This window comes from Ensifer adhaerens (assembly GCF_013283195.1).
Classification (GTDB): domain Bacteria; phylum Pseudomonadota; class Alphaproteobacteria; order Rhizobiales; family Rhizobiaceae; genus Ensifer; species Ensifer adhaerens_G.
Window position 1 is genome coordinate 3,084,903 of the sequence record NZ_JABEKT010000001.1, and the last position, 115,343, is coordinate 3,200,245.

At 62.9% G+C, this 115,343-nt stretch carries 97 protein-coding genes, 1 other RNA gene, 1 pseudogene and 1 riboswitch (2 of these 100 cut by a window edge); of the genes and pseudogenes, 30 read left to right on the forward strand and 69 right to left on the reverse strand.

The window, feature by feature from the left end; all coding sequences use genetic code 11:
• Window positions 1-395 carry the end of a 50S ribosomal protein L11 methyltransferase gene (locus LPJGGPFB_RS14760; RefSeq protein WP_173420583.1) on the forward strand. The gene continues 481 nt to the left of window position 1, outside the view, so only the last 395 of its 876 coding nucleotides appear in the window; its start codon lies beyond the left edge, outside the window; it ends in the stop codon at window positions 393-395.
• Between the two features lie 842 nt (window positions 396-1,237).
• Window positions 1,238-3,073 (forward strand): aminopeptidase P family protein, encoded by a 1,836-nt coding sequence (locus LPJGGPFB_RS14765; protein WP_173420584.1) that lies wholly within the window; start codon window positions 1,238-1,240, stop codon window positions 3,071-3,073.
• 84 nt (window positions 3,074-3,157) lie between these two features.
• Here the strand turns inward: LPJGGPFB_RS14765 and LPJGGPFB_RS14770 are convergent, their stop codons facing one another.
• From LPJGGPFB_RS14770 to LPJGGPFB_RS14800, 7 genes are all read right to left on the reverse strand, one after another.
• Window positions 3,158-3,472 (reverse strand): AzlD family protein, encoded by a 315-nt coding sequence (locus tag LPJGGPFB_RS14770; RefSeq protein WP_077500059.1) that lies wholly within the window; start codon window positions 3,470-3,472, stop codon window positions 3,158-3,160.
• Between the two features lie 3 nt (window positions 3,473-3,475).
• The gene (locus LPJGGPFB_RS14775) at window positions 3,476-4,195 is read right to left on the reverse strand and encodes an AzlC family ABC transporter permease (protein ID WP_173420585.1); all 720 of its coding nucleotides are present in this window, start codon (window positions 4,193-4,195) and stop codon (window positions 3,476-3,478) included.
• A 437-nt stretch (window positions 4,196-4,632) separates the two neighbouring features.
• Window positions 4,633-5,454 (reverse strand): 3-methyl-2-oxobutanoate hydroxymethyltransferase, encoded by an 822-nt coding sequence (gene panB / locus LPJGGPFB_RS14780; RefSeq protein ID WP_173420586.1) that lies wholly within the window; start codon window positions 5,452-5,454, stop codon window positions 4,633-4,635.
• Between the two features lie 2 nt (window positions 5,455-5,456).
• The gene (gene panC / locus LPJGGPFB_RS14785; RefSeq protein ID WP_173420587.1) at window positions 5,457-6,332 is read right to left on the reverse strand and encodes a pantoate--beta-alanine ligase; all 876 of its coding nucleotides are present in this window, start codon (window positions 6,330-6,332) and stop codon (window positions 5,457-5,459) included.
• Window positions 6,333-6,579: 247 nt separating this feature from the next.
• A complete protein-coding gene (locus tag LPJGGPFB_RS14790; RefSeq protein WP_173420588.1) occupies window positions 6,580-6,966 on the reverse strand; it encodes a VOC family protein in 387 nt (128 codons plus the stop codon).
• A 235-nt stretch (window positions 6,967-7,201) separates the two neighbouring features.
• Complete coding sequence (locus LPJGGPFB_RS14795; protein WP_173420589.1) at window positions 7,202-7,801, reverse strand: NADPH-dependent F420 reductase; 600 nt, start codon at window positions 7,799-7,801, stop codon at window positions 7,202-7,204.
• 127 nt (window positions 7,802-7,928) lie between these two features.
• Window positions 7,929-8,681 (reverse strand): 3-oxoacyl-ACP reductase family protein, encoded by a 753-nt coding sequence (locus LPJGGPFB_RS14800; protein WP_173420590.1) that lies wholly within the window; start codon window positions 8,679-8,681, stop codon window positions 7,929-7,931.
• A 109-nt stretch (window positions 8,682-8,790) separates the two neighbouring features.
• Between LPJGGPFB_RS14800 and LPJGGPFB_RS14805 the strand changes: the two genes are divergently transcribed.
• The 3 genes from LPJGGPFB_RS14805 (at window position 8,791) to LPJGGPFB_RS14815 (ending at window position 11,138) form a co-directional block, all read left to right on the forward strand.
• On the forward strand, window positions 8,791-9,720 hold the full coding sequence (locus LPJGGPFB_RS14805) for a LysR family transcriptional regulator (protein WP_173420591.1): 930 nt from the start codon (window positions 8,791-8,793) through the stop codon (window positions 9,718-9,720).
• A gap of 151 nt (window positions 9,721-9,871) precedes the next feature.
• A complete protein-coding gene (locus LPJGGPFB_RS14810; RefSeq protein ID WP_173420592.1) occupies window positions 9,872-10,279 on the forward strand; it encodes a VOC family protein in 408 nt (135 codons plus the stop codon).
• A 205-nt stretch (window positions 10,280-10,484) separates the two neighbouring features.
• Window positions 10,485-11,138 carry a CatB-related O-acetyltransferase gene (locus LPJGGPFB_RS14815; protein WP_173420593.1) on the forward strand — a complete coding sequence of 218 codons (654 nt, stop codon included), beginning with the start codon at window positions 10,485-10,487 and terminating at the stop codon, window positions 11,136-11,138.
• A gap of 137 nt (window positions 11,139-11,275) precedes the next feature.
• On the opposite strand, the gene ligA is transcribed toward LPJGGPFB_RS14815, so the two are convergent.
• The 10 genes from ligA to aqpZ all read right to left on the reverse strand — a co-directional run bounded on the left by ligA (window position 11,276) and on the right by aqpZ (window position 24,751).
• Entirely contained in the window at window positions 11,276-13,429 is a 2,154-nt protein-coding gene (gene ligA, locus LPJGGPFB_RS14820) for an NAD-dependent DNA ligase LigA (RefSeq protein WP_173420594.1), read from the reverse strand.
• Between the two features lie 81 nt (window positions 13,430-13,510).
• A complete protein-coding gene (locus LPJGGPFB_RS14825) occupies window positions 13,511-14,428 on the reverse strand; it encodes a hypothetical protein (RefSeq protein WP_173420595.1) in 918 nt (305 codons plus the stop codon).
• Window positions 14,429-14,559: 131 nt separating this feature from the next.
• Window positions 14,560-16,233 (reverse strand): DNA repair protein RecN, encoded by a 1,674-nt coding sequence (gene recN, locus LPJGGPFB_RS14830; protein WP_173420596.1) that lies wholly within the window; start codon window positions 16,231-16,233, stop codon window positions 14,560-14,562.
• Between the two features lie 20 nt (window positions 16,234-16,253).
• Window positions 16,254-17,120 carry an outer membrane protein assembly factor BamD gene (locus tag LPJGGPFB_RS14835; RefSeq protein ID WP_173420597.1) on the reverse strand — a complete coding sequence of 289 codons (867 nt, stop codon included), beginning with the start codon at window positions 17,118-17,120 and terminating at the stop codon, window positions 16,254-16,256.
• Window positions 17,121-17,292: 172 nt separating this feature from the next.
• Window positions 17,293-18,246, reverse strand: a complete 954-nt coding sequence (gene lpxC, locus LPJGGPFB_RS14840) for a UDP-3-O-acyl-N-acetylglucosamine deacetylase (protein WP_173420598.1) — start codon at window positions 18,244-18,246, stop codon at window positions 17,293-17,295.
• Between the two features lie 338 nt (window positions 18,247-18,584).
• The gene (gene ftsZ / locus LPJGGPFB_RS14845; RefSeq protein ID WP_173420599.1) at window positions 18,585-20,354 is read right to left on the reverse strand and encodes a cell division protein FtsZ; all 1,770 of its coding nucleotides are present in this window, start codon (window positions 20,352-20,354) and stop codon (window positions 18,585-18,587) included.
• A gap of 106 nt (window positions 20,355-20,460) precedes the next feature.
• Window positions 20,461-21,792: a cell division protein FtsA gene (gene ftsA / locus LPJGGPFB_RS14850; RefSeq protein WP_173420600.1), complete on the reverse strand. Its 1,332-nt coding sequence runs from the start codon at window positions 21,790-21,792 to the stop codon at window positions 20,461-20,463.
• Window positions 21,789-22,739, reverse strand: a complete 951-nt coding sequence (gene ftsQ / locus LPJGGPFB_RS14855; RefSeq protein ID WP_173420601.1) for a cell division protein FtsQ — start codon at window positions 22,737-22,739, stop codon at window positions 21,789-21,791. Before ftsQ ends, ftsA begins: the two co-directional genes overlap by 4 nt.
• Window positions 22,727-23,653, reverse strand: coding sequence for a D-alanine--D-alanine ligase (locus tag LPJGGPFB_RS14860; RefSeq protein WP_173420602.1), 927 nt, complete (start codon window positions 23,651-23,653; stop codon window positions 22,727-22,729). Before LPJGGPFB_RS14860 ends, ftsQ begins: the two co-directional genes overlap by 13 nt.
• Before the next feature lie 372 nt (window positions 23,654-24,025).
• Complete coding sequence (aqpZ, locus tag LPJGGPFB_RS14865) at window positions 24,026-24,751, reverse strand: aquaporin Z (protein ID WP_173420603.1); 726 nt, start codon at window positions 24,749-24,751, stop codon at window positions 24,026-24,028.
• Window positions 24,752-25,073: 322 nt separating this feature from the next.
• On the opposite strand from aqpZ, the gene LPJGGPFB_RS14870 reads away from it, so the two are divergent.
• Entirely contained in the window at window positions 25,074-26,384 is a 1,311-nt protein-coding gene (locus LPJGGPFB_RS14870) for an MFS transporter (protein WP_173420604.1), read from the forward strand.
• Between the two features lie 458 nt (window positions 26,385-26,842).
• Here LPJGGPFB_RS14870 and LPJGGPFB_RS14875 read toward each other — a convergent pair whose 3' ends face one another.
• From LPJGGPFB_RS14875 to LPJGGPFB_RS14960, 18 genes are all read right to left on the reverse strand, one after another.
• On the reverse strand, window positions 26,843-26,995 hold the full coding sequence (locus LPJGGPFB_RS14875; protein ID WP_173420605.1) for a hypothetical protein: 153 nt from the start codon (window positions 26,993-26,995) through the stop codon (window positions 26,843-26,845).
• A gap of 239 nt (window positions 26,996-27,234) precedes the next feature.
• Complete coding sequence (murB, locus tag LPJGGPFB_RS14880; protein WP_173420606.1) at window positions 27,235-28,209, reverse strand: UDP-N-acetylmuramate dehydrogenase; 975 nt, start codon at window positions 28,207-28,209, stop codon at window positions 27,235-27,237.
• A gap of 2 nt (window positions 28,210-28,211) precedes the next feature.
• Complete coding sequence (murC, locus tag LPJGGPFB_RS14885) at window positions 28,212-29,621, reverse strand: UDP-N-acetylmuramate--L-alanine ligase (RefSeq protein WP_173420607.1); 1,410 nt, start codon at window positions 29,619-29,621, stop codon at window positions 28,212-28,214.
• Complete coding sequence (gene murG / locus LPJGGPFB_RS14890) at window positions 29,618-30,742, reverse strand: undecaprenyldiphospho-muramoylpentapeptide beta-N-acetylglucosaminyltransferase (protein WP_173420608.1); 1,125 nt, start codon at window positions 30,740-30,742, stop codon at window positions 29,618-29,620. Before murG ends, murC begins: the two co-directional genes overlap by 4 nt.
• Before the next feature lie 3 nt (window positions 30,743-30,745).
• Window positions 30,746-31,900 (reverse strand): putative lipid II flippase FtsW, encoded by a 1,155-nt coding sequence (ftsW, locus tag LPJGGPFB_RS14895; RefSeq protein ID WP_112810274.1) that lies wholly within the window; start codon window positions 31,898-31,900, stop codon window positions 30,746-30,748.
• Window positions 31,901-32,001: 101 nt separating this feature from the next.
• Window positions 32,002-33,393, reverse strand: a complete 1,392-nt coding sequence (gene murD, locus LPJGGPFB_RS14900) for a UDP-N-acetylmuramoyl-L-alanine--D-glutamate ligase (RefSeq protein WP_173420609.1) — start codon at window positions 33,391-33,393, stop codon at window positions 32,002-32,004.
• 7 nt (window positions 33,394-33,400) lie between these two features.
• Window positions 33,401-34,501: a phospho-N-acetylmuramoyl-pentapeptide-transferase gene (mraY, locus tag LPJGGPFB_RS14905; protein WP_077499958.1), complete on the reverse strand. Its 1,101-nt coding sequence runs from the start codon at window positions 34,499-34,501 to the stop codon at window positions 33,401-33,403.
• Window positions 34,502-34,737: 236 nt separating this feature from the next.
• A complete protein-coding gene (locus LPJGGPFB_RS14910) occupies window positions 34,738-36,177 on the reverse strand; it encodes a UDP-N-acetylmuramoylalanyl-D-glutamyl-2,6-diaminopimelate--D-alanyl-D-alanine ligase (protein ID WP_173420610.1) in 1,440 nt (479 codons plus the stop codon).
• Window position 36,178: 1 nt separating this feature from the next.
• Entirely contained in the window at window positions 36,179-37,642 is a 1,464-nt protein-coding gene (locus LPJGGPFB_RS14915; RefSeq protein ID WP_173420611.1) for a UDP-N-acetylmuramoyl-L-alanyl-D-glutamate--2,6-diaminopimelate ligase, read from the reverse strand.
• Window positions 37,643-37,710: 68 nt separating this feature from the next.
• The gene (locus LPJGGPFB_RS14920; protein WP_173420612.1) at window positions 37,711-39,459 is read right to left on the reverse strand and encodes a peptidoglycan D,D-transpeptidase FtsI family protein; all 1,749 of its coding nucleotides are present in this window, start codon (window positions 39,457-39,459) and stop codon (window positions 37,711-37,713) included.
• Window positions 39,459-39,842 carry a cell division protein FtsL gene (gene ftsL, locus LPJGGPFB_RS14925; RefSeq protein ID WP_173420613.1) on the reverse strand — a complete coding sequence of 128 codons (384 nt, stop codon included), beginning with the start codon at window positions 39,840-39,842 and terminating at the stop codon, window positions 39,459-39,461. Before ftsL ends, LPJGGPFB_RS14920 begins: the two co-directional genes overlap by 1 nt.
• A 7-nt stretch (window positions 39,843-39,849) precedes the next feature.
• Window positions 39,850-40,875 carry a 16S rRNA (cytosine(1402)-N(4))-methyltransferase RsmH gene (gene rsmH / locus LPJGGPFB_RS14930; RefSeq protein WP_173420614.1) on the reverse strand — a complete coding sequence of 342 codons (1,026 nt, stop codon included), beginning with the start codon at window positions 40,873-40,875 and terminating at the stop codon, window positions 39,850-39,852.
• A gap of 14 nt (window positions 40,876-40,889) precedes the next feature.
• Complete coding sequence (gene mraZ, locus LPJGGPFB_RS14935; protein ID WP_112810281.1) at window positions 40,890-41,330, reverse strand: division/cell wall cluster transcriptional repressor MraZ; 441 nt, start codon at window positions 41,328-41,330, stop codon at window positions 40,890-40,892.
• A gap of 491 nt (window positions 41,331-41,821) precedes the next feature.
• Window positions 41,822-42,221, reverse strand: an RNA gene (gene rnpB, locus LPJGGPFB_RS14940) — RNase P RNA component class A.
• An 89-nt stretch (window positions 42,222-42,310) separates the two neighbouring features.
• On the reverse strand, window positions 42,311-43,501 hold the full coding sequence (locus LPJGGPFB_RS14945) for an NAD(P)/FAD-dependent oxidoreductase (protein WP_173420615.1): 1,191 nt from the start codon (window positions 43,499-43,501) through the stop codon (window positions 42,311-42,313).
• A gap of 314 nt (window positions 43,502-43,815) precedes the next feature.
• On the reverse strand, window positions 43,816-44,343 hold the full coding sequence (locus tag LPJGGPFB_RS14950; RefSeq protein ID WP_173420616.1) for a lytic transglycosylase domain-containing protein: 528 nt from the start codon (window positions 44,341-44,343) through the stop codon (window positions 43,816-43,818).
• Window positions 44,344-44,569: 226 nt separating this feature from the next.
• The gene (locus tag LPJGGPFB_RS14955) at window positions 44,570-45,334 is read right to left on the reverse strand and encodes an N-acetylmuramoyl-L-alanine amidase (RefSeq protein ID WP_173420617.1); all 765 of its coding nucleotides are present in this window, start codon (window positions 45,332-45,334) and stop codon (window positions 44,570-44,572) included.
• Complete coding sequence (locus LPJGGPFB_RS14960; protein ID WP_173420618.1) at window positions 45,331-46,038, reverse strand: J domain-containing protein; 708 nt, start codon at window positions 46,036-46,038, stop codon at window positions 45,331-45,333. Before LPJGGPFB_RS14960 ends, LPJGGPFB_RS14955 begins: the two co-directional genes overlap by 4 nt.
• Window positions 46,039-46,445: 407 nt before the next feature.
• Between LPJGGPFB_RS14960 and LPJGGPFB_RS14965 the strand changes: the two genes are divergently transcribed.
• The 3 genes from LPJGGPFB_RS14965 (at window position 46,446) to LPJGGPFB_RS14975 (ending at window position 49,654) form a co-directional block, all read left to right on the forward strand.
• Window positions 46,446-47,660 (forward strand): pyrophosphate--fructose-6-phosphate 1-phosphotransferase, encoded by a 1,215-nt coding sequence (locus LPJGGPFB_RS14965; RefSeq protein WP_173420619.1) that lies wholly within the window; start codon window positions 46,446-46,448, stop codon window positions 47,658-47,660.
• A 249-nt stretch (window positions 47,661-47,909) separates the two neighbouring features.
• Window positions 47,910-48,545 carry a LysE family translocator gene (locus LPJGGPFB_RS14970; RefSeq protein ID WP_173420620.1) on the forward strand — a complete coding sequence of 212 codons (636 nt, stop codon included), beginning with the start codon at window positions 47,910-47,912 and terminating at the stop codon, window positions 48,543-48,545.
• A gap of 116 nt (window positions 48,546-48,661) precedes the next feature.
• Window positions 48,662-49,654, forward strand: a complete 993-nt coding sequence (locus tag LPJGGPFB_RS14975) for a lytic transglycosylase domain-containing protein (RefSeq protein WP_173420621.1) — start codon at window positions 48,662-48,664, stop codon at window positions 49,652-49,654.
• A gap of 39 nt (window positions 49,655-49,693) precedes the next feature.
• On the opposite strand, the gene LPJGGPFB_RS14980 is transcribed toward LPJGGPFB_RS14975, so the two are convergent.
• The gene (locus LPJGGPFB_RS14980) at window positions 49,694-51,049 is read right to left on the reverse strand and encodes a serine hydrolase domain-containing protein (protein ID WP_173420622.1); all 1,356 of its coding nucleotides are present in this window, start codon (window positions 51,047-51,049) and stop codon (window positions 49,694-49,696) included.
• A 91-nt stretch (window positions 51,050-51,140) separates the two neighbouring features.
• The gene (locus LPJGGPFB_RS14985) at window positions 51,141-52,703 is read right to left on the reverse strand and encodes a putative bifunctional diguanylate cyclase/phosphodiesterase (protein ID WP_173420623.1); all 1,563 of its coding nucleotides are present in this window, start codon (window positions 52,701-52,703) and stop codon (window positions 51,141-51,143) included.
• 177 nt (window positions 52,704-52,880) lie between these two features.
• On the opposite strand from LPJGGPFB_RS14985, the gene LPJGGPFB_RS14990 reads away from it, so the two are divergent.
• The 5 genes and pseudogenes from LPJGGPFB_RS14990 to LPJGGPFB_RS15010 all read left to right on the forward strand — a co-directional run bounded on the left by LPJGGPFB_RS14990 (window position 52,881) and on the right by LPJGGPFB_RS15010 (window position 58,439).
• Window positions 52,881-54,131 carry a BtaA family protein gene (locus LPJGGPFB_RS14990; RefSeq protein WP_173420624.1) on the forward strand — a complete coding sequence of 417 codons (1,251 nt, stop codon included), beginning with the start codon at window positions 52,881-52,883 and terminating at the stop codon, window positions 54,129-54,131.
• A pseudogene (locus tag LPJGGPFB_RS14995) lies at window positions 54,128-54,781 on the forward strand (class I SAM-dependent methyltransferase); the annotation flags it as partial. The gene LPJGGPFB_RS14990 and the pseudogene LPJGGPFB_RS14995, both read left to right, overlap by 4 nt.
• Window positions 54,782-54,982: 201 nt before the next feature.
• On the forward strand, window positions 54,983-55,768 hold the full coding sequence (locus LPJGGPFB_RS15000; protein WP_173420626.1) for a glycoside hydrolase family 25 protein: 786 nt from the start codon (window positions 54,983-54,985) through the stop codon (window positions 55,766-55,768).
• A gap of 153 nt (window positions 55,769-55,921) precedes the next feature.
• Entirely contained in the window at window positions 55,922-57,118 is a 1,197-nt protein-coding gene (locus LPJGGPFB_RS15005) for a lytic murein transglycosylase (protein ID WP_173420627.1), read from the forward strand.
• Between the two features lie 382 nt (window positions 57,119-57,500).
• Window positions 57,501-58,439, forward strand: coding sequence for a DMT family transporter (locus LPJGGPFB_RS15010; protein WP_173420628.1), 939 nt, complete (start codon window positions 57,501-57,503; stop codon window positions 58,437-58,439).
• Window positions 58,440-59,016: 577 nt separating this feature from the next.
• Here the strand turns inward: LPJGGPFB_RS15010 and metF are convergent.
• Window positions 59,017-59,958 (reverse strand): methylenetetrahydrofolate reductase [NAD(P)H], encoded by a 942-nt coding sequence (gene metF / locus LPJGGPFB_RS15015; RefSeq protein WP_173420629.1) that lies wholly within the window; start codon window positions 59,956-59,958, stop codon window positions 59,017-59,019.
• 2 nt (window positions 59,959-59,960) lie between these two features.
• On the reverse strand, window positions 59,961-60,980 hold the full coding sequence (locus LPJGGPFB_RS15020) for an ArsR/SmtB family transcription factor (protein ID WP_173420630.1): 1,020 nt from the start codon (window positions 60,978-60,980) through the stop codon (window positions 59,961-59,963).
• Between the two features lie 555 nt (window positions 60,981-61,535).
• On the opposite strand from LPJGGPFB_RS15020, the gene LPJGGPFB_RS15025 reads away from it, so the two are divergent.
• Entirely contained in the window at window positions 61,536-62,468 is a 933-nt protein-coding gene (locus tag LPJGGPFB_RS15025; RefSeq protein WP_210264398.1) for a ribose-phosphate pyrophosphokinase, read from the forward strand.
• Window positions 62,469-62,962: 494 nt separating this feature from the next.
• Here the strand turns inward: LPJGGPFB_RS15025 and ettA are convergent, their stop codons facing one another.
• Both ettA and LPJGGPFB_RS15035 read right to left on the reverse strand, forming a co-directional pair.
• Entirely contained in the window at window positions 62,963-64,612 is a 1,650-nt protein-coding gene (gene ettA, locus LPJGGPFB_RS15030) for an energy-dependent translational throttle protein EttA (RefSeq protein ID WP_173420631.1), read from the reverse strand.
• 117 nt (window positions 64,613-64,729) lie between these two features.
• Window positions 64,730-65,476 (reverse strand): ribonuclease T2, encoded by a 747-nt coding sequence (locus LPJGGPFB_RS15035; protein ID WP_173420632.1) that lies wholly within the window; start codon window positions 65,474-65,476, stop codon window positions 64,730-64,732.
• A gap of 216 nt (window positions 65,477-65,692) precedes the next feature.
• On the opposite strand from LPJGGPFB_RS15035, the gene LPJGGPFB_RS15040 reads away from it, so the two are divergent.
• From LPJGGPFB_RS15040 to LPJGGPFB_RS15050, 3 genes are read left to right on the forward strand one after another with little or no spacing between them, the layout of a single operon-like run.
• Window positions 65,693-66,670 carry an alpha/beta fold hydrolase gene (locus LPJGGPFB_RS15040; RefSeq protein WP_173420633.1) on the forward strand — a complete coding sequence of 326 codons (978 nt, stop codon included), beginning with the start codon at window positions 65,693-65,695 and terminating at the stop codon, window positions 66,668-66,670.
• Between the two features lie 12 nt (window positions 66,671-66,682).
• Window positions 66,683-67,636 carry a DMT family transporter gene (locus LPJGGPFB_RS15045; RefSeq protein WP_173420634.1) on the forward strand — a complete coding sequence of 318 codons (954 nt, stop codon included), beginning with the start codon at window positions 66,683-66,685 and terminating at the stop codon, window positions 67,634-67,636.
• Between the two features lie 44 nt (window positions 67,637-67,680).
• Window positions 67,681-69,327, forward strand: a complete 1,647-nt coding sequence (locus tag LPJGGPFB_RS15050) for a thiamine pyrophosphate-binding protein (protein WP_173420635.1) — start codon at window positions 67,681-67,683, stop codon at window positions 69,325-69,327.
• A gap of 85 nt (window positions 69,328-69,412) precedes the next feature.
• On the opposite strand, the gene LPJGGPFB_RS15055 is transcribed toward LPJGGPFB_RS15050, so the two are convergent.
• From LPJGGPFB_RS15055 to LPJGGPFB_RS15065, 3 genes are all read right to left on the reverse strand, one after another.
• On the reverse strand, window positions 69,413-69,766 hold the full coding sequence (locus tag LPJGGPFB_RS15055; RefSeq protein WP_173420636.1) for a cupin domain-containing protein: 354 nt from the start codon (window positions 69,764-69,766) through the stop codon (window positions 69,413-69,415).
• Between the two features lie 106 nt (window positions 69,767-69,872).
• Window positions 69,873-70,211 carry a protein tyrosine phosphatase family protein gene (locus tag LPJGGPFB_RS15060; protein ID WP_025427758.1) on the reverse strand — a complete coding sequence of 113 codons (339 nt, stop codon included), beginning with the start codon at window positions 70,209-70,211 and terminating at the stop codon, window positions 69,873-69,875.
• A gap of 78 nt (window positions 70,212-70,289) precedes the next feature.
• Entirely contained in the window at window positions 70,290-71,129 is an 840-nt protein-coding gene (locus tag LPJGGPFB_RS15065; RefSeq protein ID WP_173420637.1) for a DUF4432 family protein, read from the reverse strand.
• A gap of 168 nt (window positions 71,130-71,297) precedes the next feature.
• On the opposite strand from LPJGGPFB_RS15065, the gene LPJGGPFB_RS15070 reads away from it, so the two are divergent.
• Window positions 71,298-72,725, forward strand: a complete 1,428-nt coding sequence (locus LPJGGPFB_RS15070; protein WP_173420638.1) for a L,D-transpeptidase family protein — start codon at window positions 71,298-71,300, stop codon at window positions 72,723-72,725.
• 802 nt (window positions 72,726-73,527) lie between these two features.
• On the forward strand, window positions 73,528-74,817 hold the full coding sequence (locus LPJGGPFB_RS15075; RefSeq protein ID WP_173420639.1) for an NAD(P)/FAD-dependent oxidoreductase: 1,290 nt from the start codon (window positions 73,528-73,530) through the stop codon (window positions 74,815-74,817).
• Window positions 74,818-75,286: 469 nt separating this feature from the next.
• Here the strand turns inward: LPJGGPFB_RS15075 and LPJGGPFB_RS15080 are convergent, their stop codons facing one another.
• From LPJGGPFB_RS15080 to LPJGGPFB_RS15110, 7 genes are all read right to left on the reverse strand, one after another.
• Complete coding sequence (locus LPJGGPFB_RS15080) at window positions 75,287-76,807, reverse strand: globin-coupled sensor protein (RefSeq protein ID WP_173420640.1); 1,521 nt, start codon at window positions 76,805-76,807, stop codon at window positions 75,287-75,289.
• A gap of 290 nt (window positions 76,808-77,097) precedes the next feature.
• Window positions 77,098-77,817, reverse strand: coding sequence for a ParA family protein (locus LPJGGPFB_RS15085; RefSeq protein WP_173420641.1), 720 nt, complete (start codon window positions 77,815-77,817; stop codon window positions 77,098-77,100).
• A 236-nt stretch (window positions 77,818-78,053) separates the two neighbouring features.
• The gene (locus tag LPJGGPFB_RS15090) at window positions 78,054-79,199 is read right to left on the reverse strand and encodes an iron-containing alcohol dehydrogenase (RefSeq protein WP_173420642.1); all 1,146 of its coding nucleotides are present in this window, start codon (window positions 79,197-79,199) and stop codon (window positions 78,054-78,056) included.
• The gene (locus LPJGGPFB_RS15095; protein WP_173420643.1) at window positions 79,196-80,581 is read right to left on the reverse strand and encodes an aldehyde dehydrogenase family protein; all 1,386 of its coding nucleotides are present in this window, start codon (window positions 80,579-80,581) and stop codon (window positions 79,196-79,198) included. The genes LPJGGPFB_RS15090 and LPJGGPFB_RS15095 overlap by 4 nt, the downstream gene beginning before the upstream one ends.
• A gap of 85 nt (window positions 80,582-80,666) precedes the next feature.
• Entirely contained in the window at window positions 80,667-82,031 is a 1,365-nt protein-coding gene (locus LPJGGPFB_RS15100; RefSeq protein ID WP_173420644.1) for a glutamine synthetase family protein, read from the reverse strand.
• A gap of 95 nt (window positions 82,032-82,126) precedes the next feature.
• Window positions 82,127-83,674, reverse strand: a complete 1,548-nt coding sequence (locus LPJGGPFB_RS15105; RefSeq protein ID WP_173420645.1) for an amino acid permease — start codon at window positions 83,672-83,674, stop codon at window positions 82,127-82,129.
• Window positions 83,675-83,786: 112 nt separating this feature from the next.
• A complete protein-coding gene (locus LPJGGPFB_RS15110) occupies window positions 83,787-84,560 on the reverse strand; it encodes an N-formylglutamate amidohydrolase (RefSeq protein WP_173421056.1) in 774 nt (257 codons plus the stop codon).
• Window positions 84,561-84,735: 175 nt separating this feature from the next.
• Between LPJGGPFB_RS15110 and LPJGGPFB_RS15115 the strand changes: the two genes are divergently transcribed.
• From LPJGGPFB_RS15115 to LPJGGPFB_RS15140, 6 genes are all read left to right on the forward strand, one after another.
• Complete coding sequence (locus LPJGGPFB_RS15115) at window positions 84,736-85,614, forward strand: MurR/RpiR family transcriptional regulator (protein WP_173420646.1); 879 nt, start codon at window positions 84,736-84,738, stop codon at window positions 85,612-85,614.
• A 187-nt stretch (window positions 85,615-85,801) separates the two neighbouring features.
• A complete protein-coding gene (locus tag LPJGGPFB_RS15120; protein ID WP_173420647.1) occupies window positions 85,802-86,908 on the forward strand; it encodes an ABC transporter substrate-binding protein in 1,107 nt (368 codons plus the stop codon).
• A gap of 113 nt (window positions 86,909-87,021) precedes the next feature.
• Window positions 87,022-87,903 carry an ABC transporter permease gene (locus LPJGGPFB_RS15125; RefSeq protein ID WP_173420648.1) on the forward strand — a complete coding sequence of 294 codons (882 nt, stop codon included), beginning with the start codon at window positions 87,022-87,024 and terminating at the stop codon, window positions 87,901-87,903.
• A complete protein-coding gene (locus tag LPJGGPFB_RS15130; protein ID WP_173420649.1) occupies window positions 87,900-88,682 on the forward strand; it encodes an ABC transporter permease in 783 nt (260 codons plus the stop codon). The genes LPJGGPFB_RS15125 and LPJGGPFB_RS15130 overlap by 4 nt, the downstream gene beginning before the upstream one ends.
• A gap of 12 nt (window positions 88,683-88,694) precedes the next feature.
• Window positions 88,695-89,756, forward strand: coding sequence for an ABC transporter ATP-binding protein (locus LPJGGPFB_RS15135; RefSeq protein WP_173420650.1), 1,062 nt, complete (start codon window positions 88,695-88,697; stop codon window positions 89,754-89,756).
• Between the two features lie 134 nt (window positions 89,757-89,890).
• A riboswitch (FMN riboswitch) is annotated at window positions 89,891-90,144 on the forward strand.
• 91 nt (window positions 90,145-90,235) lie between these two features.
• Entirely contained in the window at window positions 90,236-90,709 is a 474-nt protein-coding gene (locus LPJGGPFB_RS15140; RefSeq protein ID WP_173420651.1) for a 6,7-dimethyl-8-ribityllumazine synthase, read from the forward strand.
• A 417-nt stretch (window positions 90,710-91,126) separates the two neighbouring features.
• Here the strand turns inward: LPJGGPFB_RS15140 and LPJGGPFB_RS15145 are convergent, their stop codons facing one another.
• The 18 genes from LPJGGPFB_RS15145 to LPJGGPFB_RS15230 all read right to left on the reverse strand — a co-directional run bounded on the left by LPJGGPFB_RS15145 (window position 91,127) and on the right by LPJGGPFB_RS15230 (window position 111,243).
• Window positions 91,127-92,404 carry a low temperature requirement protein A gene (locus LPJGGPFB_RS15145; protein ID WP_173420652.1) on the reverse strand — a complete coding sequence of 426 codons (1,278 nt, stop codon included), beginning with the start codon at window positions 92,402-92,404 and terminating at the stop codon, window positions 91,127-91,129.
• A gap of 291 nt (window positions 92,405-92,695) precedes the next feature.
• Window positions 92,696-93,133: a D-erythrulose-4-phosphate isomerase gene (gene derI / locus LPJGGPFB_RS15150; protein WP_173420653.1), complete on the reverse strand. Its 438-nt coding sequence runs from the start codon at window positions 93,131-93,133 to the stop codon at window positions 92,696-92,698.
• 40 nt (window positions 93,134-93,173) lie between these two features.
• Window positions 93,174-93,941, reverse strand: coding sequence for a triose-phosphate isomerase (locus LPJGGPFB_RS15155; protein ID WP_173420654.1), 768 nt, complete (start codon window positions 93,939-93,941; stop codon window positions 93,174-93,176).
• Window positions 93,938-94,723, reverse strand: a complete 786-nt coding sequence (locus LPJGGPFB_RS15160; protein ID WP_173421057.1) for a DeoR/GlpR family DNA-binding transcription regulator — start codon at window positions 94,721-94,723, stop codon at window positions 93,938-93,940. The genes LPJGGPFB_RS15155 and LPJGGPFB_RS15160 overlap by 4 nt, the downstream gene beginning before the upstream one ends.
• Before the next feature lie 103 nt (window positions 94,724-94,826).
• Window positions 94,827-95,765 carry a sugar phosphate isomerase/epimerase family protein gene (locus LPJGGPFB_RS15165; RefSeq protein WP_173420655.1) on the reverse strand — a complete coding sequence of 313 codons (939 nt, stop codon included), beginning with the start codon at window positions 95,763-95,765 and terminating at the stop codon, window positions 94,827-94,829.
• Between the two features lie 14 nt (window positions 95,766-95,779).
• On the reverse strand, window positions 95,780-96,619 hold the full coding sequence (locus LPJGGPFB_RS15170) for a TIGR01459 family HAD-type hydrolase (RefSeq protein ID WP_173420656.1): 840 nt from the start codon (window positions 96,617-96,619) through the stop codon (window positions 95,780-95,782).
• Complete coding sequence (locus LPJGGPFB_RS15175) at window positions 96,616-97,902, reverse strand: FGGY-family carbohydrate kinase (protein ID WP_173420657.1); 1,287 nt, start codon at window positions 97,900-97,902, stop codon at window positions 96,616-96,618. Before LPJGGPFB_RS15175 ends, LPJGGPFB_RS15170 begins: the two co-directional genes overlap by 4 nt.
• Window positions 97,899-98,951 carry a class II aldolase/adducin family protein gene (locus tag LPJGGPFB_RS15180; protein ID WP_173420658.1) on the reverse strand — a complete coding sequence of 351 codons (1,053 nt, stop codon included), beginning with the start codon at window positions 98,949-98,951 and terminating at the stop codon, window positions 97,899-97,901. Before LPJGGPFB_RS15180 ends, LPJGGPFB_RS15175 begins: the two co-directional genes overlap by 4 nt.
• A gap of 12 nt (window positions 98,952-98,963) precedes the next feature.
• Window positions 98,964-100,496 (reverse strand): glycerol-3-phosphate dehydrogenase, encoded by a 1,533-nt coding sequence (locus tag LPJGGPFB_RS15185; protein ID WP_173420659.1) that lies wholly within the window; start codon window positions 100,494-100,496, stop codon window positions 98,964-98,966.
• Complete coding sequence (locus LPJGGPFB_RS15190; protein ID WP_173420660.1) at window positions 100,496-101,533, reverse strand: 2-hydroxyacid dehydrogenase; 1,038 nt, start codon at window positions 101,531-101,533, stop codon at window positions 100,496-100,498. Before LPJGGPFB_RS15190 ends, LPJGGPFB_RS15185 begins: the two co-directional genes overlap by 1 nt.
• Window positions 101,530-103,107 carry an FGGY-family carbohydrate kinase gene (locus LPJGGPFB_RS15195; protein ID WP_173420661.1) on the reverse strand — a complete coding sequence of 526 codons (1,578 nt, stop codon included), beginning with the start codon at window positions 103,105-103,107 and terminating at the stop codon, window positions 101,530-101,532. Before LPJGGPFB_RS15195 ends, LPJGGPFB_RS15190 begins: the two co-directional genes overlap by 4 nt.
• Window positions 103,107-104,231 carry an ABC transporter ATP-binding protein gene (locus LPJGGPFB_RS15200; RefSeq protein ID WP_173420662.1) on the reverse strand — a complete coding sequence of 375 codons (1,125 nt, stop codon included), beginning with the start codon at window positions 104,229-104,231 and terminating at the stop codon, window positions 103,107-103,109. The genes LPJGGPFB_RS15195 and LPJGGPFB_RS15200 overlap by 1 nt, the downstream gene beginning before the upstream one ends.
• The gene (locus LPJGGPFB_RS15205) at window positions 104,228-105,346 is read right to left on the reverse strand and encodes an ABC transporter ATP-binding protein (RefSeq protein WP_173420663.1); all 1,119 of its coding nucleotides are present in this window, start codon (window positions 105,344-105,346) and stop codon (window positions 104,228-104,230) included. Before LPJGGPFB_RS15205 ends, LPJGGPFB_RS15200 begins: the two co-directional genes overlap by 4 nt.
• 3 nt (window positions 105,347-105,349) lie before the next feature.
• Window positions 105,350-106,207, reverse strand: coding sequence for a carbohydrate ABC transporter permease (locus LPJGGPFB_RS15210; protein ID WP_173420664.1), 858 nt, complete (start codon window positions 106,205-106,207; stop codon window positions 105,350-105,352).
• 10 nt (window positions 106,208-106,217) lie between these two features.
• Window positions 106,218-107,141, reverse strand: coding sequence for a carbohydrate ABC transporter permease (locus tag LPJGGPFB_RS15215; RefSeq protein ID WP_053248350.1), 924 nt, complete (start codon window positions 107,139-107,141; stop codon window positions 106,218-106,220).
• A gap of 193 nt (window positions 107,142-107,334) precedes the next feature.
• Window positions 107,335-108,780, reverse strand: coding sequence for an ABC transporter substrate-binding protein (locus tag LPJGGPFB_RS15220; protein WP_173420665.1), 1,446 nt, complete (start codon window positions 108,778-108,780; stop codon window positions 107,335-107,337).
• A gap of 126 nt (window positions 108,781-108,906) precedes the next feature.
• The gene (locus LPJGGPFB_RS15225) at window positions 108,907-109,875 is read right to left on the reverse strand and encodes a sugar-binding transcriptional regulator (protein WP_173420666.1); all 969 of its coding nucleotides are present in this window, start codon (window positions 109,873-109,875) and stop codon (window positions 108,907-108,909) included.
• Window positions 109,876-110,439: 564 nt separating this feature from the next.
• Window positions 110,440-111,243 (reverse strand): helix-turn-helix transcriptional regulator, encoded by an 804-nt coding sequence (locus LPJGGPFB_RS15230; protein WP_173420667.1) that lies wholly within the window; start codon window positions 111,241-111,243, stop codon window positions 110,440-110,442.
• A gap of 186 nt (window positions 111,244-111,429) precedes the next feature.
• Here LPJGGPFB_RS15230 and LPJGGPFB_RS15235 point away from each other — a divergent pair, with 186 nt between their 5' ends.
• The 4 genes from LPJGGPFB_RS15235 to LPJGGPFB_RS15250 all read left to right on the forward strand — a co-directional run.
• Window positions 111,430-112,518 carry a polyamine ABC transporter ATP-binding protein gene (locus LPJGGPFB_RS15235; protein ID WP_173420668.1) on the forward strand — a complete coding sequence of 363 codons (1,089 nt, stop codon included), beginning with the start codon at window positions 111,430-111,432 and terminating at the stop codon, window positions 112,516-112,518.
• A gap of 65 nt (window positions 112,519-112,583) precedes the next feature.
• Window positions 112,584-113,744 (forward strand): polyamine ABC transporter substrate-binding protein, encoded by a 1,161-nt coding sequence (locus LPJGGPFB_RS15240; RefSeq protein ID WP_173420669.1) that lies wholly within the window; start codon window positions 112,584-112,586, stop codon window positions 113,742-113,744.
• Between the two features lie 296 nt (window positions 113,745-114,040).
• Window positions 114,041-114,907, forward strand: coding sequence for an ABC transporter permease (locus LPJGGPFB_RS15245; RefSeq protein WP_173420670.1), 867 nt, complete (start codon window positions 114,041-114,043; stop codon window positions 114,905-114,907).
• A protein-coding gene (locus LPJGGPFB_RS15250) for an ABC transporter permease (protein WP_173420671.1) crosses the window boundary here: on the forward strand, window positions 114,907-115,343 show its 5' portion. Its footprint extends 382 nt past the window's final position; 437 of the gene's 819 nt are visible here — the first part of the coding sequence; its start codon is at window positions 114,907-114,909; its stop codon lies off the right edge, out of view. Before LPJGGPFB_RS15245 ends, LPJGGPFB_RS15250 begins: the two co-directional genes overlap by 1 nt.

A 115,343-nucleotide genomic window follows, 5' to 3' on the forward strand; every position in this document is an offset into this window, starting at 1 on the left:
GCAGCGGCGTGCTCGCGATCGCCGCCTGGAAGCTCCTGCACGTGCCGGTGCTTGCCACCGACATCGACCCGATCGCAACCCGCGTCGCCGAGGAAAACGCACGGCGCAACGGTGTCGTCACGGGCATGACCTTTGCGACCGCCCCCGGCTTTCACTCGACCGCCTTCAGCGGCAACGGCCCGTTCGACCTGATCATCGCCAATATCCTTGCCCGCCCGCTGATGAAGATGGCGCCGCAGCTGACCGCCAACCTCGCCCCCGGCGGCTCGGTGATCCTCTCGGGTATTCTCGCTGAACAGCGCTGGAAAGTGCTTGCCCACTACAACGGCCAGCACCTGCGCCACGTGCGCACCATCTGGCGCAACGGCTGGGTGACGATCCACCTGGAGAAGTAATTTCGAACTTCGCCGACGCGCGCGCAGCGGCCCCTCATCCGCCTACCGGCACCTTCTCCCCGCACGCGGGGAGAAGGCATCTGTGGCACCGCACCGCCACGTTATTACCTTCCCGCGCACTGGCGGTCTTCGAGCCAGGGCTATGCGCAGAGACGTCCTGTCGTCCGATAAACAAGCATCTCAGCCCACCGCCTTCCGCTGCGCCAGCCATCGCGCACGTCCCCTCGCCCCGCCTGCGGGGAGAGGGTTAGGGTGAGGGGCATTCGCAAACCACAATGAGAGCCGGCATCGCACGGATGCCCGAAGGAAAAAGCGATATCAACGCAACCGTCGCGCCTGATGCGCTTCGCGCGCACACACTTTCAAAACCCGGAGAAAACGAAAAGGCCGCCACGTCCATCATGACGGGCGGCCCTTCGAAACAAAGGCGATGCCAGGGGCATCGCCTGCTGGTCGGCTTGAGACCGACCATGCCCGCGAGCCTGAGGAGGAGGAGCGCTCGAGCGGGCGTCTACCGTTCCGAAATTGACCACCCTTGAGGGAGGAGGAGAACAGAATGATCAACTATTCTCGGAACTGCAGGCTTTTGAACCACCGGATGTTCGTCCGTGTTCGTTGAGGCGGCTTATAAACTATTATTCCGATAGAGAAAGCGGCTTCTTGGCATAGGAGCCATGCACAAAGCGCATATGTATGGTAAATGAGCAATTGCCCTTCAAATCTGTGCACGCCATGCGGCACACTTGCCCGGCAGGAAGTCGCCTCTTTCCTCATAAGGGTCGTTTCCGCTAAGATCGCGCATCTTTCCCGCGGTTCTCCGCCCAATTTACCGGAAATCCCTCATGTTTCAGTCCTTTGAAGTCACCTCCACGCCGCAGTTCGGCAAGGAGCGCACAGAAGCGTTGCGCGCGTCCTTCGCGAGCCTCGGCATCGACGGCTTTCTCGTGCCGCGTGCCGACGAGTTCCAGGGCGAGTATGTGCCGGCCTCGTCCGAGCGGCTTTCCTGGCTGACCGGCTTTACCGGTTCGGCCGGTATCGCATTGATCACGCAGAGTCAGGCCGTCGTGTTCGTCGATGGACGTTACGTCACCCAATTGAAAGAGCAGGTCGACGGGCAGGTCTTTACCGGCGGCGACCTGATCGGCGAGCCGCCGCATCTGTGGCTGGAAAACAACGGCACCAAGGGCTTCAGGCTCGGCATCGACCCGTGGCTGCACACCGGTGCTGAAGTGCGCCGCTTGGAAAAGGCCCTTGCCACGCTCGGCGGCTCGCTGGTCTTCCTCGATCACAACCCGCTCGACCGCATCTGGACCGGACGCCCGGCGGCCCCGCTCGGCCGCGTCTCCATTCAGCCGATCGAACAGGCCGGTGAACTGGCCAAGGACAAGATCGCGATCATCGCGGCCGGCCTCGGCAAGGCCGGCGCCGGTGCCGTGGTGCTGACCGACCCCTCGTCCGTCGCCTGGACCTTCAACATCCGCGGCACCGATGTACCGCACACGCCGCATCCGCTCGCCCGCGCCATCGTCCATGCCGATGGCCGCGCCGAAATCTTCCTCGACAAGCGCAAGACCGGCATCGAGCAGGAAGCCTATCTCACCCAGATCGCCGAGATCGCCGCACCCTCGACCTTCGACGATCGCCTGAAGGCGCTCGGTGCTGCCGGCGCCGCCGTGATGCTCGACCCGGACCTCGCTTCGTTTGCCATTTCCGAGTTGATCCGCGGCAACGGCGGCAAGGTAGTCGAAGCCGTCGATCCGGCCCGCCTGCCCCGCGCCCAGAAGAACAAGGCCGAGATCGAGGGTTCCACCCGCGCGCATCTGCAGGACGGCGCTGCCATGGTCGAGTTCCTCGCCTGGCTCGACAGGGCCGAACCCGGCACGGTCACCGAGATCGGCGCCGCCAACCAGCTGGAAGCCGCCCGCGCCACTGTCGGCGAGCGCATGCAGAACCCGCTGAAAGACATTTCCTTCGACACCATCTCTGGCGCCGGTTCGCATGCGGCGATCATGCACTATCGCGTGACGACCGACACCGACCGCGCCATCGAAGCCGGAACCATGTTCCTGATCGATTCCGGCGCGCAATACATCAACGGCACCACCGATATCACCCGCACGGTCGCGATCGGCGCGGTGCCGGAAGAGCAGAAGCGCTTCTTCACCCTGGTGCTGAAGGGCATGATCGCCATCAGCACGGCGCGTTTCCCCAAGGGCACGCGCGGCGTCGACCTCGACCCCTTGGCCCGCATCGCGCTCTGGAAGGCGGGCGCTGATTACGCGCACGGCACCGGCCACGGCGTCGGCTCCTATCTCTCGGTGCATGAGGGCCCACAGCGCATCGCCCGGCTTTCCACCCAGGAGCTGCTGGCCGGCATGATCCTTTCGAACGAGCCGGGCTACTACCGCCCTGGCGCCTTCGGTATCCGCATCGAAAACCTGATCGTGGTCCAGCCGGCCGAAGAGATCGCGGGCGGCGACTTGCCCATGCTCGGCTTCGATACGATCACCTATTGCCCGATCGACCGCCGCCTGGTGCTGCCGGCGCTTTTGACCGACGAGGAACTCGCCTGGTTCAACGCCTACCATGCCGAGACGCGCGAAAAGCTGATGCCATTGTTGGTCAGCGACGAGACCCGCAACTGGTTGAAGGCAGCAACCGAGGCGCTGAGCCGCTAAGCCGGAATACGATCAGAGACAAAACGAAAACGCCGCGGTTCATCAGAACCGCGGCGTTTTCGTTTTGGATGCGGGACTGCTCGCCTACAGCACCAGGTGGCGCAGCAGCATCACCACCACCCAGCCGATGACCAGCATGCGCAGGGTGGACAGGTTGAGCCCGAGCGCAATGGCGAAGGCGACAAACATCGAGACCGCCACGTCGAAGCCGCCATAGACGAAGGCGGGCGCGACCAGCGTCGTCAACACTGCGGCCGGCACGGCATTCAGCGCCGCCTCCAGCCGCGGCGGGATCTGCTTCATCTGGGTGATGAGCACATAACCGCCGATGCGGGTGACGAAGGTGGCAACGGCCGCCGCGATGATGAGATAGATAAGGTTGAGGTGCTGCGGATCCATGGCTCAGGCCTCCTTCTCGATGGCGACGGGCGGTGCAGCCACAGTCTCGACCGGCGGCAGGCAGGCAGCGAGCAGCACACCCGCCAGCGCCCCGATGCTGACATGCCAGGGCGAGCCGACGAAATGCATGCCGGCAACGGATGCGACGGCCGAAACGGCAACGATCGGCAGGAAGCGGTCGCGCTTGCGAAAACCCATGACGAGGCCAAGGAAATAGATTGGCAAGAGCACGTCGAGGCCAATCGCCTTGGGGTCACCGATCATCTGGCCGAAGATCGCGCCCAGCAGCGTGTTGAAGATCCAGGGGAAATAGATCACCAGCCCGAAGCCGAGATACCAGGGGAAGGTCACCGGCAGGCCGCGCTCGCCGCGTTTCTCAGTCTCGGCATATTGGGGATCGACCAGCAGGAAGAAGGCGAAGAATTTCTGGATCGGCGTGAAATGCCGGATGTATTTGGCGATCGAGGCGGAATAGAGCACGTGGCGGAAGTTGACCGCGAACACCGAGAGCACCACCAGCCAGGGCTGGACGTGGTTGCCGAACAGCTCGATGCCGACCATCTGGCTCGCGCCGGCATAAACGGTCGCGCTCATGAACACGGTATCGGCGATGGTAAAGCCGTTGTCGACCGCAAGCGCGCCGAACAGCGCGCCGAACGGCGAAGCCGCCAGCATGATCGGAAAGCCGCCGCGCACGCCCTCCCAGAATTCGTCTTTTCTCATGGGTTCCTCCCGCGGCGCCTTGTCTCGGCGCCCGCGGCATGCTGCCTTCGATCAAGATCGATCGAGGCCACATGCAGCATTTCAAACTTGGTGTAACGGCCGTCGCGCGCCTTGGTGCTCACGGCTATCGTCCTGTGCCGGACAGATAGGCGCTTCGCCCCTGCCCAACAATTCAATTGCGCTTATACAATGATTGAATTTTATGATGCCTGGCGGCTGCAGGCTTGAACGAAATGCGCATGAGGCCGGCAAACGCTGGCGTTTCGTTGCCGCCGACATCCCATGTCCAGACAACCGTCAGGTCAACATGAGGTCAGCCTGAGGCCCATCCGGGATCACCCCGGTGGGATGGGGCGCAGGCCGCATCGACCTGCCCCCTTGTCACAAGCGCCGTGCTTTCATTCGGCACGGGCAAAGTCGCGTGAAGGCGGAACGCCTTAGCGCTTGACCTGGAACGTATGTTCGATGCCCGGGAAGCTGCGCGCCTTCACCTCCGCCGCATATTCCTCGGCCGCCTTGGAAATCGCCGGAGCCAGCTCGGCGAAATGCTTGACGAAGCGCGGCTTGAAGTCGTTGAACAGGCCGAGCATGTCGTCGGAGACGAGGATCTGGCCATCACAGGCCGGCGACGCGCCGATGCCGATCGTCGGCGAACGCAACTCGCCGGTGATTTCGCGGGCAACCGGCTCGACCGTGCCTTCAACGACGATCGCAAACGCACCGGCATCATCGATCGCCTTGGCGTCGCGGCGGATCTTCGCCACTTCCTTCTCGTTGCGGCCGACCGAGCGATAGCCGCCGGTGGTGTTGACGAGCTGCGGCATCAGGCCGACATGACCGAGGACCGGAATGCCGCGGCTGACGAGGAAATCGACGGTCTCGGCCATCTCGGCGCCACCTTCGAGCTTCACCGCGCTACAGCCGGTTTCCTTCAGGATGCGGGCGGCACTGCGGAAGGCCTGTTCCTTGGATTCCTGATAGGAGCCGAACGGCAGATCGATGACGATGCAGGAGCGCTCCGAACCGCGCATGACCGCCTGGCCATGGGCGATCATCATGTCGAGCGTGACGCCGACGGTGGTGTCGAGACCGTAGAGCACCATGCCGAGCGAATCGCCGACCAGCAGGAAATCGACATGCGGATCGAGCAGCCGGGCGATCGGCGTCGTATAGGCCGTCAGGCTGACGATCGGGCGTTCGCCCTTCAGCGCTTCGATGCTGGCGGGGCTCAGGCGGCGTTTCGAGGACTGTACGCTCATTCTCAGGCAACCTTTGCAAAACGTGCGGATTTGGACGCAATCACGCGGTTATCGAGCAGCTTCGTCGTGCCGAAGCGGACGAAGAGCAACAGGAGGACCGGCTTTTTACCGACCTCGTGAATGGTTTCGAGCGTGTCGGGGTCGCGCAGCGCCACGACTTCGGGCCGTGCGAGCGGCTCGGTCGAGAGAAATGCGATAACCGCCTTTTCCACCTCGGCAGCGTCGGTGATGCCGGACGCCACCAGCCGTTCGGCCTCGGCAAGCGCCTTCGGCACGATGGCCGCCGCCCGGCGTTCTTCTGCCGTCAGATAGACATTGCGCGACGAACAGGCGAGCCCGTCGGCCTCGCGCACCGTCGGAACGCCGACGACGGAAACCGGCTGAGCGAGATCTTCGACCATGCGGCGAATGATCTGCAGCTGCTGGAAATCCTTCTCGCCGAAATAGGCTCGGTCCGGCTGAACGATGTTGAACAGCTTGGTGACGACGGTCGAAACGCCGGCAAAGTGGCCAGGACGCACCGAGCCTTCGAGCTCGGAACCGAGCTTCGGCACGTCGACGACCGTTTCCATCGGGCGCGGATACATGTCGGACACGTCAGGCGAAAACAGGAAGTCGACGCCGCCCTGCTCCAGCATCGCCTGGTCGCGTGCGAGATCGCGCGGATACTTGCTGAGATCTTCGTTGGGGCCGAACTGCAGCGGGTTGACGAAGATGCTGGCAACCACGACATCGTTGTCTTCACGCGCGCGTCGCACAAGTTCCATATGGCCGACATGAAGATAGCCCATGGTCGGCACGAGCCCGACCGTTCGGCCTGCACGGCGGTGCTCGGAAAGGGCTGCGCGCAGCTCGGCAATGGTGGTGATGGTCTTCAAATCCGGACCCTCCAATCCGCGAAGGCGCCGATCGCGCCCCGCCCCGCGGCATATGGCGCTTGGCCCGCTCCGCGAAAAGGCAATTGCACAAAATTTGGCTGCAAACCTCTATCTTGTGCAGCGCAAAAAGACAAACGGAAATGGTGCCGCTGCGAATGGGAACAACCCGGTCATCGACGTCGCACCGGCCAGACGCAAAAGTGCGGTACCGCTCCGATGAACTTGCGCCCCCTTGGCACGCTGAGGCTCACTGAGCCGCAGACGCTGGCACCCGCCAAGGTGGATCGAGCCTGTTGGTTCCGGCGAAATAGAGCACGATACGGTTGCCGGCGGGATCAAAAACTTCGGCTTCCCGCCAGAGCCAGCTTCTGTCAGCAGGGCCGCTTGCAAACAGGATGCCGGCCTCGATCAGCCGGCTGACGGTCAGATCCAGATCATCGCACTCGAAATAGACGGTGGTCCCGCCCGCCCTCGCCTCGCCCTGATGCAGCGAAAATGAACTGCCTCCGTCAGGGCAGACGAAGCGCACATAATGCGGCCTTGCATCGACGATCGGCTCCAGGCCGAGTGTCCGGTAGAATTTCCACCCGGCATCGAGATCGGGCATCGTCACCGTTACCTGGTTCAAGCGCATGATGTTTCCTCATGTCAAAGGCCCGCGGCCCGGTTCCTCCTGTCTCGCAGCACCCCTCAGCAGGGTCTGGAGACCACGGAACATCGGTCAGAAACATTCGCGGTGCAAATGATAAGCGCCCTGCCGGAAACCGTTGGTCCGAAGGGCGGCAAAGCCGGCAAAGTTCAGTGTGTCGCGCCGAAAAAATCGGCGCGACACACCCGCGGGATTGGGCAGAGATCGGCTCCGGCGCCCCCTAGCCGAACTTGACGAGATTGATCGCCGGCAACGGCCCGCCCGGAAACTGCGCGAGCTTGGCCCCGACCGCAAGCGACCCGAGATCGATACCGAAGAAGCCGAGCCGGTCGATCAGTCGGGCAACGTCGGCCTTTGCGCTCTGGTCGTCACCGGAGAAAAACAGCACGCGGTTGCCGCCTTCTGCCTCCGGATCACCCGAGAGGAGCTGTGCCAGCAGATGGTTGAAGGCCTTGACGACGCGGGCGCCGGGCACGAGGTCGGCAAAGATCTCGCTCGACAATCGGCCGTCAAGCTCGGCCGGCTTGAACAGCGGCGCCTCGATCGGGTTGTTGGCGTCGATGGCGATGCGACCGTTCCAGGCTGGCAGGCCGGCAAGTGCTTTCGGCAATTTCGACCAGTTGACGGCAACGAGCACGATGTCGGCGCTTGCCGCCTCCTCCCGCGTGCCGGCGGTGATGAATGGCGAAAGTTCATCTGTCAGCGCCTTCAGGCTTTCCGGCCCGCGGCTGTTGGCGATGGTTGCAGGGATCGACGCTTTGGCGAGCGCCCGGGCGAAGGCCGACCCGATGTTGCCGGATCCGATAATACCGATGGACATGGACATTCTCCTTGGTACGCGCCGCTGGTAGCAGCCGATTTCTTGGGGCTGCGGCGACGCTGATCAGGGTTGAGGAGTGTTGACGGGGCGCCGACCGGCACACCCGTTTCTCATCGACGTGGACCGGTCAGGCGGTAAAGCCGCCGTCGGCAACGATGTCGGCGCCGGTGACGAAGGCAGCCTCCGGGCTTGCCAGATAAGAGACGACGCTGGCGATCTCCTCCGGCTTGCCATAGCGCCCGATCGCCATGCCGGGACCGACGATCTTGGAGACGGGTCCGCCGTCCGGGTTCATGTCGGTATCGGTCGGCCCCGGATGCACCGTGTTGACGGTGATGCCGCGAGGGCCGAGATCGCGCACCAGGCTGCGGTTGAAGCCGGCGACCGCACCCTTGGTCAGCGTGTAAAGCGAGGCGGTTGGAAAGGCGGCGTAACGCACCATCGACGAGCCGATATGAATGACGCGGCCACCCGGCTTCATCCGGCGCACGGCCTCCTGCGTGGCGACGAAGACGCCGGTGACGTTGACGGCGATCATGCGGTTGTAATCGGCGTCAGTGATCTCGTCGATCGGACCGCCCAGCGCAATGCCGGCGTTGTTGACGAGGATATCGACGCCTCCGAGCGTCTTTGCCACCTCGTTGACAGCGGCGCGCACCGCACCGGCATCGCCGGCATCCGCCCTGATGGCAAGCGCATGGCCGCCCGCAGCCTCGATCTCCGAGACCACCGCGGCCGCCTTTTCCGGCGAACCGTGATAGGTGATGGCGACAGCCGCACCGTCGGTTGCGAGGCGCTTTGCGACGGCGGCGCCGATCGAGCGCGAACCTCCCGTCACCAACGCCACCTTGCCTTCCAGCGTCTTTCTATTCTCGGTCATGACATCAACTCCTTCAGTGTTTCGATGGAGTGGATATTGCCATTTCATTCCGCCAGCATAAGCTGGCAATCGCTTTCATCATCTTCAACGATTGCTTGAATATTTGACCATGGAAACACTCGCCAATCTCGAATCCTTCGTGCGCAGCGCCGAACTCGGCGGCTTTTCCGGCGCGGCGCGAAAATTGGCGCTGACGCCGGCGGCGGTCAGCCGCAACGTCGCGATGCTGGAGCGGAACCTAGGCGTTCGCCTGTTTCATCGATCGACGCGTAAGTTGACGTTGACCGAGGAAGGCGAGCGCTTCCTCGCTTCCATCCGTGACAATCTCGAGGGCCTGCAAAACGCGATCGCTGGCATGTCGGCCGAAGGCGGCGCACCCGCGGGCCTGCTCAAGGTCAGCCTCAGCCCTACCTTCGGCATCGATCACATCCTGCCGCTGGTGCCGGCGTTCCTGGAGAGATATCCGGCTGTCCGCCTCGACTGGCAATTCGATAACCGGCAGGTGGATCTGGTCGCCGAAGGTTTCGACGCGGCGATCGGCGGCGGCTTCGAGCTTTCGCCCGGCATCATCGCGCGGCCGATCGCACCGGCGCACATCATCGCGGTCGCCTCGCCCGCCTACCTGAAGAAACATCCTTTTCCGCTGGACCCTTCGGGGCTCGCCGACCTTGATGGCATCGTCATGCGTGCCAGCGGCACCGGACGCATCCGCCACTGGACGATGCGCAACGTGAGCGGCGATGAAATGAGCGCCACGCCGCGCGAATCCCTCGTCGTCAACGACCCGACCGCCATGTGCCGGGCGGCCCTCATCGGCCTCGGCGTGACCCTGATCGCCGTTCCCGATGTGCTCGGCCACCTCGAAAGCGGCGCCCTCGTGCGGCTCGTTCCCAAATGGTATGCCGATGCAGGCCCGATCTCGATCTACTACGGCAGCCGGACGCTGTTGCCGGCAAAGACCCGTGTCTTCGTCGACTTCATCGCCGAGCATTTCAAACGCCACCGCCTCGCCGAGCGCTTTGCCGGCAGCCTTGGGTGAGCCAGGAATTCTTGAAAACCGCTGATTGCGCACCACCTCAGCACTGACACATCGCATTCCTCAAAAAAATGTCTGACCGGCTGTCGGCTGCGTGTCCAGCCGTTCGTCCTAGTAATGTCCAACCAAGAAAATCCCTTATGAGGAGCATTCCATGCGCATGATTTTTGTGAACCTGCCCGTCAAGGACCTGAAGGCGTCGCGGAGCTTTTTCGCGGCACTCGGCTATACCTTCAACGAGCAGTTCTCCGACGACACGGCCGCCTGCACGGTGATCTCGGACAACATCTTCGTCATGCTTTTGACCGAACCGAAGTTCCGCAATTTCATCACCGGCGAGATCAGCGACACGTCAAAGGGCACGGAAGTCATCACGGCGCTGTCGGCTTCAAGCCGTGCCGAATGCGACGACCTGCTCGCCAAGGCGCTCGCCGCCGGCGCCAAGCCCTGGAAGCCGGCCATCGATTACGGCTTCATGTACGGCATCAGTTTCCAGGATCTGGATGGCCACGTCTGGGAATATATGTGGATGGACATGGCAGCCCAGCAGCAGGCCTCCTGATCTGACGCGATGCCCCTGCCTTGCGCCCGCCGCTTTCAGCGGCGGGCGTTTTTGTGTGATCGAATGGCCGCAGCACCGGCCGAAGCCGTCGCTCGGCGGCCATTTCTGGAAGAAGTTGCACCGGAAATCCGATAGTTGGGGAGCGGATACGAATGGCAAGCGAATGATAGCCACCGCTTGCAAGCATGTAGAAAGAGGAAGCCCCATGTCCACGACTGTCGAAGCCAAGCATTGGTCCAAGGTCGAGCTTTTGCACGAGACCGTGCGCAACCCGAACATCCACGTGCGCGGCACCAACAGCTACTATAGCAACGCCTGGACGGGCTCTTTCGAAGAGAGCGTCGTTCGCTACCTCTATGGCGACGACTACAGCCTGAAGGCCTGGGAGCCGCAATGGCCGATCGACCAGTTGCGCATCGGCGACTACGTCGCGATCGGCGCCGAGGCCGTGATCCTGATGGGCGGCAACCACACCCACCGGACCGATTGGGTGAGCCTCTATCCCTTCCTCGACGTCATCGGCGAAGCCTATATCGGCAAGGGCGACACCGTCATCGGCGATGGCGCCTGGATCGGCATGCGTGCCATGATCATGCCGGGCGTCACGCTGGGCGAAGGTGCCATCATCGCATCCGGCGCAATCGTCACCAAGGATGTGGCGCCCTATACCATTGTTGCCGGCAATCCGGCCCGGCCGGTGCGCCAGCGCTTTTCCGAAACCGACATCGAGACGTTGCTCCGTCTCGGCATCTACCAATGGGAGAAGGCGAAATTCGAAGCGCTACGGCGCTTTATCTGCGCCGACGACATTTCCGCGCTGAAAGCCGCATCAGAAGCCTACGATCGAGAGCAGGCGTAACCACGACGCCTGCCGGTCGCGCCTGATCGGCAGGCATCAGAGCGTTTCCAGTCCGAACGACCCCGCGGAAACGCTCTATCTCCTTGTTTTACGCATGTCTTGACGAAAAGCCGCTTCGCACTTTTCCTGGAAATGCATCAGCCCGCGATTAGCGCCAGCCACTCGTCCTCGTCCATCGTCTGCACGCCAAGCTCTCGCGCCTTGTCGAGCTTGGAGCCCGCCCCCGGGCCTGCGACGACGATATCGGTCTTTTTCGACACCGAACCTGCCACCTTGGCGCCAAGGCTTTCTGCCCTGGCCTTGGCCTCGTCGCGCGTCATCTTTTCGAGCGAACCGGTAAAGACGACGGTCTTGCCGGCGACCGGGCTATCGCTTGCAACCGGCTTTTCCGCGTCTTCAGGCGTGACCTCCGCAAGCAGCCGCGTCACCACTTCGAGATTGCGCGGCTCCTTGTAGAATTCGACGATGGCGCGCGCGACCACTTCGCCGATCCCGTCGATGCTGTTGAGCTCGTTCCAGGCATCGCCGGAAAAGGTGCCGGCCTCGCTCATGGCCGCGCCAAAAGCCTCGTATGTGCCGTAGGAGCGCGCCAGCAGCTTGGCCGTGGTCTCGCCGACATGACGGATGCCGAGCGCATAGATGAAGCGGTTGAGCGCGATCGAGCGCCGCGTATTGATCGCATCATAGAGCTTGCGCACGCTGACACGGCCGAAGCCGTCGATATTCTCGAGCTTCGTCAGCGATGCCTCCTGGCGCTTCTCCAGCGTGAAGATATCGGCGGCCGTGCGGATCGACAGCGTCGGATCCTCGCTTTCGAAGAAAAACTCGATCTGCTTGGAACCGAGACCCTCGATGTCATAGGCATTGCGCGAGACGAAATGCTTCAAATGCTCGACCGCCTGCGCCCGGCAGACGAACCCGCCGGTGCAGCGGCGCACCGCATCAACCTTGCCGGATTTCTCGTTGATGTCGCGCACCGCATGGCTGCCGCAGACGGGGCATGTCGTTGGAAAACGATAGGGTTCGCTCCCCTCCTTGCGCTCGTCCATCACCACGTCGACGATCTGCGGGATGACGTCGCCGGCCCGCTGGACGATGACCATGTCGCCGATGCGGATGTCGCGGCCCTCGCGAATCGGCTCGCCTGAGTTGCCGAGCCCCTTGATGTAATCCTCGTTGTGCAGCGTGGCGTTGGTGACGACGACACCGCCGACGGTGATCGGCTCCAGCCGTGCCACCGGCGTCAGCGCGCCGGTGCGGCCCACCTGGATGTCGATGGCCGTCAGCCGCGTAAACGCCTGCTCGGCCGGGAACTTGTGCGCTGTCGCCCAGCGCGGCGAGCGCGAGCGGAAGCCGAGGCGGGCCTGCAGGTCGAGCCTGTCGACCTTGTAGACCACGCCGTCGATATCGTAATCGAGATCCGGGCGCTCGCGCTCGATGTGATGGTAGTGCGCGAGCAGTTCGTCGGCGGACGAGATCCGCTGCATCAGCGGGTTAACCGGGAAACCCCAGGCCTTGAACGCTTCCACCATGCCGAACTGGGTATCTGCAGGCATTTCCGACATCTCGCCCCAGGCATAGGCAAAGAACCGCAGCTTGCGGCTGGCCGTCACCTTGGCGTCGAGCTGGCGCAGCGAGCCTGACGCGGTGTTGCGTGGATTGACGTAGAGCGGCTTGCCGAGTGCTGCCATCTCGGCGTTGAGGGCGGCGAAGTCCGATTTCCCCATGTAGATTTCACCGCGCACCTCGACAATCTCAGGTGCGCCAGCCGGCAGCGTCTGCGGGATCATGCCGATGGTGCGGATATTGGCGGTGACGTTTTCACCTGTCGTGCCGTCGCCGCGCGTCGCTGCCGTCACCAGCCGCCGGTTCTCGTAGCGCAGCGACATCGAGAGACCGTCGATCTTGGGCTCGGCGGTAAAAGCGATCGAGTTGTCGGGCAGTTGGCCGAGGAACCGATAGACGGACGCCACGAAATCACGCGCATCCTCGTCGGAAAACGTGTTGTCGAGGGACAGCATTGGCCGGGCATGGACGACCGGTTGGAACGTGACGGAGGGTGCCGCACCCACCTTCTTCGACGGGCTGTCCTCGCGAATGAGTGCCGGGAACCGCGCCTCGATCGCGTCGTTGCGCCGTTTCAGCGCGTCATAGTCCGCGTCCGTGATCTCCGGCGCGTCGTTGCCGTGATAGAGCGCATCGTGACGGGCGAGCTCGGAGGCGAGAAAAGCCAGTTCCCCGGCAGCTTCCGTTTCGGTGAGGTTCTCTACGGGTTTCAGTTCACTGGACATGCGCGACGACTCCGGATTGGGAGTCGTTTTTTAGAGCAACTGCCGGGAAAGAAAAGAGCGACCGCGAGCAAGCTCCCCTGATCATCCGGCGGAAACGACACTCGGTGCGACATCGGCGCAGCGGCGGATCTCCAGTTCGCACCAGCGTTCATATCGCTTCTGGTAGCGGGCGCGTATCACCTCCAGATCCTGCCGGTGAATGCCGCGTCGGGTGTAGATCCATTTGCCTTCGGCAAGGCCTCGCATGACACGACCGACCGGCTCCAGCCCGAACATCTTCAGGATGGCGGCGCCGCCCTTGTCCCAGCCGATGCCGTAGAGGTCGATACCTTCAGGCGGAAACTCCTGGTACTCCAGGATCGCCGACACCGTCGCCCAGCCAAGAATGCCGTTTTGCCGTCGGCGTTCGCTGCGCATGGAATCGAGCAGGTAGCTCAGATTAAGGATGGTGGCGAGATAGACCACCTTGGCCTTGCGCGCCTTCGGATGGGCGAGCAGCCCGTTGGCAAGCAGATCGTCGAAGCCGTAGTCGCCTTGCAGGAACAGCTTGAAGTGGTTCTTCTCGAAGACGTAGTAGTCGGTGAAACCGAAGATATGGTCGTCAGAATCCTGCAGGCAGATCAGGCTGTAGGGATCGGAGAAGAAGGCCTTCATATCCTCCTCCGGATCGATCGCGTCGCTCTGGAAGACATCCTGCGCCTTGCGGATCACATCATAGGCAACCGCGGTCGAAGGCGGGATACGAACCAGATACGGACGCTCGTCCTCCATGCTGGAACGCAGAAGGCCGGGCGACTCGATCCAGCCATCGCTTTCCTCCGGCAATTCGATGCTGCGCAGACCTGAAAGCCGCGCGACCACAAAAGGAAGGACCGCGGTCGCGCCGACCACTGTCAGAATACCAAGCGCTCCGAGCTGTTTGTCCGCTTCCTTTATCGTCAGGATGTAACCGACGAAGGCGAGCGAATAGATCACGATCAGCTCTGGATGCTTACGCATCTGCTCCAGCCGAAGCTGAAGTCGCTGCTGTAGTCTCTCCCACATGCGCTATGCCGCCCGCCAATCCGCCAAAGACGAATAAAAACACGGACGCGGAGGGCCCGGCAACCTGGCGAGAAGACGTAGGAGTCCTAACCGTTGCCGGACAGCAACCTTGCGGCAGCCGCCCTCGCCTCTTCGGTGATCGAGGCGCCGGCGAGCATGCGGGCGATTTCCTCCGTGCGGGCCTTGTCGTCCATGCGGGCGACGCGGGTCGAGATCATCTCGGCCTTCTCGGCCGATGGCCCCTTGGAGATCAGGAGATGTGTTGCCGCGCGTGCGGCCACCTGCGGCGCGTGGGTGACGGAAAGCACCTGCACCGTGCCGGAAAGCCGCTTCAGCCGCTGGCCGATCGCATCGGCAACCGCGCCACCGACGCCGGTATCGATTTCGTCGAAGACGAGTGTCGGCGCCGAGCCGCGGTCGGCAAGCGCCACCTTCAGCGCCAGCAGGAAGCGCGAAAGCTCGCCCCCGGACGCCACCTTCATGATCGGTCCCGGCCGGGTGCCCGGATTGGTCTGGACATGGAATTCGACGAGATCGATTCCGTCTGCGGTCGGCTGCGCGGCGTCGCTCTGCACTTCCACCATGAAGCGGGCGCGCTCGAGCTTCAGTGCCGGCAGCTCGGCCATGACGGCGGCCGACAGCGCCGACGCGGTGCTTTGGCGCTTGTCGGACAGCGTGCGCGCGGCAGCGTCGAAGGCCACCCCTGCAGCGCCCACCTGCGCGTCGAGCTGCTTCAGTTTCTCTTCACCGGCGTCGAGGTCGGCGAGATCGGAAATCATCCGGACGGCCAGTGCCGGAAGCTCGGCGACCGGCACGGAATATTTGCGGCTGGCGCCACGAAGTGCAAACAGGCGTTCTTCTACCCGCTCCAGCTCCTTCGGATCGAATTCGGTGTTGCGCAACGCCCGCTCGACGGCCATCTGAGCGTCGGAAAGCTGGTTGAGCGCGCCGTCGAGCAGCTCGACGGTTTCTTCGAGCAGGCCGGGCGCCTCATGGCTCTTGCGCTCGAGCCGGCGCACGAGAGAGGCGATAAGCGGGACAGGCGAGCCATTGCCGTTCAGGAATTCGGACGCTTCGTTGATGTCGCCGGCAATGCGCTCGGACTTCATCATTCGGGCGCGCTTTTCGGCGAGCTCATCCTCTTCACCGTCGCGCGGATTGAGTTTTTCCAGTTCTTCGACCGACGAGCGCAGATAGTCGGCCTCGCGGGCCGCGGCCTCGACGCGCTCGCGGTGTTTCTTCAGCCCGCGTTCGGCGTCCTTCCAGGCACGGTAGAGACCGGAAACCTGCTCGGCCTCGTCGGTCGTGCCGCCGAAGGCGTCGAGCAGCGTGCGGTGGGCGTCGATATCGACCAGCGCCCGGTCGTCATGCTGTCCGTGGATTTCGACCAGCGTCTGGCCGAGCTGCCGCATCAGCTGCACGCTGACCGGTTGGTCGTTGACGAAAGCTTTTGTGCGGCCATCGGCCGACTGCACCCGACGGAAGATCAGGTCGCCGTCATCGTCGATGCCATTGTCGCGCAGCATCAGCCGCGCCGAGTGCCCCATCGGCACGTCGAACACCGCCGTCACCTGCCCCTTGTCGGAACCATGACGCACCAGCGAGCCGTCGCCGCGCCCGCCAAGGGCGAGCGACAGACTGTCGAGCAGAATGGATTTACCCGCGCCGGTCTCACCGGTCAGCACGGACAGTCCGGCCTCGAACGCCAGATCAAGCCGTTCAATCAGGACGATATCGCGGATCGAAATCTGGGCGAGCATCCGGGGTCAAATCTTCCGTATCAGGCGCCGATCAGCTTCTTGCCTGCGCGCGCAATCCAGGAACTTCCGCTTTCGCGTGGCTCGAGACCACCCGACTGCAGCAGCTTGAACGAATCACCATACCACTGGCTGTCAGGATAGTTGTGTCCGAGGACGGCGGCAGCGGTCTGCGCTTCGGAGGTCACGCCCATGGCGTAGTAAGCTTCGACCAGACGGGCCAGAGCCTCTTCGACCTGGTTGGTATTGGGATACTGCTCGACGACGGTGCGGAAACGCGACACGGCGGCGAGGTATTCCTTGCGCTCGAGATAGTAGCGGCCGACCTGCATTTCCTTGCCGGCGAGCTGGTCGCGGGCAAAGCGGATCTTCGACTGCGCATCCTCGACATATTGCGAGTCCGGATACCTGTCGACGACGGCCTGCATCGCCTCGATCGCCTTGAAGGCCGGCTTCTGATCCTGCGTCACCGCCGGGATCTGCTTGGTATAGGCAAGGCCCTGGATGTACTGCGCGTAGGCAGCATCTTCGGACTGCGGATAGAGGTTGAGGTAGCGACCGGTGGCGTTGATCGCCTCCTGGTACTGACCGTTACGGTAGGAAACGAACGCGTTCATCACCAGCGCCTTGCGGGCGTATTCGGAGAACGGGTGCTGCCTGTCGAGCGCTTCGAACTTGCGCGCCGCCTCGCCGGTCTTGCCGGCATTGAGGTTGGCAAGACCCTGGTTGTACAGCACTTCCGGCGGATCGGTCTCGGCCGTCAGCTTGGTGATGTCGATATCGGGATCGTTCTGGCAGGCGGTAATCAGGGCGCTGCCGGCAACGGCCGCGACAACCACGGCGAACACACGCGCTGACTTCTTCAAATCAACAGAAACTGCAAGAACCATCGGATATTCCCGTTCCATTCTGCGGGCATGGACCCCGCCAGACATGCGCTTTTAGAGCAAGTTGCCTCAAGACCGCAACGTCATGATCGGTGATTCATGCAAATTTGTGGCGGCGCCGACATGAAAATGCCGGCCTTTCGGCCGGCGACTGGAGGAGAGTGTCCTTTTGTTGTTATGCGGACCAGGGCGCGAAGCCCGGAACTGCAACCGCAACCATGTCGCGCGCACGGGTGCGCTGGCGTGGTGTGGCGGTTTCGACAACCTCGTAGGCCGAGGGATCGCTGAGCAGAGCCTTGAGCGCATTTGCGTTCATCTTGTGACCACCGCGGTAGGAACGGTAGCAGCCGATGAACGGCGCGCCGGCAAGCGACAGGTCGCCAACAGCGTCGAGCGTCTTGTGGCGCACGAATTCGTCTGTGTAGCGAAGGCCTTCGACGTTGATGACCGAATTGTCGTCGGAAATCACGACCGAATTTTCGAGCGACGAACCCAGAGCGTAGCCGGCCGCCCAGAGGCGCTCGACGTCGCGCATGAAGCCGAAGGTGCGGGCACGCGACAGTTCGCGCTTGAACACCGAAGGCGTCATGTCGCCCTTCCAGGCCTGGCGTCCGATCAACGGGCAATCGAAATCGATCTCCACCTCGAAGCGCATGCCGTCATAGGGCGTGAACTCCGACCAGGACGCGCCCGATTCGATTCTGACCGGCTTGATCACGCGGATGTAGCGACGCTTGACCGCAAGCGCACGAACGCCGACCTGTTCGATCGCGTCGATAAAGGGTTCGGAGCTGCCGTCCATGATCGGCATCTCGGCGCCGTGAACCTCGATGGTGAGGTTGTCGAGGCCGAGCGCGTAGATAGCCGCCATCACATGCTCGATCGTCGCGATCGAGGTGGCCGGCGACATGCCGAGAACAGTGCAGAGATCGGTATTGCCGACCTGCGACGACACCGCCTTGAACTCGCTCAGGCGACCGTTGGAAAGAACGCGCTGGAAAACGATGCCCGCATCGGCTTCGGCCGGATGGAAGGTGATTTCCACCTCAGCGCCGGAATGAACGCCAATTCCCTTGAGCGTTACCGGGCTAGCAATCGTGGTCTGAAACCCGAGCAATTCGATTCCCATTCTCGTCGTCACTTTCAATACCTATGGCCCCAAGGCCCAAACATCAGGCGGATGCAGCGGTTTTCAGGGCACAAGAAAGGCGCCCGAGAGTTTCGACACAAAGGTCGGAACTCTGCGTTTCGAACAGACAGCGCGTGATCGAATCGCATGCATCCCCAATTCCGAGTCTGAAAATAGAGGTTCTGAGGCACCATTCCAAATCACTGTTCGTTTCGCTTTGTTACGCATTTGCGACGGACGAGGCAGCCGAAGCAACCTATTGAAAAAATGACGGAAATGCAAAAATGCCCGGGCGTTAGCCCGGGCACTCGGCAAGGTGAAGGAACGGGCCTTCAAGATCAGTTCGATTGACGGCGCAGGAACGCCGGGATCTCGAGCTGATCATCTTCGTGCGAGCGCGCCTGCGGTGCGGCGCGACCGTGATCGTCAAGCTGGCCGCGACGCGGCGCATAGAGGCTGGCTTCGGGCGACAGCGGACGGCGCTGCTGGGAAGCAGCAGCCGGCGCACCGGCCGTCATGTCGGCGGAAACGCTGTGGCTTTCCTTTTCACGCAGGCCGAGCGAGCTGGTGATGCGGTTCAAGAGGCCCATCGGGCCGCGTTCTTCCGGCATCTGCGGCGCCGGCTGGGCGCGCTGGTCCATCTCGGCCTTCACGACCGGCGGGAAGTCTTCGACCTTCGGCATGCGAACCGGCTCGGCCTGCTGGCGGATGACCGGAGCGATCGGCTCCTGGCGCTGAACCGGCTGCGGCTGGACCTGTGCGTGAACAGGCATTTCGACCGGACGCTGAACCGGGGCCGGCTGGCGCATGACAGGAGCGGCCTCTACCGGTGCAGCACCGGCAAAAAGCTTGCTCTGGGGACGGAAGTCCTCATGGGCCTGCTGCATCGGTGCTGGTGCCTGGGTGGCGGCACGGGTCGCGATATCGAGTTCGCGTTCCATTTCCGCTTCGCGGATCGCAAGCGCGATCTGGTCGACGGAGTTCTGCTGCTGCACCGGCTGGGCGACCGGCTGCTGAACCGGAGCGGGCTGGTGGTGAGCGACAGCCGGCTGCTGGGCCGGAATGGCTGCCGACGGGCGGATGATCGGCTTCTGGGCTGCTACCGAACGAAAGTCAGCCGAACGACCGGCTACCTCCGCGGCCGTGCGATCGATGCCGGTCGCAACGACCGATACGCGGATCAGGCCTTCGAGTTCTTCGTCGAATGTGGCGCCGAGGATGATGTTGGCGTCCGGGTCGACTTCTTCGCGGATGCGGGTTGCAGCTTCGTCGAGTTCGAACAGCGTCAGGTCGCGACCGCCGGTGATGGAGATCAGCAGGCCCTGCGCGCCCTTCATCGAGGTTTCGTCGAGCAGCGGGTTGGCGATAGCAGCTTCGGCGGCGGCCATTGCACGGCCCTCGCCCGAGGCTTCGCCGGTGCCCATCATGGCGCGGCCCATTTCACGCATCACCGAGCGGACGTCGGCGAAGTCGAGGTTGATGAGGCCTTCCTTGACCATGAGGTCGGTGATGCAGGCAACGCCCGAATAGAGGACCTGGTCGGCCATCGCGAACGCATCGGCAAACGTCGTGCGGTCATTGGCGATGCGGAAAAGGTTCTGGTTCGGGATAACGATCAGGGTGTCGACCGACTTCTGCAGTTCGGCAATGCCCTGGTCAGCCAGACGCATGCGGCGCTGGCCTTCGAAATGGAACGGCTTGGTGACGACGCCGACCGTCAGGATGCCCTTGTTGCGGGCAGCCTGTGCGACGATCGGGGCTGCACCGGTGCCGGTGCCGCCGCCCATGCCGGCGGTGACGAAGCACATGTGGGTGCCGTGCAGGTGATCGATGATCTCGTCGATGCACTCTTCGGCAGCCGCACGGCCGACTTCCGGCTGCGAGCCGGCGCCAAGACCTTCGGTCACGGCGACACCCATCTGGATGACGCGCTCTGCCTTGGTCATGGTCAGCGCCTGCGCGTCGGTGTTGGCAACGACGAAGTCGACGCCTTCAAGACCCGCGGTGATCATGTTGTTGACGGCATTGCCGCCGCCGCCGCCAACACCAAAGACGGTGATGCGGGGCTTCAGCTCCGTGATATCCGGCTTCTGCAAGTTGATAGTCATAGTACCCGTTCCTTCTGTTTTCTGGCCGCCTTGCCGAGCCGACCAAATCCTTGAAATTCCAACTTTGTCTTCACCGGGCGCCGTCCCTGTTCGGCACCCGCGTTACTCAAAAACTTTCCTTCAGCCACTGGCCCATGCGGGCGATGCGGCCGTTGCCGTTGCCGATCGACGAAAACATGCCGCCATGGGTCGCATGTGTTTCGAGGTCGGCGACCTGCGGGTAGATCATCAGGCCGACGGCCGTGGAGAACGCCGGTCCCTTGGCAGCAGCCGGCAGCCCGGAAACGCCGAGCGGACGGCCGATACGAACGTTGCGTGCGAGGATGCGGCGCGCCGCTTCCGGCAGGCCGGTCAGCTGGCTGGCGCCACCGGTCAGGACGATGCGCTTGCCGACGATCGGGCTGAAGCCCGAGCGCTGGATGCGATCGCGGATGAGTTCCAGCGTTTCCTCGATGCGGGCACGCACGATCCGCGATACGAGCGCGCGCGGCACATGGGTCGGCTGATCGCGGTCGTCCTCGCCGATCGGCGGGACCGAGACGATGTCGCGCTCGTCGGCGCTGTTCGGAAGTGCCGAACCGTGCACGACCTTCAGCCGCTCGGCGTCTTCGATGCGGGTCGAAAGACCGCGCGCCAGATCCGTCGTCACATGGTGGCCGCCAAGGTTGACCGCGTCCGCATGAACCAGCTTGCCGTCGGCAAAGACCGAGATCGTCGTGGTGCCGCCGCCCATGTCGATCGCGGCACAGCCGAGTTCGACTTCATCGTCGACGAGAGCCGCCAGACCGCTGGCATAGGGCGTCGCAACGATGCCTTCGACCGAGAGATGCGCTCGGTTGACGCAAAGTTCGAGATTCTTCAGCGCGGCCCGCTCAGCCGTCAGCACGTGCATGTCGACGCCCAGAACGTCGCCGAACATGGCGAGTGGATCGCGGATGCCGCGCTCGCCGTCGAGCGAGAAGCCGGTCGGCAGCGAATGCAGGATGGCGCGGTCGGAGCGCAGCGACTGCTGGCCGGCGGCCGAAAGCACCCGCTTCAGATCGCTTGCATCGACCTCCTGGCCACCGAGATCGATGGTCGCGGTATAGACGTCGCTCTGCAGGCGGCCGGCGGAAATGTTGACGATCAGGCTGTCGATCGTCAGGCCCGCCATGCGCTCGGCCGCATCGACGGCAAGCCGCACGACGCTTTCGACCGCATCGAGATCGGCGACAACGCCGTTCTTCACGCCGCGGGATTTCTGATGGCCGATGCCGATGATCTCGACGCTATGCGTGCGATTGGGCAAGATCTGGCTTTCGGCGCGCGGCGTCAGCCGGCCGATCATGCACACGATCTTGGTCGAACCGATATCCAGCACCGAGACGACATGAGACCGCTTCGAAGAAAGCGGCTTCAGGCGCGGCAGGCCAAAGCTGGAGGAACCGAACAAACTCATATCCGCCCCTCTTTCTTCTTCTCCGTCTCCTGCGCCTTCAACATCTTGTCCCTCGCCTTCAAGGCAACTTCGCGCCGGCTGACCGCACCCGGCGTCAATTGAACTGTGGTCCGATCTTCCAGCCTGAGATCGACGGCTGCGATGTCGCGCTCAAGCAGCTGATGCTGGCTTTCCATGCCGGACAGAACCTGCATCGCGCGGGCGACATCGTGTTCCGGCAGCTTGACGACGATGCCGTTATCGAGACGCAGGTCCCAGCGACGGCCGGCAACGCGCACGAAGGCCTTCACCCGCGAGCGGATTTCAGGCCAGCGGGAAAACTCGTCGTAGAAATCGGCCGCCGCCGTCTCGGCGTCACGACCGACGAACAGCGGTAGGGCCGCAAACTTGTTGTCGCGCAGCGGCGCGATCGCGCTGCCGCTGCGCTCGATCAGCGACAGGTCGGAACCGTGCTGCCAGATACCGAAGGCCTTGCGCTCGGTGAGCGTCACTTCGATCGTGCTGGGGTAGACCTTGCGGACGGTCACGCCCTGAACCCAGGGCAGTTCGGCGATCAGCTTGCGAGCTTCGATGATGTCGAGCGCCACCAGCGACGTCGTGCCGTCAAGGCCGAGTTGCTGAAGGATATCGATCTCGGAAGTCTGCTCGTTGCCGGAGACGCGCACATCCTCGATGGCAAAGCCGGCCGCGGTCGTCGATGCCTGCGCGACGTTCTGCGTGTGACCGCCGAGCGACATGCCGTAAAAACCGGTAGCGGCAAAAAAGGCGATGGCGGCGATCGTACCGGTGTGGGCAGGAAAGCGGACACGGCCGCTACCGAGGCTGACCAGGAAGCGCACGGCCTTGCGAAGCGGACGCGGCAGAACGCGTGCGCCATCCGCCTCGGCGGCAACTGCGCCCAGCGGATCACGAACTCTCTTGCCCCTTTTGCCCCTTACCGCAAGCACGAAGCGTCCTCCACCATCCAAGTCAGAAACTCGCCAAAGCCAAGGCCCGCATGCTGAGCCATTTCAGGCACCAGGGAGGTCGGGGTCATGCCGGGCTGGGTGTTGATTTCCAGCCAGATCAGTTCGCCTTCATCGGAACCACGGTCGTCGAAGCGAAAGTCGGATCGGCTGACGCCGCGGCAACCGATTGCCTGATGCGCCTTCAATGCGAGTGTTTGTATTTTTTGGTAAATATTTGGTGAAATCTGTGCCGGAATGACGTGTTGCGAGCCACCTTTTACGTATTTGGAATCGTAATCGTAGAAGGCGTGGCCCTGCGGGATGATTTCGGTGACGCCAAGCGCCTTGTCGCCCATGACGCCGCACGTGAGTTCGCGGCCGGCGACATAACGCTCGACCATGATTCGGTCGCCATAACGCCACTCGCTGGAGGTCACGACCTGCGGCGGGTGCGACTGATCTTCCTTGACGATGACAACGCCGAAGCTCGAGCCCTCGCAGACCGGCTTGACGACGTAAGGCGGCTTCATCGGATGCTTCGGGCCAAATGCCTGGCGATCCATGACGAGCGCTTCGGCAACCGGAATGCCGGACGCGGCAGCGACATGCTTTGCCTGCGCCTTGTCCATGGCGAGCGCCGAGGCCAGCACGCCGGAATGGGTGTAGGGAATTTCCAGATATTCGAGAATGCCCTGGATCGTGCCATCCTCGCCGAAGGGACCATGCAGCGCATTGAAGGCGACATCCGGACGCAACGCGGCAAGAACCGAAGCGACGTCGCGCGCGACGTCTACACGCGTAACGCGGAAACCTTCCGCTTCCAGAGCATCGGCGCACGCAGCCCCGGACGACAGGCTAACCGGTCGCTCCGAAGAAAATCCGCCCATAAGGACAGCTACATGCTTGCCGTTCATTCATACCCCCGAAAATACGCCACTATCGCAGCGCTTGCTTGCGTCTGGCTTGTTCCGGCATCGCGAGTCGCCGGTGGCCATTGGGGGCACTAGAGCGGCATTATAGTTAATGAACCGTTTACTTTTATTAACCTTAGTCGGGAAACGATCGGCAGCGGCGCGCGAAAACGCAGTGAATACAACACTTTCCGGCGCGAAATCAGCGACTTGCCGCGACCTGCTTACACAGAACACAAACTACTGAAAAATGAAGGCCCCGCACCAGTTCGATGCGGGGCCTTGGTGATTGGCGGCATTTTCAGCGGACCGCCAAGCGTCAGGCGTGATGTGTGAAGACGCCGAACAGCTCAGACTTGCTGCACGATATTCTCGTCAGGCCAATTTCTCTTTAAGGGAATTATGCGCGAGCGATACCTCGTCTTCACCGACAATCTTCCAGACGATACCAGCGATCGCCGCACCGACGATCGGAGCCAGCCAGAAGAGCCAGAGCTGCGAAAGCGCCCAGTCGCCGACGAACAGCGCCTGCCCCGTCGAGCGGGCCGGATTGACCGACGTGTTGGTGACCGGGATCGATACCAGATGGATCAACGTCAGCGCCAGACCGATGGCGATCGGTGCGAAACCGGAGGGCACGCGGCCATGGGTGGCGCCGAGAATGATGAACAGGAAGAAGAAGGTCATCACCACTTCGATGACCAGCGCCGCGGTCAGCGAATAGCCGCCGGGCGAATGCTCGCCGTAACCGTTGGCGGCAAAGCCGCCGAGTTGGAAGTCCGCCTTGCCGCTGGCAACGACATAGAGAACCGCTGCAGCGACGATGGCGCCCGCCACCTGGGCGATGATGTAGCCGATCAGGCTGGACGCCGGGAACTTGCCGGCAACGGTCAGCCCGACCGAAACGGCCGGGTTGAAATGTCCGCCGGAAATGCCGCCGACGGCATAGGCCATGGTGAGAACGGTGAGACCAAAAGCGAAGGAGACGCCGAGCAGGCCGATGCCGACTTCAGGAAAGGCAGCCGCCAGCACCGCACTGCCGCAACCGCCGAAAACGAGCCAGAATGTACCGAGAAATTCCGCAGAAAGCTTCTTGAACATGCACTCTCTCCCGAAAACCGAAGCCCATTGCTTCAGTCGGCCAGAGTTTGCCACATTTTGATTCCGGTCAACCCCGGTTGCGGCGGACCGCCAGCGCCCGCAAAACACGAAATCGGACACAGCACACGCGCTGCAGTGCCTATTTCGGCGGCAACGAATCCCTCGATCCGCCGAAGCCATGCAGCCTCGGAATAATGCTGCGTCACCTCAGGGATTCGTTCGCACTTCTTACGAATTCAGGGTTTCATCGCACAGAAACTTGCGTTAAGACGCCCAAACCGCCTCCCAAGACGGCATGACATCCACATCAGGAACGACAACAATGACAGACGCGACACCCTCCCTGTCGCCGAAGGATAGCGCGTTGCAGACGCCGGCAGTGAACTCCCCTGCCCGGGTGCTGTTCGCCAGCCTCGTCGGCACCACCATCGAATTCTTCGACTTCTACGTTTACGCCACCGCAGCCGTGCTGGTCTTCCCGCACCTCTTCTTCCCGACGTCAGACCCGACATCGGCGATGCTGCAGTCCTTTGCCACCTTCTCCATCGCCTTCTTCGCCCGGCCGTTCGGCGCGGTGATCTTCGGCCATTTCGGCGACAAGGTCGGCCGCAAGGCGACACTGGTCGCCGCCCTGATGACCATGGGCATCTCCACCGTCGTCATCGGCCTCCTGCCGACCTACGCGTCGATCGGCGTCGCGGCCCCGCTGCTGCTTGCCCTTTGCCGTTTCGGCCAGGGTCTCGGCCTCGGCGGTGAATGGGGCGGCGCCGTGCTGCTTGCCACCGAGAATGCGCCGGAAGGCAAGCGCACATGGTATGCCATGTTCCCGCAGCTCGGCGCGCCGATCGGCTTCATCCTGTCGGCCGGCACCTTCCTTATCCTTGGCGAAGTCATGACCGACGAGGCCTTCCTCGCCTGGGGATGGCGCGTGCCCTTCGTTGCCAGCATTCTGCTTGTGATCGTCGGCCTCTATGTCCGCCTGAAGATCACCGAGACGCCGGAATTCCAGAAGGCGATCGACAAGCACGAGCGCGTCCAGGTTCCGATCGCCCAGATCTTCCGCTTCCACAAGCGCAGCCTCGTGCTCGGCACCTTCGTGGCGCTCGCCACCTTCGTCCTGTTCTACCTGATGACGGTGTTCTCGCTGTCCTGGGGCACGGCCAAGCTCGGCTATTCGCGTGAACAGTTCCTCGTGGTGCAGATGACCGGCGTCGTGTTCTTCGGCCTGATGATCCCGGTTTCGGGCATCCTGTCGGACCGCTATGGCCGCCGCCTGGTGCTGATCGTCACCACCATCGCCATCGGTGCATTCGGCCTCGTCATGGCCCCGCTCATGGCGGGCGGTCTTGGCGGCGCCTTCCTGTTCTCCATCCTCGGCCTCGGCCTGATGGGGCTCACCTATGGTCCGATCGGCGCAGCACTTGCCGCCCCGTTCCCGACCTCGGTGCGCTACACCGGCGCGTCGATGACCTTCAACCTCGCCGGCATCTTCGGCGCGTCGCTCGCGCCCTATATCGCCACCTGGCTCGCGACCAACTACAGCCTTGATTATGTCGGCTACTACCTGCTGGCAGCCGCCGCGATCACACTGGTGTGCCTGGTGCTGTCGACCGAGGAAGAGGTTTCGGCCTGAGCCAAACATCTGTTGCGCTTCGGCGCGTCAGGAACACCAAAAAGAAGGGCCGCAGCGGCGACGCTGCGGCCCTTCTTTTTTGCCCGGCTCTGCCGGCAAAGCTTCCGACGGACGGCCAAATCTGTGCGGGCTTCCCGTTCCCGAACCAGAAAACCTCGATCTTCGTCAATGTGGTGTCGTGAGGTCTGGATCGTCGCCACAGTCCCCGGTCATTGCACAGCTCGAACCGATCTGCCGAGCCGGTTTGGGAAGTCGGGCAATCAGCTCACAACGATGCATCGATTCAGCAAACGTGTTATCGACTTCAGTGCCGTCGATCATTATCACACCATTTCGAATGGCTGGCTGGGTGCCGTCCGCGATCAATATCGCAATGAGCCTGATGCCAATGTTGGCGTGATGGCATGGCCCTATAGAAAGCCCGATTTGCTCCAAGTTGGGGATCTTATCCAGACGGCCTAAGAAATCTTCATGTCGATCTGTTCGGCCAGCTTCATAAGCCCGGCCTGATCGCCTGATTTCACGAAATCGGCAACCTCGATTTCGAGACGCTGCGCTTCAGCACCGTCGCCCAGCGAAGCCACAGCAGCGCGCAGGCGCACCTCGTCCATTGCCTTGGCTGGCGCGACGAGTGCGAAATTGACCAACAGGGCGCGAAAAAAGAGCGACCTCACGCGTGACAGTTTTTGCAGGCAACGCACTCGGGCTTCCCTCCTGGGACGTCATCATAGAGCTGGGATTCCAGAGTTCTTCCACAGAGCAGAGTGATGCAGCTCTACCGTTCGCCAGATAAGCAAAGGGCCGCAGTGTCGCCACTGCGGCCTAATCTTTTGGGCTACCCTCTCCAGCCTCAGGCGATGCCGCGGCCGAGGAATTCCTTGATCTCGTAGCCCGGCATGAAGGTGCCGATGCGCTTGATCTCCCATTCCAGCCGGACGCCGGAATGTTCGAGCACGCGGTTGCGCACGGTCTCGCCGAGATACTCCAGCTCGTAGCCGGTCGCTTGGCCGGTGTTGATCATGAAGTTGCAGTGCAGCGGCGACATCTGCGCGCCGCCGATCATCATGCCGCGGCAACCCGCTTCGTCGATCAGCTTCCAGGCAGAGTGACCTTCCGGGTTCTTGAAGGTCGATCCCCCGGTCTTTTCGCGGATCGGCTGCACGGTTTCGCGGTGCTGGCGCACGGCGTCCATGTCGGTGCGGATCTTGTTCTTGTCCTCGGGATAGCCTTCGAAGATGGCATGCGTGAAGATCAAATCCTTCGCCGCCGAGGAATGACGATAGCCGTAGCCCATATCGGCATTCGACAGCACATGGGCATTACCCTGGCGATCGACCGCATGCACCTCGACGAGGCGCTCGCGCGTCTCTGAGCCGTTGGCGCCGGCATTCATGCGCAGAGCGCCGCCGATGGCACCGGGAATGCCGTAGTAGAAGTAGAAGCCGCCGATGCCGTTATCGAGCGCCATCGCCGCGATGTTCTTGTCCGGGCAGATCGCGCCGGCCTTGATGCGGTTCTCGCCGACGAGTTCGAGATCGCCAAAACCCTTGGCCGACAGCCGGATGACGACGCCGGGAATGCCGCCGTCGCGCACCAGCAGGTTGGAGCCGACGCCCATGACCATGACGGGCACGTCCGCCGGAACCAGCTTCAGGAAGGTGACGAGATCGTCGGTGTCGTGCGGCTGGAACATCAGCTCGGCAAGACCGCCGGCGCGGAACCAGGTCACGCGATCCATCGGCGCATCGGGCGTGATGCGGCCGCGAACGGCGCTGACCCCGCTTCCGAGTGCTTCGAGTAGTTTCTGACCGTTGACCTGTTTCATACTCAATTTCCTGAAATGTCTGCGAGTTCCCGTGGCAATGCGGCAGCCCAGTAGGTGATGCTGCCAGCCCCCAAGAGAACCACAAAATCACCCGGCTGCGCAATCTTGCTGACAACCGGCGCGATTGTTTCGGGGCCGACCACATACCGGGCGTCGCGATGACCGCCCGCCTTGATGCGATTGACAAGCTCTTCGGCGTTGATGCCGTCGATGGCATCTTCACCCGCCGCATAGACAGGCGCGATCAGGATCGTATCGGCGTCGTTGAAGCAGGCGGAAAAATCTTCAAACAGGCTCGCAAGCCGCGAGTAGCGGTGCGGCTGGTGCACGGCGATGATCCGGCCCTGGCAGGCCTCGCGCGCGGCCCGCAGCACCGCCTTGATCTCGACCGGATGGTGGCCGTAGTCGTCATAGACGCGCACGCCGTTCCAGTCGCCGGTAAAGGTGAAGCGGCGCTTGACGCCGCCGAAAGAGGCAAGCCCCTTGGCGATCGCTTCCGGGCTGACACCCAGGCGCTGGGCAACCGCGATTGCAGCCGTTGCATTCGAGACGTTGTGGCGGCCGGGCATCGGCAGGCGCAGATCCTTCATAGTGATCACCTGGCCGGTCCGGCGGCGGCGGATCTCGACGTCGAAGACGGAGGTGGCGCCATCCATGCGGATATTGTGGAAGCGCACGTCGGCTTGCGGGTTTTCGCCGTAGGTGACGACCTTGCGATCCTCGATCTTGCTGACCATGGTCTGCACTTCGGGGTGATCGAGGCAAAGCACGCCGAAGCCGTAGAACGGCACGTTCTCGACGAACTGGCGGAACGCTGCGCGCACGGCGTCGAAATTGCCATAGTGGTCGAGATGCTCGGGGTCGATATTGGTGACGATAGCGACGTCTGCCGGCAGCTTCAGGAACGTGCCGTCGGATTCGTCGGCCTCCACCACCATCCACTCGCCCTCGCCCATGCGGGCATTGGTGCCGTAGGCATTGATGATGCCGCCGTTGATGACCGTCGGGTCGAGGCCGCCGGCATCAAGAAGGGCTGCGACCATCGAGGTCGTAGTCGTCTTGCCGTGCGTGCCGCCGATGGCGATCGCATTGCGGAAGCGCATCAGCTCGGCCAGCATCTCGGCGCGGCGCACGACCGGCAGCAGCTTTTCGCGCGCGGCGATCAGTTCGGGGTTGTCCTTCTTGATCGCCGTCGAAACGACGACGACTTCGGCGTCACCGATGTTTTCGGCCTTGTGACCGACGAACACTTCAATGCCCTTTTCGCGCAGGCGCTGGACATTGGCGCTATCGGACTGGTCGGAGCCCTGCACCCGGTGACCGAGATTGTGCAGAACCTCGGCAATGCCGCTCATGCCGATACCGCCGATACCGATAAAATGGACCAGACCGATCGTCTTCGGCATTTTCATGAGCGTTTTTCCTTGAATGTCTCGACTGTCAAACCGCTGGCAATAGCCTCTACCATGCTCGCAAGCAAGCGCGCGGCGTCCGGCTTTCCGGTTTCGCGCGCATGCGCGGCCATCTGCGCCAGCGATTGCGGATTGGCCATGGCATCGGCGAGAATGCCGGCCAGGCGCTCGGCGGTCAGCTCCGCCTGGACGATCACCTTGGCCCCGCCCTTGGCAGCAATGGCCGCCGCATTGGCCGCCTGGTCGTGATCGAGCGCATAGGGATAGGGAACGAGGATCGCCGGCCGGCCGATGACGGCAAGCTCGGAAACCGTCGATGCGCCGGAGCGGCAGATGACGAGCTGGGCATCGGCGATACGCTCGGCCATGTCGGTGAAGAACGGCGAGACGTCGGCGGGAACGCCGAGCTTCTCATAGGTGGCAATGACGCCGTCGCGGTCTTCCGGACGCGCCTGCTGCGTCACCTTCAGCCGCTGGCGCAGCGCGTCGTCGAGACGGCAGATCGCCTGCGGAACAGCCTTCGAGAAATACTGCGCGCCCTGGCTGCCGCCGAAGACGACGAGGTGAAACGGTGCTTCGCCCGCTGAAGCGCCATAGGCAACGTTGGCGGCCTCGAGCACCGCGGGGCGCACCGGATTGCCCGTCGTCACCGTCTTTGCTGCAAAGGCGCCGGTTCCTTCAGGCAGGAAGCCGCCGGCAATCGCCTTGACGCGGGAGGCGAGCGCCTTGTTGGCGCGGCCCATGACAGCGTTCTGCTCGTGGATCATCGACGGCACGCCCATGCCGGTCGCAGCCAGAAGCGGCGGCACGGTCGGGTAGCCGCCGAAGCCGACGACGGCCTTCGGCCGCAGGCGGGCGATCAGCCGGCGCGCGGCGCGCATGCCGGTCCACAGCGTCCACAGCGAACGCACGACATGGATGGGGTTCTTCGAGCCGATGGTCGCCGACGGTACCACATGCACCTCGTCGGCCGGAAACTTGCCGGCGAAACGTTCCGCACGGCTGTCCGTCACCAGATGCACCGAATAGCCGTTGGCTTTCAGCTCGTGGGCCAGCGCCTCGGCTGGAAACAGATGGCCGCCGGTTCCCCCGGCGGCAAGAAGGATGATGCCTTTGGTCATACTTTACTCCGCCGGCACGCCGATGCCGGACCGAAACAGGCTGCGCTCCACGGCGCGCTTCTCCGGGCGATGGCGCGTGAGCGCCAGGATGAAGCCGGCGGTGACGCAGATCGCCACCATGGACGAACCGCCATAGGAGATCAGCGGCAGGGTCATGCCCTTGGCCGGAAGCAGTTCGAGGTTCACGCCGATGTTGATCATCGATTGGATGCCGATCTGAAGCACGAGGCCGGCGACGGCAAAACGGTTGAAGTCGTTGCGCTCGCGGAAGGCATGGTTGAGGCCGCGCAGCACCAGGAAGGCAAAGATCATCACGATCAGCATGCAGAAGACGATGCCGAACTCTTCGGCGGCCACCGAGAACACGAAGTCGGTGTGGCTATCGGGAATGATGCGCTTGACGATGCCTTCGCCCGGACCACGACCGAACCAGTCGCCGCGGATGATCGCCTCGCGCGCCGTGTCCATCTGGAAGGTGTCGCCTTCCCCGGTCAGGAACTTGTCGATACGGCCGGCGACGTGCGGCAGCATGGTATAGGCGACGAAGAAGCCGCCGAAGGCAGCACCCGCAAGCACGATGATCCACAGCCACGGCATGCCGGCCATGAAGAACATGCCGCCCCAGACCGCGGTCGTCAGGATGGTCTGGCCAAGGTCGGGCTGGGCGACGAGCAGGGCGCCGACGATGCCGAAGAGCAGGATGGCAAAAAGGTTGCCGGGAATTTCCGGCTGGCGGGCATGTTCGGAAAACAGCCAGGCGCAGACGACCACGAAGGCCGGCTTCATGAATTCGGAGGGCTGGATGGAGATGCCGGCGATCGAGATCCAGCGCATCGAGCCCTTGACCTCCTGGCCAATGAACAGGACCAGCACCATCATCGAGAGCGACACGCCGAGCAGGATGATCGCCGCTCGCCGCACCTGACGGGGGGAGAGGAAGGAGATCGCGACCATCACCACAAGCGACGGCAACAGGAACACGGCGTGGCGCTTGACGAAGTGGAAGCTGTCGAGGCCGATACGCTCGGCGACCGCGGGGCTTGCCGCGAAGGACAGCATGAAGCCGACGCCCATCAACAGGATGAAGGTCGCCAGGAAGAACCTGTCGATCGTCCAGAACCAGTCGGCCACAGGGCCACGTTCGGCTCGGCTTACCATCTTGTCAGTCCCCTTTATCAGGCGCGATTGCGCCAAACGTCCGAAACCCCGGCATCACCGCCACCTGCCGCGCGCTACGGGAGCGCGCCAGCAGGCGAGCGTCAGATCAGCATCGTCACGCCCTGCAATGCCTTGACGTGGGTCACGAAGGCATCACCGCGTATTTCAAAGTTCTTATACTGGTCGAAGCTTGCGCAAGCCGGGGATAACATCACCGCCGAAGCGCCCTTGCCGTCGCCTTCCGCATCCGCCGCCGCATGCGCCACGGCCTTTTCCAGCGTGCCTGAGATCTCGTAGGGCACCGCCTCGCCGAGCGTCGCGGCAAATGCAGGTGCCGCCTCGCCGATGAGATACGCCTTGACGATCTTCGGGAAGAACGGCGACAGCGAGGTGATGCCACCTTCCTTGGGCAGACCGCCGGCAATCCAGTAGATGCGTTCATAGCTCGACAGCGCCGGGGCAGCGGCATCCGCATTGGTCGCCTTGCTGTCATTGACGAATACGACGGCGCCCTTGCGGCCGACCGGCTGCATGCGATGCTTCAGCCCGGGGAAACTTGCCAGCCCCTGGCGGATCTCGTCTTCGCTGACACCGACGGCGAGGCAGGCGGCGATTGCGGCTGCCGCATTCTGGGCATTGTGGCCGCCGCGCAGCGTCTGGATGCCGTCGAGGTCGACGAAGAGCCGCGACGTTCCACCCTGCGCCTGCAGGATGCGTGATCCCTCGGCGTGGATGCCGTCTGCCAGGACATGCCGGCGCGAGATGCGCACCACCTTGGTGCCTGCCCGCTCGACGCGGTCGACAATCAGCGCTGAGAAACTGTCATCGACGCCGACGATCGCCGTGCCGCTGCCCGCCACGAGCCGCTCCTTGATATCGGCGTAATGCTGCATGGTGCCGTGGCGGTCGAGATGATCGGGCGTGAGGTTGAGCAGGATGCCGGCTGTCGGGTTGAGCGTCGGCGCGAGATCGATCTGGTAGGACGAGCACTCGACCACGTAGAAGCGGCCGGCCTTCGGCGGATCGAGTGTCAGCACGGCCGTGCCGATATTGCCGCCGAGCTGGGTGTCGCGACCGCTTTCCTTGAGGATATGGGCGATCAGCGCCGTCGTCGTCGACTTGCCGTTGGTGCCAGTGATGGCGATGAACGGGCAATCGGGCGCCTGCGCCCGGCGCTCGCGCACGAAGAGCTCGACATCGCCGATGATCTCGACGCCGGCCGCATGGGCGAGGTCGACGGTCCAGTGCGGCTTCGGATGGGTCAGCGGCACGCCGGGAGACAGAACGAAGGCGGCGTAGGTGCGCCAGTCGATGCCGTGCAGGTCCGCGGTCGGCACGCCGGCCGCGCCGGCCTTGGCGACGCTATCGGGATTGTCGTCCCACGCCGTAACCTCGGCTCCGCCGGCAACGAGTGCCTGGGCGGTCGCCAGCCCCGAGCCTCCGAGCCCGAAGAGCGCGACCTTCTTTCCCTTGAATGTGCTGACCGCGATCATCGTCCGATCACCGCAGCTTGAGGGTGGAGAGGCCCACCATCGCCAGGATGACGGCGATGATCCAGAAGCGGATCACGACCTGGCTTTCCGTCCAGCCCTTCTTTTCGAAGTGGTGGTGGATCGGCGCCATCAGGAAGACGCGGCGACCGGTACGCTTGAACCAGAACACCTGGATGATCACCGACAGGGTTTCCATGACGAACAGGCCGCCGATGATGATCATGACGAACTCATGCTTGACGGCGACGGCAACAGTGCCGATCAGGCCGCCGAGCGCCAGCGAACCGGTGTCGCCCATGAAGATGGCGGCCGGCGGTGCGTTGAACCACAGGAAGCCGAGCCCGGCGCCGATGACGGCGCCGAGGATGACGGCCAGTTCGCCCGTGCCGGGCACGAAATGGATCTGAAGGTAGTTGGCGAAAACGGCGTTACCGGCGAGATAGGCGATGAGGCCGAAGGCGGCCGCCGCAATCATCACAGGCACGATGGCAAGCCCGTCGAGACCGTCCGTCAGGTTCACCGCGTTACCGGCGCCGACGATGACGAAACCGCCGAACAGCACGAAGAAGTAACCGAGGTTGATCACCAGGTCCTTGAAGAACGGGAACGTGACCGAGGAGCCGAAGGTCGAACCGGCAGCGCCGCCCGAAAGCGACGCCTGCATCATGAAGAACACGGCGATGGCGGCGATGATGAACTCGAAGCCGAGACGCGCCTTGCCGGAAAAGCCCTTGTCCGACTGCTTCGTAACCTTGAGGTAATCATCGTAGAAGCCAATGGCGCCAAAGCCGAGCGTGACGAGCAGTGTCGATACCACGTAAACGCTCGAAAGGTCGGCCCACAAAAGCGATGAGACAACGATGCCCGCAAGGATCATCAACCCGCCCATCGTCGGCGTGCCGGCCTTCTTGAAATGCGTCTGGGGTCCGTCGGCGCGGATGGGTTGGCCCTTGCCCTGACGGATACGGAGCGAATCGATCATGCGCGGTCCGAACAGAAATACGATCAAGGCCGACGTGAAAAGCGCTGCACCGGTACGGAACGTGATGTAGCGAAAGAGATTGAAAAATTGAAAGTGGTCCGCCAGTTCCACGAGCCAGATGAGCATTAAGGGACCTTTCCCCAAAGGTTTAAAATCGGACACCGTCCAACAGAATCATCTGAAAAACGATACGCGCTTGTATACAAAAGTGTTAGGTCGCGCTGCCTAACCCAAAGCTGTATCCACCGTCACCGGCATCTGCGGCGACCCTCAACGCTGCGCGCGCCATGAGGCGCGCAACGGTCGCTATCGTCATGTCTTCGGTCGCATCATTGCCCGCCGACCGCCTGCGGCCGGGGCAATCATGCCGTCGGTTCATTCTCCTCGGCCTCAGGCTCGGGATAGGCTTCGATCAGCGCGTGGACGATCTTGACGCAGCCCGTGCCTTTCGACGACTTGATCATCACCACGTCGCCAGCCGCAACCGCGCCGAGTGCGTAGGCCTTCAGTTCTTCCACGCTCTCGCGGTAAACGACCGAGACTTCCGGCGGCAGCGCGTCGCGCAAGTGGGCCATCAACGGCCCTGCGAGCCACACATCGGTAATCCCGGCCTCGCACAGGGGCCTCGCGAGTGCCGCGTGAACCTCGACGGCATGGTCGCCCATCTCCAGCATGTCGCCGAGCACGGCGATGCGACGCCCGCCCGGTGCCGGTGTCGAATCCTGCAAGAGCGAAATCGCCGCGCGCATCGAGGTCGGGTTGGCGTTGTAACTTTCGTCGATCAGAGTCAGCGTGCCGGGGCCGACCAGCAACTGATGCCTGCGTCCCCTGCCGGTTTCGGCCTGCATGGTCGCAAGCGACGAGGCGGCGTAATCGACGTCAGCGCCGACGAGCTTGACGGCTGCGAGCACGGCCAGCGCGTTTTCGGCAATGTGACGGCCAGCTGCGCCGATGGTGATCTCCATCGTCCGGCCACCGAGCGCTGCCCAGAGCACCGATCCATCCGCAGCGCCGGCAAATTCCACAAGACGGAACTCCGCCTTCGGGTTGACGCCGAACGAATGAATGTAGCTGACACCGGCGGCACCCGCCGCCTTCTCGAGCAGCCTGTACTGAGCACTGTCGTGATTGATGACAGCGTGACCGCCATTGACGACGCCCTCGAAGATCTCGGCCTTGGCCTCGGCGATCTGGTCGAGACTTTCGAAGTTGCCGAGATGGGCAGCGGCAATGCTGGTGACGATTGCCACATGCGGGCGGACCATCTTCGTCAGCGGCCGGATCTCGTCCGGGTGGTTCATGCCGATTTCGAAGATGCCGAAATCGGTGGCCTCCGGCATGCGCGCCAGTGTCAGCGGCACGCCCCAATGATTGTTGAAGGAGGCGACGGACGCATGCACGCGGCCTTGCGGCACCAGCACGTGGCGCAGCATCTCCTTGGTGGTGGTCTTGCCGACCGAACCGGTGACGGCAATGATCTTGGCGGCGCTGCGATCGCGCGCAGCACATCCAAGCCGGATCATTGCCTCGAGCACGTCGTCGACAACGATCATCGGCGCGCTGAGGCGGCCGAGCGCCGGCAGCTTGCCTTCGCTGACGACGAGCAACGCCGCGCCGTTGGCAAGCGCGAGGCCGGCATAATCGTGGCCGTCGACCCGGTCACCCTTGATCGCAAAGAAGGCTTCGCCCTTGCCGACAGAGCGGCTGTCGATCGATATGCCGCTTACTCCTTCGGGCAGGTTTCCAACCGGTCGGCCGTTCATTGCGGCCAGAAGATCGCTGCTTGTCCAGAGCCAGTTCAAATCAAAGACCTCCCAGTGCCTTGCGGACTTCTGCATGATCCGAGAATGGCAGCGTGACGGAACCGACCGTCTGGCCCTCCTCGTGTCCCTTGCCGGCGACGATCAGCGTGTCGCCGCTTTGAAGCATGCCGACGGCGGCGCGAATCGCTTCGGCGCGGTCGCCGATTTCGGTCGCGCCCGGGGCGGCAGCCATGATTTCGGAGCGGATAACATCAGGGACTTCCGAGCGCGGATTGTCATCGGTGACGATCACCACATCGGCAAGCCGCGTCGCGATCTCGCCCATGATCGGGCGCTTGCCCTTATCGCGGTCGCCGCCGCAGCCGAAGACAACGATGACGCGACCCGTCGTGAACGGTCGCACGGAGGCGAGCACGTTTTCGAGCGCATCCGGCTTGTGGGCATAATCGACATAGGCAAGCGCGCCATCGCGCGTCTGGCCGACCAGTTCGAGGCGGCCGGAGGCGCCCTGCAGCTTTTCAAGCGCGGAGAACGCCGCCTTGGCGCTGATGCCGGTGGAGATCGCAAGGCCGGCGGCGACAAGCGCATTGGCCACCTGGAAATCGCCAGCCAGCGGAATGTGGATTTCGAAGATGTCGTCGCCGACATGGACTTCGGCTGATTGCTTGTGGCGGAAATGCTCGACCCGTTTCAGCGAGATGAAATCGCCCTTGCGGCCGACGGTGCGCACGTCGAGCTTGGCTTTGCGGGCAGCGGCGATCGCCTGCTCCGACCACTGGTCGTCGGCAAAGATCACCGCCGGAGCACCCTTCGGCAACAGCGCATCGAACAGCCGCATCTTCGAGGCCATGTAGTGCTCGACCGTCGGATGATAATCCATGTGGTCGCGACCGAGATTGGTGAAGGCGGCGGCCGAAAGCCTGACGCCGTCGAGACGGCTCTGGTCGAGGCCGTGGCTCGAAGCTTCCATCGCAGCATGGGTGACGCCGGCGTCGGCGAGTTCGGCCAGAAGCTTGTGCAGGGAGACAGGGTCGGGCGTGGTCAGCGAGCCATAGTCGTTGCGGCCGGGCGCAACCACGCCCGTGGTGCCGATCATCGCAGCGGCAAGGCCGGAATGCGCCCAGATCTGCCGGGTGAAGGAAGCGACCGAGGTCTTGCCGGCAGTCCCCGTCACCGCCACCATCGTCTCGGGCTGGCGGCCGTAGAAGGCGGCGGCAGCGCGCGCGAGGAAGGCGCGCGGATTGGCGAGCGAGAGAACGGGCGCGGAGGTTCCATCCGGTTTCGCATTGCTCTCGGCAACCACGGCGACTGCGCCGCGCGAAAGCGCATCGGCGATATAGGTGTTGCCGTTTGCCTTGCTGCCGGAAACGGCGACGAAAAGATCTCCTGGCTGCACCTGCCGACTGTCGGCCGTGATGCCGGCAACCTCGATCGCAGAGGAAGCGCCATCCAGTTGCGCAGAAAGTTCAGGGAAGCTCGTTCCCGCCAGGTCTTTTATCTTCATGAACCGCACGTCTCACATCGCTCTCGATCCGCTGGAATCGCGAATCGTCCCGCATTCTCATTTCATGCCTAATAAGACACAAGCATGGCAGAACCATCTTCTCCGAACTTCGGTTCGACGCCGAGAAGCGGTGCGGAGCGGCTGATGATGTCGCGAACCATGGGCGCGGCATTCGAACCGGCGGTCCGTCCGCCGCCTTCGCCGGTCTTCGGCGCATCGATGAAGGTCAGCACGATGTACTTCGGATTGTCGATCGGAAAGGCTGCAAGAAAGGCGTTGAAGTTCTGGTCGCTGGCATAGCGACCGTTGACGACCTTGTCGGCCGTGCCGGTCTTGCCGCCGACGTTGAAGCCCGGCACCTGCGCGCGCTTGCCCGAGCCGGCGATGCCGTTCCAGCGAAGCAAGAAGCGCATGTCGTCGCTGGTGCTCTTCTTGACGACCGTGGTTGCCAGTTCGTCCGCTTGCTCTTCCGAACGCGGCAGGAAGGTCGGCGGGATCAGCTTGCCGCCGTTGACGAGCGCTGCTCCGGCGACAGCCGTCTGCAACGGGGTCGTCGAAACGCCGTGGCCGAAGGAAATGGTGATCGAGTTGATCTTCTTCCATTCACGCGGCTGGCTCGGGGATTTGACCTCCGGCAGCTCGGTCGGCAGCTTCGACAGCAGGCCGATGCGGGTCAAAAATTCCTTGTGGCCGGGAATGCCGATGAGGTCGGCGATCTTGGCCGTGCCGATGTTCGACGAATACTGGAAGATTTCCGGCACGGTCAGCACGCGGCGCTTGCCGTGGAAGTCCTTGATGGTGAAGCCGCCGATACGGATCGGCGCCGTGGCGTCAAAACTGTCGTTGAGCGTCACCTTGCCGGAATCGAGACCCATGGCAATGGTGAAGGTCTTGAAGGTGGAACCCATTTCGAACGTGCCGTTCGACATGCGGTTCATCCAGCCCTCTTCGGCGCCTTCGGCCGGCTTGTTCGGGTCGTAGTCGGGGACGGACGCCATCGCCAGCACTTCGCCGGTATGCACGTCGAGCACGACGGCGCCGGCGGCCAGCGCCTGGTAGTTCTTCATGCCGGAATCGATGACGTCGCGGACGATGTTCTGCACGCGGACGTCGATCGACAGCTTGACCGGCTCGAGCTTGGCATCGCTGGTCATGCCGATGGCGGCGAGATCGGCGAGCCCCTGCCCGTCGATGTAACGCTCCATGCCGGCAACGCCGCGGTTGTCGATGTTGACGTGACCGAGGATGTGGGCGGCGGTCGGGCCACCCGGATAGAAGCGACGCTTCTCCGGCCGGAAGCCGACACCGGGAATGCCGAGCGCCAGGATCTCGCTCTGCTGCTTCGGCGTCAGCTGGCGGCGCAGCCACTGGAAGCGCGATTTCGACTTCAGCTTGTTGTAGATTTCGCGGGCGTTGATGTCAGGCAGAACCGTTGCCAGCCGCTCAACCGCCTCGTCCGCATCGACGATCTTGTGCGGCTCGGCATAGAGCGAAACCGTGCGGATGTCGGTGGCGAGGATCTCGCCGTTTCGATCGAGAATATCGGGGCGTGACGCCATCAGGTTGTCGGCACGGCCGATGCTAGACACCGTCTCCGGCTGCGCCATGCCATATTGCACCAGCCGGCCACCGATGACCGCATAGACGATGCCGAAGCTGGCGATGATGATCGCCACACGGTTCTTCGCCTGATTGGTGGTCTTCTTGCGCGTGCCCTGGAAAGTGACGTTGAGCTTGGCCTCGGCCGGCAGGTTGTTGCCGCCGGCGGAGAAATGCGCCTTGCTCTTCAGAACCATGATGCGGGAGAGAAACGACATCAGCGCGCCACCGAACCTGTTTCGATATTATCGGTCGTCTGCTCCGCTGCCTTGGCGGCGGCGAGCTTCTTTTCTTCTTCCGTCGGCGGAACGTCTGCCTTCAGCATCGGAAGCTCCTGCGGGCGGACGAGCTGCGTCGATGGCGTCGGCGCCAGCTGCAGGTCGGCACCGAAGGCTCCGACCAGACGCTCCAGCCGGTTCGGCTGCGTCAGCAGCGCCCAGTCAGCACGCAGAAGATCGATCGTGTCTTCTTCCAGCTTGATTGCAGCATCGAGCTTGCGCACCTGCTCAAGCTTGTTTTCGGCCTGGTGCTTGATCGTGTAGGTGACCGTGGCGGCTGCCGTCATGACGACGATAAGGACTATGTCGAGTGTTCGCAGCATATCTCTCTCAGCCCCCCAACCGTGCAAGGCTCGCCAGTTCCGGCAGATTGAAAATGGATAGATCGTTTCCCGGCGATGGCGCTTCCGTGCGGATACCGGCTCTGAGCTTGGCAGACCGGGCGCGCGGATTGAGGGACGCTTCTTCCTCGCTGGCTGCCACCATAGGCTTTCCAACTGGTGTGAAGGTTGCCGGCCGCGCGGTTACCAGCGGCAGATGCCGCGAACCGGCGGCCTTGCCCGAGCGATCCTGGAAGAAGGCCTTGACGATCCGGTCTTCAAGGGAATGGAAGGTGACGACCACGAGCCGACCGCCCGGCTTCAGCGCCCGCTCGGCAGCAAAGAGCACCTGGGCGAGTTCGCCGAGCTCGTCGTTGACGAAGATGCGCAGCGCCTGGAAAACGCGCGTTGCCGGATGGATCTTGTCCTTGGCCTTGCGCGGCGTGACGATTTCGATCAGCCCGGCGAGATCGCGGGTGGTTTCAAACGGCGTTTCGGCGCGGCGCTTCTCGATGGCGCGGGCAATGCGGCCCGACTGCTTTTCCTCACCGAGAAAACCGAAGATGCGAATGAGATCGGAAACCTTGGCCCGGTTGACAACGTCGGCAGCGGAGACACCGGCGGCCGACATGCGCATATCGAGCGGACCCTTCCTCTGGAAGGAGAAGCCGCGCTCGGCCTCGTCGATCTGCATCGACGACACGCCGATGTCGAGCACCACGCCGTCAAGGCTGCCAGCTGGCGCATGCTCGGCAAGTTCGGAAAAGCGCGAATGAATGAGCTTGAGCCTGCCGCCGGAGGCCGCGACCATCGACTGGCCCGCGGCGATCGCCGTCGGGTCGCGGTCGAGCGCGATCACATCGGCACCGGCATTAAGGATGGCGGACGCATAACCGCCGGCACCGAACGTGCCGTCGAGAATGACCTTGCCGGGAGCCGGCTCGAGTGCTGCGAGAACCTCGTTCAGGAGGACGGGAATGTGACGAACCGGTCCGCCATCGGCTTCAGAAGCTCCTCCGCCTTGTTCCGTCACCATTCCGCCTCTCCATTCTATTCCGGACGCAGCCCCCGTGACTTGCGCCCTTCCCGGGCTGCCGCCTGCGCCTTTTGAAAGGCCTGCGGCTCCCAGAGCTGAAAATAATCGCCCCGCCCGACGAACATCACGTCGGTCGAGATACCGGTGAAGTCGCGGATGAAATCCGTCACCATCAACCGGCCTTCCGGATCGAGCTTGACGAAGACCCCGCCCCCATGAACGAGCAGCGACATCTCGTTGGCAGCCGGAGAAAATGGATCCTCGACCGCCATCTGCCTCTCGAACCGGTCCAGAAGCTCCGGCCCGCCGACACTGATCGCCGGAAAGACGAAGTCCTGAAAACAGTATAGCTCCCGGACGCCCCCATCCGACAGAACGGAACGAAACGCCGAAGGCACGGACACCCGCCCCTTTGCATCGATCCGATTGGTGGCATTTGACAAGAAGCGGTTCATGACTCGAAACGGCCGCCCAAGACTGACGGGCCATAATCATCGACCCGCGAGAACACTCGACCACGCTCACAAAACGCCCCCGCCGGACACCAACATGCCCGCCCATCTCCCGATGCCGGGAGACCCTGGAATCTTGCGATGATGGGCCACGAAGCGGCCCTTGCGCAGTACCATTATGGGATATCATGGGACCATATGGGCGTCAATGGGATTGGCTCTTGAACAGCCGGGTAGCTGATCAAATATTGATAGGTTGTTAAGTTTAACGAAGCGTTACGAAGCGACCCCCGCTGCCCTGGAATGCGACGGTCAAACGGCTTCAAATCGTTGAGAAATCAGAATGTGAGAAAGAATGCAGCAAAGCGGGGGAGCAGGATTTCCCTGCGCGATTTCTGATCGCTTCATCCGGTTCGGCATCGAAACGATACCCGCCTGAACATGGTTGCGCCTGCGCGTCTCGAAGCGCGCGACACCGCTGAGAAAAAGGAAAAATCGCCAGTTGGCCTGTAAGCCGGGTTCTGTATGGCCCCATTGCCCGAAGACAACGGAACGTGGCAGCCATTCATCTGGGACTACGTTTGCACGCAGCCTCTTGCAACCCACCCGGATGACTGGCCCGGAAACAGGCTGGACGCTTGCGCGTCCGCGTCATCCCTATTCGGTCTTGCTCCCGGTGGGGTTTGCCGTGCCGTCCATGTCGCCATGTCCGCGGTGGGCTCTTACCCCACCCTTTCACCCTTACTCCGCAAGCGGAGCGGTTTGCTTTCTGTGGCACTTTCCCTGAGGTCGCCCTCGCCGGACGTTATCCGGCACCGTACTTCCGTGGAGCCCGGACTTTCCTCCCCCCGCGGCCTTTCGGCACTTGCGGAGCGCGGCTGCCCGGCCAACTGGCAGGCGGTCCTTAAACGACCGGGAAGCCGAGCGCCAGAGAAAAACGGCAGGCCCGGCGTTTCAACGCTCGCCCACCCGCGCTTTCACGTTCAGCGGAAAGCCACGGCGAAATCCGTTTCATAGGCCGGGTCGTCGATCCGGCCCTCGGCCACCAGCACGGCGCCGAGCCGGCCGATCTCGTCGGAGCTTTTCGCTGCCTGGCCGTTGCCGCCGGTCACCACAGCGATGCGGTCGCTGCCGGCAAAGCCGATATAGGGAAAACCATGGCGGGTGAACGACGTCACGCAGGGTCTGAAATGCGTCGAAGCCGGCTTGAAGCCGGGCATCACCTCGGCAAGCAGCCCGCCCATGTGCGCAGCCGCCCCGGCGCCAGCGCTGCCGCGGAACCAGGCGCGCACCGCGGGCTCGCTGTCGAGCACGCGATCGGTCGGATCGCCGCCGATCTTGATATAGTGCTTGCCGTCGGCGTAAGCGACCGGCGGCAGCAGATAGTAGCTCTTGGCCTGCTCCGGTGCCGCGCCGATCAGCGATGGCATGTGGTCATAGGTCGAAAGATCGCCGGCTGCGACCTCCGCAAAAAATACGGTACGCGCCTTGACGACAAGGTCGATCGGCCGGGGAAGAAGCGTGTCGGAAAGAGAGAACCCGCCCGCAGCAACGATCACCCGCCCAGCACCAAACGTGGCGCCATCGACGGTTGTGACCACGACGCGGTCGCCGGCCTCGGATACCGAGGCCACTTCGCTGCGCACGATCCGTGCGCCGGCCTTTCCCGCGCAGATCGTTTGCGCCAGCACCAACGCGCGCGGATTGATGTATCCGGCCCCTTGCGCCTCGTGAATGCCGGCAAAACCTTCGGGAAAACGGAACCAGGGAAAGCGTTCGGAAAGGGCGCCCTGCTCGAGAAGCGGCGCCTCGACGCCAAGCGCGTCGCGCGCCTTGGCCACCTTCTCGATATAGTCGTAGCTGCCGCCCGGCGCCGGCCCGGCGATCAGGCAGCCGACTTCGGCATAGAAGTCGACGCCACTTTGAGCGGCGATCTCGTCGTAACGGTCGATGGAACGCTTGGCGAGCCGCGCCCAGACCGGATCGTCGTCGATCGTGCGTGTGATGCGGGCATTGTCGTAGTGGCTGGAAAAGACGCCGCCGTGATTGGCCCAGTCGCCGGGCTCGTCCGGCCCGACGAGAGCCACCCGAGCGCCCGAGAGCGCCAGGTGCCGCGCTGCCGCCGCCCCCATCATGCCTTTGCCGACAACGATGAAATCAAAGCTTTCCGACATGTCCGTCCTCACCATTTCGATCAGGTCTGGATAGCATGCCGGCGCAGATATGGCACTGCGGTTGCATTACGTTTTGAAGGTCGCCGGAACGCGAGACCTGTCCGGCTGGAGCACCCGCCACCGCTTGAAGACAGCCGGCGGTTGATGCTCGGTATTCGACGGAAACAATGCCCCTGAACCGGGGCCCTTCCTCGTGCCGGCGTCGACCGATGCGAGGAGGTCATGCTGCACGCTTCGACCGATGAAGCCGCACGCTTCAATCGATGAAGCGTGCTTTGCGCGCACGATCAGGCGCGCCCTACGATCGGCATCGATCAGTCGATGATGCTCTGAACCTTGCCGCAGTAACGCTTGGAAACCGGGTTCATGCGCTTGGCACCATGGCCGGCATTGTACTTCAGGACCGTGCCGCAAGTGGTTCCGCCGGAAAGCTCATGCGCCATGGCGAGATACTTCATGCCGAACTTGATGTTCGTTTCCGGATCGTAGAGACCGTTGGAGGAGCCGGAGTAGCCCATCATGCGTGCCGTTGCGGGTTTGATCTGCATCAGGCCGATTTCACCGGCGCTGCCGCGAGCCTTCGGGTTGAAGTTGCTTTCGACCTTGACGATCGCATGGGCCAGATCGATCGGAACGCCGTACTGCTTGGCATAGGACTGGATCAGGATGGTGTACTGCGTGCCCTGTGCGAGCTGTGGATTCGGGTAGCCTGTCGTCCGTGTAACTGACTTGAGGGATGAGGTCTTGATGGTCTTGTCGACGTTCCCCGCATACGACGTACCAATCCCGGCGAAGAACATGCCAAGGCATGCCGCCACCGCAGCAACAGACGATATTCTCATGTAGCTTGAAGTCTCCGGTCTGGGGAATGGACAGCACGGCGCACCCCGCCGTTCGAGCCTCACTTCCCGATCGTTTCATTGACAGGAAGGAGCGTCTTGCCCTTGCGTTTCCTGCAGTTTCAATGAGCGGCAAATGAATGCCGCATCATGGTAAACATGTGGCAACGCAGCAAATTTGTGCGGAAATGACCGGAAAAGCTAATTTAGAACGCAAAAATTTTGCGCGTCAGGCACCAAACTGAGGTAGCGCCTGGAGCAGTCGATGCAACGTATCGAGCGTCGAGATATCGGCGATGCCGTCGACCCGTTGCTGACGAAAATGCCGCTGGAACGCAGCAACGGTTCCCTCGGTTTTGTCACAGAAATCGCCAGTGACTTCAACGCCGTAACCATAGAGCGACAGCATCGACTGTATCGCCTCGACCGGCTGTCCGCGGTCGCCGCGCTGGAAAAAGCGACCGCCGCCGATCGGCGCCGGCTCGACCCAGTGCCCGACGCCCTCGCGGTGCAGCTGATGCCACGGAAATTTTTCGCCCGGGTCAACCTTGCGAATCGGGGCGATATCGCTGTGTGCCAGCACCCGCTCAGGGGCAATCGACCACCGTTCGCCACAGTCCCGACACAATTCGGCGACCGCCGCGATCTGCTTTTCGGGGAATTCGGGAAGCCCGCCCGGGTGACCGGCATTGGCGATCTCGATGCCGATCGAACTGGAATTGATGTCCGTCTCGCCCTTCCACACGCTTTTCCCCGCGTGCCAGGCCCTCCGCGCCTCCGGCACCAGCTGGTCGACACGGCCGTCCTCATGAACGAAATAGTGGCTGGAAACCTGGCTTTCCTCGCGACACAGCCATTCGAGCGCAGATTTCGCCGTCGGCATGCCGGTATAATGAAGCACGATGATATCGGGCAGCCTGCCGTCCGCACGGTCGCCGAAATTGGGCGACGGCATGAAGCGGGCACCCGAGTAGTCGCAGTATTTCGACGTCATGCGGCGCGGCGTTCTCTCTCGATCGCCTCGTAGGCGGCATTGAGCGCAGCCATGCGATCATTGGCGATCGCATGGAACTCTTGTGGCACGCCGCGTGCAACCAGCCTGTCGGGATGGTTCTCCGACACCAGCACGCGGTAATGCTTGCGGATCTTGGCGAAATCGTCCTTGGGCGAAACGCCGAGAACGAGATAAGGGTCGCGGCCGTCGCTATGGACGTGACGCGCCATGATCTGTTCGAAGTGCGCTTCGTCCATCTTGAAGATCTCGGCAACCCGCATCAGGAACGCCAGTTCCTTCTCATGCACTGCGCCGTCGGACTTGGCGATGTGGAACAGACCGTCGATGATGTCTTCCAGGATCGGGCAATTGTTTTCGCAGGACGAGCAGAGCGACGCCATCTTTTCGGCATAGGCTTCGAAACCGGCAACGTCCTGGCGCGCGAGGTTATAGAGACGGGCGACGTTCTGCGCCTGATCGGCGGGAAACTCGAAGATATCGCGAAAGGCCGAGACCTCCGCCTCCGTAACCACGCCGTCAGCCTTCGCCATCTTGGCCGAAAGCGCGATCATCGCCACGGAGAAAGCCACCTTGCGCCGCGTTTCGGGGTCGCCTTCGAACAGGGTGCGCACGGCCTCGACCACACCGGCAAGCGCGTTGCCCGTGGCGGTGACGATCTTGAGGAGGCTATCCCAGAATGACATGCACGATTTTCCTGTCTCTCCAGCCTATAGCATGGACTATTGTGGTGGCAAATTGCAAGCGGTGGCCTGCGGCGAACCACGGGAATGACGAATTTGTGATGGCCCCTCACTATTGTCAATCCGTTTGAGTAACGTTGCGATGGCGCAAGGGTTCCCGCCTGTTCCCTGGGGAACACACCCGCGGCGGCGGATAAACGCCTGAGCCCCTGCCCCGCAGCGCATTGACGCTGGCGTCGTTGCCCCGTCCCCTTCCCTTGCGCGACATCATGTCCACGGCGGCAATGGAGACGAATGCGGCGAAACCTGCGCGCTTGCCGACAGGACATCCACAGAGCCGTCATTTAACTTCCATCCGTTTTGCGCTAGAGAGGCCCCACCAATTGCGTGCCGAATCCCGAGGAGGAAACATGGCCAAGAAGAAAGTCGCAATGCTGACGGCGGGCGGGCTCGCGCCCTGTCTGTCATCCGCCGTTGGCGGCCTGATCGAGCGCTACACCGACATCGCGCCCGACTACGAGCTGGTGGCCTATCGCTCCGGCTACCAGGGCGTCCTGCTTGGCGACCGCATCGAGATCACCAGGGACATGCGCGAGAACGCGCACATCCTCCACCGCCACGGCGGTTCGCCGATCGGCAACAGCCGCGTCAAGCTCACCAATGCTGCCGACTGCGTCAAGCGCGGCCTGGTCAAGGAAGGTGAAAACCCGTTGCGCGTCGCCGCCGAACGGCTTGCCGCCGACGGCATCTCTATCCTGCACACGATCGGTGGTGACGATACCAACACCACCGCCGCAGACCTTGCCGCCTATCTTGGCGCCAACGGCTACAACCTGACGGTCGTCGGTCTGCCGAAGACGGTCGACAACGACGTGGTGCCTATCCGCCAGACGCTCGGCGCCTGGACGGCCGCCGAATACGGCGCCCGCTTCTTCGATCATGTCAGCAACGAACAGAGTGCCGCCCCGCGCACGCTCGTCGTCCATGAAGTCATGGGCCGCCACTGCGGCTGGCTGACGGCAGCAACCGCGCGCTCCTACGTCCAGATGACCGAGGACAAGCAGTTCGTCGACGGCTTCATGATGAACAGGCAGCTGAAGAACATCGACGGTCTCTACCTGCCCGAGATCAAGTTCGACCTTGAGGCAGAAGCCGAGCGCCTGCGCGGTGTCATGAACCGTTCGGGCTTTGTCACGCTGTTCGTCAGCGAAGGCGCCTGCCTCGACGCGATCGTCGCCGAGCGGGAAGCCGCCGGCGAAACCGTCAAGCGGGATGCCTTCGGCCACGTGAAGATCGACACCATCAATGTCGGCAACTGGTTCACCAAGCAGTTTGCCGCCCTTCTCGGCGCCGAACGCTCCATGGTGCAGAAGTCGGGCTATTACGCCCGCTCGGCACCGGCAAACGGCGACGACCTGCGGCTGATCCAGAGCATGGTCGATCTCGCCGTCGAAAGCGCGCTCAACAAGGTCTCCGGCGTTACCGGCCACGACGAGGACCAGGCAGGCAAGCTCAGAACCATCGAGTTCCCGCGCATCAAGGGCGGCAAGCACTTCGACACCTCGACCAAGTGGTTCGGCGACGTCATGGACGTCATCGGCCAGAAGTGGCAGGCGGAAGACTAGAGCATCCTGCCTTCAAGTGGGATCACTTGAGGGCAGAAAGTTGCTCTAGAATTAAAGTGCTGGAGCGTCCTTTGTGCGTTCATATGAACGCACGGCGCTCTAGGAACGAAGCGCCCGAAGCTGACCATCGGCTTCGGGCGACTGCCTATTGGCAAGCCGAGCCCCTCGATTGGCAGTTGACGGTTCCGCGCCTTGGTGGCTCCCTCCAGAGATCAGTCTCGGAAAGCCCTCAAGCGCGGAGCCTTTTTCATGTCGTTCGAACATTGGTTTGCCTTTGCCGCCGCCTCGGCGGTGCTGCTCGCCATCCCCGGCCCGACCATATTGCTCGTCATCTCCTATGCGCTCGGTCACGGCCGCAAGACGGCGGGCGCGACCGTTGCCGGGGTCGCGCTCGGCGATTTTACCGCCATGACCGCGTCGATGCTCGGCCTCGGCGCGCTGCTTGCCACCTCGGCTGCGATCTTCACCGTATTGAAGTGGGTGGGGGCCGCCTATCTCGTCTGGCTCGGCATCCAGCTCTGGCGGGCACCGGTCGCCGGAAATTACGGCGCCGATGGCGAGGCGCCTGCCAGGGAACGACCGCTGCGCATCTTCCTGCATGCCTACGCGGTCACGGCACTCAATCCCAAGAGCATCGTCTTCTTCGTCGCCTTCCTGCCGCAGTTCCTCGATCTGTCGCAGCCGCTCTTTACCCAGATGGCGATTTTCGAGGTGACGTTCCTGACCCTCGCCATCCTCAATGCCAGCCTTTATGCCGCACTCGCGACCGCCGCCAAGAGCACCATTTCCAAGCCGAATATCCGGCGCATCGTCAACCGTACAGGCGGTTCGCTGCTCATCGGCGCCGGGCTTCTGACGGCAACCATGAAGCGGGCATCGGCCTGAAATTCGCCCCTGCGCTTGCTGCCGGCCGCCCCATGGGTTAATGGAGATTCACGCATGGCGGCTGGCAGCCGTTGATTTGCAGGGGCTGCGGGGCCCAGAAGCACGAAAGTGACAGCATGGCGAAATTCCGTATTTCCCTTTCAAAACAGACGTTTGGCGTGGCAGCTATTCTGTCGGCGACACTCGTCTCGGGGTGCTCCACTGTCGAGCATACCTCGGTGGAAGAGCTTACGGCCGTGCAGACGGTCACCCCGCTGGCAAAGCCCGGCACGGAAATGACGGCCTATGCCCTGCCGACGCCCGATGGCGCGGCAACCGCGGCGGCCGCCGCCCTGTCGGCACAGACGGCCGGCATGGCAACCACCTATCCCGTCGGCACCGACCTCGCGCAGGCTGCCGGTCCGGCACCGGCAGTCGTGGCCGTCCCCGGCAGCAAGCCGGGTGAAGCCCAGGTTGTCGCCATGGCGACGCCGGTAGCAGCTTCGGCCGATGCCGCGGCATTGCCGGAAACCGCATCTGCCCTTGTCACACCGAAGACGAGCCGCGTTCAGGATCTTCCCGTTTCGACCCTTGCGGTTGCTGCTGCGATGGAATCGGACTTCGACACCGGCGAGCCCGTCGGCCTCGAAACGCTCGTTGCCAACCGCATGATCGTTCCGACCGAAAAGCCGAAGATGGGTGTGATCGGTTCGAGCGTCGCCGCCGTTGCGAGCGTCATTCCCGAATCGCTGAAGCTGACCAACGCGCCGTCCAGCTCGCGTCCGGACCTGGACAAGCTCATCAAGCACTACGCCGATCTCAACGACATTCCGGTCGAGCTTGTGCACCGCGTCGTCAAGCGCGAGAGCAACTACAATCCGCGCGCCTACAGCAAGGGCAATTACGGCCTGATGCAGATCCGCTACAACACCGCCAAGGGGCTCGGCTACGAAGGCCCGGCCGAGGGCCTGTTCGATGCGGAAACCAACCTGATGTATGCGACGAAGTACCTGCACGGCGCCTGGATGGTTGCCGACAACAAGCACGACGGCGCGGTCAAGCTCTATGCCAGCGGCTATTACTACCATGCCAAGCGCAAAGGCCTGCTCGACGACTTGGGCATGAAGTAAGCAAGCCCGATCGTTTCGACAAAAAGTTTCAGGAGGCGCTCAATCGAGCGCCTCTATTATTTTGGCGTTGAGCTGCTGCACGTCATAGCCGCCACGCGATGGCGTCAGCCCCAGGCGCACGACCGCAAGCTTGAGCGACGGCACCAGCATGATCGCCTGCCCGTCATGTCCGAGCATCCAGAAGGCATCCGCCGGAAAGACACCGGTACCGGCGCGGACCCCGTTCTCCTGAAGCCACACCTGACCCGCGCCATATTCGCCAGCGGAGGCTTTCGTCGGCGTGCGCATGAAGGTTACATAATCCCTCGGTAAGAGCGCCCTCCCCTTCCAGGTGCCGTCCTGAAGCAGGAACTGCGCGAAACGCGCCCAGTCGCGCGCCGTCGCATACATGTAGGATGAGCCGACAAAGGTGCCGCTGGCATCGGTCTCGAGCACCGCGCTCGTCATGCCGAGCGGCAGGAACAGGGCATCGCGCGGATAGGCGAGTGCAGCGGCAGGATCGTCGAAGCTCCGCATCCACAGCCGCGACAACAGCGTGCTGGTGCCGCTCGAATAGCTGAAGGTCGATCCGGGCTCGGGTGTCGCCGGTTTGCCCGCGGCAAATCCGGCCATATCCCGTTCGAGATAGAGCATGCGCGTCACGTCGCTGACATTGCCATAGCCCTCGTTGAATTCCAGGCCGCTCTCCATGCCCATCAGGTCGGCAAGCCGGATCTTGGCGCGCGCATCGCCGCTCCACTCCGGCAGGAGGCCCGCGCGCGTCAAATCCATGCGCCCCTCGGCGACGCGCATGCCGATCAGCGCTGATGTCACCGATTTGGTCATCGACCAGCCGAGAAGCGGCGTCGAGCGATCGAAGCCCGCGGCATAGGTCTCGGCAATCAGATGTCCATCGCGCACCACCGCGACCGCACGCACGCCGGGACCGGCGAGATTGGCATCCTCGATCAACGCCTGAACGGCCGGGTCGATATCGGCCTTGTCGCCGTCCGGCCAGGAGATGTCGGCAGACCGTGCGATATCAGGGACAGGCGGATCTGCGGTCGCCACAGGGGCCGCGAGATCGTCTGCGTCGACGTTGGCGCAACCAAGCCCCGGGCGGTAGGCGGCAAGCGCCGGTGCGGCAAAGCCAAAGATGCGGGCAGAGACCAACTGCTTGTCGCGGTCCACCGAGACGGTGATGAACTTCAGCAGCGGATGGCCCGGCGCCTGCACGTCGTCGGCCAGCACCGCCTGTCCGTCACGTCCGGCGATGAAGACATTCGAGCAGACGATCTTGGCGGCGTATCCATCGCCGACCTTCAGCAATTCCGGCGGCGCCATGGCCAGCCATCCGCCGACGCCGGCAATGGCGACCACAACCGCGGTCCCAACAGTCTTCAATAGGCGTGCCATCGCATCCTCCCGTCTGACGCGAGAGAGAAGCAGCATTTGACCGAAAGGAAAAGCCCTTGCGTCGTGCTTCGGATTGTTGGCTGCCGTCCGGCTATGCCAGCTGGCGGGCGTCGCCGTCGCCGGCACCATGCAACAGCGGCGGAAGATCCCGTGCCGGCAAGGCCGGTGATATCCATGGACCCCAGGCCTCCACCGCGCCTGCGGTGCGGGCGCAATCCATTTCGCTTTCCCTGGCGATGCCGCGTACCGCCATCGGCAGCCGCAGAACCTGCCCCATCTTGACCAGGCAGGCGAGCAGGGCGACGCTACGTTCGCTGCCATGGATGTCGCGGATCGCCGGCAGGTCCACCGTCAGTTGGTCCGGCTGAAGTTCGCCGACAAGGTTGAGCGGCAGCGAGGCCGCAGCGCCGCCGCTCAGCGCCACGCGCACCCCGAGCGCGCGCAGGCCATGCAGGTTTTCGCCGATCAACGCCATGTCACCGGTCGACAGCGCTTCCGACACCTCGATCGTCAGCCGGCCGGGCGCCAGCCCGGCCTCATCCAGACATGTCTTCACATGACTGAGGAAATCGCGATCTCGCAGTTGCAGCGCGAAGGGTGCCACCGTCAGACCCACTGGAGACGGCCAGTTCGCCGCCTGCCGGCAAGACTGCCGCAACGCCCAGTTGCCGACCGTCAACGCAAGTGTTCCCTGCTCCAACGGTTCAGCAAAGGCTTCGGTGCCGATGATGCCGCGGATCGGGTGCGACCAGCGCAGCAAGACTTCGAAGCCCCGGATGACGCCGCTCGCAGTGCCGGCGATCGGCATGTATTCCAGGAAAAACTCCCGCTGGGAGACGGCACGGGCAAGGTCGCGCTCGGCCTCGGCGCGCATTTCGGCGGCTTGCGCGAGATGCGGCGCATAGAAGACGTGGCTGTTGCCACGCATTTCCTTGGCTTCGTAAAGCGCCAGATCCGCCCGTTTCAAGACCGCGCCGGTCGACAGATCGCCCTGTTCCAGGAACGTGACGCCGATGCTGCAACCAGAAGCCGCCTGACCATCGACCAGATCGAAGGGCGCGTCGAACAACGCCTTCACCCGGCCGGCAAGGGTTGCGACCTCGGCATCCGACGGAGAACCCGGACCAAGCAGTACGAACTCGTCGCCACCGAGGCGATAGACCGTCGCCTCGCCGGCGAAGGCTCGCCTCAGCCGCAGGCCGATACCGCTCAGCAGCCGGTCGCCCGCATCATGGCCCATGGTGTCGTTGACCGCCTTGAACCGGTCGAGATCGATCAGCAGCAGCGGCCGGCGCTCGAACGGCGCACCATCAGAGCGCAGAGCGCGCAACACGTCTGCCTCCAGTGCGGAGCGGTTTTCAAGCCCGGTCAACCGATCGCGATGAACCTCGTTGCGCAGCCGCCGCTCGGCGCGGCGCGCGGCCTTGAGCTCGCGTTCCAGCCGTCGTGAATAGGACCAGCGGTAGAAGGAGGCTCCAGCGACGAAGGGCATGACGCCCGCCGCGAGCGCTCCGGAAAAGTTCCAATGGGTGAAGGATCCATCCGAAAAAAACGTTTCCGTGGTCAACCAGATCGCCGGAAACAAAGCCCCCAATGCCGTGCCGGCAGCTGCAAATCGCTGCTCGGGCTTCGGCAGAAACGTTCTTAACATCATGTCGACGCCCCCCGAATATGAGAAGGAGCTAGCACGCCAGGGTTTAATGAATTCTTATGGGTGAAAAATCGTAGTCAGCTATTTTTGTGCAGTGCGGGAGCTGTGAAAAACCCCGTCATCAAAGTGTAGCGGAGTCACTTTAGAAGCGGCTAAGTTTCAACTGGATGAGCGGCAGAGATGACCGAACTTGCCCCTGATGTCGGCTTTGGCAGAAACAATCCGAAGCTGAAAAACGCCCTCCTGCAACACAAGACCTTCTCGCTTGCTGGCCTCTCCGAGCGCCTGTTCGGCCTGCTCTTCTCCGGCCTCGTCTATCCGCAGATCTGGGAAGACCCTATCGTCGACATGGAAGCCATGCAGCTTCGCCCGGGGCACCGCATCGTCACCATTGGCTCCGGCGGTTGCAACATGCTGACCTATCTCTCGGCCGGCCCCAGCCGCATCGACGTCGTCGATCTCAACCCACACCACATCGCGCTCAACCGATTGAAGCTTGCCGCCTTCCGCCACCTGCCTGGTCATAAGGACGTCGTGCGGTTCCTGGCGACGCAGGGCACCCAATCGAACGTCCAGGCATTCGATCTGTTCATCGCCCCGAAGGTCGACCAGGCGACCCGAAGCTACTGGAACGGCCGCAGCGTCAGCGGGCGTCGACGCATCGGCGTCTTCGGGCGCAACATCTATCGCACCGGCCTGCTCGGCCGCTTCATCGCTGCCAGCCACATCCTGGCACGTCTGCACGGTGTCAACCCGGAAGAGTTCGTCCAGGCACGCTCCATGCGCGAGCAGCGCCAGTTTTTCGATACACGGCTGGCGCCTTTGTTCGAGCGTCCGTTTATCCGCTGGATCACCAGCCAGAAAAGCTCGCTGTTCGGCCTTGGCATCCCGCCGCAGCAATTCGACGAACTGGCAAGCCTCAGCGCCGACAAGTCGCTGGCCGCCGTGCTTCGCCATCGCCTTGAAAAGCTGACGTGCCATTTTCCGCTCAGGGAAAACTACTTCGCCTGGCAGGCCTTCGCGAGACGCTATCCCCTGCCGCATGAGGGCGACCTTCCGGCCTACCTGCACACCGATAACTATGAGACGATCCGCAACCGCGCCGAGGACGTTCAGGTCCATCATGCCAGCTTCACCGAACTTCTGGCGAAGAAGCCGGCCGCATCGGTCGACCGCTACGTCCTGCTCGACGCGCAGGACTGGATGAACGACCAGCAGTTGAACGACCTGTGGACCGAGATCACCCGCACCGCTGCTGCAGACGCGACCGTCATCTTCCGCACTGCTGCCGAAGACAGCATCCTCACCGGCCGTCTCTCGCCGGCACTGATGGAGCAGTGGCACTATGATGCCGAGACATCGCTGAAGCTCGGCAACGCCGATCGCTCGGCCATCTATGGCGGCTTCCACATCTACAGGAAGAAGGCATGAGGGAGGTGCACCAGAGCGAGATCAGCCATCAGCGGCGCATGGACCACATGTACCGCTACCAGAGGCACGTCTACGATCTGACGCGCAAATACTATCTTTTCGGCCGCGACACGCTGATCCGCGAGCTGAACGTGGAGCCCGGCGCCTCCGTTCTCGAAGTCGGGTGCGGCACGGGACGCAACCTCGCGCTGATCGGCACATGCTTTCCGCGAGCCCGGCTCTTCGGTCTCGACATCTCCTCAGAGATGCTCGCCTCGGCCGCAGCCAAGCTCCGCCGCCGCGGCAGATCCCCCGCCATGCTGCGTGTGGCCGACGCGACCAGCTTCGAGCCGCGGTCGTTCGGCGAAGTCGGCTTCGACCGGATCGTCATCTCCTATTCCCTGTCGATGATACCGGACTGGCAGGGCGCGATCGACGCTTCAATTGCCGCGCTCAAACCCGGCGGCTCGCTGCATATCGCCGATTTCGGCCAGCAGGAACGGCTGCCGGAAAGCTTCCGTCGCCTGCTGCGCGGCTGGCTCAAACGTTTCCATGTGACGCCGCGCGAAACGCTGTTCGAGGTGCTGGCAGAGCGCGCCAGGCGCAACGGCGCACAGCTCGAGCGCCGGGCCATCGGTCGTGGTTATGCCTGGCTTGCAGTCTACCACCGCCCTTCGGCCGCGGCATCCTTGCAGGCAAATCGGGCCGCCGCACTGCTTGACGATCAGAGGGCTGCCGCAATTCCCGCTTGAGCTAACCCAATTTTTACGATGATATGGTGAAAATGAGGTTCACGCCTCGCTGGGGGACATCACCATCATGGAAGCCATCGTGTGAGGCAGGATCGTCGATCGTTTCGAAACAGGACCTCCATGCGCCGGCTTCTCCTGGCACTGCTGCCTATCGCCACCCTCCTTTCCGCCTGTTCGTCGACCGACTACGATCTGATGCAGACCGCATCGATCCCGCCGCGTTTCAACGATACCGATCCGCAGGATTTCGGCGACCGCACACCTCAGCATCACAATATCCACGGCATCGACATCTCCAAATGGAATGGCGATATCGACTGGATGAAGGTGAAAAACTCCGGCGTCTCCTTTGCCTTCATCAAGGCGACGGAGGGCAAGGACCGGGTCGACACGCGCTTCAACGAATATTGGCAGCGCGCCCGCGCCGCCGGCATTCCCTATGCGCCCTATCACTTCTACTATTTCTGCTCGACGGCGGACGCCCAGGCCGACTGGTTCATCGCCAATGTGCCAAAGAGCGCCGTCTATCTGCCGCCGGTTCTTGACGTCGAGTGGAACGGCGAATCCAAGACCTGCCGCACCCGCCCCTCGCCGGACGAAGTCCGCGTCGAGATGAAGCGCTTCATGGACCGGCTCGAAGCCCATTACGGCAAGCGACCGATCATCTACACCTCGGTCGACTTCCACCGCGACAATCTCGTCGACCAGTTCAAGGAACACCACTTCTGGGTCCGCTCCGTCGCCAAGCATCCGGGCGAAGTCTATGTCGAGCGCCGCTGGGCCTTCTGGCAATATACCAGCACCGGCGTGATACCAGGCATCGACGGCGCCACCGACATCAATGTCTTTGCCGGCTCGCCAAAGAACTGGAAGAATTGGGTTGCGGCCGTCTCCAAGCCGAAATGACGACGGCCACGGTTCTGTGCATTAGCGCGGCAAACCGACCCATTTTCTTCTTTCCGTCATAATGCTCTGAGAGACGAGCGGCAGATTGCATCTTTGGTACATTGACCGCCAGCGGCGGCGCATCGCGCCGTGCGGCGACAGAAAGGAATTATCATGATCCTCAAAACCCGGCATGCTCTTGCATCCGCAGCCCTTCTCGCGCTGACGGCCTCGCCCGTTTTCGCGCAGCAGGCACCGGCTTGCGGCGGCGATCTCGGCGCGTTCCTGCAGGGCGTCAAGGCCGAGGCAGTCGCCAAGGGCGTGCCGGCCGACGTGGTCGACCGCGCACTTACCGGCGCCGCCATCAATGAGAAGGTGTTGAGCCGCGACCGCGCCCAGGGCGTGTTCAAGCAGACCTTCACCGAGTTTTCCAAGCGCACCGTCAGCAAGTCGCGCCTCGATATCGGCGCCCAGAAGATGAAGGAATATGCCGACGTCTTCGCCCGCGCCGAGAAGGAATTCGGCGTTCCCGCCCCTGTCATCACCGCCTTTTGGGCGATGGAAACCGATTTCGGTGCCGTTCAGGGCGACTTCAACACCCGCGATGCGCTTGTCACGCTTGCCCATGACTGCCGCCGGCCGGAAATGTTCCGCCCGCAGCTGATCGCCGCCATCGAGATGGTCCAGCACGGCGACCTCGACCCGGCAACGACCACCGGCGCCTGGGCCGGCGAGATCGGCCAGGTGCAGATGCTGCCGGAAGACATCATCGCCTATGGCGTCGATGGCGACGGCGACGGCCACGTCAACCTGAAGAAGAGCTCGCCGGACGCGATCCTGACCGCCGCCAAGTTCATCCAGAGCCTCGGCTTCAAGGCCGGCCAGCCGGCGATCCAGGAAGTCAGCGTTCCCGAACAGCTGCCCTGGGAAAAGACCGGCCTGCAGCCGGGCATGAAGGCGAGCGACTGGTTCGCGCTCGGCGTCAAGCCGCGCAATGGCGACACGTCCTTCGGCAACCTGGAAGCCTCGCTTGTCCTGCCGCAGGGCCGCAAGGGCGTCGCGTTCCTGACCTACCCCAATTTCAACGTCTATCTCGAGTGGAACCAGTCGTTCATCTACACGACCTCGGCCGCCTATTTCGCGACCCGCCTCGGCGGCGCACCGACCTATGAGGGCGGCAACCCGGAACAGGGCCTCGACGACACCGGCATGAAGGCGCTGCAGACCAAGCTACAGACGCTCGGCCATGACGTCGGCAAGGTCGATGGCATCCTCGGCTCGGGCACCCGCGCAGCGCTGCAGAAGGAACAGCTGCGCCTCGGCCGCCCCGCCGACGGTTGGGCGACGCTCGAACTGCTGAACTCGCTCTAAGCATTTCCGGAAGAAGAGCAGCGCGGCAAATGCCTGAAGACAATCCTATCGCGCGCTTCAGCATTTCCGCCTGAACCGAATGCACATCTGCCCGGCCGGGATCTGGCCGGGCAGATGTTCGCCCTTGCTCCCCCGATCGCAACGGGCCGAAGCCGCCAGGCGCCTCCCTCACCGACCAGCGATAGACACCGAGATCCTCATGGCCTGCCCCCCGCAAGAAGTGGGTGGTGTCCTGCATCTCGCCGCGCTAGACCTGTGTGATGCCTCTCCCCGGGGCCAGTGAACCGCCATCGGCGCACCGTGGAGACGTGATCTAATCAGTTGCGCATCCCGATTGCTCGAATGGATCGGCAGCGGCCGCGCAGAAAGCGCGAGCAGTACGATGAATGCACCATCACAGGCAGCCAGCCAGCAGATGACCATGCGGACCTGGGCGCTTCTAGCCCTGCTCGGGCTCATCTGGGGCGGATCCTTTTTCTTTGCCCGAGTCGCCGTCGCGCATGTACCGCCATTCACGCTCGTGTTCCTGCGGCTCGGCCTCGCGGCTCTGGCGCTGCACATCTATATTCGTGGGCGCTTCGGCATCTATCAGGTGCTTGCGAGCCGCTGGCGCGAGTTCCTGCTGATGGGCCTGATCAACAACGCCATTCCGCACGCCTTCATCTTCCTCGGGCAAACCCAGGTCGGCGCCGGGCTTGCGGCGATCCTGAACGCAACCACGCCTGTCTGGACCGTGATCATCGCCAACATGGCAACCGACGACGAGAAACTCAGCACCGCCAAGATCGGTGGCTGCCTGCTCGGCCTCGCCGGCACGGTGGTGTTGATCGGGCCGAGCGCCATCGCCGGGCTTTTCGGCAACGCCAGCAGCGTGCCGCTCTGGGCATTGCTGCTGCCGGTACTGGCCGCCGTCAGCTATGGCCTGGCGGCAACCTACGGCAAGCGCTTCCGCGGCCTGGCACCACCCGTCACCGCGGCCGGCCAATTGACCGCCTCGTCACTGATGATGCTGCCGGTCGCATGCCTCATCGACACGCCCTGGGCCCTGCCGATGCCGCCGATCGAGGCGACGCTTGCCATTCTCGGCCTCGCGCTCGTCTCGACTGCCTATGGCTATATCCTGTTCTTCCGCATCATGGGCGAGGTTGGCGCCACCAATACGTCGCTGGTCACGCTTCTGGTTCCACCGAGCGCAATCCTGCTTGGCTATCTCTTCCTGGGCGAGACATTGCAGCCGGCAGATGTGGGCGGCATGGCGCTGATTGCCGCCGGCCTTGCCGTACTCGACGGCCGGATCCTCAGGATGAAACGCGCCGCATAGGAGGAATCGAACAGGCCGGGAATGGCAGGAAACGTGGCCTTCCGAAGCACTCACGCTCGGTTACAAACGTTTACATTAACCTTCCGGCAGCGATTGTGAAAAAAATGTGGCACGTTAAAATGTGATTTAATTTCAAACGACTAGCCCTGTTGATAAGGCAAATGTGATCACGTGTTTTTGCACTGCAGCACAAGTTTCCCTTTTAAGCGCCGTTAATTCGCCCTATGTTTTAACGGTCAGCGCAAGGAGGGTCTTCGATGGGACTTACACATTCGTTGAATGTCCTCATGATTAGTGCAGCGTTCGTATTCGTGGCCACAATGCTCTTCATCTGAAGTCAGGCCGCTGAGAGTCCAAACCGAAATAGGGACTTTAATTTTCCGGGAATTCAATTTGCAGCAGAGATTTTTGAGGTAGGCCAACACAGCAATCTGCCTCGACGCTGCAGGAAAAAAGAAAGCGCATGAAGGACACCTTCATGCGCTTTCGCTTTTTCAAGGTCGGCTTTCCGCCGGGACATCCGTGCTGACCCGAGGAAATCGACCCTTTCCACATTTGCGGGCGAAATCGCGGGGCTTTACGCCGCCGCGCCGGCAACCGCCTTCAGCGCAACATGCTCGCTTTGCGCCGTCTCGTCCGCGCGCTCGAACCCGACGAGGTCTAAGACGGCCGTGATCAGCGGCGAACGGTTCATGGTATAGAGATGGAAGTCCCTGACGCCACGACGGGCAAGATCGACGATCTGCTCGGCGGCGATATGGGTCGCCTCCTTGAAGCGCTCGGTCGGCTGGTCTTCCAGATGCGCAAGACGGGTGACGATCACCTCCGGCACGCTGGCGCCGCAAAGGCCGGCAAACTTCTGCACCTGGCCCAAGTTGTTGATCGGCAGGATGCCCGGGACGATCGGGATATCGATGCCGGCCCGGCGCACGCGCTCGAGGTAGCGTTCGAAATCGTCGTTGTCGAAGAAGAACTGGGTGAGCGCCCGGGTCGCACCGGCATCCACCTTGCGCTTCAGCATGTCGATGTCGGCATCGACGTCAGGGCTTTCCGGGTGCTTTTCCGGATAAGACGATACCGAGATCTCGACATCGCCGCGATCGCGGAGCGCCCGCACGAGATCGGAACTGCTCTCATAACCACCCGGAAAGGGCTGGTAGGTGCTGCCGATTCCGCCCTGCGGATCGCCGCGCAGCGCCACGAAGTGACGAACGCCGAACGAGAGAAACTCGTCGATAACCGTGTCCACCTCCGACTTGGGCGCGCCGACGCAGGTCAGGTGCGCTGCCGTGTTGGCAAAGCCCTTCTCCTCGATCATCCGCTTGACTGTCGTCAGCGACCGCGTCTTGGTCGAACCGCCCGCACCATAGGTGACGGTCACGAAGGCCGGACAAAAGACAGAGAGATCTTCGGCCGTCTGGAAGAGTTGCGCTTCCATCTCATCGGTTTTAGGGGGGAAGTATTCGAAGGAAAGCCGCAGATTGCCGCGCTCGGCAGGATAAAGCGTCTGTGCCGTCATTCTCAAAGTCCCCCTGCTTGCATGCGCTGATGTGGCGCTTCGCTCTCCTCGACGGCGCGCTGATCGCGCGCCAGCCAGATTGTCACCGTCAATTTTCCTCCGTCCGTGCCTTCCGGCGACAGATCGGTCGTCTTTTCCAGTTGGAGCCCGGCCTTGGCCAGCCAATCGGTCATGGCCTGATGCGAGAAGCCGAGCCGCGCATGGGCATGTTCGTCGCGCAAGTGTTCCAGCCCGTGCGGGGCAAAATCGATGATCACCAGCCGTCCGCCGGGTGTCAGCATGCGGGCGGCTTCGGCGATCGCGGCTTCCGGCTGATCGAGGAAATGCAGCACCTGATGAATGGTGACGAGATCGAACACCTGGCCGTCGAGCGGCAGGTTGAAGATGTCACCGTGGCGGATCGACGCCTTGGTGATGCCGGCACGGTCCAGATTTGAGCGGGCAACGGCCAGCATGTCGCGGCTGGCATCGATGCCGATGCCGCGTCGGTAGAGGCCTTCGAACAGCTGTAGAATACGTCCCGTTCCGGTGCCCAGGTCCAACAGGCTATCGACCGGCTCGTCGCCAACCATGTCGCGCAACGCCGTCTCCACGTCCCGCTCGCTGACATGCAGCCGTCGAAGCTCGTCCCAACCGGCCGCGTTGCGGCTGAAATAGGCCTGGGCCTTTTCGGCCCGCGCCTTCTTCAAGGTGACGAGCCTTGAGGCATCGCGCGACAGAACCGCGTCGTCCGATGTGGCAGACGCAAGCATCGCGCGCACCAGCGACACACGTGCACCCTCCTGGCGAAGGCGGAAATAGGCCCATGCGCCTTCCTGGTAGCGGTCGACGAGCTCGACTTCGGCCAGCAACTTCAGGTGCCTCGAAATGCGGGGCTGCGATTGTCCGAGAATTTCGGTAAGATCGGTGACGGTGAGATCCCCCGCGCCAAGCAGCGCGAGCAGGCGCATGCGGGTCGGCTCACCCGCAGCCTTCAGCACATCCACCAGCGCGTCGAGACTTAATTCTCTCTGATCCGCCATACCAATCCCCATCAACACATAAAGATATGTTTATGTGATTTACGGATGTAGCGCAAGCGGATTTGCGCGGACAGAGCAAACTATGCCGCTCAAGGAACAGGACTTTCCACCGTTCCGTCAGGCGGGCGAAGCTTACCTGCCCGCGGCGCCCAGACGTCGCCGCCTTGCGCACGGGTTGCAATGCAGCCCGAGGCGTCCCTTGTTCCCTGTTGCCTTGAAGCGAATGCCGTTGAAGGAAAACGGGCGTCACGTCAACACGTTGCAGCGCGACTGTGTGCACCTGCCGGGCGCGGCGCCTCGCCAATCGCAGCAGGAGGTCAACCGCTTTTCGCGCTCTCCGCCGTCGGATTGCATTCGGTTGATCTCGACACGACGGCGTAAGCAGGGTCGTGGTCCGCAAGCGGCAATCGGGACAAGCCCGTAGTTAAGTCAAGCCAAACCGATCATCTCGCAAGAAATGCAAGGCGCTTGGTTGTGATTCCACACGCAAGACTCTAAAGGTGCCGAAGACGCAAACTTCTGCTCCCGAAGGCTCCTCGAAACAGGATCGCGCTCATGAAGCTGGTGACCGGCAACTCCAACCGCGCCCTTGCCGAAGCTGTTGCCAACCACTTGGATCTTCCCCTGACAGATTGCACGGTCAAGCGCTTCGCCGACCAAGAAGTCCACGTTCAGCTTCATGAGAATGTGCGCGGTGAGGACGTCTATATTCTCCAGTCGACAAGCACCCCGGCCGACGGCCATCTCATGGAGCTGCTGATCCTGGCCGATACGCTGCGACGCTCGTCAGTTCGCCGGATCACCGCCGTAATCCCGTACTTCGGCTATGCCCGTCAGGATCGCCGCGCCGTTGGCCGCACGCCGATCTCGGCGAAGTTGGTAGCCAACATGATCGCGGGCACAGGTGTCCATCGCGTCATAACAGTCGATCTCCATACGGACCAGATTCAGGGCTTTTTCGATATTCCGACTGATAATCTTTATTCAGCGCCCGTGATGACCCGCGACATTCAGGAGCACTACGACGCCAAGAATTTAATGGTCGTTTCGCCCGACGTCGGCGGCGTGGCGCGCGCTCGCGCCATCGCCAAGCGCATCGGCACCGATCTCGCGATCGTCGACAAACGGCGACCCCGCGTAGGAGTATCGGAAGTCATGAACATCATCGGCGATGTCTCAGGCAAAAGCTGCCTTCTGATCGACGACATCGTCGATAGTGGCGGAACGTTGATCAACGCGGCGGAAGCGTTGTTGAAATCCGGTGCCAAGGAGGTTTCGGCCTATATCACCCATGGCGTTCTTTCCGAGGGTGCCTGCGAACGCATCGGTACCAGCAGCCTCAAGGAACTGGTGGTGACCGATTCCATTCGCGAAACCGAAGCTCAACGTCAGACCCCCAATATAAGACGCATCACTATCGCACCTTTGTTAGGCGAGGCCCTGGCCCGGACGGCGAGAGAACAAAGCGTTTCAAGTCTTTTCAGCTAGAGCGCTTCATCATTAAACGGAAGCATTCTGCCGGAAGGAATTTCGGCCAGAACCAAGTCGGCTGGCGAAGAGCGCAGCAGAAGCTGCGGTCGAGACGGACGCCGCCGGTAATGGCCGAAATTCATCCGGCCCTTCGGGTTGGCTGAAAACGGCCGTCCACTGTGTCGGATGGCTTGACCGATGGGTCCGCATCGCTCTGCGCCATCCTTCGTGTGGAACGGCCGTTTTGAGCCAACAGAATCGCTTCCGTTTAAAGATGAAACGCTCTAAGTCGACGCGTGGCGCGACACCCACCGTCATGCCTCCCTTGAGCATCCCGCTTTCAAGCGGAATCTCTGAAGGCGCATACATGCTCTCGAATCAGAGTGCTGGTGCAGCCTTGGTGCGTTCTTCTGGACGCACAGCGCCCCAACGTCGCAGACGGTTGCCGCCTACCCATGCTGCAGAAGATGGGTGCGTCGCGCGAGGCCGGGCTCACGCGACGCACAGGATTGTCAGCGCGTCAGGCGCTTGTAGGTGACGCGCTTCGGGTTGACCGAATCCGGGCCGAGGCGGCGGATCTTGTCCTTCTCGTAGTCTTCGAAGTTACCTTCGAACCATTCGACCTGGCTATCGCCTTCAAAAGCGAGGATATGGGTCGCCAGGCGGTCGAGGAACATGCGGTCGTGGCTGATGATAACAGCGCAACCGGCAAAGTTTTCGAGCGCGATTTCAAGTGCCGCCAGCGTCTCGGTGTCGAGGTCGTTGGTCGGTTCGTCGAGCAGCAGCACGTTGCCGCCGTTCTTCAGCATCTTGGCGAGGTGAACGCGGTTACGCTGACCACCCGAGAGATTGCCGACCTTCTGCTGCTGGTCGCCGCCCTTGAAGTTGAATGTCGAGCAATAGGCGCGCGAGTTCATTTCGTATTTGCCGAGCTTGATGACTTCGGCGCCGCCGGAAATTTCTTCCCAGACGGTCTTGTTGCCGTCGAGGGCGTCGCGGCTCTGGTCGACATAGCCCAGATGCACCGTGTCGCCGATACGGATCGAGCCGCTGTCCGGCTGTTCCTGACCGGTGATCATGCGGAACAGCGTCGTCTTACCGGCGCCGTTCGGACCGATGATGCCGACGATGCCGCCCGGCGGCAACTTCAGCGACAGACCGTCGATCAGGAGGCGGTCGCCGTAGCCCTTGGTGACGCCGTCCATTTCGATGACCACCTGACCGAGACGCTCGCCGACCGGGATGATGATCTGCGCATCTCCAGGACGCTGGTTTTCCGCCGCGTTGACCAGTTCGTCATAGGAGCGGATACGCGCCTTCGACTTGGCCTGGCGGGCCTTCGGGCTGGAGGCGATCCATTCCTGTTCGCGGGCGATCGCCTTCTGGCGGGACGCTTCTTCGCGGCCTTCCTGCTGCATGCGTTTGGCCTTGGCGATCAGGTAGGCCGAATAGTTGCCTTCGTAGGGAATGCTGCGGCCGCGGTCGAGCTCGAGGATCCAGCCGGTGACGTTGTCGAGGAAGTAACGGTCGTGGGTGATCATCAGCACGGCGCCGGGATATTCGCGCAGGTGCTTTTCGAGCCAGGCGATCGTCTCGGCGTCGAGGTGGTTGGTCGGTTCGTCGAGCAGCAGCAGGTCGGGCTGCGACAGAAGCAGCTTGCAGAGTGCGATACGGCGCTTTTCACCGCCCGAAAGGCTGGTGACATCGGCATCACCAGGCGGGCAGCGCAGCGCTTCCATCGCCATTTCGACCTGGCTTTCCAGATCCCAGAGGTTCTGGCTGTCGATGATGTCCTGAAGCTTTGCGCCCTCTTCCGCCGTCTCGTCGGAATAGTTCATCATCAGCTCGTTGTAGCGCTCGACGATCGCGGTCTTGGCGGCGACGCCTTCCATGGCGTTTTCGAGCACGGTCTTGGTCGGGTCGAGCTGCGGCTCCTGCGGCAGGTAGCCGATGGTCGCGCCTTCGGCGATCCAGGCCTCGCCGGTGTATTCCTTGTCGAGGCCGGCCATGATGCGCAGCACGGTCGACTTACCGGCACCGTTCGGGCCGAGGATACCGATCTTCGCGTCCGGGTAGAACGACAGATGAACGTTCTCCAGGACCTTCTTAGCGCCGTAGGACTTATTGAGCCCGGCCATATGATAGATGAACTGACGTGCCATAAAGGAAAGCTCCGCATGGAAGGAAATTTGCCCGCTATGTAGGCGAATTAGTGCAAAGGGGCAATCGCCAAAGGCGCTTGCCCCTGCCTATCCCATGCCAGTGAGGCTTGTCAGCCGCTATCCTCGGCCAGCCGCGTCGGCAAAGCCCTTGGCGCATTTGAACTCCGTCGGCCCCGCCGCCTGGATCAGCGGCGTGAGGGCGGATTTGCCCGAGATGTCTCCAGTCAGCCCGATCGTCAGGCCGGTGATGACGCTGCGCCCCGCGACGGTCTGGCAGCGCATACGCACCCGATCGCCGGCACCTTGGCCAAAGCTCTGGTCGAACGCCTGCTTGATCGCCGTCTCGTCGAGCTCTGAGCCGATGCGTCCTCTGAAGAGCGCGCCCACGGCCGACCGGTTGAGCTCCTCGAGCATGCGAAGCTGCGCGGCAAAATAGTCGTCGACCGTACCCCCCTGGCAGGTTCCGCTGCGCAACCATTGATGACGGTCGAGCCCGGATTGGACACCGGGCATCGCGATCAGCAGCCGCGCAGCGGTATCATCAGCCATGGCAAGCTTCGGCAGATCGAGCCAATCACCCTTGCGGTCCTGGCTGCGCATCTCGGCCGCCACGCCGCAATAGCTCTTGCGCAACGGCCAAAGCCCATGCAGCGACAGGTTGGTGGCATCGAACCGTTCCGCCGTCTGGCTGGCGCATTCCTTGCGCTCAGGCCGCGTCTCGCAGAAGCCCGGCTGCCAGCTGACGGCGAGCACGTAGTCCGTTCGGGACGAGCCACTATCCGCTCCAGCGTTGACCTTCTCCTGCGCCAAGGCAAAGGACGACGGGGCAAGCAGCATCGCCAGCGCCATCGCAACAATTGTCATTGGACTTGATATCGCTTTACTCCAACATGCCATGACACTCTCCCAATAAAACAAAACGGGAACAAATATCGCTCAAAACGGGAAAATTGCAACTGGTAATTACAGGTCCGGGAAATCGCTTGTGACCTCATGCGTAGAGATCACCAAGCAGCGATTGCCTTTCCCATGCAAATCGATTTGATATCGACAAAGCTGACGATTGGTCCGGGAGAAGGCATGTTCGGGCAGGTGAGGACGCATCAAAGCCCGACAGGCGCTACCTTGAGCTGGCGCCACTTTCCGGCAACGATCGACGCGCGCGGCATTGTTCTTGTCAGCCACGGGCTTGCCGAACATTCCGGCCGCTACGCCCGTTTCGCGGAAGTGATGGCCGCCCACGGCTTCCACGTCTACGCCCATGACCATCGCGGCCACGGCGCGACCCGCGCGCCGGATGCGCCGCTTGCGATGTTCTCGAACCGGAATGGCCTCGACAAGGTGTTTGCCGACATCAAGGCGATGCGCGCCCTTGCGACTGCCGCCCATCCGGGCCTGCCGGTCATTCTCTTCGGCCATTCCATGGGCGGGCTGATTGCGCTCAACGCTGCCGAGACCGATCCTGATCTCTATGACGCGCTTGCTGTCTGGAACTCGAATTTCCGTCCGGGCATTGCCGGGCGCGGCGGCCAATTGATCCTGAAGATCGAAAAGGCGCTCAAGGGTTCGGATGTGCCGAGCCCGCTACTCTCCAAGCTCACCTTCGGCGCCTGGGGTCAGGCGATCAAGGATCGCAAGACCGATTCCGACTGGCTGTCGCGCGACGAGGCGGAAGTGGCGAAATATATCGCCGACCCGCTTTGCGGCTTCGACGCGACAGTATCGCTGTGGCTGGACCTGATGCGGCTCGCCTTTGCCGGCGCCCGAGCAGACCGCCTGGCGCGCCTGCCGGCCAACCTGCCCGTCCATCTCGTCGGCGGCAGCGCCGACCCCTCGACGGAAAATGGCGGCGCCATTCGCTGGCTCGGCGAGCGCATGCAGGCGCGCGGCATGACGAATGTGTCGGTGACCATTCACGAGGGCATGCGCCACGAGACGCTAAACGAGATCGGCCGCGAGAAGGCGACCGCGGATTTTGCGGCCTGGTGCCAATCCGCCGTCGACAGGTCCGCCGCCAAGGCTGTGGCCGACAAGGTCGCCGTCGGCAAGAGGTCCTGACCCGAAATCACCATGGCAGACATGTCCCTCCCCAAGACCGCCAATGCCAACGACCGCATCTCCTTCGGGCTGACGCTGATGGTCCTTTCGGTACTCCTGTCGCCACTGATCGACATCTTCGCAAAGCTGGCGATTTCCACCGTGCCGTCGGCACAGATCACCGCCGTGCGCTTCATCCTGCAGGTCGTTTTCATCCTGCCGATCGTGCTCGTGCGCGGCAGCCTGTTCGACCTCACCTGGCGCAAGACGGGTCTGCATGCGCTGCGCGGCGGCCTGCTTGTTGTCACAATGCTCTCCTTCATCACCACGCTGAAGGTGATGGAGGTGGCCGATGCCATCGCCATCTTCTTCGTCGAGCCGATCATCCTCACCATCCTCGGCAGCATCTTCCTGAAGGAAACCATCGGCTGGCGGCGCTACACCGCCTGCGCCGTCGGTTTCCTCGGCGCGCTGCTCGTCATCCAGCCGAGCATGCAGGAAGTGGGGCTGATCGCGCTGCTGCCGATCGTCGCCGCCTTCGGCCTTGCCGTGTTCCTGCTGGTGACGCGCATGGTGGCGCAGAACGAAGACCCGTGGTCGATGCAGTTCCATGCCGGCATCTGGGGCGGACTTTTCTGCCTCGTTCTGCTGTGGCTGGGCGAAGGCACCGGATCCGCTGTTCTCGATCCGGTCTGGCCCGAGGGCAATGCCTGGTACTACCTGCTCGGCGTCGGCGTCACCGCCACCATCTCGGGCGTGCTCGGCGTCTATGCCTATCGCTCGGCCCCTGCTTCCGTGCTGGCGCCACTGCAATATCTTGAAATCGTCTCGGCGACGATCTTCGGCTGGCTCGTCTTCGGCGACCTGCCCGACGCGCTGAAATGGCTGGGCATTTCCATCATCATCGGCTCCGGTCTCTACATCATCTGGCGGGAGCGCCGGATCGACAAGACTGCGAGCATCGCTCCGGTTTCGCCGGCAATCTGAAATAAGCAATCTGAAAACAAAAGAATGACTATCGGGAGGAAAACATGAAAACTGGAGGTCAGCTCGTCGTCGACGCACTCGTCGCCAACGGCGTCAAGCGTATCGCCTGCGTACCCGGCGAAAGCTATCTGGCGGTGCTGGATGCGCTCTATGACACCGACATCGATGTCGTCGTCTGCCGCCAGGAGGGAGGCGCTGCGATGATGGCCGATGCCTGGGGCCGCCTCTCAGGCGAGCCCGGCATCTGCATGGTCACGCGCGGCCCCGGCGCCACCAATGCGTCCGCCGGCCTGCATGTCGCCAAGCAGGACTCCATCCCGATGATCCTGTTCATCGGCCAGGTGCAGAGCGAGGCGCGCGAGCGCGAAGCCTTCCAGGAGATCGAGTATCGCCGCGCCTTCACAGAAGTCGCCAAATGGGTCGGCGAGATCGATGATCCCGCCCGCATCCCGGAATTCGTCACCCGCGCCTTTGCGGTCGCAACCTCCGGCCGGCCGGGCCCCGTCGTGCTGACGCTGCCTGAGGACATGCTGACCCGCAGCGCCGATGCGCCGGCGGCAAAGGCCTACCAGCCGGTCGAGGGCCATCCTGGCCCCTCCCAGATCAAGACGCTTGGCGCGCTCCTCGAAGGCGCCAAGCGCCCGATCGCCATCCTTGGAGGCACGCGCTGGACGGCGGCGAGCGTCGCCGAATTCCAACGCTTCGCCGAGCGCTGGAGCCTGCCGGTCGGCTGCTCCTTCCGCCGCCAGATGCTGTTCGACCATCTGCATCCGAATTACGCCGGCGATGTCGGCATCGGCATCAACCCGGCGCTGGCGAAGGAAATCAAGGAAGCCGATCTCGTGCTTCTCGTCGGCGGGCGCTTCTCCGAAATGCCCTCGTCCGGCTACACGCTGATGGATAGCCCGTACCCGCGACAGACGCTGGTTCATGTGCATCCGGATGCCGCCGAACTCGGCCGCGTCTACCGACCGGAACTGCCGATCGCCGCCAGCCCGCGCGATTTCGTTTCCGCCCTCGAAGGCCTTGCGCCGGCAGCCGAACCGGTCTGGTCGGCGCGCACAAGGGCGATGCACGAAGGCTATCTCAAGTGGTCGACACCGCCGGAAACCGGCCCCGGCGACGTGCAGATGGGCCCGATCATGAACTGGATCGAGGCGAACACGCCTGAGGACACGATCTTTACCAACGGCGCCGGCAACTACGCCACCTGGGTGCATCGCTTCCACCGCTTCCGCCGGTATGCGACGCAGGCAGCGCCAGCGTCGGGCTCGATGGGCTACGGCCTTCCGGCAGCGGTTGCCGCCAAGCACCTGCATCCGGAGCGCGAAGTCATCTGCTTTGCCGGCGACGGCTGCTTCCTGATGCACGGCCAGGAGTTCGCGACAGCGGTGCGCTACCGCCTGCCGATCATCACCGTCGTCGTCAACAACGGCATCTACGGCACGATCCGCATGCACCAGGAGCGCGACTACCCCGGCCGCGTCAGCGCCACGGACCTGACCAATCCTGATTTTGCCGCCCTTGCCCGCGCTTATGGCGGCCACGGCGAGACAGTTGAAAAGACGGAAGAGTTCGCCGATGCGTTCCTGCGCGCCCGCGCCAGCGGCAAGCCGGCGATCATCGAGATCAAGCTCGATCCGGAAGCGATTACGCCGACGCGCACGCTGAGCGAGATCAGGAACGGCTAAGCGGGTTCTTCTCTCCAGGAAGGTTCAATCACGGCGCAGACACGCTGTGGCTGGATTCCTGTGCTTGTCACAGGAATCCAGCTTCCTACTCCTCCAGCCACTCGGTCGCAAACGCGCCGGCCACGTGCAGGTCGGTTGTCTCCAGTCGCCCGGGTCCGAGGTTCTCGAATTTGTGCGCCACGTTGGCCGGCGCCACGACGATCTGGCCGGCTTCGGCCTCGACCTTGCGATCGCCGACGGTAAACAGCGCACGTCCGGTGCGAATGATGAACGTCTCGGCATAGGGATGGCGGTGCAGCTTCGGGCCGCCACCGATCTTGTCGGTGGTAAAGAACACCACCGAGACGTCGGCGCCATAGGCGCCGCCCTGGAATTCGCCCTGCCAGACATCGGGTTTTTCAGCCCACTGCTCGCGGTCAATCAGATGTACTGCCGCCATACCGGCTCCTCCGCCGTTCGATTGTTCGAACCGCGGACGAGCCGGCAACCCCGAAGACGCAAGGCGTCATGGGGCGCTATGCGCCCCTCTGCTGCAGAGAGCCGGCTCAGCCGCGAATATGCTGTGTCTGCTGGAAGACCGCCGTCGAGCGGGCGCCAGAGCGGCAATAGCCGAGCATCGGCCGCTGGAATTCGTCGAGCGCGTCGACCATCTTTTGAACTGCGTCCGCCGTCACGCCCATCGGGCCGACGGGGATATGCATGGTTTCGATGCCCAGTTCCTGCGCGCGCGCTGCGATGGAATCGAAGGTCGGCTGGTCCGGCGCCTCGAAATCGGGGCGGTGGCAGACGATGGACTTGAAGCCAAGCGCCTTGATCTGGTCGAGGTCCTCGACCGTGATCTGGCCGGAAACCGAGTATTCATCGTTGATCGGGCGGATGTCCATGGCAGCTTTACCCTTGAAAAAACCTGAGGCGACTGATGTAGGCCCGGTGCCCGCCGGCGTCAATTCCAAACGCTTGGGTCAGGCAACGCCGAAAGCAACCGCATAGGTCTGCGTTTGGCCGGGTTCGAGCAGTTTCAGCTCACCGGCAGCGCCGAGCTCCGGCCGCTTGGCCAGCCGATGCGACGCAGGCTCGATGCTGATGACGTCGGCTACCCCGCGCTGGCAGCGCCACATCTGCAAAAAAGGCAGCGTGTCGGCGCGAAAGCGCACTGTCAGCCGCTTACCGCCGGCAAGCGGGGCAAGCGTCACATCCGACCAACCATCCGCCTCCACCTCTGCCGGAATGCAGAAATGCGCACTTTCCCCCTCGCCGAAGCGCCAGCCGCGCTCCCGCTCGGCAAAGGACGGGCTGATGATCCGGGTATCGTCTCTGACCAGCCTGCCGGCAATATTGAGGTGGTACATCATCATCGGTGGAAAGGCGCGGGCGCCAGTGTTGGTAAGCCTGTCTTCCAGCATCACTTCGTGCCGGTCGGCGTCCACATGCCAGCGCCGCTCCAGCAGCGCATGCCCACCATCGGCAAGGTTTATCTCGACCGTCGCGATGCAAAGGGTGCTGTCCGCAGACATGTGCGTGTGCTTGACCGGCGTGCCGGCAAGTGAACCGTGAAGCGGGTAACGCGCGCCGTCTGCGCCAGCGGCAATCGGCTCGGGATGGCGGATGTGCTCCGGTCCGCAAGTGAAGAGAAAGCCGGAAAGCGCCCTGTCGATGCGCGGGTCGCCATCGGACGGGATCGCCGCCCCCGGTGAAAGGTCGACGCCATCGACGACGAAAGCGGCGATGTCGAGCGCCGACGACCGGTCGAACAGGATGTGATTCTCCTGTGCGTCGTCAGGTGCATCAAATCTCGTTCGCATGCACCGGCCCTCCACCTCCAACCCACGGGAATCACAGCGATCACAAAGACATGATAGCCGATGGGGCCTGTTTTTCATCGGTTGAAAGCTGGTATGGCTGCGCCTAGATAGAATTTAACCGCTTATTCATGATGAATTCATTTTTTTCACATTAACGTCGAAATCGGAATGTACCGCGCCACATCAACCACCATGAGAACAGGTTTTATCGTGACGTCAGCGACCCGCACCGGCCTCTCGCTCCTCGCCGCAGCCAGCTTCCTCGCCGTGGATCTTGCATCCGCCTTTGCTCAGGAAGGCTACGGCCGCAATCGGCGTGGCAATGGCGACGTGATGCTGGTGACGCCGGAAGGCGAAATCCTCGACTACATGCCGGGGTCCGACGAGGTGCGCACCATGCGCGACCGTCGCGGCCGCACCGTGCTGGTCGACAACTGGGGCAACGTGGTCGCGACCGTCGTGCCATCAGAAGGGTATGGTGCCTATCGGCGCCAGCAGGAAGCAGATGTCTATTCCAACCGTCGCACCCGCGATCGCGGTTACGGCTATTCCGAGCCCGGCGATGTCACCGGGTCCATTCCCGATTACCGCGACCCGGCCTATCGCGACGTGGTGCCGCCTTCCGTCGAGCGCAACGAACTGCCTAACAGCCTGCCCGGCTTGATCGATGGCGACGAACAGGCGGCGATCGACCCGCAATACGACCAGCCGATGAGGCAGTCGATGCCGCCGGCCATCTCGGTCAAGTCCAAGTCGCGCGCCGAAATCACCGCGCTGCAGGTGTTCCTCGACCGCGAAGGTTTTTCGCCCGGCGTCATCGACGGCAAGATGGGCTCGAACGTCACCAAGGCGATCGAGGCCTTTCAGCAATCGACCGGCGAAACGCTCGACCCGAACAATACCGAGGACATCCTCGAGCGGCTGCGCATGAACGGCGGCCTGCCGATCACCAGCTACACCATCACGGCCGCCGACGCCTCCGGCCCATACGTCGCCTCGATCCCCGACGACTACGCCCACAAGGCGATGTTGCCGCACATGTCCTTCACCTCGACGACGGAAATGCTCGGCGAGAAGTTCCACATGGACGAGACCTATCTGCGCGAGCTCAACCCGGGCGTCGACTTCACCATTCCCGGCACGATCATCAAGGTCATCAACCCCGGCGAAAACCGCAAGGAAAAGGTCGCGCGCATTGTCGCCGACAAGGCCCGCAAGCAGGTTCTGGCCTATGACGCCGCCGACAAGCTGGTCGCCGCCTACCCGGCAACGATCGGCTCGTCCGACACGCCGTCACCATCAGGCACCGTCAATGTCGAGCGCATCGCGCTCAATCCCGGCTACACCTACAACCCGAAGATCAACTTCAAGCAGGGCGACAACGACAAGATCCTGACGCTGCAGCCGGGGCCGAACGGCCCGGTCGGCACGGTCTGGATCGCGCTATCGAGGCCAACCTACGGCATTCACGGCACGCCGGAACCTTCGAAGATCGGCAAGACCCAGAGCCACGGCTGCGTGCGCCTGACCAATTGGGACGCGACCGAACTCGCCAAGATGGTCAGCGTCGGCGTCACGGTCGAATTCGTCGATTGAGACGTCATATCTGAGCGATCTTGGGGCCTGTCGTGAGCTTGAGCCTTGCGCAGGCGTCAGACCACGAGAAGCGTCTAGAGCGCGTCTTGCTCAAAAGGCATCCCCGCCTCCCTCATTCCGGCCTCGTGCCGGAATCCAGCGACCTGACGTCCGTCAGGTCGAAAGACCTTTCATGCCGAAGACCTGGGATGGTCCCGCAGTTCCTGCGGAACTGCTGGGGACCTCTGTGACAAGCAAAGAAATGTGGTGCCTTAAGCTCTTCCTAAGCAGCTCTTCCTAAGCCTTCATTGCGATCGGCCGACGACACAGAGTGACACCGTCCCAAGCCCTTATGTCGTCACATGCGCAACGGCGCCTCAGTCGATGCCTCGGCACGGATATCTCCAACGCCCCAGAATCCCTCGCGAATCCCTTGAAATCGCAGCTTTTTGTGCCCTGCGTCACCCAATTGGGGGAGTGACTCCGACATGCCTGCGTTGAAAATGGCCCTGTCTGCCCAGGGACTTCTTGGTCAGGCTATTTTCATCGGAACCCATAGGGCCGGTGCGGCGGACCACCGTCCCGGCAAAGACATTTACACCCGACTACTCCACCGACACGACCCAGACCGCGGCCGCCCACGAACCGGCTGCGGTCATTTTTTTTGCAGGAGCACCCTGCACCATGCTGCAAGGCGCCCGGTCGTCACGACCTGATAGAAGCCATCATGACCTCATGAAACATTGTCATGAGAAATTTGAAGGCATTGGTCCTATCACTTAGCCACCTCTAAATTTCAGACCTTACCGAAGGAATGTCCGCTATGGCGACCGAGCGCACCCTGCCCAACCTCTGGCATGCGACGGCGCCTGCAGCGCCGGAGACCCGGCCGCTTGGCCGCGACCTGACAACGGACGTCGCCATCATCGGCGGCGGCTTCACCGGTCTTTCGGCAGCCCTTCACCTTGCCGAAAAAGGCGTGAAGGCGACCGTCATCGAGGCGAAGATGATCGGCTTCGGCGGCTCCGGCCGCAATGTCGGCCTCGTCAATGCCGGCATGTGGGTGAAGCCCGACGACCTGATCGCGACGCTCGGTGCCGACGCTGGCAACCGCCTGCTCGGCGAACTCGGCGACGGCCCTGCCATGGTCTATGCCCTCGTCGAGAAGCACGGCATCGCCTGCGAAGCCGTTCGCAACGGCACCCTGCACATGGCCGTCGGCGCCGAGGGCCTGAAGGATATCAGCGACCGCGAGGCCCAGTGGAAGAAGCGCGGCGCGCCGGTCGAGGTTCTCTCGGCCGAGCGGGCGGCAACGCTCTCCGGTGCCAAAGGCTTCTCAGGCGCGCTGCTCGATCGCCGCGCCGGCACGATCCAGCCGCTTGCCTATGCCCGCGGCCTTGCGCGCGCAGCGCTTGCCGCCGGCGCCGAGATCTACACCGACACGCCGCTTAGAGGCGCCGAGCGGCAGGGCGAGACCTGGGTGCTGAAGGCGGGTGACAATACCGTCAAGGCCAAGCAGGTGATCCTCGCCACCAATGCCTATGGCGGCATGTTCGCCGAGGCGCCCTGGCAGCAGCACACGCAGGAACTGACGATCCTGCCCTACTTCCAGTTCGCCACCAATCCGCTGCCGGAAAAGGTTGCAAATCGCATCCTGCCGGAGCGCCAGGGCACCTGGGACACCGGTCTCGTCATGACCTCGTTCCGCATGGACCAGCAGAACCGCCTGATCTTCGGCTCGATCGGCCGGCTCGATGCGATCGCCGAAGGCACGCACCGCGCCTTCGCCGCCCGCTCCGTGCGCAAGCTCTTCCCCTATATCGGCGATTTCCGCTTCGAATACTGGTGGGACGGCCGCATCGGCATGACGACCAACAACCTGCCGGCCATGCATACGCTGGCGCCAAACGTCTTTTCCGTCAGCGGCTACAACGGCCGCGGCATCGCGCCGGGCACCGTCTTCGGCAAGGCGCTCGCCAACCACGTCACCGGCCAGACCTCGGCAATCCCCCTTGCCGAAACGCCTGTTACCCCCGACAGCTGGCGCACCGTCAAATCCGCCTTCTACCATGCCGGCGCGCAGGCGAAGCACCTGGTCGACCACCGGTTTTGAACGATCTCAGTAGGTCGGCGCGACCGCGTCGCCGAGATAGAGAGCTGATCTGCTGAACATGCTCCATGCAGGCACGCATCGAGCCGCTGGTGGTACCCACTCTCCCCGTTTTCCTCGAGCCTGCCCCGAGGATCCATGTCGCGCCACGCGAACAATCATCTGTTCTTGATGAACCGAGGATCCACAGGCCCCGCGCGGAGCTCGCAGATCTGTCGAGGACCACAGAGCTGGATCCTCGGGTCAAGTCCGAGGATGACACTTTGAAAGCTTGGGCCTCACGGCCCCGTGCCAATGGCCAAGCCCGACGTAGCAACTGCGAGACCAAATCATGCCGACAACGCGTGGGTGAAGTCGGAACAGACCGTGCGCTTCACCGACAGTCCAACTGCGCAGACAACAAGACGCCACAAAAAAACGCCCCGGACCGGGATGGTTCGAGGCGTCAATGCTTCATACTTTGCTGTCCGGCTCAGGCCGCGCGGCGATAGCCAGATGCAGTGCCGACGTGAACCTGGGTGGATGTCTGGAACGCCTTCAGCTTCAGCGCGATCTGCTCTGATTCCACCGTCAGTGCCTGGCTTGCGGCATTGGCCTCTTCGACCATGGCGGCGTTCTGCTGGGTGATCTGGTCCATCTGGCCGATCGCCGTGTTGACCGCCTGCAGACCTTGCGCCTGCTCGGCGGTGCTGGCGCGGATGTTGCCGAAGACGGAGCTGACTTCGACCACTTGCGAGACGATCTGCTGCAGCGACTGGGCAACCTGGTTGACCGAGTTGACGCCATCGTCAACCTGACCGCGCGACTTGGCGATCAGGCCCTGGATGTCCTTGGCCGCATCGGCGCAGCGCTGGGCGAGTGCGCGCACTTCGGAGGCGACAACGGCAAAGCCCCTGCCCGCCTCGCCGGCGCGCGCCGCCTCGATGCCGGCGTTCAGCGCCAGTAGATTGGTCTGGAAGGCTATCTCGTCGATGACGTCGACGATGCGGGCAATGCTTGCCGACGACGTCTGGATTTCCTGCATCACCTCGATCGCGTGGGTGACGATCTCGCCGCTCTGCTCGGCATTGGCGCGGGCGGCAATGACCGTCGAATTCGCCTGGTCGGCACCCTCGGCGGTCTGCTTGACAGTGCGCGTCACCTGCTCGACGGCAGCTGCCGTCTCTTCGAGGTTGGCCGCCTGGCGCTCGGTGCGCTTGGCGAGATCGTCGGCAGCCGCCGCGATCTCCTTAGCGCTCAGATGGATCTGGCTGGCGCCGGCCTCGATGCCGCCGATCGCGCGGGCAAGCTCGCTGATCGCATGGTTGAAGTTTTCGCCCAGCTCTTCGTAAGCCACGGGAAGGTCAGCGGCGATACGCGCCGTCAGGTCGCCGTCGGAGATCTTCTTCAGCGCGACACCGAAGGTCTGGCTGACGAGTTTGCGTTCGGTCGCGAGCACCTCTTCCTGCACGGCACGCTGCTTGGTGACGTCGGAGGCGTCCATATAGACCGAGATCGACAGGTCCATGTCGAGGAACATGCCCTTGACGAGGCTCGACAGCATCGCGCTCATGTCTTCGGCCGAGGTCTTCTGGTTGGAGAACAGGCCGCCTTTCGGCCAATGCGCCTTGACGATTTCGGTGATGAGGTGCTCGGCGATCAGCGCGTAGCCGCCGATGTACCAGCGCGGCTCAAGCCCGATGCGGGCATGCACCTGGCCGATGGTGCGGACCTTCGCACCGTATTCGTCGTTGAAATTGCCGTCGGCGATGTTCGCCCAATGGCCGACCTGCGCCCCCTTGGCGCGGTTGATATGCGCATCCGACGAGAAGAAGCGGTTGGTCTCCGGCGTCTTCTTGACCCGGGCGTAAAATTTGTCGAGCGCCGGCGCCATCTCCTTTTCAAGGATCGGCTTCAGGGCCTTCAGGCTCGCCTTGGCAGCATCATCAAGCGCCATGAAATTGAGACGACCGGCAATATCTTCCTTGCCGGCAGCGACGTGTTCCGTTTTCATGCGCGACTTCCCTGCATGCTCTTTCTGGATCATGGAAGCTGGACGGGAGACCGGGCGAACGAGGTCAGATCCACAATCCTTGCCGCAATCATGGCGGCTATCTGCACCCAGGCAAAAGCCATGAGCTGCAGTCACTTTCCATCAGCACTCGTATAAGCCCATGGTAAAGGAAGCCTTACGGGAAACAGCCATTTCGAGTACCCGCCACGCACTTCAACCGGAATTGACGAACATCAATTCCGGTTGTTCAAATTCTTCAAAGCATGTGGCGTCGGGGCCTGAGCCCCTGATCAGGCGGCGCGCCGCGAAGCCCAGGATGGCGCACGCGAAGCCCAGGAGCGCCGCGCCTTGATCGGCGTCAGGGCCTGCACTTCCTTAGCAAGCGCCAATGCATTTTCGCGCGCCTTGTCGAGGTTGCTGACGCGGGCCTCGTCCATCGACTGCAACGTTCCGCCGCAGTCGAAGATTTCGCGATAGGCAACACGTTCGACGATCGGCGTGTCGAGCACCGAGACACCGCGCGAGGCAAGCAGCGTCTTGATGGTCTGCAGCGCCCGCGTCGTCACCAGCGAATTGACGCGGGTGAGCACGACCGAATGGTTGATGCGAACCCGGGCCCTCTCCTCGATCTGGCGGATAAGTTCGAGGATCTGCACGGCACCGCGCGCGTCCATGGCACAGCCCTGAACCGGGATCAGCACCTGGTCGGAAAGGGCCAGCGCCAGCGCGACGATCTGGTCCTTGGCGCCGGCGAGGTCGATGATGATGTAATCGGCCTCGTCCTTCATTTCCCGGATATGACATTCCAGCGATGCCGGGGTGATGTGGGAGATGACCGAGAGATTGGCGATCTGGCCGGAGACTTCCGCCCAACTGGTGATCCAACGCTGCGGATCGGCGTCAAGAACCACAACGCGGTGTCCCTGCCTTGCCAGTTCCGTCGACAGGATCAGCGCCGCCGTCGTCTTGCCCGCGCCGCCCTTTGCATTGGCGAAAGTGATGACCGCCATCTTATTCCTCATTCTATCCTGTGTTCCCGCGCCCTGCCCGACCGAAGCGTCGAGCGAGCAGTGCCGCTTAATAGAACCTTTCAGAACATGGTTAACGAATTGGAAATTTTCGCTGGCGAAGATTAACACCATCCTGCCCAATCCGCAGGCAGGACGCAAAAAAGCCCGGAAAACTGGTGGTTTCCCGGGCTTCAAGAAAATTAACGCTCAGAGGCTTTTGGGCAATGCGCCCCGCCTCAGATGCATTCCCTGAACAGCTTCTTGGCCGCATCGAGCGTCAGCTCGACCGGGTTGCCGCCGGCGGTCGGATCGACGATCGCCATTTCCGACATCTCATCGATGCGGTCGGTGCCGACACCAAGTGCTGCGAGCTTGTCGGGAACGCCGAGTTCTTCGCGCAGCTTCAAGACATAGTCGTAGAAGCCGTCGAAGCCGCCGGAGATGCCGAGATAGGCGGCCGCGCGCACGATCTTGTCCTCGATCGCCGAGCGGTTGAAGCGCAGCACCGGCGGCATCACCACGGCATTGGTCATGCCATGATGGGTGTTGTAGATCGCGCCGACCGGATGCGAGAGCGAGTGGATGGCACCGAGCCCCTTCTGGAAGGCGACGGCGCCCATGGCGGCCGCACTCATCAAGTTGGCGCGGGCTTCGATATCGGTGCCGTCCTTGTAGGCGCGGGGCAGGTATTCCTTGACCAGCCGCATGCCTTCGAGCGCGATACCTGCCGACATCGGATGATAGAACGGCGAGGAATAGGCTTCCAGGCAATGGGCAAAGGCGTCCATGCCGGTGCCGGCGGTGATGACCTTCGGCATCCCGACCGTCAGTTCCGGGTCGCAGATGGTAACGGCAGGCAGGAACTTCGGATGGAAGATCACCTTCTTCACATGGCTTGCGGAATTGGTGATGACGCTGGCGCGTCCGACCTCTGAGCCGGTGCCGGCCGTCGTCGGCACGGCGACGATCGGCGCAATACCCTCGACGCTCGCCCGCGTCCACCAGTCGCCGACATCCTCGAAGTCCCAGACGGGCCGCGTCTGCCCGGCCATGAAGGCCACGCACTTGCCGAGGTCGAGGCCGGAGCCGCCGCCGAAGGCAACGACGCCGTCATGGCCGCCGTCCTTGAACGCCTTGACGCCGGCGGCCAGGTTGATGTCATTCGGGTTCGGATCGACATCGGCGAAGATCGCCCGGCCAAGGCCGTTGGCCTCGAGGATATCGAGCGCATTCTGCGTGATCGCCATCGGCGCCAGGCCACGGTCGGTGATCAAGAGCGGCTTCTTCATGCCGGCCGCCTTGCAATGGTCGGCAAGCTCCTTGATCCGGCCGGCGCCAAACCTGATGGCGGTCGGATAGCTCCAGTTCGCGGTGATCGTCATGCTGTGACTTTCTTCAGATGGTAGGATTTCGGACGGGTAAGGTTCTGGAAGCCGATGACCGAAAGCGAGCCGCCGCGGCCGGTTTCCTTGACGCCGGTCCAGCAAAGCGCCGGATCGAGATAGTCGGCGCGGTTCATGAACACGGTGCCGGTTTCAAGGTCGCGGCCGATGCGCGAGGCGCGGTCCGCATCCTTGGTCCACAGCGACACCGTCAGCCCGTACTGGCAATCGTTCATCAGCTCGATCGCCTGGCTGTCGCTCTTCACTTTCATGATGCCGACGGCCGGGCCGAAGGTTTCTTCGCGCATGAAGGCCATGGAGTGATCGACGTCGACCAGCACCTGCGGCGCGAGATAGGCGCCGCCATCGTCCTGCGGGAACAGCTTCGGGTCGACCAGCGCCTTGGCGCCCTTCGAGATCGCGTCGGCGATCTGCTCGCGAACGGTTGCGGCAAAGCGCTTGTGCGCCATCGGCCCCAGCGTCGTTTCCGGATCGAGTGGATTGCCGAGCTTGTAGTTCGACACCCAGGCGACCGACTTCTCGACGAAAGCGTCATAGAGCGATTCATGCACATAGATGCGCTCGATGCCGCAGCAGCACTGGCCGGAATTGAAGGTGGCGCCATCCATCAAGGTGTCGACCGCCGCATCGAGATCAGCGTCTTCCATGACGTAGCCCGGATCCTTGCCGCCGAGTTCCAGGCCAAGGCCGGTGAATGTGCCGGCAGCCGCGCGCTCGATCGACCGGCCGCCTTCGACCGAACCGGTGAAGTTGATGAAGTCGAAGCTTTTCGCCGCAATCAGTGCTGCCGTCGTCTCGTGGTCGAGGAAGACGTTCTGGAACACATCGGCCGGAACGCCGGCCTCGACGAAGGCGCGCACCATGCGCTCACCGACGAGGATCGTCTGGCTGGCATGCTTGATGATGACGGTGTTGCCGGCCATCAGCGCCGGCGCGACCGTGTTGATCGCGGTCATGTAAGGATAGTTCCACGGCGCGATGACGAAGACCACACCATGCGGCTCGCGTTCGATACGGCGGCCGAAGCGGTCGCTGTCCTCGACGAGGATCGGCTGCAGCGCATCGGCGGCAATCGAGGCGACGTAGTTCGAGCGCTCGTTGAAGCCCTTGAACTCGCCGCCGTAGCGCACCGGCCGGCCCATCTGCCAGGCAAGCTCCGGCACGACCTCGTCGACCATCTCGTTGAGACGGGCGACGCCGGCCAGCACCAGGTTGACGCGCTCGTCCAGCGGACGGCGGGCCCAGGCCTTTTGCGCCTGGCGGGCGTGGGCGACGGCCTGCTTGGCAAGCTCCAGCGGCAACGCCGGGCGTTCGGCATAAACTTCCCCGTTCACCGGAGAAATACACTTGATCATGCTCATGATCGTCTTCCTGCTTCCATTTCGAATGACGGCGTGGCCGGCCCCGGTAGCGGGCCGGCCACTGAAACTTGAAATTCCGGCCCTGTCAGGCCCGCTCGAAGCCGCGTGCGACCTCCCAATCGGTGACGCGGCGATCGTATTCTTCCTGCTCCCACTCGGCAGCGCGGACATAGTGGTCGATGACCTCGTCGCCGAAGGCGGCACGCAGCATCTTGGAGCCGGTCAGCGCTTCTGTCGCGGCCCGCAAGGTACGCGGGATCTCGCGCACGTTCTTGCCGCCATAGGCATCGCCGACAAAGGGCGCTTCCAGTTCCATCTTGCCTTCGATACCGGAAATGCCGGCGGCGAGCAAAGCGGCGAAAGCGAGATAGGGATTGAGGTCGGAGCCGCCAACGCGGCACTCGATGCGGATCCCCTTGGTGTCCTCGCCGCACAGGCGATAGCCGGCCGTCCGGTTGTCCTTGCTCCACACCGCTTTCGTCGGCGCAAACGTACCGGCCATGAAGCGCTTGTAGGAGTTGATGTAGGGCGCGAGGAAATAGGTGATCTCGCTGGCGTGGCTCAAGAGGCCGGCGACGTACTGGCGCATCTGCTCCGACATGCCGTATTTGCCGTCCTTGTCGAAGAATTTCGGCGTCTTGCCGTCGGCGCTCCACAGCGACTGGTGGATATGCGACGACGAGCCAGCGGCCTGATAGTTCCACTTGGCAAGGAAGGTAATCGCCTTGCCACGCGACCAGGCGATTTCCTTGCAGCCGTTCTTGATGATCGCATGCCGGTCGGCCATCGTCAGCGCGTCGGCGTAGCGCACATTGATTTCTTCCTGGCCGGCAGACGCCTCGCCCTTGGAGTTCTCGACCGGAATGTCGGCGCCCTGTAGGCCGTTGCGGATCGCCCGCATCACGTCTTCTTCCTTGGTGGTCTGGAAGATGTGGTAGTCCTCGTTGTAACCGCTGACGAGCTGCAGGTCGCGGTAGCCGGACTGGCGCGCATCGTCATAGGTCTGGTCGAACAGGAAGAATTCGAGCTCGCTCGCCATGAAGGCCTTGAGACCCATGGCCTCCAGCCGGGCGATCTGCTTCTTCAGGATGGCGCGCGGCGAATGCGGCACTTCGGCGTGGGTGTGATGGTCCAGCATGTCGCACAGCACAAGCGCGGTGCCCTCGAGCCACGGAATACGGCGCAGCGTCGAAAGGTCCGGCTTCATCGTATAGTCGCCGTAGCCTTTTTCCCAGCTCGTCGCCTTGTAGCCGGAGACGGTTTCCATCTCCATGTCGGTTGCCAGCAGGTAGTTGCAGCTATGCGTTTCCTGCCAGGCGCTGTCGACGAAATATTGCGCGTGGAAGCGCTTGCCCATCAGCCGGCCCTGCATGTCGACCTGGCAGGCGAGAACCGTATCGATGCGGCCCGCGGCAACATCCTCTTTCAATTGCTCGAACGAATAGCTCATCAAAATTCATCCCATGTTTCGGCAAGCGGCCGTTCCCGTGGCCGCAAAAAGAAAGGCGGAAGCTGCAGTTGCGCTTCCGCCCATTTTATTGTTGCTTAGATCTGGCCGACCGCCTTTTCGGCAGCAGCGATTTCCGCCTGGCGGCGTGCGACTTCGTCGCCGATCGGCGGGCCGCGGAAGCGGCGCTTTTCGAAACCGAACCAGATGATCGCGGTCAGGACCAGGAAGCCGACGGTGATGTAGAGCGCCCAGTCGTTCGGCGGCTGGATGCCGAGAACGAAGATCAGCGCCATGGCGATGATCGAGAGCACCGCAAAGATCTTGAACATACCCTCGCCCAAGTCCCACGGGCCCATCTTGTCCCACTTCGACGTGCCCCAGGCGAAGAGGCCGAGCGTGATCGGGATCGCGAAGGAGAAGAACAGGAAGATGACCGTGCACGACACGACGATGGTGTAGACGGGCGTCTCGCCGATCGCGACCAGTGACGAACCCCAGACGAAGAGCACGGCGAGGATCGAGCCGGTCCAGATTGCTGCCACCGGCGTGCGGTAGGTCGGGCTGACCTTGGCGAGCGCCTTGGAGGCCGGCAGACCGCCGTCACGCGAGAAGGCGAAGATCATGCGCGAGACCGAGGTCACGGTTGCCAGGCCGCACAGCCATTGGCTGACGAGGATGGCGAGGTAGAGCACGTCCTTCATCACAGGGTGGACCTGTGCGTCCATGGCCCAGAAGAACACGTTCCAGCCCTGCTTGGCGGCTTCGTCCATGTTCGGGATCATCAGCACGAAAGAGCACAGCATGATGTAGCCGAACAGCGCCGACCACAGCACCGACGAGACCATGCCGCGCGGCACGGATTCGGCAGCTTTCACGGTTTCTTCCGAGGTATGCGCCGACGCATCGTAGCCGGTGATCGTATAGATCGGCAGAAGCAGACCGAGCAGGAAGACCCACGAGCCCGAGGTTGCCGGCCAGACATTGCCGCCGGCTTCACCGGAATAGTTGGAGAAGGTGAAGAGGCGGGCGATGTCGTAGCTGTCGGCAACGGCGAGGCACACGACAGCGAGCAGGATCGACGTTGCGAAGATCAGGTAGCCCGAGAAATCGGTGAGCTTGGCCGTAAGCCCAATACCCATGTGGTTGACCAGAGCCTGGGCGCCGGTGATGACCGCCAGGAAGATGATCCGCGTCAGCGTCGTATCCTCAAGGCCGAAATACGGTGTGCCGAACGAGCCCATGAAGAAGTAATAGGTGCCGACATTGATGGCGCCCAGCACAGTAACGAGACCGAGCAGGTTGAACCAGGCGGTCAGCCAGCCGGTGAAGCGGTTGCCGAGGATCGAACCCCAGTGGTAGAGGCCGCCGGCGGTCGGATAGGCCGAGCTGATCTGCGCCATGGCAACGGCAAAGACGAGCGAGATGAAGCAGCCGAGCGGCCAGCCGATGCCGATGGCGGCCCCACCCGCACCCGACGTTGCCTGGGCCAGCGAATTGATGCCGCCGGAGAGAATGCAGATGATCGAGAACGAGACCGCGAAGTTCGAGAACCGGCTCATTCGCCGCTCGAGCTCCTGGGCATAGCCCATCGAATGCAGGACCTGCATGTCCTGCTTTTTGTCGAGATCACTGTAGTCTGACATTTTTCTTCCCCTGATTTCTTCAGACCCGGCCGCCCCATTGCGGCAGGATCCCATCACTACCTGCCCCGGCAAGCCGGAACAGGACCGCGGCAAAGCCGCTCCCCAGGGTCTTTTATTGTGCTGAAAGTGCCGCCACGCCTTGGCTGAGCAACCCTTCCAGATAATCGGCCATGACCCTCTGGCCGATCTCGTTTCGAATGAGATCGTTGCGGATCTCGATCATCACATTCGGCAATCCGTTGTGGACGCCGTATTCGATCAGGCTATGCGTGACACCATCGGCCGGCCCGTAGGGCTCGTTGCGGCGGATGTCGTAGGCAACCTTGCCCTTGGTGGCGAAGGTCAGCATCTGGTCGGCGAGCCGGCTGTCGGCGTCATGCAATATGCCGACCTCGACGGAGCGCGGCTTGCCGAAATAGACGGGCGTGAACGAGTGCATGGTGACGACCACGGGCGGCTTGCCCTTCGCCTTGCGCTCGGTGACGAACCGGCTGACGGCGTCGTGAAACGGCAGGTAGATCTCGTCGACACGCGCCTGCCGCTCGTCCTCTGCCAAATCGCGGTTGCCGGGAACCTCGAAAACTTCGCTGACGGCAGGCATGGCGCCGTCGGCCTCCGGCGGACGGTTGCAATCATAGGCAAGGCGCGAGAAGCGCTGGTAAATCAGCGCCGCATCGAGCTTGCGCGACAGGAGCTCGGCAACGGCGAGCGCGCCGGGATCCCAGGCGATGTGGCTTTCGAGCGCCTGCTGCGAAAGGCCGAGCGACCCCAGCCGTTCGGGCACCCGGCGCGATGCATGTTCGCAAACGAGAACGATTTCGCCTCTGCCGGCCGCATTCTCGATCGCAACCGGATCGCCATCTGTATCGGTCAAAAGTCGCGTCAACACCGGCATCCCCTCTTGCCCCGTTAGACGTTCATTAATGAAAAGATTTGTTCAGAGATTAGCCAGTGTCAATCGAAATCTGAAACGATCTCTTCAAAATTGCGATTGACTCCAATTGTGACAGCGATGTTTAATCTGTCACAAACTGGCATTAGACCAGTTCAGGGGAACCGATTTGACCAGCAAGGCGACATCCACGACGGTGTCGGATGTGATCAATGCCCACTTCACCGCGCTGACCCGCGCGGAAAGGCAGTTGGCGGAGACACTTCTCGACAATTATCCGGTCTCGGGACTCGGTTCGATCACCACGGTCGCCGAGAACGCCGGCGTGTCGACACCAACAGTCGCCCGCATGGTGCAAAAGCTTGGTTTCAAAGGCTTTCCCGATTTTCAGTCGCGGCTGCACCAGGAGCTGGAAGCGACGATTTCCAACCCGATCACCAAGCATGACCGCTGGGCTGCAAGCGCGCCGGGTACCCACACGCTCAACCGCTTTGCCGACGCCGCCATGAACAACATGCGCGAGACGCTGTCGCAGATCGAACCGCAGGAATTCGACGAGGCGGTAGCCCTTGTCGCCGACCGCAAGCGCAACGTCTATCTGCTGGGCGGCCGCATCACCCGCGCCGTTGCCGATTATCTCTTCACCCACCTGCAGGTCATCCGCCCTGGCGTCACCGAAATCGCCTCCAATGCCAGCGCCTGGCCGCATTACGTGCTCGACATGCGCCATGGCGACGTGCTGATTCTCTTCGACATCCGCCGCTACGAGCAGGAGATGGAGACACTCGCGAAATCCGCCCGCGACCGCGGCGTCGAGATCGTGCTCTTTACCGATCGCTGGAGTTCACCGGTCGCCAAATCCGCCTCCAAGGTCTTCCGCTCGCAGATCGAAGTGCCGTCCGCCTGGGACAGTTCGGTGGTCATCCTGTTTCTGGTCGAAGCGTTGATCGAAGCCGTGCAGAGCTCCAACTGGGACGCGACACGCGACCGGATGAAGACGCTCGAAGGGCTGTTCGATTCGACCCGCATCTTTCGCAAACCGGTTTAGGAGGGACAGCCGGAACGTTCACGAAGTTTTATGCACATGTGTCTCAGTGAAGGCGCCGTGTCGGAAAAAGATTTGTTCTTCCAACGACATGGGCGGCGCGAACAGACAGATCGCTGTCACACAAGTTTCATAGCATCTCTTTAACAGCATCGCCGAAATTGACTGAAAACCCATAAGGAGAACGCCAGTGATTTCAACGACTCAACGCCTGCTCTCGCTTTCCACCGCCATTCTCTTGGCAACGACGGCCATTGCCGCTGCCGAGCCGAGCGCAGAGCTCATCGAAGCTGCCAAGAAGGAAGGCATGCTGACCACCGTCGCCCTGCCCCACGACTGGTGCGGCTATGGCGACGTCATCGCCGCCTTCAAGGCCAAGTATCCGGAAATCCAGGTCAACGAACTGAACCCCGACGCCGGCTCTGCCGACGAAGTCGAGGCCGTCAAGGCCAACAAGGACAACAAGGGCCCGCAGGCGCCTGACGTTGTCGACGTCGGCCTTGCTTTCGGTCCGCAGATGAAGGCCGAAGGCCTGCTGCAGCCCTACAAGGTGTCGACCTGGGACGAAATTCCTGACAGCGTCAAGGATGCCGAAGGCTACTGGTACGGCGACTATTACGGCGTCATGTCCTTCCTGGTGAACAAGGACCTCGTCGCCAACGCGCCGAAGGACTGGGCCGACCTCTTGAAGCCGGAATATGCCGGCCAGGTGGCACTCGCCGGCGACCCGCGCGCCTCGAACCAGGCGATCCTCGGCGTTCTCGCTGCTGGCCTCGCCAAGGGCGCCAAATCCGGCAAGGAAGCCGGTGAAGCCGGTCTCGCCTACTTTGCCGAGTTGAACAAGGCCGGCAACTTCGTTCCGGTTATCGGCAAGTCCGGCACGCTCGCCCAGGGCTCGACCCCGATCGTCGTTGCCTGGGACTACAACGCTCTCGGCTGGGCGAAGACGCTTAACGGCAACCCGCCGACCGAAGTCGTCGTTCCTGCAAGCGGCGTTCTCGCCGGCGTCTACGTTCAGGGCATCTCGGCCTATGCGCCGCACCCGAACGCCGCCAAGCTGTGGATGGAACACCTCTACTCCGACGAAGGTCAGCTCGGCTGGCTGAAGGGCTTCTGCCACCCGACCCGCTTCAACGCCATGGTCAAGGCCGGCAAGGTTCCGCAGGAGCTGATCGACGCCCTGCCGCCGGCAGCTGCCTACGAAAAGGCCTACTTCCCGACGCTCGAAGAAGTCGATGCCAACAAGGCAGCGGTCACCGGCGCCTGGGATTCCGTGGTCGGCGCCAACGTTCAGTAAGCGTTTCCACAATCATGCTGCCCCGGCCGGTTTTCCGGCCGGGGCAGATGCGATATCGATAAGCAATTCAATGAACGACCGCGTCCGTAACGCGGCTTCTCGGGGCGAACGGAATGTCATCTGCTCACACCGGCGCCAGGCCACCTGCGCGCCGTCTTCCGCTTCACTGGCTCGGCGTCCTGCCCTTTGCAGCGTTCGTGTTCCTTTTTCTGATTCTGCCAACGATGAAGATCGTGGTCGGCGCCTTCCAGACGCCTGATGGCAGCTTCACCTTCGACAACATCATCGGTCTGTTCACGCCGTCGATCCTGTCGGCCTACTGGATCTCCATCAAGATCAGCATCGCCTCGGCGCTTCTCGGCTGCCTGATCGGCTTTGCGATTGCGTCTGCCGTCGTCTTCGGCAGTCTGCCGAAATGGATCCGCGGACCGCTTTTGACCTTTTCCGGCGTCGCTTCGAACTTCGCCGGCGTCCCGCTCGCCTTCGCGTTTCTCGCAACGCTCGGCCCCGTCGGCATCCTTACCGTGTTCCTGCGCTCGAACTTCGGTCTCGACCTCAGGCTGCTCGGCTTCAACCTCCTGTCCTTCTGGGGGCTGACCGTCACCTATCTGTTCTTCCAGATTCCGCTGATGATCCTCATCATCACCCCGGCTCTCGACGGATTGAAGCGCGAGTGGCGCGAGGCTGCCGAAATTCTCGGTGCCACCGGCCTGCAGTACTGGCGCATGGTCGCCTTCCCGATCCTGCTGCCTTCACTTCTCGGCACCCTCGCGCTCCTCTTCGCCAACGCCTTCGGAGCCGTCGCGACGGCGATCGCGCTCACCGGCTCGTCGCTCTCGATCGTCCCCATCCTGCTCTTCGCCCAGATCCGCGGCGACGTTCTCGGCAATCCGCACCTCGGCTACGCACTCGCCTTCGGCATGATCGTCGTCACGGGCATCGCGAACGCGATCTACATCTGGCTTCGCGCCCGCAGCGAGAGGTGGCTGAAATGAAGAAGATATGGGCCTGGGGGGCCCTCATTTTCGGCCTCCTCTATTTCACCCTGCCGCTCATCGGCATGACGAACTTCTCACTGAAGATGCGTCGCGGCGAGTATTCCTTCGACGCCTATGGCAAGGTCTTCAGCGATCCGCGCTTCCAGGAGACCTTCACCTATTCCATCATGCAGGCGCTGTTCACCATCGCCTTCGGCGTGCTGCTCGTGGTGCCGACGGCCTACTGGGTTCGCCTGAAGCTGCCGCGGTTGCGGCCCTACATCGAGTTCATCACGCTGCTGCCGCTCGTCATCCCGGCGATCGTCATCGTCTTTGGCTATATCCGCCTCTACAACACCTCGAGCTGGCTGCCGCTGACCGGATCGATCGCGGGCACCAATGTGCTTCTGATGTTCGGCTATGCCATCCTCGCCCTTCCCTACATGTACAGGGCCGTAGACACCGGGCTTCGCACGATCGACATCGCCACACTGACAGAGGCCGCTCAAAGCCTCGGCGCGGGGTGGGCGACCATTCTCGGCCGGATCATCCTGCCGAATGTCCTGGTTGCGGTGCTCTCCGGCGCCTTCCTGACATTTGCCATCGTCATCGGCGAATTCACCATGGCAGCGCTTTTGAACAGGCCGGCCTTCGGTCCGTATATGCAGCTTCTGGGCGCCAACCGCGCCTATGAGCCAGCCGCCCTCGCCGTCATCGCGTTCGGCATCACCTGGGGCTGCCTCGGCCTCATCCAGCTCGTCTCGCGCTTCCAAAAAAGCGCGCCTCCCAAGGCCTGAGGATCGGTTCATATGAGTTTCCTGACACTGACCAACATCCAGAAATCCTTCGGCCCCGTGCAAGTCGTGCATGGCTTCGACATGGCGATCGAGAAGGGCGAGTTCGTCTCGTTCCTTGGGCCCTCGGGCTGCGGCAAGACCACCGTCTTGCGCATGATCGCCGGCTTCGAGACGCCCTCCAGCGGATCCATCGTCATCAATGGCAAGGACCAGGGCACGCTGAAACCGAACCAGCGCAACATCGGCATGGTGTTCCAGGCCTACGCTCTGTTTCCGAACATGAACGTGCACGACAACGTCGCCTTCGGCCTGAAGGTCGCCGGTGCTCCGAAGGCGGAGACCGACACGCGCGTCAAGCAGATGCTGAGCCTGATCAAGCTCGAGCACCTGGCCGACCGTTTCCCCTACCAGCTGTCCGGCGGCCAGCAGCAGCGCGTGGCGCTCGCCCGCGCGCTCGCAGTCAAGCCGCAGGTGCTTTTGCTCGACGAACCACTGTCGGCGCTCGACGCCAAGATCCGCGTGTCGCTACGCGAGGAAATCCGCCAGATCCAGCAGCAACTCGGCATCACCACCGTCTTCGTCACCCATGACCAGGAAGAGGCGCTGTCGATCTCGGATCGCATTGTCGTGATGAATGGCGGCCGTGCCGACCAGATCGGCACGCCGTTCGAGATCTACAACACACCTGCCACCCGCTTCGTCGCCTCCTTCGTCGGCACGCTCAACATCATCGAGGCCAAGGTCGCAGACCCGGCCACGGGCGCCGTCGCCATTGGCAACCAGCAGGTCTCGCTGAAGGAGCAGATTGCCGGCATGAAGGGCGGCGACCCGATTTCGCTGGCGCTGCGCCCGGAGGCAGGCTCGATCGCCGACAGCGCCAAGGGTGATACGGCACTGACCGGTGAAGTGGTTTCGACCAGCTTCCTCGGCTCGGTCATCCGCACCAAGCTGCGGATCGGCGGCGATGTCATCTCTTTCGACATGTTCAACGACCCCGGCCTGACGCCGCCGACCTTCGGCGACAACGTCACGCTGCGTTTCGCCGCCAAGGATCTGCTGGTCATCCGCGAGTAGCCGAGCGTTGAAAGGTCAACCGTCGCTGGAATCATTTCGCCCGGCGGCGGCCGGCCTTGGAAAAATCTGTCGTAATTTCCAGGATTTTCGTCGCGCCACGCGTTTGACCACGCGTGGCCGATCTATATAGTCGGCCCTGTTCTCAGGGCGGGGTGAAAGTCCCCACCGGCGGTAGCGATCGCTACAGCGCCGCGCGTCCTAAAGACGCGCAAAGGTCGCTGTAGAACTTGAACGTGCTGCATGTTTTGCCCTTAAATCGGTGAGATTTAAGGAAACATGCAGTGATCGAAGCCCGCGAGCGCCTTGGAGCCGGCAGTGGTTCCAGGGGTCAGCAGATCCGGTCAGATTCCGGAGCCGACGGTTAGAGTCCGGATGGAAGAGAGCAAGCAGGAACGTGGGCCCCATCGCGGGGTTTCGCGCGCATGCATGTTCGCCCGACGGGAAAATTGGAAACGCCAAACCCTGGAAGGCTTGAGACCATGACTATTCTTTCCCACCCCACCGCCAAGATCGCGATCGTTCGTGCCCGCTGGCACGCCGACATCGTCGACCGCTGCGTCGACGCCTTCGTCGCGCATTGGGCGAAGCTGGGCGGCTCGGCTGCCGATGTCGAGGTCTTCGACGTGCCGGGCGCACTCGAAATCCCGCTGCATGCCCAGAAGCTCGCCAAGACCGGCCGCTACGCCGCGATCCTCGGCACCGCCTTCGTCGTCGACGGTGGCATCTACCGGCATGACTTCGTCGCCGGCACCGTGCTCGACGGCATGATGCGCGTTCAGCTCGACACCGACGTGCCGGTGCTTTCCGCCGTGCTGACCCCGCACAATTTCCAGGAAAGCGCGCCGCTGATCGCCTTCTTCCGCGAACACTTCGTCACCAAGGGCGAAGAAGCCGCCAATGCCTGCGCCCAGATCCTCGACGCCCGCGCCAAGCTGGCGCTGGTCAACGCCTGATCTGACGCCACACCGTATCGTAACCGGCAGCCCCTCATCCGGCCTGCCGGCCACCTTTCTCCCCGCCTGGCGGGGAGAAGGACGTGCGTCGCGCGCTCTCGCGTCCAAGCACCGTCATCCGATGGCCACAGCCTTTGCCACCCTACGCTGCGGTCGTCGGTACCGGCAAAGCGGATGGCAAGGCTGTCGGACGAAATAGCACCGCAGGGCTTACGGCGAGTGAAAGCGCACGCGACCGTCCCCTCTCCCCGCCTGCGGGGAGAGGGCTAGGGTGAGGGGCAGCTTTGCGCAAAACGGGTGAAGAACAAATCCAAGTGAAGGCCCCGACCCCATTCTTGAATCAACCTCTGAACCACCTGAATCGACCCGCCAGCAACGGCCCTCAAACCGCTGTTTCGACTCAGTAATTCCAGCGGCTCACTGCGCCGGCTCGGCCTCGGCGAGGCAACGTTCCAACGCCGCCATGCGGTGACGATGGCCCGCCGCCTCGAAGCCGACGACTGTCACGAACGGCGCGAACATCACGACAATCAGGCAGACCGCCATGTCGACGCCTGCCATCGCCGCTGCGATCGACGCTGCCAGCACAAGCACCGTTCCGGCGAGCAGCCACGCATGCAGCGGCTCCGCCTGCCGCAGCAAATAGGCATACATGCCGTAGACCAGGCCGATGTAGGCGCCGACCGGGATGACCACAGTCAGCACCGCTGCCAGCGAGCCGATATGTGCCTTGTGCTCGATGTAGTAGGCAGCGACATGCAGGCCGGCGCCGGTCGCTACGATCGCGGCGAAGATGAACATGTGGCCATAGCCCCAGACGAAGGACCGCTTGCGGTGCGCATGTAGCACCTCTGCACTCGGCAGCAGGAAATAGATCCACCACATGCCGAAGGTGAGGCCGGTGCCGGCCAGGCAGACGAGCGCCACGTCGAGGTTCCAGCCCTCCCCGTCGACAACGGCGGTGATCGAGGCGACCGTGCCGACCACACCTTCGCCAAGCGCGATGATCGCCAGAAGGCCGTAGCGCTCGGCGATATGGTGCGCATGCCAAGGCGTGCCACCATACCGCGTCTCGGCGATATAGGGCCCAAGCATCTCGATCGCCGTCAGCACCACCACCATCGCAATGGACACGCTGAGCGAGAAATCGAAGAAGATCAGCACGATCCAGCCGAGCTGGGCGATGCCGATGGCGATCACATAGGTCATGCAGGCACCGCGCCGCTGCGGATCCTGCCGGGTGGCGCGCAGCCACTGGAAGATCATCGCCACGCGCATGACGACATAGCCGAGCACCATCACGCCATTGTCGAGATGCCCACCCACGTCGATCGAGTGGAACATGGCGGGAAGGCCGATTGCCAGTATCAGCACGCCGACCATCTGCACCATGGTGACGCAGCGAAACACCCAGTCGTCAGTGTCATAGGCGGAGGCGAACCAGGTGAAATTGATCCAGGCCCAGCAGATGGCAAAGATCGCGAGCGTAAAGCCGATCAGCCCTGCCTTGAAATGTCCTTCGGCCATCAGATGCGCAAGTTGCGATGCGGCAAGGCTGAAGGCGATGACGAAGGTCAGATCGAACAGAAGCTCGAGCGTCGTTGCCGTGCGGTGGTGTTCATGCGTGTCGCGGCCACTCATGCGCGCCAGGCGATGGGCTGTGGCACGGGGTGGCGTCGTGGTGGCGTCGGACATGGATCGGCATTCCTCGCAGACGGGATGATATGCAAGAATATTCAAATATTTTCAGAAGCTTCGTCAAGCGGGCAGTGCCAGATCACCCAGCATTGGCTGAACATGAAAACGCCCGGCATCTCTGCCGGGCGTCTCGCCGCAATGCGCGAGGGAGGATCAACGTGCATGGCGGTATCAGCGCATTTCCAGGACACATGCGAAGCCGTTCGCCGCCAGGAATTGCGTAAAACGATGCGAGAGAGCGTCTCCGTGGCCCGGTTCAGGCCGGAAACGCTCTCTTGCCCGGTTGAATTACTTCGCCGCGTCGAGACGATCGATCGCGTCGACATTGCCGGCCGACGGGCCGTTCGGGTCGAACTCGGAGGCGAGCCAGGCATCGACGATCGATTTGGCCAGTTCCGGCCCGATGACGCGTGCGCCCATGGTGATGATCTGGGCGTTGTTCGACTTAGCAGCCCGCTCGGCGGAATAGGTGTCGTGGGTCAGCGCGGCGCGGATGCCCGGCACCTTGTTAGCCGAGATGCAGACGCCGATGCCGGTGCCGCAGAAGAGGATGCCGCGCTCGTTCTCGCCGTCGACGATGGTCTGCGCCAGCTTCTGCGACAGGTCGGCGTAGAAGCCGGACTGGCTGAGGTCGCTGACCTCGAGGCCAGCTTTGCTCTTCAGGTGCGCGGCGATGACGTCGAGCAAGGGCTTGCCGGCGCTGTCTGCTCCGATTGCGATCTTCATGATGGTTCCTTTCCGTCGTTTTGGTTGGCGTGCAAGGGGCTCAGATCGCCCCGGAGACACGCTTGAGAATGTCGAGATAGCCGTTGACGTCCCAGGCCGAGCGGCCGATGAACAGGCCGTCGATATGCTTCTCAGCGATCAGTTCCTCGCAATTGCCGGGATTGACGCTGCCGCCGTAGAGCACGGGCACGCGCACGCCGAGTGCGGCTTCAGCCACATCGGCGATGCGCTTGTGGCGCTGGTCGGCATAATCGGATGTTGCCGGGATGCCGTTGACGCCGATCGCCCAGACCGGCTCGTAGGCAAGCAGGATCGTCGCCTTGCGGGCGTCGCCGTCAAGAAGCGCCAGCGCCCCTTCCACCTGCCGCTTCAACACGGCATCCGCCTCGCCCGCCTCGCGCTCGGCAAGCGTCTCGCCGATGCAGATCAGCGGCACGAGGCCGTGGCGCACGGCTGCCGCCGTCTTCAGGCCAACGGTCCGGTCGGTCTCGCCGAAATGCTCACGCCGTTCGCTGTGGCCGAGCTCGACCACGTCGAGATTGCAGTCCCTCAGCATCACCGGCGACACCTCGCCGGTCCAGGCGCCGGCATCATCCCAATGCATGTTCTGTGCGCCGACCTTGACGCTGGTTTGAGCCAGCCGGTCCTTGACCTGACGAACGGCGGTAAAGGGCGGAATGACGAAACGCTGGATGCGATCGTCGCGCGCTGCGTCCGCTGCCGCCAGTCCGTCGGCAAAGACCATGGCCTCGGCCAGCGTCTTGTTCATCTTCCAGCTTGTGCCCACCCAGAGCTGCGGCTTGGTCATGTTTTCTCCGATACTTTTTGTGTGTCGACCTTGACCAGGCGTACGCCGGCTTCGCTCAGCGCGTCGGCATGCTCATCCGCCACTTCGGCGCCTGTCAGCACCGCGTCGAAGGCGTCGAGCCCGGTCAGGAAATGCAGGGCGGATCGCCCGAACTTGTCGTGATCAACAAGCAGATACTTGCGCGCCGCCGATTTCACCATCAGGCGCTTCGCCTGCACGACCTCCTGGTCCTGGTGGAAGGCTGCCGTGCCAGCGACGGCGGAGCTGGAGAGGAAGGCGATGTCGACGCGCAGCGAGCGCAGCGCCTCTTCCGTCACAATGCCAAAGAAGCCATTGAACTTCTTGCTGTACTGGCCGCCGAGCGCGATCACGTTGATGCCCGGCGCGCCGGAGAGGCCTGAGATGACGCCGAGATTGTTGGTGATGACGGTGAGCGGCCTGATGTCCCGGATGCAGGCAGCAATCGCGCCAGCGGTCGAACTGTCGTCGATGAGGATGCTCTGCCCCGGCTCGATCAGACCAGCCGCATATTCGGCGATCCGGTTCTTCTCGGCGGCGGCAATCTTCTCACGGTAGCGGAAATCGCTTTCGAACTGCGGGCTCGACTGGATCGAGGCGCCACCATGCACCTTGCGCAACAGGCCGGCCTGTTCAAGGTCGTCGAGGTCGCGATGCACAGTCATCTTGCTGACGCCGAAACGGAGCGAAAGATCCTCGACGGACGCCGTGCCGGCCTCCATCAGAACATCCATGATCGCCTGTCGCCTGTCTTCCGGCTTCATCGCCATCCGCCTCGATCCGATGGCGTAGGAGTACGCCATCACTCCCGGGAAGATAACATCGTAATGTTATATTTCAATATCGATGGTGAGATTTTGTGATTTTTTAATGTGATCTTGATGATCGATTGAAGCCCGTGTCGATGTAGGGCTCCCAGAACTCCACGGATTCCCGGATCATATCGACGACATTGTGATCCGTTGGCTCACGCTCGCGGAAGGAAAGCTCCAGGCAGATCTCGTTGTCGGTGCCGCCGCCAGCCTTGACCGCGTCGATCAGCTTTTCCGGCGTGATGCGTCCGTCCTTGTTGTAGGCGGCGGTGAACGGCCAATGCCCGCCCTTGTTCATCGATGACTGCTTGATGTGGATGATCGGCGAGCGCTCGGGAAAGGCGCCAGCCCAGGCATAGGGGTCGATATCATCGGGATCGTCGGAGGTGACGTCGCCGTGGTCGATATCGACCATCATCTTCATCGGGATCGGCAGGCCGGCCTCTGCCAGCCGCCGGTCGAGCGCACGGCACTCGGCGATCGTGTGGCCGAACTCGCGGCCGACCGACATCGGCTCCCAGAAGACATAGGAAAGACCGGCCGCCTTGCCGTGCTCCGCCACCTCGCGCCAGCAGTCGATGGCGATCTTCATCAGCTCCTCGCGCCGCGCCGGGTCGTCGTAATCCCGGAGCGTGAAGATCGCGAACTGCGTGCCCATGCCGGAAGCGCCGAGCTCGGCGGAGATATCAGCGAAGGTCTTGAACCAGTCGACGTAGTAACGCCGCACATCCGGATCCGGGTGGCCGAAATGATTGAGCCTGCCATAGGGCCCGGTCATGCCCGAGGTGATCTTCACGCCGGTGCGGGCGAGTGCCGCCCTGAACTGGCGTATGGTCTTGGAGATCGTCGCCGCCGGCCAGCCCGGATTGACGAACTCGTGCGTCAATTGCACGTAGCCGATGCGGATCTGTTCGCCGATCGTCTCGATCAGGTCGTCGGGTTCGGCAAAGCGGTTGACCAGCGGATTGGTGTTGAGCGACAGCGTGAAGGCCAAGGCAGCACTCCTGACTACCAGAGAAATTTCGGAAGGATGAAATCGGGAGTAGCGCCATGGTCGGCAAAAAGCGCTTGCCGCTCCGCGTCGGAGGCATGTTCCAATATGCCCGTGGTCACCAGCACCGAGCCGAGCCCGGCACTCGCCGCGCCGGCGATATCGTGCTCGATGCTATCGCCGATGGCGCAGACACGCGACGGATCGGGACGGCCGAGAAAGTCGAGGGCAAAATCGTAGATGTCGGAGAAGGGTTTGCCGATCCAGCGCACCTTGCCGCCAATGTCCTCGTAAAGCTCGGCGATCCGCCCGGCGCCGAAGGCCGTTCCGGTCTTCGTCAGCATGACCTTGTCGGGGTTGGTGCAGAGGCACGGCACGCCGCGTCGCGCCGCCGGCGCCAGCAGCGCCTCGTAGTGCGACAGCGGCAGCACATCGCCTTCGCTTGCCGCCAGCAGCACAAAGTGCGCCTCTTCACCCCAGTGAGTGCGTTCAAGATCGAGCCCCTTCAGCGGCGAGAGGTCGCCGTCACGGCTGACCAGGAGGCATTTGCGGGGCAGCCCGCTTGCCTGCCTGCCTTCGCGCTTCAGGATCTGCCAGGCCACCTCGCCCGAAGTTAAAAACCAGTCCCAGCTGCCGGCGACGAAGCCGAGGTCGACGAGGCGACGATCGTTTTCCGCCGAGCGCTTGCCGGAATTGGAGAGAATGACGATGCGCTTGCCCTGATCCTTCAGCCGCACCAGCGTCTCGGCGGCGCCGGGATAAGGCCCGCGACCGTCGCGCAGCACACCGAACTGATCGATCAGGAACGCATCGTAACGATCGGCGATATCGGCAAGGCCGGTGATGTCGGTTGTCATAATATACCTGCCTGTCTTGCGCCCATGAGCGCCAGCCGCGCCGCGCCGGCCGCGGCTTCTTCGGAGCGCACCGCCAGGAACGGCACGCCGAGCTTGCGTGCGCGGATTGACGACCACACGCCATTTTTAGCACCGCCACCGACGGTGCGGATGGAGCCGAGCTTCGGCCCGCCAAGTGCTGTCAGCCTGTCATAGGCGAGGCTTTCGACACCGGCGATGCCCTCGAAGATCGCCTGCAGAAACACGGCATCATCCTCAGGCCGCGGTGTCATGCGCGGTGCCAAGTGCGGATCGGCGATCGGAAAGCGCTCGCCCGGCTTGGTCAGCGGATAATAGTCGAGCCCGGTATCGCTGGCCGGATCTATGCGGGCGGAGAGCGCCTCGATTTGTTCGCCGGAGAAATGCGCCGCCAGAACCACGCCGCCGGTGTTCGACGCGCCGCCAGCCAGCCACATGTCGCCAATGCGGTGGCTGTAGAGCCCGTATTCCGGCGCAAACAGCGGCCGGTCGGAAAGCACCTTCACCGTCAAGGTCGTGCCAAGCGCGCTGACGCCATCACCTGGCCGGTCAGCGCCCGTCGCCAGGAACGAGGCGCAGCCATCAGTGGTGCCTGCAACGACGACCACCTCTCGCGAAAGGCCGAAAGCTTCGGCAGCCGCCGGCGAGATCGTCGCCACCGGCTCGCCGGCAGGCAGCACCTCCGGCAACAGCCCTGTGTGCGCATCGGTCTTCTCGAGCCAGTCCGGCCAGCATCGCGTAATCGGGTCGTAGCCGGTCTTCAAAGCATTGTTCTCGTCGGACACATCGTAAAGCCCGGTAAAATGCCCGGCCAGCCAGTCGGCCTGGTGGATCACACGGAAGACGCCCGGCACCGACTGGAATGTCAGCACCTTGGCAAGCCCTGATGTCGCGCCGTGAGCGGCACTTTCCTTTGGCGCATGGGCGGCAATCGCCTGCAGGATTGCAGCATCGGCAACCGCATCGTTGTACATCATCGGGCGAGCGAGCGGCGCGCCGTCAGCGGCAACCGGCAGCATCGTTCCAGAGGTGCCGTCGATGCTGATCGCCCGGATCACACCGCGATCGACCGCGGCGAGCACGTCGCCAAGTGCCGCCCGCACCGCCTTCCACCAACCGATAGGATCGCGGTGATCGTCCGAGAAGGCAGAAAGCCTGGCGGCGCCAGACGCGGCAATCGCGCCATCGGATGCCATCGCGACGGCGCGCGCACCCGAGGTGCCGATATCGATACCGACGACGAGAGCGTCGTTTCTTGCGTTCATTGCAGCGCCTGCCCTGCCCGGTTGAGTTTCTGGCGATATTTCTCCGCGTCCCAACCGAGCAGCTCCGCATTTTCGGCGGCGCTCAGGTAGCGCAGCCGCCCGCTCGCCGGGATGCGGGCCGTAACGTCGGCGAGACAACGCGCCATGGCAAGCGCACCGGCGGAAATGCTCTTCTCGACCAGCACGCCCTTTCCGGGAAAGAGCAGAAGCGGCGGCAGGCTTTCGCCCCGCTCCGTCCTGCCCTTCTCGATCGAAGCCGCTGTCTCGCCGGGCGCGGCGATAACGGACCCCTTGCCGAGGAAGATGACATGGTCTGGATAGAGGCTGCCGCCGGCGGCAATCCGGCAGCTTTCCAGATCGGTTGCGACCGCATGCAGCCTGATATCGTCGGGCAGGCAATATCCACTATCAACGGCAAGGCGCGACAACACCGCGAGGTCCGCCGCGGGCGCCGTCCGGCGTTGTACGGTCAGCCGCCGAGAGACATCGGTCAGAAGGATCGCCGCATCGGCGACCGTCTCGGCGGCAACGGCCAGGCCGTGATTGCCGAGGATCAGCACTGAGGTCTTCTCCTGCATTCGCTCGGCAATCGCCCGGGCGAGCGGTAGTCCCGGCCGCGCATAGGGCACGAAGACATGTGGGATGCCTGCGAGACGCTCGGCGGCAATAGCGGCGCCGTTCGTTTGCACAGCCGTCGCGATGGTCTCGACGCAATGGACGTGGATCACCACCTTCTGCGGCATCAGCGCGTGCACGGTCGTCTCGATCGAGGGCCTGAGGCCGGAAGGGTTCATCTCGGAAATGACGAAGTCCTGCGCCTTCTCGGCGGCGGGATCGTTGCGATCCAGCGCTTCGAGCAAAGGGTCGAGCGCCACCGGCACCATGACATCACGCTGCCGGGCATGGGCAAGCCAGAGGCCGGAGGCCTTGATCCAGAGCGTGCCGACCTCCTTGATCGACGTGTTGCCGCCCGCCCCCTGCACCAGTAGTGGATCGGCGCCGACACGCGCCGAGATATCCAGCAAGGCCTCGAATTCCAGACTGCGCATTCCCACTCTCCTTCAGGCAGCCGCCTGCTGGCGTTCCAGCCAGCCGGTGAAAGCCTGTCGTTCGGCCGGCGTCATGTGCAGGCCATGTTTCGTGCGACGCTCCAGCAGATCGTCAGCAGTCATGGCCCATTCGTTGTCGATCAGGAAGCGGGCCTCGCATTCGCGAAACAGCGGGCTGAAGACGGCACCGAGATCGTCGAGCGACCGGGCATTGCCGATCAGGTCATGCGCGCGCGTACCGTAGAGCCGCGCATAGTGCTTGGCGAGATCCGCCGTCAGCCAGCGATAGCGTGCCCTGAGATCGCCAAGAAACTGCTCGAAATCCGCATCGGCCATGTCGCCCCCGGGCAGATGCGCCTTTGCCGTCCAGGCCGCGCCCATCTGAGGGAAAAACGGTTTCAGCCGCTCCAGTGCATGCTCCGACAGCTTGCGGAACGTGGTGATCTTGCCGCCGAAGACGGAGAGCAGCGGAGCCTGGCCGTTTGCGGCATCCACCTCGAAGATATAGTCGCGCGTCACTGCCGACGGGTTCTCGGCATTGTCGTCATAGAGCGGCCGCACGCCTGAGAAGGAATGGACGATATCGTCCTCGGTCAGTTGCTGCTTGAAGTAGCGGTTGACCGATTTCAGGAGATAGGCGATCTCGTTGCCGTCGGCCGACACGTCCTCGGGGCGTCCCTCGTAGGGGATGTCAGTGGTGCCGATCAGTGCCAGATCGTTCTGGTAGGGATTGATGAAAATCACCCGCTTGTCCGGGTTCTGCACCAGATAGGCCTGCCGCCCCTCCCAGAATTTCGGCACGACGATATGGCTGCCCTTGACCAGCCGCACGCTGCGGCTGGAATTGAGCCCGGCGACCCTGCCAATGATGTCGTTGACCCAGGGTCCGGCGGTGTTGACGACCGAGCGCGCTTTGACGTCGGACTTCACACCCGTGCGCAGATCCGTCATCTCCACCTGCCAGAGGCCGTCGACGCGGCGGATGGCGCTGCAGGCGGTACGGGTCAGGACGCGCGCGCCCTTCTTCTGCGCATCGAGCGCGTTGAGCACGACGAGCCGGGCGTCATCCACCCAACAGTCAGAATATTCAAAGGCCTTGCGATAATCCCGCTTGATCGGAGCGCCCTCCGGTGCGGTCCTCAGGTCGAGGCTGCGCGTGCCCGGCAGGCGCTTGCGACCTCCGAGGTGGTCGTAGAGGAAAAGCCCGAGCCGGACGAGCCAGGCGGGCCGGTCGGCCGGATTGTGCGGCAGCACGAAACGCATCGGCCAGATGATGTGCGGCGCGGAAGAGAGCAGCACCTCGCGCTCGATCAGCGCCTCGCGCACCAGCCGGAACTCGTAATATTCGAGATAGCGCAAGCCACCATGCACAAGCTTGCCCGAGCGCGAACTCGTGCCCTGCGCCAGGTCGTCCTTCTCGCACAAAAGCACCGAGAGCCCGCGTCCGGCGGCGTCGCGCGCGATGCCCGCACCGTTGACGCCGCCGCCGACGACGAAAAGATCATAGAGTGCAGTCTCGGAACCCACGGTCTTGTCCCCCGTCATCAGCACGGATTGACCGGCGGCAGGCCGGCGATGTAGCGGCGCACTTCTTCCGCCGCCATCTCGGCGGCAAAGGTGACGGTGCGCACCGAGGCGCCGGCGATATGCGGCGTCAGCGTCACGTTCGGCAGCTGCAGCAGCGGCCAGTCCTCCGGCACCGGCTCCACCGAGAAGGTCTCGAGCATTGCCGCCGAGAGATGCCCGCTCACCAGGTTCTCATAGAGCGCGTCATAGTCGCAGAGCGGCCCTCGCGCCGTGTTGACGAAGATCGCGCCGGGTTTCATCTTGGCGAAGGTCTCGGCATTCATCATGTTCCGGGTTTCCTCGGTCACGCGCGGGTGCAGCGTCACGACGTCGGAGCGCGACAGGAGGTTGTCGAGCGAGACGTGCTCGACCCCGCCGTTGAGGTCGTCGGCCGACAGTTGCACATAGGGGTCGTGCACCAGGACCTTGGTGCCAAACGCCCGGAGCAACCGCACCACCTTGGTGCCGATATTGCCGTAGCCGATGACGCCGACGGTCAATTCTGAGAGTTCGCGGCCGGTGCGGTCGGCGCGGTAGAGATCGCCGCGCCACTCCCCCTTGCGCAACGCCTCGTGGCCGGTGCGGATCAACCGCGTCTCGGCGAGGATCGCGCCAAGCGTGAATTCGGCAACGGCACTGGCATTTCGGCCGGGCGTGTTGACGACGCTGATGCCGGCGTCGCGTGCGGCCGCCATGTCGATGTTGACAGGGCCGCCGCGCGAGACGGCAACGAGCTTCAGCTCGGGAAGCGAGGTCAGCATGCCTCGCGACAGGGGCGCCAGTTGCGTCACCAGGATTTCGGCGTCGCCGATGAACTCGATGATATCGTCCGCCTTGCCGAGATACTCTTTCAGGCCGTCCATGCCTTCGACGGCGTAGCCATGTTCCATCGGCACATCCGGCCAGGGCAGTTCGAGGGTGCGGATGTCATGGCCGTCGCCGCTTGCTTCGACGATCTTGTCGCGAAACACGTCCGGCAGCATGAACCGGTCGCCGATGATGGCTATCTTCTTCATTTCAGTCTTTCCTGTTGTGGTCCCGCGGCCGCACCCTCAGATAGGGCGTGCCACACGGGGCGAAGCGCGATGCGCGACTGCTGGTAGGAGGGGAAGAGACCGTCGTAACGGCGCGCCAGCGCCTCGTCGGCCGGTTCGGCGGCACGCTGGTGCGGCGACACCCAGTCGCGCACGCAGTCTGCCATCGAGGGATAGATGCCGAGCGACACGGCGGCGATCATGGCGGCACCCGCCGCCCCCGCTTCCTCCCGCTCACTGGTCTGGACGCTGGCGCCGAGGGCGCCCCCAAGAATGCGCCGAAGCGAGGCGCTGCGCGCCGCACCACCGGTCAGCCGGATGCGGCCGGGAAGCGGCCCCATTTCGGCGTAGCAATCGCGCGCGGCCATGGCGAGCCCGTCGAACACCGCCTTCACCATGTCCCCGAAACCGTGGGTGATCGACAGCCCGACAAAGGACGCCCGCGCCGAAGCGTCGACGAAGGGCCCCCGTTCGCCGGCTTCCGAGATATAGGGCTGGAACATGAGCGAGCTATCCTTGGCCTCAGCCAGCCAGCCGTCGACGTGGGACAGAAGCTCAGCCTTGGTCTTCTCGACGCCCATGCCCTTCAGGAGCCCGCCCGCGACCGAAAGGATCCAGTCGATATTCAGCGTTGCCGCCATGTTCGACTGCATCTGCGCGTAGGTGCCTGCGATCGGCATGCACATGGTGTAGCCGGTGAGATCGCGGTTGAGCCGCACGTCGTCGGCGCTGGTCGCAAGTCGCATGTGCATGCCTGTCGAGCCGATGATTGAGCAGCCGGTGTCGGTGCCGGGATCGTAAAGCCCGGCGCCAAGGGCCGTGCAGACCACGTCGACATAGCCGAGCACCACCGGTGTGCCCGTGGGAAGGCCGCTGGCGGCAGCCGCATCCGTCGAGAGCAGATGATGCGATGTCGCCCCGTCGACGATCTCCGGCAGGAAATGCTTGAGCTTTTGCAAGCCGAGAAAACGGATGACGTCGTCGTTATAGCTGCGGGTGCGGAAGTTGCCGAAGGTGAAATTGGCTTCGGACGGATCCGTCGCGCGCATCTGCGTCAACTTAAAATAGAGCCAGTCCTTGCAGTGGAACGTGGTCGCGACACCCGATAGCATTTCCGGCGCGTTGTCGCTCATCCAGCGCAGTTGCGCGCCCTGCTGGCAGGCAGCAAGCCCGGAGCCGGTGCTGGCAAAACGCTCGACATCACCGCTATCACCCCGCAGCCGCAAGACGGTGTCGCCGGCGCGCGCGTCGAGCCAGAGCCAGCCCTTGCCGATCGGTTCGCCTCCCTTGTCGATCATCCAGGTGCCATCGCCCTGGCCTGTCACCGCGATCGCGGCAACGCGGCCCGGGAGGTTCTCGATCTTGGCCGACAGCTCCGTCAGGGTGGTGACGGTATCGGCCCAAGTGCGGTTGAGATCCTGCACGCTGCCGGTCCTGCCGACGGCCTCATAGGTGTTCGGCACCGCGGCCATGGCGAGCTGCCGCCCGCCGAGGTCGAAGGCCACCGACTTGATGACCGACGTTCCCGCATCGATACCGATGAGGATGTCCCGCATCAGGCAAGCTCCTCGCCATGGCTGATCGCCTTGCCGCTGTCGCCGTCGAACACGTGCAGGCTGGACGGGTCGAGGCGAATGCCGATCGGCTGACCGACGGCAAGTTCCGTGCGGTCATGCTCCACCAGCACCATGGTGCCACCGGCAAAATCCGCGGCGATATGCGTCTGGTCGCCGAGCCACTGGTTGACGGCCACCCGGCCGGCGACCCCGTCGGCGCTGCGGCGCACGGAGTAAGGCCGAATGCCGAGCACCACCTTCTGCCGCTTCATCAGCGCATCACGCACGGCATGGGAAAAGTCCGACGCCGGATATTCGAGCCTGACGCCATCCTTGAGGCCGAATGAGACCCTGGTCTCGGAACCGGTGATGCTCGCCTCGAACACGTTCATCGGCGGCTCGCCGACGAAGGTGCCGGTGAAGAGATTGGCCGGACGCTCCTTGATCTTCTGCGGCGTATCGAACTGCTGCAGCACCCCGCCCTCCATGACGGCAATGCGGTCGGCAAGAGCGTTTGCCTCCGTCTGGTCGTGAGTGACGAGGATCGCCGTCAGCCCGCGCTCCTTGATGTAGTGCTTGATGCGGCCGCGCAACACGGCGCGCAGCTGTGGCTCGAGCTGGCCCATCGGCTCGTCGAGCAGGTGCAGGCTGGCGTCGCGGATCAGCGCTCGGCCGAGCGAGGCGCGCTGCTGCTGGCCGCCGGAGATCGAGCTCGGATAGCGCCCGAGAATGTCCTCGATTTCCAAGAGCTTGGCGATACCGGCCACCTTGTCGTCGACGACGCTTTGCGACAGCTTGGAAGCCTTGAGCGCGAAGGCGATGTTCTCGCGCACCGTCAGCGGCGGGTAGAGAGAATAGCCCTCGAAGGCCATGGCGACGTTGCGACGCACCGGTGCAAAGGTCTGCACCTCGCGTCCGCCAAGCGAGATCGTGCCGCGCGACACAGCCTCGAAACCGGCGATCATGCGCAGCGTCGAGGTCTTGCCGCAACCGGACGAGCCCAGAAGCGCGATGATCTCACCCTTCCTGACGTCCATGTTGAGCTTCTTGACGGCGTGCACGCCGTAATCGACGGGTCCATAGAACTTGTCGACGTCCCGGATCAAAAGAGCGGTGTCAGTCATGCCGCTTCTCCATTGCGCTTGGATTCCATGTCGGCGCGCGGCAGAAGCCGGCCACTCGCCTTGTCGAAGAGGAAGGCCTGGGCGCCGTTGACGGCGATATGCGCGGGGCCCGCCACCGGCCCGGGCGTTCCGGCCGGGCGCGACACCAGGATTTCGCGACCGCGCGCCGTCATCGCCAGTGTCACGGTCTTTTCGTTGAGCGGCGTTTCCGCCTCGACCGTCACGGGAATGGCCCCGGGCGTCGAGGCATCGACAAAGACGATGGTTTCCGGGCGAAGACCGAGGACGCAGGACTGACCCGAGACGTCGCCGTCATAATCAGAAAGCCGCACCCGGACGTTGGAAAGTTCGACGAAGACGCCGTCGCCGCTCTTTTGCGGCGTCACATCCAGTAGGTTGATCGTCGGATCGCCGAAGAGGCGGGCAATCTCGATATCGGCGGGCGCGTTGTAGATCTGCTGCGGGGTTCCGATCTGGCGGATGCGGCCCTGCGACATCACGGCGATCCGGTCGCCGAGCGCCATCGCTTCCTTGTAGTCCTGGGTGACGTAGACGACCGTTGCGCCCTGGGCGGCCAACAGCCGCGGCAGTTCCAACCGCATCTCAAAGCGCAGTTTCGCATCGACATTGCGCAAGGGATCGTCGAGCAAAAGCAAAGGCGGCGAGCCGACGAGCGCACGGGCAAGCGCCGTGCGCTGCTTCTGGCCGTTGGACAGCGCCTTCGGGTGATGGCTCAGCACATGGTCGATCTTGAGCAGCTTTGCGACCTTGTGCACGCCGGCGGCAATCGCATCCTTCGACGACCGCGTCGCCGTCAGCGGGCTGGCGATATTGTCGAAGGCGCTCATGTGCGGAAAGAGCGCAAAGTTCTGGAAGGCCATGCCGACACCGCGATGCTCGGCATCGACATCGGTCATGTCCTCGCCGCCGATCAGCACCCTGCCCTCGTCCGGCTCGATGACGCCGGCGACCAGGCGCAGGAGCACCGTCTTGCCGGAACCGGACGGGCCAAAGAGCACCAGGCGTTCGCCATTGGCGACGTCGAGCGACAGGTCGTCGAGAACCGTATGGCTCTTGTAGCGCTTGACGATGTTTTGCAAGTGAAGCGTCGTCATGTCTTACCCTTTCACCGCGCCAAGCGACAGGCCTTCGACGAGGTAGCGCTGAGCGTAGAGTGCGAGCGCCAGCGTCGGCGTGACCGAGAGAACGATGGCCGAGGCGATCTGCCCGTATTGGATGCCCGAAGAGGTGATGAAGGCAAGTGCGCCCACGGTCACCGGCTGCTTGTCGGCCGATGCCAACACCAGCGCAAAGACGAAATTGTTCCAGGCGAAGATGAAGGCGAGCAGGCCGGCCGCCGCAATGCCCGGACCGGCAAGCGGCAGGGCGATCTTGCGGAAGGTCGCAAACCAGGAGTGGCCGGCGATGCGGTAGGCATATTCGACGTCGGCCGAGATATCCTCGAAGTAACCGCGCACGATCCACAGGATCAGCGGCAGGCAGATGAGCTGGTAAACCCAGATCAGGCCGAAATAGGTGTTGGAGAGGCCCAGCCACTGGAAATACTGGGTCAGGGGCAACAGCACCAGCAGCGGCGGCGCAAAGCGGAACGACAGCAGCGTGAACGCGATGTCCTCCGATCCCTTGAACTTGTGCCGGGCAAAGGCATAGGCGGCGGGGACACCGAGCACCAGCGCCACGGCAACTGAGGTCACCGACAGGAAGATCGAGTTGCCGAGGTTGCGCATGAAGGCGATGTCGAGCGTGCCGGCCGCCGTCTGCAGCTTGCCGGTGATCAGCGCGGCGTAGTTCGACAGCGTCGGCGAAAACACGATCGACGGCGGGATCGACAGGATCGTCTCGTTCGTCTGGAACGACATCAGGAAGATCCAGAAGATCGGGAACATGAAGAAGACGACGACGAGCGTCAGGGCGAGTGCGCGCAAGACCCGTTCGACAGGAGACATGGTATCCATTGGAACCTCCTTACGCTTCGCCGCGGGCGCGTTCGCGCAGGCGCAGCCAGTTTTTGATGAAGACGTTGGAGAGCGTGTAGGTGATCGCCCACAGGATGATCAGAAGCGCTGCCGAACGGCCGACATTGGTCGACTGGAAGAAATTGAGATAGGCCTCCACCTGGAAGACGGTCAGCGTATTGCCGGGCCCCCCTTGCGTCATCGCATAGATGATGTCGAACTGCTGGATGCTGTCGAGCAGGCGGAACAAGGTCGCCGTCAGGATATAGGGCGTCAGCATCGGCAAGGTGATGCGGAAAAACACAAAGCTTCTCGGCACGCCGTCAAGGGCAGCCGCCTCGAACGGCTGGGTCGGCAGCGACCGGAGGCCGGCCAGAAGCAGGATCATGATGAAGGGCGTGTAGACCCAGATATCGACCAGAACCACGGTCAGAAGTGCGGTGTCCGGTGACGAGGCCCAGCGGAAATCATGCAGACCGATCAGGCTTGCGAGATAGCTGAGAATACCGAAGCTCGGATTGGTCATCAGCTTCCACATCAGCGCCGCCAGCGCCGGCGCGATCATCAGCGGCAGAAGCAGCATGATCGAGATGAAGTTGTTGATGGTCGAGCGGCGCTGCAGGAGCAGCGCGATGCCGAGGCCGAGCAGCAGTTCCAGCGTCACGGTGATGCCGGCATAAAGCAGCGATACCTTCAGCGTGTTCCAGAAGGCCGGATCGGTGACGAAGTTCAGGTAGTTTTCGCCCCAGTTGAACTGGCGCGCCCAAGGCTGGCTCAGCCGGTAGCGCTGGAACGAATAGATGACCGCCGTGAAGAAGGGGATGAGAATGCCGATGCACACCAGAAGCGCCGGCAGGCTCAGCACATAGGGAAGCATCTTCCTGCTGATCCTGAAACCTGACGCCGGTTTGCGGAGGGTTGCTGTTGAAGCCATGTCGAGCTCCGTTCTCTAACTCTTGAAGAAAGCACGCGGCACGCGAGGCGTCTCGCGCCCGCGCCAGTCCATCGGCATCTCAGGTTGCTTTGGTCGGCCACCGGCCGGTCGCGGGACGCCCGACGCTCAAGTGCCTTTTGCGTTCATGTGAACACGCGGCTCTCAAGTCGCCGGGCATCGCTTGGGAGGCCTATCAGCCGAGACCAGCTTCCTTCAGCTGGCGATCGATGCTTTCGACGAGCTGGTCGAGACCTTCATCGACCGGCACCTGCTTGGCGACCATCTTCTGCAGCGTCGCCGCCCATTCGGTGGTGACGTCGAAAAACAGCGGCTGCGCGGTAAAGTGGATCTTCGCGCCCGGTGCGGAAATGTCGTGCATCTCCACATAACCCGGATAGCTCTTGTTCAGCCGCTCGCGGAAGATCTCGTCCTTCCAGACCGATGCGCGAACCGGGTTGACGAAGTCCATCTTGGTTGCGCCGAAGATGGCATGCTCGAGGCCGGTCGCCCACTGCAGAAAGTACCAGGTCGCGTCCTTGTCCTTGGCGAAGTTGGACATGGCAAGCGACCAGATCCAGATGTTCGGCGTCGGTGCGGAAGCCGCCGGATTGGCGGCGAACGGAGCGTAAGCCAGCTTGCCCGCCATCTTGTTGTCGCCGCCGTTCATGAAGTAGCCGAGAATGTCGGCATCGTAGATCATCGCCGAGGCTCCGGCGCCGAGATCGGTGCCGACCTGATACCAGGTGTAGGTCGACCAGTCCTTCGGCCCGCTTTCCTGGATCATCGACACCCATTTGGTGTGGAAGGCCTTGGATTCGGCAGTGTTCATCGCCGCGGAAAGCTTGCCGTCAGCCGAGACGTTCAGGTCCTTCTGGCCGAAATTGGCGTAGCCAGACAGGAAGCCCGGATGGATCGTCGCCCACGAGCGCGAACCACGCACGCCGATGCCGTAGACGCCGCCACCAACATCCTTGGTGAGTTTCGCCGCAGCTGCGGAAAGCTCGTCGAGGTTCTTCGGAACGGCGACGCCGGCCTTGTCGAACATTTCCTGGTTGTATGAGAGGTTGTTCTGCTCATAGCCCCACGGAATGCACCATTGCTTGGCGTCTTCCGAACCGAGCGCGCCGCCCGGCTGGCCGTTCCAGGCGCAGGAGTTCTTCACGCCCGGCAGGAAGTCGTCCCAGGCATATTGCGGGTTGGTCTTGGTCGGATCCTTGATCCATTCGTTGAGGTCGGTGATCCAGCCGGCCGGGCCATAGGTCCAGGTCATGTAGGCGCCGGTCATGAAGGCGTCGTACTCGGTGGAACCCGAGGACAGCGCTGCCGTCACCTTGTCGAAATAGACGTCTTCCGGGAACACGTCATAGGTAACTTCGATACCGGTCAGATCCTTGAAGGCCTGAAGGTTGGCAATCATCGCGTCGGCATAGGGATGCTTGTTCAAAAGCAGCTTCAGCGACTTTCCGGAATGCGCCTTCCAGTCGAAGTCGGCGGCCAGCGCCTGGGTCGACATCATGTTGAAGAGCGTACCGGCGGTGCCGGCGGCAAGGCCCGCAGCACCGAGACCCTTGAGCATGCCGCGACGATCTACCTCTCCGCGCAGAAACGCGCTGATGAGGTCTTTCTCCTTCTCGTACATAAGTCTTCTCCTCCGTTGCGGGTATGATTGCATCATGCGATCACCGGCTACCCGACCGGTATTCCTCCCCTTGAGGCTTGAGAGCGACACCTCTTCGCCCTCGCCCCTCGACGTGTCAGACACTCCTCATTTGACGTCGGCGGCGAGCGCCCGTGCCGTCTTTTCGTCGGTGATGAGCCCGCTCAACAGGCCGCTTCCAAGCACGGCGCGGATGGCCGGCGTCTTGATCTTGCCGCCGGCGACCGCCACCGTGCGACGATCCTTCAGGTCGTCGCGGCTGAGCGTGAAGGTGCGGTTCGACAGCGTCGTCTCGATCGGGCGGCCATCCTCATCGAAGAAGTGGCCGAGCAACTCGCCCTTGCCGCCGCCCCTTTGAATTTCCTCGATCTCGCTCATTTCGATCATGCCGGTCGAAACCAGCGACGCCTCACGCTCCGCCGTGCCGATGCCGACCATCAGCAGGTCTGCTGTCTTGGCGAGATCGAAGACCTCGCGCACGCCGCGCTGGCTGAAGAGCACATCGCGATCCTCGACCGTGTTGGCGAAGAACGGTACGGGCATGACATAGGCCTCGGCACCCGTGCGCTCGGCCAGCCGGTGGATCACGTCATGCGGGTTGGCCGAGAACTTACGGGTGAGCCCGCCGAGCAGTGAGACGAACCGGGTGTTGTTGCTGGTCGTTCGCGGCAGATATTCGACGCACGCGGCAAGCGTACGGCCATGGCCTACGCCGACGAGCGCGGTCTCGCCGCGTTCGATCTCGCGCTTGAGGAACTGCGCGCCGGATATGCCGAGCGCCTTCAGCGGCAGGTCGTCCGCATCGAAATCCGGAACAACCTCGCAATAGTCGAGGCCGTAGCGCGCCGAGAGCTTCTGCTCCAGCTCGACACATTCCGACACTTCGCCGTCGATATAGACCTTCACCAGGCCTTCCTGGTTGGCCTTCATGATCAGGCGGTGGGCCTTGAGCGATGTCAGCCCCAGCCGTTTGGCGACCTCCGCCTGGGTTAGACCGCCGGCATAGTGCAGCCAAGCCGCCCGCGTCGCCATGCTGGTTTCGTCGTCGCGAAGGTTTGTACCGCCGATGATCGCCATCGTTCCCACCCGATTTTATGTTGCAGTGCCCGATATTTTTTGCACTGCATGATATTTTTATCTCGTTGATGAAAGAAATTTCATGTCGTGAAAAAAATGTCAAGCGAGAACGCGCAAGCGGCAATCACGGTTTGTGGATCGGTGGGAGCAATGGGGAGTAAGACTGGTTAGATGCGGGGGTCAGGAGGCCAAGAGGCGAAGCCAAATGGTGGCGGTAACGGCGCAAAACCGTACGCAAGACTTGAATACATCGATCGTCGGCGAAAGCAGTGCCAATGCGTATCGACGATAGGAATGGCGGCTACACTGCTGGCACGAGCGGGCCGCCCGCTGCGGAAACGGACGAAGGCCAAATCCTCCTTATTCCTGTGCCCGTCACAGGAATCCAGTTAGCCCAAGTCTTTGGGCTGAAAGGTCTTTTGGCCCTACATACTCCGGGCCGCTGGATCCCCTGCCACGAGGGCGAGGATGAGGGAGAGTGGGATGCGCCGCACCTCAATCAAGGCACTCTCAGCAGTTCGTCAGCGCGCTGGTCGACCAAAACGCCGGTTTGCCGCCGCGCCCCTACTGGCCGAGATTGCGCAGATAGAGCGAGAGAAGCTGCGTCTGCGAGGAGATGCCGAGCTTGCGGTAAACATTGCGGCGGTGAACCTTGACGGTCCCGGTCGAGATGCCGAGCTTCAGCCCGATCGATTCCGACGAATGCCCCTGCAGCACCAGTTCGATGATCGAGGATTCGCGCTCGGTCAGATTGAGATGTTGCCAGACGCCGTCGGCCGGTGGATGCGTGGACTTCCGGCGGCTGCGCCCGGTCTTTGCCAGCGCCGCATCGAACCGGCGCCCGAGATCGGCCCAATGGTGGCGCACGAGTGCCGAGACCAGCGGCTCGGCCTTCTTCAACAGGGCGAATTCTGCAGGACTGAAGGCCCCGGTCGCCTCGCGCCGCATCAGCGACAGCACGACGGTGATCTCGTCGCTGATCGGCACGAAGAAGCCGACCTCCTCCGCCAGGCCGGTCTGCACGTAGTAGGTCCGGTAATACTCGCTGGAGAAGAACCGGTCCGGCGCCCGCTCCCGCATGCGCCAGACGCCCGGCTTACCCTCGCAGGCCGCGTGGTAGAACGGGTCGAGCAGATAGGGGCCGGCCTGGTAGAGGCTGACGAACAGCACATGATCCCTGGCATTGAAGGTGCTGTAGAGGTCGATCGGTCGATCCTTGCCGCGATAGGCAAACACGACCACGTAGTCGAATGTCATCAGCGTCGACATCAATTGCCGATAGGTCGAGCCCACGGCCTCGTCATCCATCGCCGCCCCGTCGACCATAGGCGCCAAGACCTGAAACAACCCCTCGAGATCGATACCCAAACCGCTCTCCCGCCGATCCGGCCCTGTTTAGGGGTATACTCCTCCCACAAGCCATTCTGAGTGAAAATACCTCTCTCGGGGTATATACCGGCACCGTGCGCTTTGACTAGGCTGCCTATCAATGACGGTGGAACGCGAGGGCATCTGCGCCTTGGCGGTATCCGACAACAACCGCAGGGAACAGACGTGACATCCGCTTCGACGAACGACATCGAGTTCCGTTCGGTCGCCAAACGCTATGGCAGCGTGACCGCCGTTTCGGACATCAACTTCGCGGTGCCCAAGGGCGCCTTCATGGCGCTGCTCGGCCCATCCGGCTGCGGCAAGACCACCTGCCTGCGCATGATCGGCGGTTTCGAGCAGCCGAGCGAAGGCACCGTCTACATCAGCGGCGAGGCGATGAACGGCGTTGCCGCCTACCGGCGCCCGGTCAACATGGTGTTCCAGCAATATGCGCTGTTTCCCCATCTCGACGTCGAGCAGAACGTCTCCTACGGCCTGAGGCAGATGCGGCCGCGCATTGCGGGCGCCGAGATTACGCGCCGCGCCCAGGAGGCGCTGGAGATGGTCCGCCTCGGCGGCTTCGGCAAACGCCGGATTCATGAAATGTCCGGCGGCCAGCAGCAGCGCGTGGCGCTTGCCCGCGCCATCGTCAACAAGCCGAAGGTGCTCCTGCTCGATGAGCCGCTGGCAGCGCTCGACAAGAAGCTGCGCACCGCCATGCAGATCGAGTTGCAGACCCTGCAGCGCGAACTCGGCATCACCTTCGTGCTCGTCACCCACGACCAGGAGGAAGCGCTGTCGATGAGCGACTTCGTCTGCGTCATGAATGCCGGCCGTATCGTCCAGGTCGGGCCGCCGCAGGAGATATACGACCGCCCGGCAAGCCTGTTCGTCGCCGATTTCGTCGGCAAGACTAACCGGATCGCTGCCACCGTCGACAACGGTGGCGCCTCGCTCGTCTTTGCCGATGGCACCCGGATTGCATCACCCGCCACGGCGACGCCGAGCGCCGGTTCAGCCATGGTCGCCCTGCGCCCGGAAGCAATCAGCCTGAAACGCAACGGCGCGGCAGGCACCGCTGCCCTCTCCGGCACCGTCACGCACCGCATTTTCCTCGGATCGTCGGTCGAATATTCCGTCGACGTCGACGGCCTCGGTGATTTCCTCGTTACCGCCGATCGCAGGGCGCTCGGCGACAGCGATCTCGTCGAACCTGGCGACAAGGTCGGGCTCGCCTTCGATCCCAACGCGCTTCACGTCTTTCCGGCCTGAAATCTCTTCCCGGCCAAAACGGCCGGGACCTTGCATGAACGTCAAACAATAAAGGGAACAGCGTCATGACCAAATGGTACAGAGAAAATGCCCCGATCACCGCCGAGCAGCTTGCCGACGAGTTGATGCGCCTGAAGCGCGGCTCGGTCACCCGCCGTCATTTCCTCGGCGTTACCGGCCTTGGCCTTGCAACCGCAGTGCTGGCGCGCCAGCCGGGCCTGTTCTCCTCGACCGCTTTCGCGCAGGATCTCGGCACCCAGATGTCGATCGCCACCTGGCCGAACTACCATGACCCCGCCACCTTCGAGGCGTTTCAGGCCGCAACCGGCGTTGCCGTCGAGGTCAACGTCTTCGGCTCGAACGAGGAGATGCTCGCCAAGCTCCAGGCCGGCGGCACCGGCTGGGACCTGTTCGTGCCAACCAACTACACGATCTCCACCTATGTGAAGCTCGGCCTCATCGACGAACTCGATCTCTCCAAGCTGCCCAACTACGACGCAGCGACCGAGACCGCGCGCTTCACCAACGAGGGCGTCGTCGACGGCAAGACCTATGCCGTGCCGAAGAACTGGGGCACCACCGGCATTGCGCTCAACTCGACCAAGATCAAGACCCCGATCGCCAGCTGGAAGGACTTCTTCGAGGTGGCCATGACCGAGGCTGACGGCCGCGCCATGGTGCACGACTACCAGTTGACCACCATCGGCAACGCGCTGGTATCGCTCGGCTATTCCTTCAACTCGACCAAGCCGGACGAACTCGCCAAGGCCGAGGAACTCTTGATCAAGGTGAAGCCGCATCTCTACGCCATCAACAGCGATTACCAGCCGTCGATGCGCGCGACCGATGCCTGGATGACCATGTGCTGGACCAACGACGGCGCGCAGCTCAACCGCGACATGCCGGAAATCCAGTTCGTGCTCGGCAAGGACGGCGGCGAGATCTGGTCGGATTTCTACGCGATCCCGAAGAGTGCCGCCAACAAGGCGGCCGGCTATGCGCTGCTCAACTATCTGATGAAGCCGGAAAACGCCGTCAAGGAACACATCGCCAACGGCGCGCCCACCACCGACAGCCGTGTGCTGAAGCTGCTTCCGGCTGATGTTACCGGCAACAAGATCGTCTATCCGGACGAAGCTTCGCTGACGCCGCTCGAGTTCGGCGCCGCCGTGACGCTGACCGATCCGGGCCGCGCCGAACTGATGGCGCGGTTCAAGTCGGCTTGATCAGCGCCCGGACCGTACTGTCCTCACTTGCGTCGAGAGGGAAGCGCCCCTCATCCGCCTGCCGGCACCTTCTCCCCGTTCTGACGGGGAGAAGGGACAAGTGGCGGGCTCACCGCTCCCCTTCCCGCTGTTCATGCGTGGGACCGGGCGAGCGCCACGAGTCTCCTTCCCCCCGCCTGCGGGGAGAAGGTGGCCGGCAGGCCGGATGAGGGGCTTCCCTCACCGTGTGGATGAGGGGGCTCCCTCGCTGCGCCGATGGGCCCGAAAACACGACTGAACGCGAACGGATGAGTTTTATGCCTGTGGCAACGAACACGAAGAGAAACCTGGTGACGGCGGCGCTGGTGGCGCCGGCGGCGGCATGGCTGATGATCTTTCTCGTGCTGCCGTTCATCGCCATGCTGGTCTTCGCCTTTGGCGAACGCGCGCCGGAAGGCGGCTATCAGGCAGCCTTCACCTTCGCCCAGTTTGCAAGACTGCCGACGCGGGCGGCCGCCTTCTGGAACACTATGGTGCTGGCGCCGGTCGGTGCGCTCGTCTGCCTGCTGGTCGCCTATCCAGTCGCCTATTACCTCGCCGTCAAGGCCAACCCGCGCTACCGGCTGATCCTCGTGTCGCTGGTGGTCGTGCCCTTCTGGACGAGCCTGCTCGTGCGCACCTATGCCTGGATGTACATCCTCGGCTCGCGCGGCATCCCGAACCTCCTGTCGATGATCGGCCTTGAGGATGTGCGGCTGTTGAATACGCCCGGCGCCGTGCTGCTCGGCATCGTCTATGGCTATCTGCCGCTGATGATCATGCCGATCTATGTCAGTCTCGAAAAGCTCGATCGCCGACTGCTCGAAGCCTCCGCCGATCTCGGCGCCAAACCGGTTTCGACGTTCTTCGGCGTCACTCTGCCCTTGTCGCTACCGGGCGTGATGACCGGCGTCGCGCTCGTCACCATCCTGCTGCTTGGTGAATACCTGATCCCGCAATTGCTTGGCGGCGGCAAGGTGTTCTTCATCGGCAATGCGCTGGTCGATCTCTTCCTGCAATCGCGAAACTGGCCCTTCGGCTCGGCGATCGCCGTAACGCTGGTGGCCGTGGTCGTGGTGATCTTGATGGTGGCGATGCGCATCGCCTTCAGGGTCGCCGGTACAAGACAAGTGGATCTCGTCTGATGCGCGCCTTCATCTCCTCGGTCTACATCTTCCTCTACGCGCCGATCGCACTGGTCGTCTTGTTCTCGTTCAATGCCGGACGCAGCGCCAGCGAGTTCACCGGGTTTTCGACCGCCTGGTACGGCAAGGCGCTCGGCAATACCTTCCTGGTCTCGGCGCTGCAGAACAGCCTGATGATCGCGTTCACCAGTGCGACCCTTGCCGCGATCTTCGGCACCATGGCCGCCCTCGGCATGGAGCGGCTGGCGCCGCGCAACCGGGCGATCTTCGATGCGCTCTTTGCCGCGGCAATCGTCGTGCCGGGCGTCGTCATCGGCATCGCCACGCTGGTTGCCCTCGTTGCGGTCTTCTCCTTCGTCAACCCGGCGCTCGCCACGATCTGGCCGGGCGAGCAGCCGCCGCAACTCGGGCTCGGCTATGGCTCGATCATCGCCGC

Bases quoted from the DNA above. Each gene is read 5' to 3' on its own strand.
- LPJGGPFB_RS14765 (WP_173420584.1), top strand. From the start codon at position 1,238: ATGTTTCAGTCCTTTGAAGTCACCTCCACGCCGCAGTTCGGCAAGGAG.
- LPJGGPFB_RS14770 (WP_077500059.1), bottom strand. From the start codon at position 3,472: ATGGATCCGCAGCACCTCAACCTTATCTATCTCATCATCGCGGCGGCC.
- LPJGGPFB_RS14775 (WP_173420585.1), bottom strand. From the start codon at position 4,195: ATGAGAAAAGACGAATTCTGGGAGGGCGTGCGCGGCGGCTTTCCGATC.
- panB (WP_173420586.1), bottom strand. From the start codon at position 5,454: ATGAGCGTACAGTCCTCGAAACGCCGCCTGAGCCCCGCCAGCATCGAA.
- LPJGGPFB_RS14790 (WP_173420588.1), bottom strand. From the start codon at position 6,966: ATGCGCTTGAACCAGGTAACGGTGACGATGCCCGATCTCGATGCCGGG.
- LPJGGPFB_RS14795 (WP_173420589.1), bottom strand. From the start codon at position 7,801: ATGTCCATCGGTATTATCGGATCCGGCAACATCGGGTCGGCCTTCGCC.
- LPJGGPFB_RS14800 (WP_173420590.1), bottom strand. From the start codon at position 8,681: ATGACCGAGAATAGAAAGACGCTGGAAGGCAAGGTGGCGTTGGTGACG.
- LPJGGPFB_RS14805 (WP_173420591.1), top strand. From the start codon at position 8,791: ATGGAAACACTCGCCAATCTCGAATCCTTCGTGCGCAGCGCCGAACTC.
- LPJGGPFB_RS14810 (WP_173420592.1), top strand. From the start codon at position 9,872: ATGCGCATGATTTTTGTGAACCTGCCCGTCAAGGACCTGAAGGCGTCG.
- LPJGGPFB_RS14815 (WP_173420593.1), top strand. From the start codon at position 10,485: ATGTCCACGACTGTCGAAGCCAAGCATTGGTCCAAGGTCGAGCTTTTG.
- ligA (WP_173420594.1), bottom strand. From the start codon at position 13,429: ATGTCCAGTGAACTGAAACCCGTAGAGAACCTCACCGAAACGGAAGCT.
- LPJGGPFB_RS14825 (WP_173420595.1), bottom strand. From the start codon at position 14,428: ATGCGTAAGCATCCAGAGCTGATCGTGATCTATTCGCTCGCCTTCGTC.
- recN (WP_173420596.1), bottom strand. From the start codon at position 16,233: ATGCTCGCCCAGATTTCGATCCGCGATATCGTCCTGATTGAACGGCTT.
- LPJGGPFB_RS14835 (WP_173420597.1), bottom strand. From the start codon at position 17,120: ATGGTTCTTGCAGTTTCTGTTGATTTGAAGAAGTCAGCGCGTGTGTTC.
- lpxC (WP_173420598.1), bottom strand. From the start codon at position 18,246: ATGGGAATCGAATTGCTCGGGTTTCAGACCACGATTGCTAGCCCGGTA.
- ftsZ (WP_173420599.1), bottom strand. From the start codon at position 20,354: ATGACTATCAACTTGCAGAAGCCGGATATCACGGAGCTGAAGCCCCGC.
- ftsA (WP_173420600.1), bottom strand. From the start codon at position 21,792: ATGAGTTTGTTCGGTTCCTCCAGCTTTGGCCTGCCGCGCCTGAAGCCG.
- LPJGGPFB_RS14860 (WP_173420602.1), bottom strand. From the start codon at position 23,653: ATGAACGGCAAGCATGTAGCTGTCCTTATGGGCGGATTTTCTTCGGAG.
- aqpZ (WP_173420603.1), bottom strand. From the start codon at position 24,751: ATGTTCAAGAAGCTTTCTGCGGAATTTCTCGGTACATTCTGGCTCGTT.
- LPJGGPFB_RS14870 (WP_173420604.1), top strand. From the start codon at position 25,074: ATGACAGACGCGACACCCTCCCTGTCGCCGAAGGATAGCGCGTTGCAG.
- LPJGGPFB_RS14875 (WP_173420605.1), bottom strand. From the start codon at position 26,995: ATGGACGAGGTGCGCCTGCGCGCTGCTGTGGCTTCGCTGGGCGACGGT.
- murB (WP_173420606.1), bottom strand. From the start codon at position 28,209: ATGAAACAGGTCAACGGTCAGAAACTACTCGAAGCACTCGGAAGCGGG.
- murC (WP_173420607.1), bottom strand. From the start codon at position 29,621: ATGAAAATGCCGAAGACGATCGGTCTGGTCCATTTTATCGGTATCGGC.
- murG (WP_173420608.1), bottom strand. From the start codon at position 30,742: ATGACCAAAGGCATCATCCTTCTTGCCGCCGGGGGAACCGGCGGCCAT.
- ftsW (WP_112810274.1), bottom strand. From the start codon at position 31,900: ATGGTAAGCCGAGCCGAACGTGGCCCTGTGGCCGACTGGTTCTGGACG.
- murD (WP_173420609.1), bottom strand. From the start codon at position 33,393: ATGATCGCGGTCAGCACATTCAAGGGAAAGAAGGTCGCGCTCTTCGGG.
- mraY (WP_077499958.1), bottom strand. From the start codon at position 34,501: ATGCTCATCTGGCTCGTGGAACTGGCGGACCACTTTCAATTTTTCAAT.
- LPJGGPFB_RS14915 (WP_173420611.1), bottom strand. From the start codon at position 37,642: ATGAAGATAAAAGACCTGGCGGGAACGAGCTTCCCTGAACTTTCTGCG.
- LPJGGPFB_RS14920 (WP_173420612.1), bottom strand. From the start codon at position 39,459: ATGTCGTTTCTCTCCCGCATCATGGTTCTGAAGAGCAAGGCGCATTTC.
- ftsL (WP_173420613.1), bottom strand. From the start codon at position 39,842: ATGCTGCGAACACTCGACATAGTCCTTATCGTCGTCATGACGGCAGCC.
- rsmH (WP_173420614.1), bottom strand. From the start codon at position 40,875: ATGGTGACGGAACAAGGCGGAGGAGCTTCTGAAGCCGATGGCGGACCG.
- mraZ (WP_112810281.1), bottom strand. From the start codon at position 41,330: ATGAACCGCTTCTTGTCAAATGCCACCAATCGGATCGATGCAAAGGGG.
- LPJGGPFB_RS14945 (WP_173420615.1), bottom strand. From the start codon at position 43,501: ATGTCGGAAAGCTTTGATTTCATCGTTGTCGGCAAAGGCATGATGGGG.
- LPJGGPFB_RS14950 (WP_173420616.1), bottom strand. From the start codon at position 44,343: ATGAGAATATCGTCTGTTGCTGCGGTGGCGGCATGCCTTGGCATGTTC.
- LPJGGPFB_RS14955 (WP_173420617.1), bottom strand. From the start codon at position 45,334: ATGACGTCGAAATACTGCGACTACTCGGGTGCCCGCTTCATGCCGTCG.
- LPJGGPFB_RS14960 (WP_173420618.1), bottom strand. From the start codon at position 46,038: ATGTCATTCTGGGATAGCCTCCTCAAGATCGTCACCGCCACGGGCAAC.
- LPJGGPFB_RS14965 (WP_173420619.1), top strand. From the start codon at position 46,446: ATGGCCAAGAAGAAAGTCGCAATGCTGACGGCGGGCGGGCTCGCGCCC.
- LPJGGPFB_RS14970 (WP_173420620.1), top strand. From the start codon at position 47,910: ATGTCGTTCGAACATTGGTTTGCCTTTGCCGCCGCCTCGGCGGTGCTG.
- LPJGGPFB_RS14975 (WP_173420621.1), top strand. From the start codon at position 48,662: ATGGCGAAATTCCGTATTTCCCTTTCAAAACAGACGTTTGGCGTGGCA.
- LPJGGPFB_RS14980 (WP_173420622.1), bottom strand. From the start codon at position 51,049: ATGGCACGCCTATTGAAGACTGTTGGGACCGCGGTTGTGGTCGCCATT.
- LPJGGPFB_RS14985 (WP_173420623.1), bottom strand. From the start codon at position 52,703: ATGATGTTAAGAACGTTTCTGCCGAAGCCCGAGCAGCGATTTGCAGCT.
- LPJGGPFB_RS14990 (WP_173420624.1), top strand. From the start codon at position 52,881: ATGACCGAACTTGCCCCTGATGTCGGCTTTGGCAGAAACAATCCGAAG.
- LPJGGPFB_RS15000 (WP_173420626.1), top strand. From the start codon at position 54,983: ATGCGCCGGCTTCTCCTGGCACTGCTGCCTATCGCCACCCTCCTTTCC.
- LPJGGPFB_RS15005 (WP_173420627.1), top strand. From the start codon at position 55,922: ATGATCCTCAAAACCCGGCATGCTCTTGCATCCGCAGCCCTTCTCGCG.
- LPJGGPFB_RS15010 (WP_173420628.1), top strand. From the start codon at position 57,501: ATGAATGCACCATCACAGGCAGCCAGCCAGCAGATGACCATGCGGACC.
- metF (WP_173420629.1), bottom strand. From the start codon at position 59,958: ATGACGGCACAGACGCTTTATCCTGCCGAGCGCGGCAATCTGCGGCTT.
- LPJGGPFB_RS15020 (WP_173420630.1), bottom strand. From the start codon at position 60,980: ATGGCGGATCAGAGAGAATTAAGTCTCGACGCGCTGGTGGATGTGCTG.
- LPJGGPFB_RS15025 (WP_210264398.1), top strand. From the start codon at position 61,536: ATGAAGCTGGTGACCGGCAACTCCAACCGCGCCCTTGCCGAAGCTGTT.
- ettA (WP_173420631.1), bottom strand. From the start codon at position 64,612: ATGGCACGTCAGTTCATCTATCATATGGCCGGGCTCAATAAGTCCTAC.
- LPJGGPFB_RS15035 (WP_173420632.1), bottom strand. From the start codon at position 65,476: ATGACAATTGTTGCGATGGCGCTGGCGATGCTGCTTGCCCCGTCGTCC.
- LPJGGPFB_RS15040 (WP_173420633.1), top strand. From the start codon at position 65,693: ATGTTCGGGCAGGTGAGGACGCATCAAAGCCCGACAGGCGCTACCTTG.
- LPJGGPFB_RS15045 (WP_173420634.1), top strand. From the start codon at position 66,683: ATGGCAGACATGTCCCTCCCCAAGACCGCCAATGCCAACGACCGCATC.
- LPJGGPFB_RS15050 (WP_173420635.1), top strand. From the start codon at position 67,681: ATGAAAACTGGAGGTCAGCTCGTCGTCGACGCACTCGTCGCCAACGGC.
- LPJGGPFB_RS15055 (WP_173420636.1), bottom strand. From the start codon at position 69,766: ATGGCGGCAGTACATCTGATTGACCGCGAGCAGTGGGCTGAAAAACCC.
- LPJGGPFB_RS15060 (WP_025427758.1), bottom strand. From the start codon at position 70,211: ATGGACATCCGCCCGATCAACGATGAATACTCGGTTTCCGGCCAGATC.
- LPJGGPFB_RS15065 (WP_173420637.1), bottom strand. From the start codon at position 71,129: ATGCGAACGAGATTTGATGCACCTGACGACGCACAGGAGAATCACATC.
- LPJGGPFB_RS15070 (WP_173420638.1), top strand. From the start codon at position 71,298: ATGTACCGCGCCACATCAACCACCATGAGAACAGGTTTTATCGTGACG.
- LPJGGPFB_RS15075 (WP_173420639.1), top strand. From the start codon at position 73,528: ATGGCGACCGAGCGCACCCTGCCCAACCTCTGGCATGCGACGGCGCCT.
- LPJGGPFB_RS15080 (WP_173420640.1), bottom strand. From the start codon at position 76,807: ATGAAAACGGAACACGTCGCTGCCGGCAAGGAAGATATTGCCGGTCGT.
- LPJGGPFB_RS15085 (WP_173420641.1), bottom strand. From the start codon at position 77,817: ATGGCGGTCATCACTTTCGCCAATGCAAAGGGCGGCGCGGGCAAGACG.
- LPJGGPFB_RS15090 (WP_173420642.1), bottom strand. From the start codon at position 79,199: ATGACGATCACCGCGAACTGGAGCTATCCGACCGCCATCAGGTTTGGC.
- LPJGGPFB_RS15095 (WP_173420643.1), bottom strand. From the start codon at position 80,581: ATGAGCATGATCAAGTGTATTTCTCCGGTGAACGGGGAAGTTTATGCC.
- LPJGGPFB_RS15100 (WP_173420644.1), bottom strand. From the start codon at position 82,031: ATGAGCTATTCGTTCGAGCAATTGAAAGAGGATGTTGCCGCGGGCCGC.
- LPJGGPFB_RS15105 (WP_173420645.1), bottom strand. From the start codon at position 83,674: ATGTCAGACTACAGTGATCTCGACAAAAAGCAGGACATGCAGGTCCTG.
- LPJGGPFB_RS15125 (WP_173420648.1), top strand. From the start codon at position 87,022: ATGTCATCTGCTCACACCGGCGCCAGGCCACCTGCGCGCCGTCTTCCG.
- LPJGGPFB_RS15130 (WP_173420649.1), top strand. From the start codon at position 87,900: ATGAAGAAGATATGGGCCTGGGGGGCCCTCATTTTCGGCCTCCTCTAT.
- LPJGGPFB_RS15135 (WP_173420650.1), top strand. From the start codon at position 88,695: ATGAGTTTCCTGACACTGACCAACATCCAGAAATCCTTCGGCCCCGTG.
- LPJGGPFB_RS15140 (WP_173420651.1), top strand. From the start codon at position 90,236: ATGACTATTCTTTCCCACCCCACCGCCAAGATCGCGATCGTTCGTGCC.
- LPJGGPFB_RS15145 (WP_173420652.1), bottom strand. From the start codon at position 92,404: ATGTCCGACGCCACCACGACGCCACCCCGTGCCACAGCCCATCGCCTG.
- derI (WP_173420653.1), bottom strand. From the start codon at position 93,133: ATGAAGATCGCAATCGGAGCAGACAGCGCCGGCAAGCCCTTGCTCGAC.
- LPJGGPFB_RS15155 (WP_173420654.1), bottom strand. From the start codon at position 93,941: ATGACCAAGCCGCAGCTCTGGGTGGGCACAAGCTGGAAGATGAACAAG.
- LPJGGPFB_RS15160 (WP_173421057.1), bottom strand. From the start codon at position 94,723: ATGAAGCCGGAAGACAGGCGACAGGCGATCATGGATGTTCTGATGGAG.
- LPJGGPFB_RS15170 (WP_173420656.1), bottom strand. From the start codon at position 96,619: ATGACAACCGACATCACCGGCCTTGCCGATATCGCCGATCGTTACGAT.
- LPJGGPFB_RS15175 (WP_173420657.1), bottom strand. From the start codon at position 97,902: ATGAACGCAAGAAACGACGCTCTCGTCGTCGGTATCGATATCGGCACC.
- LPJGGPFB_RS15180 (WP_173420658.1), bottom strand. From the start codon at position 98,951: ATGCGCAGTCTGGAATTCGAGGCCTTGCTGGATATCTCGGCGCGTGTC.
- LPJGGPFB_RS15185 (WP_173420659.1), bottom strand. From the start codon at position 100,496: ATGACGGGGGACAAGACCGTGGGTTCCGAGACTGCACTCTATGATCTT.
- LPJGGPFB_RS15190 (WP_173420660.1), bottom strand. From the start codon at position 101,533: ATGAAGAAGATAGCCATCATCGGCGACCGGTTCATGCTGCCGGACGTG.
- LPJGGPFB_RS15195 (WP_173420661.1), bottom strand. From the start codon at position 103,107: ATGCGGGACATCCTCATCGGTATCGATGCGGGAACGTCGGTCATCAAG.
- LPJGGPFB_RS15200 (WP_173420662.1), bottom strand. From the start codon at position 104,231: ATGACTGACACCGCTCTTTTGATCCGGGACGTCGACAAGTTCTATGGA.
- LPJGGPFB_RS15205 (WP_173420663.1), bottom strand. From the start codon at position 105,346: ATGACGACGCTTCACTTGCAAAACATCGTCAAGCGCTACAAGAGCCAT.
- LPJGGPFB_RS15210 (WP_173420664.1), bottom strand. From the start codon at position 106,207: ATGGATACCATGTCTCCTGTCGAACGGGTCTTGCGCGCACTCGCCCTG.
- LPJGGPFB_RS15215 (WP_053248350.1), bottom strand. From the start codon at position 107,141: ATGGCTTCAACAGCAACCCTCCGCAAACCGGCGTCAGGTTTCAGGATC.
- LPJGGPFB_RS15220 (WP_173420665.1), bottom strand. From the start codon at position 108,780: ATGTACGAGAAGGAGAAAGACCTCATCAGCGCGTTTCTGCGCGGAGAG.
- LPJGGPFB_RS15225 (WP_173420666.1), bottom strand. From the start codon at position 109,875: ATGGCGATCATCGGCGGTACAAACCTTCGCGACGACGAAACCAGCATG.
- LPJGGPFB_RS15240 (WP_173420669.1), top strand. From the start codon at position 112,584: ATGACCAAATGGTACAGAGAAAATGCCCCGATCACCGCCGAGCAGCTT.
- LPJGGPFB_RS15245 (WP_173420670.1), top strand. From the start codon at position 114,041: ATGCCTGTGGCAACGAACACGAAGAGAAACCTGGTGACGGCGGCGCTG.